At 66.6% G+C, this 112,349-nt stretch carries 108 protein-coding genes, 1 tRNA gene and 1 other RNA gene (2 of these 110 running past the window's edge); 63 read left to right on the forward strand and 47 right to left on the reverse strand.

Translation table 11 applies throughout. From position 1 onward, the window contains the following. The 10 genes in view from H1343_RS06180 to murB are tightly spaced (at most 35 nt apart) and all read left to right on the forward strand, a layout consistent with a single transcriptional unit that may run on beyond the window. Window positions 1–973, forward strand: partial view of a UDP-N-acetylmuramoyl-L-alanyl-D-glutamate--2,6-diaminopimelate ligase gene (locus H1343_RS06180; RefSeq protein WP_185985035.1) — the 3' portion only. 476 nt of this gene lie to the left of the window's left edge; the window shows 973 of its 1,449 coding nt (coding positions 477–1,449); the start codon falls outside the window, past its left edge; the stop codon is at window positions 971–973. Continuing rightward, on the forward strand, window positions 970–2,433 hold the full coding sequence (locus H1343_RS06185) for a UDP-N-acetylmuramoylalanyl-D-glutamyl-2,6-diaminopimelate--D-alanyl-D-alanine ligase (protein WP_185985036.1): 1,464 nt from the start codon (window positions 970–972) through the stop codon (window positions 2,431–2,433). Before H1343_RS06180 ends, H1343_RS06185 begins: the two co-directional genes overlap by 4 nt. Continuing rightward, window positions 2,427–3,509 (forward strand): phospho-N-acetylmuramoyl-pentapeptide-transferase, encoded by a 1,083-nt coding sequence (gene mraY, locus H1343_RS06190; RefSeq protein ID WP_185985037.1) that lies wholly within the window; start codon window positions 2,427–2,429, stop codon window positions 3,507–3,509. Before H1343_RS06185 ends, mraY begins: the two co-directional genes overlap by 7 nt. Next, window positions 3,506–4,897 carry a UDP-N-acetylmuramoyl-L-alanine--D-glutamate ligase gene (murD, locus tag H1343_RS06195; protein WP_185985038.1) on the forward strand — a complete coding sequence of 464 codons (1,392 nt, stop codon included), beginning with the start codon at window positions 3,506–3,508 and terminating at the stop codon, window positions 4,895–4,897. The genes mraY and murD overlap by 4 nt, the downstream gene beginning before the upstream one ends. A 5-nt stretch (window positions 4,898–4,902) precedes the next feature. Beyond that, window positions 4,903–6,072: a putative lipid II flippase FtsW gene (gene ftsW, locus H1343_RS06200; RefSeq protein WP_185985039.1), complete on the forward strand. Its 1,170-nt coding sequence runs from the start codon at window positions 4,903–4,905 to the stop codon at window positions 6,070–6,072. Window positions 6,073–6,075: 3 nt separating this feature from the next. Next, on the forward strand, window positions 6,076–6,330 hold the full coding sequence (locus H1343_RS06205; RefSeq protein WP_185985040.1) for an amino acid transporter: 255 nt from the start codon (window positions 6,076–6,078) through the stop codon (window positions 6,328–6,330). After that, window positions 6,327–6,473, forward strand: a complete 147-nt coding sequence (locus H1343_RS06210) for a hypothetical protein (protein ID WP_185985041.1) — start codon at window positions 6,327–6,329, stop codon at window positions 6,471–6,473. Before H1343_RS06205 ends, H1343_RS06210 begins: the two co-directional genes overlap by 4 nt. A gap of 35 nt (window positions 6,474–6,508) precedes the next feature. After that, window positions 6,509–7,627: an undecaprenyldiphospho-muramoylpentapeptide beta-N-acetylglucosaminyltransferase gene (gene murG / locus H1343_RS06215; protein WP_185985042.1), complete on the forward strand. Its 1,119-nt coding sequence runs from the start codon at window positions 6,509–6,511 to the stop codon at window positions 7,625–7,627. Then, complete coding sequence (murC, locus tag H1343_RS06220) at window positions 7,624–9,036, forward strand: UDP-N-acetylmuramate--L-alanine ligase (RefSeq protein ID WP_185985043.1); 1,413 nt, start codon at window positions 7,624–7,626, stop codon at window positions 9,034–9,036. The genes murG and murC overlap by 4 nt, the downstream gene beginning before the upstream one ends. Beyond that, a complete protein-coding gene (gene murB / locus H1343_RS06225) occupies window positions 9,036–9,989 on the forward strand; it encodes a UDP-N-acetylmuramate dehydrogenase (RefSeq protein ID WP_185985044.1) in 954 nt (317 codons plus the stop codon). The genes murC and murB overlap by 1 nt, the downstream gene beginning before the upstream one ends. Here the strand turns inward: murB and H1343_RS06230 are convergent. From H1343_RS06230 to ssrA, 4 genes are all read right to left on the reverse strand, one after another. Continuing rightward, entirely contained in the window at window positions 9,979–10,200 is a 222-nt protein-coding gene (locus H1343_RS06230; protein ID WP_185985045.1) for a ribbon-helix-helix domain-containing protein, read from the reverse strand. The two genes, murB and H1343_RS06230, sit on opposite strands and share 11 nt — an antisense overlap. After that, window positions 10,197–10,406, reverse strand: coding sequence for a DUF4169 family protein (locus tag H1343_RS06235; protein ID WP_185985046.1), 210 nt, complete (start codon window positions 10,404–10,406; stop codon window positions 10,197–10,199). Before H1343_RS06235 ends, H1343_RS06230 begins: the two co-directional genes overlap by 4 nt. A gap of 7 nt (window positions 10,407–10,413) precedes the next feature. Then, window positions 10,414–10,983, reverse strand: a complete 570-nt coding sequence (locus tag H1343_RS06240; protein WP_185985047.1) for an SspB family protein — start codon at window positions 10,981–10,983, stop codon at window positions 10,414–10,416. A gap of 148 nt (window positions 10,984–11,131) precedes the next feature. Next, window positions 11,132–11,489, reverse strand: a transfer-messenger RNA (tmRNA) gene (ssrA, locus tag H1343_RS06245). A gap of 166 nt (window positions 11,490–11,655) precedes the next feature. Between ssrA and H1343_RS06250 the strand changes: the two genes are divergently transcribed. From H1343_RS06250 to H1343_RS06270, 5 genes are all read left to right on the forward strand, one after another. After that, window positions 11,656–12,465, forward strand: coding sequence for a thymidylate synthase (locus H1343_RS06250; RefSeq protein ID WP_185985048.1), 810 nt, complete (start codon window positions 11,656–11,658; stop codon window positions 12,463–12,465). After that, the gene (locus tag H1343_RS06255; protein ID WP_185985049.1) at window positions 12,465–13,010 is read left to right on the forward strand and encodes a dihydrofolate reductase; all 546 of its coding nucleotides are present in this window, start codon (window positions 12,465–12,467) and stop codon (window positions 13,008–13,010) included. Before H1343_RS06250 ends, H1343_RS06255 begins: the two co-directional genes overlap by 1 nt. A gap of 203 nt (window positions 13,011–13,213) precedes the next feature. Further along, complete coding sequence (gene hflK / locus H1343_RS06260; RefSeq protein WP_185985050.1) at window positions 13,214–14,485, forward strand: FtsH protease activity modulator HflK; 1,272 nt, start codon at window positions 13,214–13,216, stop codon at window positions 14,483–14,485. After that, window positions 14,485–15,654, forward strand: a complete 1,170-nt coding sequence (gene hflC, locus H1343_RS06265) for an SPFH domain-containing protein (RefSeq protein ID WP_185985051.1) — start codon at window positions 14,485–14,487, stop codon at window positions 15,652–15,654. The genes hflK and hflC overlap by 1 nt, the downstream gene beginning before the upstream one ends. Window positions 15,655–15,790: 136 nt before the next feature. Further along, complete coding sequence (locus tag H1343_RS06270; protein ID WP_425484633.1) at window positions 15,791–17,368, forward strand: Do family serine endopeptidase; 1,578 nt, start codon at window positions 15,791–15,793, stop codon at window positions 17,366–17,368. A 15-nt stretch (window positions 17,369–17,383) separates the two neighbouring features. On the opposite strand, the gene serB is transcribed toward H1343_RS06270, so the two are convergent. After that, window positions 17,384–18,268, reverse strand: a complete 885-nt coding sequence (serB, locus tag H1343_RS06275; RefSeq protein WP_185985052.1) for a phosphoserine phosphatase SerB — start codon at window positions 18,266–18,268, stop codon at window positions 17,384–17,386. A 12-nt stretch (window positions 18,269–18,280) separates the two neighbouring features. On the opposite strand from serB, the gene miaA reads away from it, so the two are divergent. The 6 genes from miaA to H1343_RS06305 all read left to right on the forward strand — a co-directional run bounded on the left by miaA (window position 18,281) and on the right by H1343_RS06305 (window position 24,533). After that, window positions 18,281–19,183: a tRNA (adenosine(37)-N6)-dimethylallyltransferase MiaA gene (gene miaA / locus H1343_RS06280; protein ID WP_185985053.1), complete on the forward strand. Its 903-nt coding sequence runs from the start codon at window positions 18,281–18,283 to the stop codon at window positions 19,181–19,183. A gap of 53 nt (window positions 19,184–19,236) precedes the next feature. Further along, complete coding sequence (locus tag H1343_RS06285; protein WP_185985054.1) at window positions 19,237–20,076, forward strand: DUF1206 domain-containing protein; 840 nt, start codon at window positions 19,237–19,239, stop codon at window positions 20,074–20,076. Between the two features lie 228 nt (window positions 20,077–20,304). Next, complete coding sequence (locus tag H1343_RS06290) at window positions 20,305–22,098, forward strand: acetolactate synthase 3 large subunit (protein WP_246333373.1); 1,794 nt, start codon at window positions 20,305–20,307, stop codon at window positions 22,096–22,098. A 45-nt stretch (window positions 22,099–22,143) separates the two neighbouring features. Next, window positions 22,144–22,725 carry an acetolactate synthase small subunit gene (ilvN, locus tag H1343_RS06295; RefSeq protein ID WP_185985055.1) on the forward strand — a complete coding sequence of 194 codons (582 nt, stop codon included), beginning with the start codon at window positions 22,144–22,146 and terminating at the stop codon, window positions 22,723–22,725. Between the two features lie 46 nt (window positions 22,726–22,771). Then, window positions 22,772–23,371, forward strand: a complete 600-nt coding sequence (locus H1343_RS06300; RefSeq protein ID WP_185985056.1) for a LysE family translocator — start codon at window positions 22,772–22,774, stop codon at window positions 23,369–23,371. A gap of 37 nt (window positions 23,372–23,408) precedes the next feature. Further along, entirely contained in the window at window positions 23,409–24,533 is a 1,125-nt protein-coding gene (locus tag H1343_RS06305; RefSeq protein WP_185985057.1) for an ATP-dependent DNA helicase, read from the forward strand. Between the two features lie 69 nt (window positions 24,534–24,602). Here H1343_RS06305 and H1343_RS06310 read toward each other — a convergent pair whose 3' ends face one another. Further along, window positions 24,603–25,517: a hypothetical protein gene (locus H1343_RS06310; protein WP_185985058.1), complete on the reverse strand. Its 915-nt coding sequence runs from the start codon at window positions 25,515–25,517 to the stop codon at window positions 24,603–24,605. Window positions 25,518–25,675: 158 nt separating this feature from the next. On the opposite strand from H1343_RS06310, the gene H1343_RS06315 reads away from it, so the two are divergent. From H1343_RS06315 to H1343_RS06360, 10 genes are all read left to right on the forward strand, one after another. Further along, window positions 25,676–26,419 (forward strand): pyridoxine 5'-phosphate synthase, encoded by a 744-nt coding sequence (locus tag H1343_RS06315; RefSeq protein WP_185985059.1) that lies wholly within the window; start codon window positions 25,676–25,678, stop codon window positions 26,417–26,419. Between the two features lie 94 nt (window positions 26,420–26,513). After that, window positions 26,514–27,176 carry a TetR/AcrR family transcriptional regulator gene (locus H1343_RS06320; protein WP_246333375.1) on the forward strand — a complete coding sequence of 221 codons (663 nt, stop codon included), beginning with the start codon at window positions 26,514–26,516 and terminating at the stop codon, window positions 27,174–27,176. 2 nt (window positions 27,177–27,178) lie between these two features. Next, the gene (ilvC, locus tag H1343_RS06325; protein ID WP_185985517.1) at window positions 27,179–28,198 is read left to right on the forward strand and encodes a ketol-acid reductoisomerase; all 1,020 of its coding nucleotides are present in this window, start codon (window positions 27,179–27,181) and stop codon (window positions 28,196–28,198) included. Between the two features lie 123 nt (window positions 28,199–28,321). Then, window positions 28,322–28,741: a PilZ domain-containing protein gene (locus tag H1343_RS06330; protein ID WP_185985060.1), complete on the forward strand. Its 420-nt coding sequence runs from the start codon at window positions 28,322–28,324 to the stop codon at window positions 28,739–28,741. Between the two features lie 119 nt (window positions 28,742–28,860). Beyond that, window positions 28,861–29,643, forward strand: a complete 783-nt coding sequence (locus tag H1343_RS06335; RefSeq protein WP_185985061.1) for a polysaccharide deacetylase family protein — start codon at window positions 28,861–28,863, stop codon at window positions 29,641–29,643. After that, the gene (locus H1343_RS06340; RefSeq protein WP_185985062.1) at window positions 29,636–30,487 is read left to right on the forward strand and encodes a GNAT family N-acetyltransferase; all 852 of its coding nucleotides are present in this window, start codon (window positions 29,636–29,638) and stop codon (window positions 30,485–30,487) included. Before H1343_RS06335 ends, H1343_RS06340 begins: the two co-directional genes overlap by 8 nt. Window positions 30,488–30,556: 69 nt before the next feature. After that, window positions 30,557–32,455 carry a dipeptide ABC transporter ATP-binding protein gene (locus tag H1343_RS06345; protein WP_185985063.1) on the forward strand — a complete coding sequence of 633 codons (1,899 nt, stop codon included), beginning with the start codon at window positions 30,557–30,559 and terminating at the stop codon, window positions 32,453–32,455. 104 nt (window positions 32,456–32,559) lie between these two features. Further along, on the forward strand, window positions 32,560–34,443 hold the full coding sequence (locus H1343_RS06350; RefSeq protein ID WP_185985064.1) for an ABC transporter substrate-binding protein: 1,884 nt from the start codon (window positions 32,560–32,562) through the stop codon (window positions 34,441–34,443). 3 nt (window positions 34,444–34,446) lie between these two features. Continuing rightward, window positions 34,447–35,445 carry an ABC transporter permease gene (locus tag H1343_RS06355; RefSeq protein ID WP_185985065.1) on the forward strand — a complete coding sequence of 333 codons (999 nt, stop codon included), beginning with the start codon at window positions 34,447–34,449 and terminating at the stop codon, window positions 35,443–35,445. Further along, a complete protein-coding gene (locus H1343_RS06360; protein ID WP_185985066.1) occupies window positions 35,442–36,602 on the forward strand; it encodes an ABC transporter permease in 1,161 nt (386 codons plus the stop codon). The genes H1343_RS06355 and H1343_RS06360 overlap by 4 nt, the downstream gene beginning before the upstream one ends. Here H1343_RS06360 and H1343_RS06365 read toward each other — a convergent pair. Genes H1343_RS06365 through H1343_RS06380 form a run of 4 tightly spaced genes read right to left on the reverse strand, consistent with a single transcriptional unit; the run spans window position 36,599 to window position 41,925 of the window. After that, window positions 36,599–37,828: an adenylate/guanylate cyclase domain-containing protein gene (locus H1343_RS06365; protein WP_185985067.1), complete on the reverse strand. Its 1,230-nt coding sequence runs from the start codon at window positions 37,826–37,828 to the stop codon at window positions 36,599–36,601. The two genes, H1343_RS06360 and H1343_RS06365, sit on opposite strands and share 4 nt — an antisense overlap. Window positions 37,829–37,844: 16 nt before the next feature. Continuing rightward, window positions 37,845–38,702 (reverse strand): MBL fold metallo-hydrolase, encoded by an 858-nt coding sequence (locus tag H1343_RS06370; protein ID WP_185985068.1) that lies wholly within the window; start codon window positions 38,700–38,702, stop codon window positions 37,845–37,847. A 4-nt stretch (window positions 38,703–38,706) separates the two neighbouring features. After that, entirely contained in the window at window positions 38,707–39,174 is a 468-nt protein-coding gene (locus tag H1343_RS06375) for a cyclic nucleotide-binding domain-containing protein (RefSeq protein ID WP_185985069.1), read from the reverse strand. A gap of 3 nt (window positions 39,175–39,177) precedes the next feature. Next, complete coding sequence (locus H1343_RS06380) at window positions 39,178–41,925, reverse strand: ABC transporter ATP-binding protein (protein ID WP_185985070.1); 2,748 nt, start codon at window positions 41,923–41,925, stop codon at window positions 39,178–39,180. Between the two features lie 138 nt (window positions 41,926–42,063). Between H1343_RS06380 and H1343_RS06385 the strand changes: the two genes are divergently transcribed. From H1343_RS06385 to H1343_RS06395, 3 genes are read left to right on the forward strand one after another with little or no spacing between them, the layout of a single operon-like run. Further along, a complete protein-coding gene (locus tag H1343_RS06385) occupies window positions 42,064–43,209 on the forward strand; it encodes a glycosyltransferase family 4 protein (protein ID WP_185985071.1) in 1,146 nt (381 codons plus the stop codon). After that, window positions 43,197–45,101, forward strand: a complete 1,905-nt coding sequence (locus H1343_RS06390; RefSeq protein ID WP_185985072.1) for a glycosyltransferase — start codon at window positions 43,197–43,199, stop codon at window positions 45,099–45,101. Before H1343_RS06385 ends, H1343_RS06390 begins: the two co-directional genes overlap by 13 nt. Further along, the gene (locus H1343_RS06395) at window positions 45,098–46,456 is read left to right on the forward strand and encodes a nucleotide sugar dehydrogenase (RefSeq protein ID WP_185985073.1); all 1,359 of its coding nucleotides are present in this window, start codon (window positions 45,098–45,100) and stop codon (window positions 46,454–46,456) included. The genes H1343_RS06390 and H1343_RS06395 overlap by 4 nt, the downstream gene beginning before the upstream one ends. Here the strand turns inward: H1343_RS06395 and H1343_RS06400 are convergent. Then, window positions 46,446–47,747: a glycosyltransferase gene (locus tag H1343_RS06400; RefSeq protein WP_185985074.1), complete on the reverse strand. Its 1,302-nt coding sequence runs from the start codon at window positions 47,745–47,747 to the stop codon at window positions 46,446–46,448. The genes H1343_RS06395 and H1343_RS06400 overlap by 11 nt on opposite strands. Next, window positions 47,744–49,006, reverse strand: a complete 1,263-nt coding sequence (locus H1343_RS06405) for a glycosyltransferase family protein (RefSeq protein ID WP_185985075.1) — start codon at window positions 49,004–49,006, stop codon at window positions 47,744–47,746. Before H1343_RS06405 ends, H1343_RS06400 begins: the two co-directional genes overlap by 4 nt. A gap of 479 nt (window positions 49,007–49,485) precedes the next feature. Here H1343_RS06405 and H1343_RS06410 point away from each other — a divergent pair, with 479 nt between their 5' ends. Continuing rightward, the gene (locus H1343_RS06410) at window positions 49,486–50,334 is read left to right on the forward strand and encodes a fumarylacetoacetate hydrolase family protein (protein ID WP_185985076.1); all 849 of its coding nucleotides are present in this window, start codon (window positions 49,486–49,488) and stop codon (window positions 50,332–50,334) included. Window positions 50,335–50,610: 276 nt separating this feature from the next. Further along, window positions 50,611–50,895 (forward strand): hypothetical protein, encoded by a 285-nt coding sequence (locus tag H1343_RS06415; RefSeq protein ID WP_185985077.1) that lies wholly within the window; start codon window positions 50,611–50,613, stop codon window positions 50,893–50,895. A gap of 544 nt (window positions 50,896–51,439) precedes the next feature. Here H1343_RS06415 and H1343_RS06420 read toward each other — a convergent pair. After that, window positions 51,440–51,515, reverse strand: a tRNA-Lys gene (locus H1343_RS06420). A gap of 323 nt (window positions 51,516–51,838) precedes the next feature. Between H1343_RS06420 and H1343_RS06425 the strand changes: the two genes are divergently transcribed. The 5 genes from H1343_RS06425 to H1343_RS06445 all read left to right on the forward strand — a co-directional run bounded on the left by H1343_RS06425 (window position 51,839) and on the right by H1343_RS06445 (window position 57,650). After that, on the forward strand, window positions 51,839–53,269 hold the full coding sequence (locus tag H1343_RS06425) for a UbiA family prenyltransferase (RefSeq protein ID WP_185985078.1): 1,431 nt from the start codon (window positions 51,839–51,841) through the stop codon (window positions 53,267–53,269). Next, window positions 53,259–54,608 (forward strand): FAD-binding oxidoreductase, encoded by a 1,350-nt coding sequence (locus H1343_RS06430; RefSeq protein ID WP_185985079.1) that lies wholly within the window; start codon window positions 53,259–53,261, stop codon window positions 54,606–54,608. The genes H1343_RS06425 and H1343_RS06430 overlap by 11 nt, the downstream gene beginning before the upstream one ends. Before the next feature lie 131 nt (window positions 54,609–54,739). After that, complete coding sequence (locus H1343_RS06435; protein ID WP_185985080.1) at window positions 54,740–55,174, forward strand: EamA family transporter; 435 nt, start codon at window positions 54,740–54,742, stop codon at window positions 55,172–55,174. Further along, window positions 55,171–56,184 carry an NAD-dependent epimerase/dehydratase family protein gene (locus tag H1343_RS06440; protein WP_185985081.1) on the forward strand — a complete coding sequence of 338 codons (1,014 nt, stop codon included), beginning with the start codon at window positions 55,171–55,173 and terminating at the stop codon, window positions 56,182–56,184. Before H1343_RS06435 ends, H1343_RS06440 begins: the two co-directional genes overlap by 4 nt. A gap of 11 nt (window positions 56,185–56,195) precedes the next feature. Further along, window positions 56,196–57,650, forward strand: a complete 1,455-nt coding sequence (locus H1343_RS06445; protein WP_185985082.1) for an aspartate aminotransferase family protein — start codon at window positions 56,196–56,198, stop codon at window positions 57,648–57,650. A 62-nt stretch (window positions 57,651–57,712) separates the two neighbouring features. On the opposite strand, the gene H1343_RS06450 is transcribed toward H1343_RS06445, so the two are convergent. The 12 genes from H1343_RS06450 to H1343_RS06505 form a co-directional block, all read right to left on the reverse strand. Further along, on the reverse strand, window positions 57,713–59,437 hold the full coding sequence (locus H1343_RS06450; protein ID WP_185985083.1) for a hypothetical protein: 1,725 nt from the start codon (window positions 59,435–59,437) through the stop codon (window positions 57,713–57,715). Window positions 59,438–59,755: 318 nt separating this feature from the next. After that, entirely contained in the window at window positions 59,756–60,706 is a 951-nt protein-coding gene (locus H1343_RS06455) for a lysylphosphatidylglycerol synthase transmembrane domain-containing protein (RefSeq protein WP_185985084.1), read from the reverse strand. A gap of 133 nt (window positions 60,707–60,839) precedes the next feature. Beyond that, window positions 60,840–61,562: a hypothetical protein gene (locus H1343_RS06460; RefSeq protein ID WP_185985085.1), complete on the reverse strand. Its 723-nt coding sequence runs from the start codon at window positions 61,560–61,562 to the stop codon at window positions 60,840–60,842. A gap of 84 nt (window positions 61,563–61,646) precedes the next feature. Then, window positions 61,647–62,729 (reverse strand): betaine/proline/choline family ABC transporter ATP-binding protein, encoded by a 1,083-nt coding sequence (locus H1343_RS06465; protein ID WP_185985086.1) that lies wholly within the window; start codon window positions 62,727–62,729, stop codon window positions 61,647–61,649. Next, the gene (locus H1343_RS06470) at window positions 62,722–63,609 is read right to left on the reverse strand and encodes an ABC transporter permease (protein ID WP_210270104.1); all 888 of its coding nucleotides are present in this window, start codon (window positions 63,607–63,609) and stop codon (window positions 62,722–62,724) included. The genes H1343_RS06465 and H1343_RS06470 overlap by 8 nt, the downstream gene beginning before the upstream one ends. Window positions 63,610–63,721: 112 nt before the next feature. After that, window positions 63,722–64,180 carry a response regulator gene (locus H1343_RS06475; RefSeq protein WP_210270087.1) on the reverse strand — a complete coding sequence of 153 codons (459 nt, stop codon included), beginning with the start codon at window positions 64,178–64,180 and terminating at the stop codon, window positions 63,722–63,724. Next, complete coding sequence (locus tag H1343_RS06480) at window positions 64,177–66,162, reverse strand: putative bifunctional diguanylate cyclase/phosphodiesterase (RefSeq protein WP_210270088.1); 1,986 nt, start codon at window positions 66,160–66,162, stop codon at window positions 64,177–64,179. Before H1343_RS06480 ends, H1343_RS06475 begins: the two co-directional genes overlap by 4 nt. 81 nt (window positions 66,163–66,243) lie before the next feature. Beyond that, on the reverse strand, window positions 66,244–67,164 hold the full coding sequence (locus tag H1343_RS06485; RefSeq protein WP_185985089.1) for a lipid A biosynthesis lauroyl acyltransferase: 921 nt from the start codon (window positions 67,162–67,164) through the stop codon (window positions 66,244–66,246). Next, window positions 67,161–68,213, reverse strand: coding sequence for a zinc-binding dehydrogenase (locus tag H1343_RS06490; protein ID WP_185985090.1), 1,053 nt, complete (start codon window positions 68,211–68,213; stop codon window positions 67,161–67,163). Before H1343_RS06490 ends, H1343_RS06485 begins: the two co-directional genes overlap by 4 nt. Before the next feature lie 31 nt (window positions 68,214–68,244). Next, window positions 68,245–69,528: a beta-ketoacyl-ACP synthase gene (locus H1343_RS06495; RefSeq protein ID WP_185985091.1), complete on the reverse strand. Its 1,284-nt coding sequence runs from the start codon at window positions 69,526–69,528 to the stop codon at window positions 68,245–68,247. Next, a complete protein-coding gene (locus tag H1343_RS06500; protein WP_425484634.1) occupies window positions 69,525–70,745 on the reverse strand; it encodes a beta-ketoacyl-ACP synthase in 1,221 nt (406 codons plus the stop codon). The genes H1343_RS06495 and H1343_RS06500 overlap by 4 nt, the downstream gene beginning before the upstream one ends. 33 nt (window positions 70,746–70,778) lie before the next feature. Beyond that, window positions 70,779–71,060 carry an acyl carrier protein gene (locus H1343_RS06505; protein WP_185985093.1) on the reverse strand — a complete coding sequence of 94 codons (282 nt, stop codon included), beginning with the start codon at window positions 71,058–71,060 and terminating at the stop codon, window positions 70,779–70,781. A 160-nt stretch (window positions 71,061–71,220) separates the two neighbouring features. On the opposite strand from H1343_RS06505, the gene dusA reads away from it, so the two are divergent. Then, window positions 71,221–72,216, forward strand: a complete 996-nt coding sequence (gene dusA / locus H1343_RS06510) for a tRNA dihydrouridine(20/20a) synthase DusA (RefSeq protein WP_185985094.1) — start codon at window positions 71,221–71,223, stop codon at window positions 72,214–72,216. A 25-nt stretch (window positions 72,217–72,241) separates the two neighbouring features. Next, entirely contained in the window at window positions 72,242–73,063 is an 822-nt protein-coding gene (locus H1343_RS06515; RefSeq protein ID WP_185985095.1) for a sulfite exporter TauE/SafE family protein, read from the forward strand. Window positions 73,064–73,066: 3 nt separating this feature from the next. On the opposite strand, the gene H1343_RS06520 is transcribed toward H1343_RS06515, so the two are convergent. From H1343_RS06520 to H1343_RS17085, 3 genes are read right to left on the reverse strand one after another with little or no spacing between them, the layout of a single operon-like run. Continuing rightward, complete coding sequence (locus H1343_RS06520; RefSeq protein WP_185985096.1) at window positions 73,067–73,765, reverse strand: retropepsin-like aspartic protease family protein; 699 nt, start codon at window positions 73,763–73,765, stop codon at window positions 73,067–73,069. After that, window positions 73,762–74,022, reverse strand: a complete 261-nt coding sequence (locus H1343_RS06525) for a DUF1289 domain-containing protein (RefSeq protein WP_343048901.1) — start codon at window positions 74,020–74,022, stop codon at window positions 73,762–73,764. Before H1343_RS06525 ends, H1343_RS06520 begins: the two co-directional genes overlap by 4 nt. A 7-nt stretch (window positions 74,023–74,029) precedes the next feature. Beyond that, complete coding sequence (locus H1343_RS17085) at window positions 74,030–75,532, reverse strand: sensor histidine kinase (protein WP_185985097.1); 1,503 nt, start codon at window positions 75,530–75,532, stop codon at window positions 74,030–74,032. A gap of 156 nt (window positions 75,533–75,688) precedes the next feature. Between H1343_RS17085 and H1343_RS06535 the strand changes: the two genes are divergently transcribed. From H1343_RS06535 to H1343_RS06545, 3 genes are read left to right on the forward strand one after another with little or no spacing between them, the layout of a single operon-like run. Next, window positions 75,689–76,303: a glutathione S-transferase family protein gene (locus H1343_RS06535; protein WP_185985098.1), complete on the forward strand. Its 615-nt coding sequence runs from the start codon at window positions 75,689–75,691 to the stop codon at window positions 76,301–76,303. Next, complete coding sequence (locus H1343_RS06540) at window positions 76,300–76,932, forward strand: uracil-DNA glycosylase family protein (RefSeq protein WP_185985099.1); 633 nt, start codon at window positions 76,300–76,302, stop codon at window positions 76,930–76,932. Before H1343_RS06535 ends, H1343_RS06540 begins: the two co-directional genes overlap by 4 nt. 50 nt (window positions 76,933–76,982) lie before the next feature. After that, the gene (locus tag H1343_RS06545; RefSeq protein WP_185985100.1) at window positions 76,983–77,468 is read left to right on the forward strand and encodes an Lrp/AsnC family transcriptional regulator; all 486 of its coding nucleotides are present in this window, start codon (window positions 76,983–76,985) and stop codon (window positions 77,466–77,468) included. 69 nt (window positions 77,469–77,537) lie between these two features. Here H1343_RS06545 and H1343_RS06550 read toward each other — a convergent pair whose 3' ends face one another. The 8 genes from H1343_RS06550 to moaA all read right to left on the reverse strand — a co-directional run bounded on the left by H1343_RS06550 (window position 77,538) and on the right by moaA (window position 84,241). Beyond that, window positions 77,538–78,338, reverse strand: coding sequence for an ABC transporter permease (locus tag H1343_RS06550; RefSeq protein WP_185985101.1), 801 nt, complete (start codon window positions 78,336–78,338; stop codon window positions 77,538–77,540). Then, window positions 78,335–79,045 (reverse strand): ABC transporter permease, encoded by a 711-nt coding sequence (locus tag H1343_RS06555; protein ID WP_185985102.1) that lies wholly within the window; start codon window positions 79,043–79,045, stop codon window positions 78,335–78,337. Before H1343_RS06555 ends, H1343_RS06550 begins: the two co-directional genes overlap by 4 nt. A 74-nt stretch (window positions 79,046–79,119) precedes the next feature. Then, on the reverse strand, window positions 79,120–79,893 hold the full coding sequence (locus H1343_RS06560; protein ID WP_185985103.1) for an ABC transporter substrate-binding protein: 774 nt from the start codon (window positions 79,891–79,893) through the stop codon (window positions 79,120–79,122). A gap of 90 nt (window positions 79,894–79,983) precedes the next feature. Further along, entirely contained in the window at window positions 79,984–80,622 is a 639-nt protein-coding gene (mobA, locus tag H1343_RS06565; protein WP_185985104.1) for a molybdenum cofactor guanylyltransferase, read from the reverse strand. Next, on the reverse strand, window positions 80,619–81,836 hold the full coding sequence (locus H1343_RS06570; RefSeq protein WP_246333377.1) for a multidrug effflux MFS transporter: 1,218 nt from the start codon (window positions 81,834–81,836) through the stop codon (window positions 80,619–80,621). The genes mobA and H1343_RS06570 overlap by 4 nt, the downstream gene beginning before the upstream one ends. Next, window positions 81,836–82,753 carry a DMT family transporter gene (locus H1343_RS06575; protein ID WP_246333384.1) on the reverse strand — a complete coding sequence of 306 codons (918 nt, stop codon included), beginning with the start codon at window positions 82,751–82,753 and terminating at the stop codon, window positions 81,836–81,838. Before H1343_RS06575 ends, H1343_RS06570 begins: the two co-directional genes overlap by 1 nt. Window positions 82,754–82,876: 123 nt before the next feature. Beyond that, window positions 82,877–83,086 carry a YMGG-like glycine zipper-containing protein gene (locus H1343_RS06580; protein ID WP_185985105.1) on the reverse strand — a complete coding sequence of 70 codons (210 nt, stop codon included), beginning with the start codon at window positions 83,084–83,086 and terminating at the stop codon, window positions 82,877–82,879. Window positions 83,087–83,194: 108 nt separating this feature from the next. Then, a complete protein-coding gene (moaA, locus tag H1343_RS06585; RefSeq protein WP_246333386.1) occupies window positions 83,195–84,241 on the reverse strand; it encodes a GTP 3',8-cyclase MoaA in 1,047 nt (348 codons plus the stop codon). 104 nt (window positions 84,242–84,345) lie between these two features. On the opposite strand from moaA, the gene H1343_RS06590 reads away from it, so the two are divergent. Then, on the forward strand, window positions 84,346–84,705 hold the full coding sequence (locus tag H1343_RS06590; RefSeq protein ID WP_185985106.1) for a gamma-butyrobetaine hydroxylase family protein: 360 nt from the start codon (window positions 84,346–84,348) through the stop codon (window positions 84,703–84,705). Between the two features lie 9 nt (window positions 84,706–84,714). On the opposite strand, the gene H1343_RS06595 is transcribed toward H1343_RS06590, so the two are convergent. The 4 genes from H1343_RS06595 to H1343_RS06610 form a co-directional block, all read right to left on the reverse strand. Beyond that, window positions 84,715–85,473, reverse strand: a complete 759-nt coding sequence (locus tag H1343_RS06595) for a proteasome-type protease (protein WP_185985107.1) — start codon at window positions 85,471–85,473, stop codon at window positions 84,715–84,717. Between the two features lie 134 nt (window positions 85,474–85,607). Continuing rightward, window positions 85,608–86,549 carry an alpha-E domain-containing protein gene (locus H1343_RS06600; protein WP_185985108.1) on the reverse strand — a complete coding sequence of 314 codons (942 nt, stop codon included), beginning with the start codon at window positions 86,547–86,549 and terminating at the stop codon, window positions 85,608–85,610. A gap of 56 nt (window positions 86,550–86,605) precedes the next feature. Next, window positions 86,606–88,015, reverse strand: a complete 1,410-nt coding sequence (locus H1343_RS06605; protein WP_185985109.1) for a circularly permuted type 2 ATP-grasp protein — start codon at window positions 88,013–88,015, stop codon at window positions 86,606–86,608. Window positions 88,016–88,136: 121 nt separating this feature from the next. Further along, window positions 88,137–89,459, reverse strand: a complete 1,323-nt coding sequence (locus H1343_RS06610; protein ID WP_246333388.1) for a D-alanyl-D-alanine carboxypeptidase family protein — start codon at window positions 89,457–89,459, stop codon at window positions 88,137–88,139. 163 nt (window positions 89,460–89,622) lie between these two features. Here H1343_RS06610 and H1343_RS06615 point away from each other — a divergent pair, with 163 nt between their 5' ends. The 8 genes from H1343_RS06615 to H1343_RS06650 all read left to right on the forward strand — a co-directional run bounded on the left by H1343_RS06615 (window position 89,623) and on the right by H1343_RS06650 (window position 96,305). Next, window positions 89,623–90,150: an NUDIX hydrolase gene (locus H1343_RS06615; protein ID WP_185985110.1), complete on the forward strand. Its 528-nt coding sequence runs from the start codon at window positions 89,623–89,625 to the stop codon at window positions 90,148–90,150. A gap of 68 nt (window positions 90,151–90,218) precedes the next feature. Further along, complete coding sequence (locus tag H1343_RS06620) at window positions 90,219–91,235, forward strand: zinc-dependent alcohol dehydrogenase (RefSeq protein WP_185985111.1); 1,017 nt, start codon at window positions 90,219–90,221, stop codon at window positions 91,233–91,235. 16 nt (window positions 91,236–91,251) lie between these two features. Further along, window positions 91,252–91,650 (forward strand): 6-pyruvoyl trahydropterin synthase family protein, encoded by a 399-nt coding sequence (locus tag H1343_RS06625; protein WP_185985112.1) that lies wholly within the window; start codon window positions 91,252–91,254, stop codon window positions 91,648–91,650. Then, window positions 91,650–92,693 (forward strand): glycosyltransferase family 4 protein, encoded by a 1,044-nt coding sequence (locus H1343_RS06630; RefSeq protein WP_246333390.1) that lies wholly within the window; start codon window positions 91,650–91,652, stop codon window positions 92,691–92,693. Before H1343_RS06625 ends, H1343_RS06630 begins: the two co-directional genes overlap by 1 nt. Continuing rightward, window positions 92,690–93,508, forward strand: coding sequence for a class I SAM-dependent methyltransferase (locus H1343_RS06635; RefSeq protein WP_185985114.1), 819 nt, complete (start codon window positions 92,690–92,692; stop codon window positions 93,506–93,508). The genes H1343_RS06630 and H1343_RS06635 overlap by 4 nt, the downstream gene beginning before the upstream one ends. An 82-nt stretch (window positions 93,509–93,590) precedes the next feature. Further along, window positions 93,591–94,724, forward strand: coding sequence for a GTP cyclohydrolase II RibA (gene ribA, locus H1343_RS06640; RefSeq protein ID WP_246333398.1), 1,134 nt, complete (start codon window positions 93,591–93,593; stop codon window positions 94,722–94,724). 7 nt (window positions 94,725–94,731) lie between these two features. Next, entirely contained in the window at window positions 94,732–95,523 is a 792-nt protein-coding gene (locus tag H1343_RS06645; protein WP_185985116.1) for a CDP-alcohol phosphatidyltransferase family protein, read from the forward strand. Beyond that, a complete protein-coding gene (locus tag H1343_RS06650; RefSeq protein WP_246333400.1) occupies window positions 95,520–96,305 on the forward strand; it encodes an FkbM family methyltransferase in 786 nt (261 codons plus the stop codon). The genes H1343_RS06645 and H1343_RS06650 overlap by 4 nt, the downstream gene beginning before the upstream one ends. Here the strand turns inward: H1343_RS06650 and H1343_RS06655 are convergent. After that, on the reverse strand, window positions 96,239–97,240 hold the full coding sequence (locus H1343_RS06655; protein WP_185985117.1) for a lysylphosphatidylglycerol synthase transmembrane domain-containing protein: 1,002 nt from the start codon (window positions 97,238–97,240) through the stop codon (window positions 96,239–96,241). The genes H1343_RS06650 and H1343_RS06655 overlap by 67 nt on opposite strands. Window positions 97,241–97,254: 14 nt before the next feature. Between H1343_RS06655 and H1343_RS06660 the strand changes: the two genes are divergently transcribed. The 4 genes from H1343_RS06660 to H1343_RS06675 all read left to right on the forward strand — a co-directional run bounded on the left by H1343_RS06660 (window position 97,255) and on the right by H1343_RS06675 (window position 102,497). After that, window positions 97,255–98,871, forward strand: coding sequence for an alkaline phosphatase family protein (locus tag H1343_RS06660; protein ID WP_185985118.1), 1,617 nt, complete (start codon window positions 97,255–97,257; stop codon window positions 98,869–98,871). Between the two features lie 44 nt (window positions 98,872–98,915). Next, window positions 98,916–99,809 (forward strand): D-alanyl-D-alanine carboxypeptidase family protein, encoded by an 894-nt coding sequence (locus tag H1343_RS06665; protein WP_185985119.1) that lies wholly within the window; start codon window positions 98,916–98,918, stop codon window positions 99,807–99,809. 24 nt (window positions 99,810–99,833) lie between these two features. Continuing rightward, window positions 99,834–100,757 (forward strand): sugar kinase, encoded by a 924-nt coding sequence (locus tag H1343_RS06670; protein WP_185985120.1) that lies wholly within the window; start codon window positions 99,834–99,836, stop codon window positions 100,755–100,757. A 78-nt stretch (window positions 100,758–100,835) separates the two neighbouring features. Further along, window positions 100,836–102,497: a thiamine pyrophosphate-binding protein gene (locus H1343_RS06675; RefSeq protein ID WP_246333401.1), complete on the forward strand. Its 1,662-nt coding sequence runs from the start codon at window positions 100,836–100,838 to the stop codon at window positions 102,495–102,497. A gap of 6 nt (window positions 102,498–102,503) precedes the next feature. On the opposite strand, the gene H1343_RS06680 is transcribed toward H1343_RS06675, so the two are convergent. Further along, the gene (locus H1343_RS06680) at window positions 102,504–103,616 is read right to left on the reverse strand and encodes a hypothetical protein (protein ID WP_246333402.1); all 1,113 of its coding nucleotides are present in this window, start codon (window positions 103,614–103,616) and stop codon (window positions 102,504–102,506) included. 165 nt (window positions 103,617–103,781) lie between these two features. On the opposite strand from H1343_RS06680, the gene H1343_RS06685 reads away from it, so the two are divergent. From H1343_RS06685 to H1343_RS06695, 3 genes are read left to right on the forward strand one after another with little or no spacing between them, the layout of a single operon-like run. Beyond that, window positions 103,782–104,354, forward strand: a complete 573-nt coding sequence (locus H1343_RS06685) for a nitroreductase family protein (protein WP_185985121.1) — start codon at window positions 103,782–103,784, stop codon at window positions 104,352–104,354. A 3-nt stretch (window positions 104,355–104,357) separates the two neighbouring features. After that, complete coding sequence (locus H1343_RS06690; protein ID WP_185985122.1) at window positions 104,358–104,981, forward strand: flavin reductase family protein; 624 nt, start codon at window positions 104,358–104,360, stop codon at window positions 104,979–104,981. Between the two features lie 27 nt (window positions 104,982–105,008). Next, window positions 105,009–106,181 (forward strand): DUF2336 domain-containing protein, encoded by a 1,173-nt coding sequence (locus H1343_RS06695; protein WP_185985123.1) that lies wholly within the window; start codon window positions 105,009–105,011, stop codon window positions 106,179–106,181. A gap of 260 nt (window positions 106,182–106,441) precedes the next feature. On the opposite strand, the gene aat is transcribed toward H1343_RS06695, so the two are convergent. From aat to H1343_RS06720, 5 genes are all read right to left on the reverse strand, one after another. Continuing rightward, a complete protein-coding gene (gene aat, locus H1343_RS06700; RefSeq protein WP_185985124.1) occupies window positions 106,442–107,029 on the reverse strand; it encodes a leucyl/phenylalanyl-tRNA--protein transferase in 588 nt (195 codons plus the stop codon). Between the two features lie 35 nt (window positions 107,030–107,064). After that, on the reverse strand, window positions 107,065–108,414 hold the full coding sequence (gene accC, locus H1343_RS06705) for an acetyl-CoA carboxylase biotin carboxylase subunit (RefSeq protein ID WP_185985125.1): 1,350 nt from the start codon (window positions 108,412–108,414) through the stop codon (window positions 107,065–107,067). A 59-nt stretch (window positions 108,415–108,473) separates the two neighbouring features. Continuing rightward, the gene (gene accB / locus H1343_RS06710; protein WP_185985126.1) at window positions 108,474–108,962 is read right to left on the reverse strand and encodes an acetyl-CoA carboxylase biotin carboxyl carrier protein; all 489 of its coding nucleotides are present in this window, start codon (window positions 108,960–108,962) and stop codon (window positions 108,474–108,476) included. A 109-nt stretch (window positions 108,963–109,071) separates the two neighbouring features. After that, window positions 109,072–109,839 carry a DsbA family protein gene (locus H1343_RS06715; protein ID WP_246333403.1) on the reverse strand — a complete coding sequence of 256 codons (768 nt, stop codon included), beginning with the start codon at window positions 109,837–109,839 and terminating at the stop codon, window positions 109,072–109,074. 74 nt (window positions 109,840–109,913) lie between these two features. After that, window positions 109,914–111,284 carry a M48 family metalloprotease gene (locus H1343_RS06720; protein ID WP_185985127.1) on the reverse strand — a complete coding sequence of 457 codons (1,371 nt, stop codon included), beginning with the start codon at window positions 111,282–111,284 and terminating at the stop codon, window positions 109,914–109,916. A gap of 101 nt (window positions 111,285–111,385) precedes the next feature. Here H1343_RS06720 and H1343_RS06725 point away from each other — a divergent pair, with 101 nt between their 5' ends. Further along, window positions 111,386–112,349 carry the 5' portion of a pyridoxal phosphate-dependent aminotransferase gene (locus tag H1343_RS06725; protein WP_185985128.1) on the forward strand. The gene runs 203 nt beyond the window's last position, so only the first 964 of its 1,167 coding nucleotides appear in the window; its start codon is at window positions 111,386–111,388; the stop codon falls past the right edge of the window.

The following is a 112,349-nucleotide window of genomic DNA, read 5'->3' on the forward strand; positions in this document are numbered from 1 at the left end:
GGCCGAACTCGCCCGCGAGGGCGTGACGCACGTTTCGATGGAAGCGTCGAGCCACGGGATCGAGCAGCGCCGCCTCGACGGCGTGGACTTGAAGGCGGCCGCCTTCAGCAATCTCGGCCGCGACCATCTCGACTACCATCCCGACATGGAAGATTATTTCGCGGCAAAGATGCGCCTGTTGGACACGCTGCTCCCGAAGGGACGACCGGCGGTGATCTTCGCCGACGACCGCTGGTCGGAGCGGGCGATCGCGGCGGCCGGCGCGGCGGGCGCGAAAGTGATGACGGTCGGGCGCGCCGGCGCCGACCTCAGGCTCATGCGCCTCGAGCACGAGCGCCGCCGGCAGATCGCCGAGATCGAGGCGGAGGGGCGCATCCACCGCATCGTCCTGCCGCTCGCCGGCGAGTTCCAGATGTCGAACGCGATGGTGGCGGCGGGCCTCGCGATCGCGACGGGTGTCGCTGTCGACGACGCGCTGGCGGCGCTGGAGCATCTGGAAGGTGCGCCCGGACGCCTCGACCTCGCCGCGACCACCGCCGAAGGCGCGCCGATCTTCGTGGACTACGCCCACAAGCCGGAGGCTCTGGAGAACGTGCTCGCCTCCGTACGTCCCTTTACGACGGGCCGCGTCATCGTCGTCTTCGGCTGCGGCGGCGATCGTGATCGCGGCAAGCGGCCGATCATGGGCGAGATCGCCTCGCGGCTCGCCGACATGGTGATCGTGACCGACGACAACCCGCGTTCCGAGGTTCCCGCCGAGATTCGCGCCGAGATCATGGCGGCCGCGAGCGGCGCCGAGGAGATCGCGAACCGGCGCGAAGCCATCCGTCTGGCCGTCATGCGCGCGCAGGCCGGCGACACGGTCGTGGTGGCGGGCAAGGGGCACGAGAACGGCCAGACGGTCGGCACTCAGACACTGCCGTTCAGCGATCACGAAGTCGTTCGCAGCGCTGTTCTGGAGGCTGCGCGATGAGCAATGTGCTCTGGACCGGCGCCGATTTCGCAGGCGCCACGCGCGGCCGGCCGATCGGCGAGTTGCCGGCGACCGTCACCGGTCTTTCGATCGATACGCGCACTCTGCAGCCGGGCGAGGCCTTCTTCGCCATCAAGGGCGATGCGCTGGATGGGCACGACTATCTGACCGCTGCGGTCGCCGCCGGGGCCGGGCTCCTCGTCGTCAGCGAGCACAAGCTCGCCGCGCTCGGCAAACTTGCGGCGCCGCTGCTCGTCGTCGATGACGTGCTGAAGAGCATGGAGCGCCTCGCGGTTGCCGCGCGCGCGCGCACGAAGGCGCGCATCGTCGCCGTGACGGGCTCCGTCGGCAAGACGACGACCAAGGACGCGCTGCGCGAGGCGTTGGGCGCCTGCGGCAGCGTCCATGCTTCGGCTGCCTCCTTCAACAATCACTGGGGCGTGCCGCTGTCGCTCGCGCGCCTTCCCGCCGATGCCGACTATGCCGTGTTCGAGATCGGCATGAACCATCCCGGCGAGATCCGTCCGCTCGTGAAGATGGTGCGGCCGCATGCGGCGATCGTGACGCTGATCGCGCCCGCCCATCTCGGCTTCTTCTCCGGCCTCGACGAGATCGCGAAGGCGAAGGGCGAGATTTTCGAAGGCGTCGAGCCCGGCGGCGCGGCCATCCTCAACGCGGATGACCCCTTTGGCACGGTGCTCGGGACGATCGCACGTTCTGGCGGCATCTCGGACGTGCGCACCTTCGGCGAGGTCGCGGGCGCCGACTACCGGCTGATGGCATTCGAGCCTCTGGACGACGGTTCGAAGCTTTCGGCGCGCATCGGCGAGGTGGATGTCGACGTGCGGCTTGCCGCGAGCGGCAGGCACGTCGCGCAGAATGTCCTCGCGGTTCTGGGCGCGGCGGACATCCTCGGCGCGGACGTGCCGCATGCCGCCGAGGCGCTGTCGCACTGGACGGCGGTGAAGGGGCGCGGCGCACGCCATGCGATCGACCTCGGTGATGGCGCCCCGGTCACGCTGATCGACGAGAGCTACAACGCCAATCCGGCGTCAATGGGCGCCGCCCTCGCGGTTCTGGCTGCCGCGCAGCCCGCCGAGGACGGACGACGCATCGCGGTTCTCGGCGATATGCTGGAACTCGGCGGCCATTCGCGCCGCCTTCATGCGGAGCTTGCCGGCCCGATCGCCGAGGCCGGCGTCGACGCCGTTTTCCTGGCCGGCGACGAAATCCGAACTCTCACCGGCGCGCTGCCGCCTGCGATCCACTGCGAGTGGCATCGCGGCGTCGGGGAGCTTGAAGCAAGCCTTGTCCCGTACCTGCGGGCAGGGGATGTCGTCATGGTGAAGGCATCCAAGGGCATCGGCTTTGCCGGACTGGTCGACAAGCTGGTCGCCCGCTCCGCGAAGAGCCCGGACGAAACCGCGCCAACGGGCGGCGGGAAGGGCATCTCATGCTGAGCTATCTCGCGGCCTTCGCGGCCGAAGCGCAGGTCTTCAACGTTTTCCGCTACATCACCTTCCGCACCGGCGCGGCGATGATCACCTCCTTCATCGTCGTCTTCCTGTTCGGCCCGGCCGTGATCGCCAATCTGCGGCTGCGCCAGGGACGCGGCCAGCCGATCCGCGCGGACGGGCCGCAGACCCATTTCAAGAAAGCCGGCACGCCGACGATGGGCGGGCTGATGATCCTGTGCGGCTTCCTCGTCGCCACGCTCCTGTGGGCCGATATCCTGAACGTCTATGTCTGGGCGGTGCTGCTCGTGGCGCTCGGCTTCGGCGCTATCGGCTTCTATGACGACTATCTCAAGGTCACGAAGCAGAGCCACAAGGGCTTTTCCGGCAAGGCGCGCTTGGCGATCGAGTTCGCCATTGCCGGCGTCGCCGCCTTCCTGATCGCCTATGCGGGCGGGGGAGACCTCGCCACCACGCTGACGTTCCCCTTCTTCAAGCAGATCGTCATCGACATGGGTCTGTTCTACGTCGTCTTCGCCGCCTTCGTGATGGTCGGCTCGGCGAACGCCGTCAACCTGACCGACGGCCTCGACGGCCTCGCCATCGTGCCGATCATGATCGCGGCCGCGGCCTTCGGCCTCATCGCCTATCTCGCTGGCAACGTGAACTTTGCGAACTACCTGCAGATCCACTATGTCGAGGGCACCGGAGAGTTGTCCGTCCTGTGCGGCGCGGTGATCGGGGCGGGCCTCGGCTTCCTCTGGTTCAACGCGCCGCCGGCGGCGATCTTCATGGGCGACACGGGATCGCTCGCGCTCGGCGGCCTGACGGGCGCCGTCGCCGTGGCCACCAAGCACGAGCTTGTGCTCGCAGTGATCGGCGGCCTCTTCGTGATCGAGGCGCTGTCGGTCATCATCCAGGTGGCGAGCTTCAAGCTCACGGGCAAGCGTGTCTTCCTGATGGCGCCGATCCACCACCATTTCGAAAAGCTCGGCTGGACGGAGAGCCAGGTCGTGATACGCTTCTGGATCATCGCCCTGATGCTGGCTTTCGTCGGCCTGTCCACGCTGAAGCTGAGATGATCCCAGCGCGCACCTTCGCGGGCGCCTCCGTCGCGCTCTTCGGCCTCGGCGGCTCCGGCCGAGCAACCGCCCTGTCGCTGGCCGAGGGCGGCGCTCTTCTGACAGCCTTCGACGACAATCCGCGCTCGGTCGAGGCAGCCGCAACCGAAGGCATCGCGACCGGCGACCTCCACGACCTCGACTGGAGCGCCCTCTCGGTGCTCGTGCTGTCGCCGGGGGTGCCGCTGACGCATCCCAAGCCGCATTGGGCGGCCGAACTCGCCAACGCGAACGGCGTCCCCATCATCGGCGATGTCGAGATATTCTCGCGCGAGCGAGCGGCGAGCGCGCCCGATGCACCCTTCATCGCCATCACGGGCACGAACGGCAAATCGACGACGACGGCGCTGATCGCCCACTGCCTGCGCGCCAACGGCCGCGATACGCAGCTCGGCGGCAATATCGGCGTTCCCGTGCTCACGCTCGATCCGCCGGCCGCCGATCGCTTCCACGTCGTCGAGTGCTCGTCCTACCAGATCGACCTCGCACCCTCGATCGCGCCGAGCGTCGGCATCCTGCTCAATCTTTCGCCTGATCACCTCGACCGGCACGGGACGATGGAGAACTACGCCGCCATCAAGGCGCGACTTCTGGAAAAGGCCGAGCTCGCGGTGATCGGCGTCGACGACGAATATTGCGAGGGTATCGCCGCCTGGCACGAGAGCGAAGGCAAACGCGTTGTGCGGATCTCGCGCGAGAAGACGCTGGTTTCCGGCGTCTTCTTCGACGGCGCCAGCGTGATTCGGCGCGACGAGAACGGGGAAGCGGCCTTTCCGCTTACCGGTATCGGTTCGCTGCGCGGGCGCCACAACGGACAGAACGCGGCTGCGGCCGTCGCCGCGCTGACGGCAAGCGGCTTGTCCGACGACGAGATCGCCGCTGGCCTGAAGAGCTTCCCGGGCCTCGTCCATCGCATGGAGGAGGTGGGACGGCGCGGGCGCGTTCTCTTCGTCAACGATTCCAAGGCGACGAACGCGGATGCTGCGGCGCCGGCTCTGGCGAGCTTCCCGCGCATTCACTGGATCGCCGGCGGACTTGCCAAGGAAGGCGGCATCGCGCCGCTCGCACCGCTCTTCGACAGGATCGCCAAGGCCTATCTCATCGGCGAGGCGGCTCCGTCCTTCGCGGCCACTCTTGGTGAACAGATTCCTTACGAAATCTCCGGTAGTCTCGACGTCGCGGTGGAGAACGCCGCGCGCGAAGCGGGCGAGGGCGGTGGCGAAGAGGTGGTGCTCCTCTCCCCAGCCTGCGCCAGCTTCGATCAGTTCCGCAACTTCGAGGTGCGGGGCGAGGCATTCCGCAAGGCGGTGGCCGCGCTTCCCGGCATCGAGATCTTCGCCAAGGGGTGACGCGAATGGCCAGCCGCGCCAAGAAGGGTTTGATCGCCGAGTGGTGGTGGAGCGTCGATCGCTGGTTTCTCGCCGCGTTCCTGATCCTCATGGTCGGCGGCATGGTGCTCTCCTTCGCGGCAAGTCCGCCGGTGGCCGAAAGGCTCGGCATCGACGCGTTCCACTTCGTCAAGCGCCACGCGGTCTTCCTCGTCCCGTCGATCGCGGTGATGCTGGCCGTTTCGCTGCTTTCGCCGCACGGCATCCGCCGTCTCGCCATCTTCATGCTCGGCGGTTCGCTCGTCGTCATGGTGCTGGCCCTCTTCTTCGGAATGGAGGTGAAGGGCGCGCGGCGGTGGATGGAGTTCGGCCCGATCACCGTCCAGCCGTCGGAGTTCATGAAGCCTGCCTTCGTGATCGTCTGCGCCTGGCTCTTCGCCGAGCGTGCGCGCCGGCCGGAGATTCCGGGTAATCTTCTCTCCCTCATCCTTCTTTTCACTGTCGCGGCGCTCCTCGTCGCCCAGCCCGATTTCGGGCAGACGGTGCTGACCGCAGGCGTATGGGGCGGCCTCTTCTTCATGGCGGGCATGCCGTGGCTGTGGATCATGGTGCTCGGCGCGCTCGGCGTCTTCGGCATCGGCGGCGCCTACGTGGCACTGCCGCACGTCGCCTCGCGCATCGACCGCTTCGTTACCGGCGAGGGGGATACCTTCCAGACCGACACGGCGCGCGAGGCCATCATGAGCGGCGGGTGGTTCGGCCAGGGCGCGGGCGAGGGTACCGTCAAGCGCCTCCTGCCTGACAGCCACACTGACTTCGCCTATGCCGTCATCGCCGAGGAGTTCGGCATCATCTCCTGCATGGCGCTCACGGCGATCTTCTGCTTCATCGTCATCCGCGGCCTCTCGGTCGCCTTCGAGCAGCGTGATGTCTTCGCGCGCCTTGCGATCTCCGGCCTCGTGATGCTGTTCGGCATGCAGTCGATCATCAACATGGCGGTGAATCTGCAACTCATGCCTGCCAAGGGCATGACGCTGCCCTTCATCTCCTATGGCGGCTCGTCGATGATGGCGGTGGCGATTTCCGCCGGCTGCGTCCTGGCGCTGACGCGCAAGCGCGCCGACAACTCGTCCCAGACCGACAGGCTGATGGAGCGGGGCGTGGCGTTCGGGGGCACGGCCTACGGTGTTCGTTGAGGAATGGACGAGATCGAAGAGCGCTCGCCCAAGACGGAGGCCGAGCGTGAACAGACAAAGCTTCGTGCCACGTATCTGAATGGAATCGCCATCGGCATCTTCCTCGTCGGTGGACTTTCCGTTCCCTCGTCGATCCTTCTCAGTCCCGCTGCGGGCGGGTCGATCGCGATCCCTTTAGCCATTGCGCTGTTTTGCTTTATCGTCAGTCCGGCCCTACATTGGACAGCGAGAATATCGCTCAAGGAACTCGACCGATGAACGCTCTGGAAATCGTGATCGCCGTTCTGATAACCCCCGTCAGCGCCCTCACCATCGCTTGGTGGGTGCTGCGCGACAACCGGATCAGCGGTGAGCGCGCCCGCGCTCGCGCACGCGCCCATCAGGCGCGCAGCGGCAACTGACCCACGACCCAATTCCGCAGGCTTTCCCGGACTGAATGACCCTCTTCCTTCTTTGCGCCGGCGGCACCGGCGGGCACCTCTTTCCCGCCGAAGCGCTTGCGCATGAACTCGGTGCGCGCGGCCATACGGTCCACCTCGTCACCGATGAGCGCGCAGCGCGATATGCGGGCGAGTTCCCGGCTGAAGAGACGCATGTCGTTCCCTCCGCGACCTTCGGGTCCAAGCATCCGCTCAAGCTCATGCGATCGGGCCTGACGCTCTTCTCCGGCTACCGCAAGGCGATGGGGCTGATGCGCTCCCTGCGCCCCGGTGCGGTCATCGGCTTCGGCGGCTACCCGACGTTGCCGCCGATGGTGGCGGCCGTGCGCAGCGGTTTGCCGTGCATCGTGCACGAGCAGAACGCGGTGATGGGGCGCGCCAACAAGGCGGTCGCCGGCCGCGTCACGGCCATCGCCGGCGGTTTTCTGCGGCGTTCCGGCCCTTTCGCTTCCAAGATCGTCGAGGTCGGCAACCCGTTGCGCCCGGCCGTTCAGGCGCTGGCCGCCGCGCCTTACGAAGCACCGGCGGATGATGGCTCGATCCGGCTTCTCGTCTTCGGCGGAAGCCAGGGCGCGCGCTTCTTCTCGGACATGATGCCGGAGGCTGTCGCCGCGCTTCCGGCAAACCTGCGCGCGCGGCTTCTCGTCACCCAGCAGGTGCGCGCGGAAGATCAGGCCCGCGTCGAGGAGCGCTATCGCGAGATGGGGGTGACCGCGAATGTTGCACCGTTCTTCTCCGATCTTCCCGCGCGCATGGCCGGGGCGCATCTTGTCGTATCGCGCTCGGGCGCATCGACCGTGCTCGAGCTTTCCGTCATCGGGCGCCCGGCGATTCTCGTGCCGCTGCCGCATGCGCTCGACGACGATCAGGGGCACAACGCCCAGCTTCTCGTCGATGCGCGGGCTGCGCTCATGCGGCGTCAGCCCGGCATCACGCCCGAAAGCCTCGCCGCCGACATTGCCTCCCTCTTCGAGGACCGCGAGACCCTGCCGGCAATGGCGGCCGGTGCGATCGGCGTCGCGCGGCTGAACGCCACCACAGCTCTCGCCGACCTCGCGGAAGCCGTCGCGGCAGGGCGTGCAGCCGAAATCATCAACGAAGGAACTCATTCATGAAGATGCCGCCCAATATCGGACCGGTCCATTTCATCGGGATCGGCGGCATCGGCATGAGCGGTATCGCCGAAGTGCTCGTCAATCTGGGCTACACTGTCCAGGGCTCGGACGCGGCCGAGAACGCCAATGTCCTGCGCCTGCGCGAAAAAGGCGTGAGCGTGCACATCGGGCATGCGGCCGAGAATCTCGGGCAGGCCGAAGTGGTCGTCGTCTCCACGGCGATCAAGCGCGCCAACCCGGAGCTTGCCGCCGCGCGCGAGCGGCTCCTGCCCATCGTGCGCCGCGCCGAAATGCTGGCTGAACTGATGCGCTTTCGTCAGGCCATCGCCATCGGCGGCACGCACGGCAAGACGACCACGACCTCCATGGTCGCGACGCTTCTGGACGCCGGCGGAATGGACCCGACCGTCGTCAACGGCGGCATCATCAACGCCTATGGCACCAACGCACGCATGGGCGAGGGCAACTGGATGGTGGTGGAGGCCGACGAGAGCGACGGCACCTTCCTGAAGCTGCCGGCCGACGTCGCGGTCGTCACCAATATCGATCCGGAACATCTCGATCACTACGGCTCGTTCGACAAGGTGCGCGCCGCCTTCCGCAGCTTCGTGGAGAACGTACCCTTCTACGGCTTCGCGGTGATGTGCCTCGATCATCCCGAAGTGCAGGCCCTGGTTTCCGAGATCGAAGACCGGCGCATCATCACCTATGGCGAGAACCTGCAGGCCGACATGCGCTTCTCGAACGTGCGCATCGATGGAGCGCGCTCGCGCTTCGACGTCAGCTACCGCGACCGCGTGAGCGGCGAGACGCTGCACCTCACCGATCTTGTGCTGCCGATGCCGGGACGCCACAACGTCTCCAACGCGACCGCCGCGATCGCAGTCGCTCACCGCATCGGCATTTCGGGAGAGGCAATCCGGTCCGGCCTCGATTCCTTCGGTGGCGTGAAGCGGCGTTTCACGCACACCGGCAATTCGGGCGGCATCGACGTCTACGACGATTACGGCCATCATCCGGTCGAGATACGCGCCGTCCTGTCGGCAGCGCGCTCGGCGGCCAAGGGACGTGTTATCGCCGTCGTGCAGCCGCACCGCTACACACGCCTCCAGAGCCTGTTCGCTGAATTCGCGGCCTGCTTCAACGACGCAGACACCGTGATCCTCGCGCCGGTCTATGCGGCGGGCGAGGAGCCGATCGAGTTCGTCAATTCCGAGATGCTGGTCGAGCGCCTGAAGCTCGGCGGTCATCGCGACGCGCGGCTGATCGAGGGGCAGGAGGAACTTGCCCCGCTCGTCCATCGCATCGCCGAGGCGGACGATATGGTCGTGTGCCTCGGGGCGGGTTCGATCACGCAATGGGCCTACGCCCTGCCGAAGGAACTGGACGCGCTGGCGTCCCGCACCTGATGGACAAGCGCTTCGCACAGGATTTCGCGGGGGAGCATGGCGTTGCGCTTCGCGGCAAGCTGACGCCCAACGCGGACATGGCGAAGGTGACCTGGTTTCGCACCGGTGGGCCCGCCGACCTGATGTTCCAGCCGGCCGACGAGGACGATCTCGCCGCCTTCCTGCGCATCCTGCCCGCCGAGATACCGCTGACGGTCGTCGGCATCGGTTCCAATCTCCTCGTCCGCGATGGCGGCATTGAAGGCGTCGTGGTGCGTCTGCCGCCGAAGGGCTTCGGCCGTGTCGAGCCCGACGGCGAGGGGCGTCTGCGCATCGGCGCGGCCGCCTCGGACAAGCGCGTGGCGGCCGTGGCCCTGGAGGAGGGCCTTGGCGGCTTTCACTTCCTGCACGGCATTCCGGGCTCGATCGGCGGCGCGCTGCGCATGAATGCCGGCGCCAACGGTGTCGAGACGGTCGAGCGTTTCGTCGAAGCGGTCGGGCTCGACCGCGCCGGCAACCGCCACGTGCTTTCGTCGGGCGACATGGGGTTCTCCTACCGACATACAGCGCTGCCGGACGACTTCATCCTCGTTTCCTGTGTCCTCCAAGGGTCGCCTGCCGAGCAGGCCGCGATCCGTACAGCCATGGACGACGTGCAGCATCATCGCGAGACGGCCCAGCCTGTGCGCGAAAAGACCGGCGGCTCGACCTTCCGCAACCCGCCGGGCACGTCCGCCTGGAAGGAGGTCGATCGCGCCGGCTGCCGGGGCTTTCGTATCGGCGATGCGCAGATGAGTGAGATGCACTGCAACTTCATGATCAATGCCGGCGCTGCGAGCGGGCACGATCTGGAGCTTCTCGGCGAGACGGTGCGCGAGCGCGTTTACGCGGCCTCCGGCATTCTCCTCGAATGGGAAATAGCCCGTATCGGCCGCTTCGAGGCCGGCCGCGAGGTCGTGCCGTTCAAGCTGTAGGCTTGCGCGCGAGCGCGACGTTCAGCACGAAGACGCGGATGGCGGAGGAAAGGTTCTGCCCCGGCACGCGCGCCGCATCGATCTGTGCCACGAGCGCGGCGAGCGGCACGTCGCGCTGCTCGGCTTCGCGTTTGAGTTCGGCCCAGAACTCATCCTCGACGCTGATCGAGGTCTGATGTCCGCGGATAGACAGCGAGCGCTTGACGCTCACCGTTCCGGCTCGTCCTTCGCGGCTGTGGCCGCGCGATCGAGCTTCGCGCCGTCGAGCGCCGCGAGCAGCTTTTCTCGCTCGCTGCCGGCCTTTGCCTTCTGCGGTTTGGTCAGCCCGTAGCGCTGGCGGTTCTCGGCGGCCTGCGCCTCCCGCGCGGCACGCTCGCGCGTCTTGCGGGCCTGGCGCAGGTTGACGATTTCGGCCATCGTCGTCTCAGGGCTTCTTGCGGAAAGCGTCGAGCGAGACGACCTCGGCGGACTTTTCGGCCGCGGGTTCCTCGGTGGTCTCGCCGCTCTCATCCTTGGCCTTCTCGGCGGCGGGCGCGGCCTTCGGCCCCTTCGCCGGCGCCGGGCGCGTGCTCGGCACGGCGGCGATGGGCGTCGGCGCGGGCGCCGGCTCCTCGGTGCCTTCGTTCGCCGCCTCGACATCGCGCACGTCGAACTCCAGTTCGAAGTTTACGGCCGGATCGTAGAAACCACGGATTGCCGCGAACGGGATCAGCAGGCGCTCCGGGATGTCGGAGAAGGAGAGACCGATCTCGAACGAGGTGTCGTTGACGGAAAGGTCCCAGTACTGATGCTGGACGACGATCGTCATCAGCTCGGGATATTTTTCGCGCAGGCGCGAGGAGAGGCGCACACCCGGCGCTGAGGTCAGGAAGGTGATGAAGAAGTGGTGCTCGCCCGGAAGGCCGGTCTTCACCACCTCCGTCAGCACCTTGCGGATTACGCCGCGTAGCGCGTCCTGCGCCAGAATATCGTAACGGATGAGATCCTGACCCATGATCAACCTGCGCTCTTCCGGGGGGCGGTGGGCTGAGCCCTGGCGCTCCGGAACATCCTCGTATGCGCCCTGCGGATCGCGACGAGCGAAACAGGACGCATCGTCATAACCGCACGATGGCCCGCGGGGGAAGAGCGGGCCGGGAAAAGGTGGAGGCTTCTGTTGCCAGGCGCCTCCGGGCCCCGCCTAGAAGTGCGAACCACTAGGGCTTGAATTGAAGCTATCGCACCGCATTAAGCGGCGAGACGTGCTTCCGCATAGTTGTCGTTGGCAACTATTTTTACAGCCCGATAACGGTGGTACCATGCCGAGCGAAAGAACGATCTTTACACCCTCGTCGATCCTATTTCGCCCCCGCCTCAATCCACCGCGCGGTGAACTCAGGTGGAGGCGCCGGGTACCGCCCCCGGGTCCGAAAGGCTTATTACATCGGCCGTTTATCGCCATAGCCGGGCGGGTGCCCGGCAAGAGCGAATATAGCGAGGGTGAAGCGGTTCGGAAAGGGTTACATTCTTTCACGGCATTCCCCAGTTTATCCACAGCCCCGTCACAGGCGACCGCGCGCTTATCCACCGAAGAGTGGCTCGCGCCTCTATTCAACGGCGCGCGCTCAGGCGACACGAGCAGTCCGGCGTCCGTTCGGAGAATGCCATGCTTGATCGACCGCAGAATATGAGCAACCGCACGGACGAGCAGTATCTTGCGCTCCTTCGCCTTGCGATGGACGAAGGCGTGGATCGTGGCGACCGTACGGGAACTGGTACGCGCTCGATCTTCGGGCACCAGATGCGATTCGACCTTTCCTCCGGCTTCCCGCTTCTGACGACGAAGAAGCTGCACATCCGCTCCATCGTCCACGAACTCCTGTGGTTCCTGAAGGGCGACACCAATATCGCCTACCTCAAGGCCAACGGCGTGCGGATCTGGGACGAGTGGGCCGACGAGAACGGCGATCTCGGCCCGGTCTACGGCTCGCAATGGCGCTCCTGGCCCGACTATGACGGCGGCCATGTCGACCAGATCTCGGACGTCGTCGAGGCGATCCGCAAGAACCCGAACTCGCGGCGGCTGATCGTCTCGGCCTGGAACCCGGCGCTGGTGGACGAAATGGCGCTGCCGCCGTGCCACTGCCTGTTCCAGTTCTACGTGGCGGACGGCAAGCTGTCCTGCCAGCTCTACCAGCGCTCGGCCGACATCTTCCTCGGCGTGCCGTTCAACATCGCATCCTACGCTTTGCTCACGCATATGGTGGCGCAGGCCTGCGGGCTGAAGGCCGGCGACTTCGTGCACACGCTGGGCGACGCCCATCTCTACCATAACCATTTCGACCAGGCCCGGCTGCAGCTCTCGCGCACGCCCGGTCCGCTGCCGCACCTCGCGCTGAACCCGGAAATCCGCGACCTCTTCGCCTTCCGCTACGAGGACATTGCCGTCGAAGGCTACGAGGCGCAGGAGTCGATCCGCGCACCGATCGCCGTCTGATGTACGTCTTGAATGAAGAGACATTCACCGTCGTCGCGGTGGTGGCGGCGGCGCGAAACGGGGTGATCGGGCGCGAGGGCGAGATGCCGTGGAAGCTTCCGAGCGACCTCAAGCGCTATCGCGCGCTCACGATGGGCCGCCCGATGATCATGGGCCGCAAGACCCTCGAATCGATCGGGCGCGTGCTCGATGGGCGTGACACGATCGTCGTCACGCGCAGCGGTACCCCGCCGATCGACGGCGCGCTGGCCGCCGGGAGCATGGACGAGGCTATGAGCATCGCAGCTTCCTGTGCGCGCGCACGCGGGACGAACGAAATCGTGATCGCGGGCGGAGGCGAGATCTATCGGGCCTTCATGGCCTTCATCGATCGCGTCGAGATGACCCGAGTCGAGATCGATCCGCAGGGCGACACGAGCTTTCCCGAGCTCGACTCGAACCAGTGGAAAACGACGTCGGACGTAGCCATGAGCCGAGGCGACAAGGACAGCGCGGACGCCCGCTTCCTGTCCTTCGTTCGAACGGCAACGGAAAAAGCACCGTAAAAAGCGGGGCAGATCCAGAAGAGCGGGCCTGTGTCGGAAGCGGCAACGCCAAGCCGCAAACATCGCTAACCATCGCCGATCGCGCGGCTTCGAAAAGCCGTGATTTCGTTGAAAGAATTGCGTCCTGTTCCTATAAGTGCCGGACAGCTTGGAACGAGGCCGCGCGCGAGACGTTCGCGCGACCTTTGGATGGAAGGACGTACATGCCCTGGAGCAATCAGACGGGGAACGGCGGCTGGAAGGGTAGCGGCGGCGGCAATGGTGGCGGCCCTTGGGGGCAGGGGCCGCAGGCGCCGCGCCCGGGCGGCGGCGGTAACTCGCCCGATCTCGAAGACATCCTGCGCCGCGGACAGGATCGGCTGCGCCGGGCCATGCCCGGGGGCGGCGGTGGTGGCGGCGCGCCCGGCGCCGGCGGCATCGCGGCCTTCGGCGGCCTGATCGTCGTCGGCCTCGCGGTCGTCTGGCTGTTCAACGCCGTGCGCTTCATCGAGCCCGACCAGCTCGGTGTGAAGCTGACCTTCGGCCAGCCGAGCGAAGTGACGCTCACCGAGGGCCTTCATCTGATCTACTGGCCGTTCCAGACGCTCGAGACGGTGCCGGCCTTCGAGAACCAGATCTCGATCGGCGCCAACGCCAATTCCAGCCAGCAGCAGAGCGGCAACGTCTCCGGCGGCACGCAGATGCTTTCCGGCGACCAGAACCTCGTCGACGTCCAGTTTTCCGTCCTCTACCAGGTGACCGACCCGCAGGCCTTCCTGTTCAACGTCGACGATCCGCAGGGTATGCTGCGGCAGGTCGCCGAAAGCGCCATGCGCGAGGTCGTCGGGCGCTCGCGCGTCGAAGCGCTGTTCCGCGCCGACCGTGTCGGCATCGCCCAGGAGGTCGAGGCGATCACGCAGAACACGATCGACAGCTACGGCCTCGGCATCAACGTCAACGCCATCACCATCGAGGACACCGCTCCGCCGGCCGAAGTCGCCGGCGCGTTCGAGGAGGTGCAGCGCGCGCGTCAGGACCAGACGCGTTTCGTTTCCGAAGCCCAGCAGTACCAGAACCAGCGGCTCGGCGAGGCACGCTCCGAAGCGGTCCAGATCCGCGAGGAAGCCGCGGCCTACAAGAACCGCGTCGTGCAGGAGGCCGAGGGTGAATCGCAGCGCTTCACCTCGATCCTGACCGAGTACGAGCAGGCCCCCGCCGTCACGCGTCGTCGTCTCTATCTCGAGACCATGCAGGCGGTTCTCGGGGATTCCAACATGGTTCTCGTTGATGAGCGCGCCGCCGGCGGCCAGGGCGTCGTGCCCTATCTGCCGCTGACGGAAGTCGAGCGGCAGGGCCAGACCCGCCGTCAGAACCAGGACCAGAACCAGCCGGGCGGCGGCCTTGGCGGTGCCGGTGCTGCGCCCAGCAGTGGCACGACCTCTTCGATCTCGCCCGGGTCGGTTACCCGTCAGTCGCTCGCGCAGGGAGGCAACTGATGAGCAACCGCGCCTACGCATTCCTCGCCATCGTGGCGGCGGGGCTTTTCGTCCTCTACAACTCGATGTTCATCGTGAACGAGCGGGAGAAGGCGATCGTCCTGCGCTTCAGTGAAATCCAGCGCGTCATCGACGAGCCGGGTCTCTACTTCAAGCTGCCCTTCTCCTTCGCGCGCGCCGATAACGTGCAGAAGCTGTCGGACATGCGCCAGCGGCTCGATCTTGGCCCGCTGCGCGTGCAGACGGCCGAAGGCCTCTTCTACGACGTGGACGCCTTCCTCGTTTACCGCATCCAGAACGCCGGCCAGTTCCGTCAGAACGTCGATGGCGGCCGTCTCGAGGTGGCCGAGCAGCGCCTGCGCAGCCGCTTCGATTCGGCCATCCGCGCCGTCTACGGCCGTCGTTCCTTCGAATCGGCCCTGTCCGACGAGCGCGTTGCGATGATGGTCGAGGTGCGGGACCAGGTTCGGCCCGAAGCCGAGAATCTTGGCCTCTCGCTGGATGATGTGCGCATCCGCCGGACCGATCTGGGCGGCGATGTCGCGGGCCAGACGTTCGAGCGCATGCGCACCGAGCGTACCGCCGAGGCCGAAGGCCTTCGCGCCAACGGGCGCGTGGCGGCCGCCGAGATCCGCGCTGCCGCCGACCGTGAGGTCGTCGAGACGATCGCCGGTGCGCGGCGCGATGCCGAGATCCTCCAGGGTGAGGGCGAGGCCGAGCGCAATTCGATCTTCGCCGGTGCCTTCGGCGCCAACCCGGAGTTCTTCGAATTCTACCGCTCAATGCAGGCCTACCGCGGCGCGATGGAGAACGCGGGCACCACGATGGTGCTGTCGCCTGACAGCGACTTCTTCCGCTACTTCAACGCCAATGTGGATCTGCCGGAGGGCACGACCTTCGGCGGTGGCGCCGCTGCGCCGACCACGCCGCCGGCTGCCGGAGCGGGAGAGGACGAAGAGATCGAAGGCGATCAGGGGGCGGCCAACGAGGCCTCACCGGCCGAGTTGACCCCCGGCGCGCAGGCCGCACGCGAGGCGGCGGAGGCAGCAGCGCGGGCCATCGCCGCCGGCGAGGAGCCGCCGAGCGTTCTCGGTTCGGACGCACCGGAGGGTGAGGCAGAAGAGGTCCCCGCGGACACAGCACCTGCTCAGCCAGCTCCGGCCAACTGACCGCCGGCATGAGACGAGACGCCCGCCCCACCGGCGGGCGTTTCCATGTCCGGCCCTTGATTCCACCGCTTTTGTCCGCTTGCCTCCAAGGCGAGGCCACGCCGAGATATGGCACGGGCGGAGATATGGACCCGCGATGACGACCCTGCGCACGCTTCTCGCCGCCTGCCTCGCCGGAGGTGTCCTCGCCTCGCCGGTCCTTGCTCAAGGCGTCATCGAGCCGCCGGCCGAAGGCGAGGCGATCGCTCCGCAGCCGCCGACCGCGACCACGATGGAGCCCGAGGCGCAGGGCGTGCCGGCCGCATCGGCGCAGCCGCGCATGCAGGGGCCGGCCTCGGTCGCCGATCTCGCCGAAGGCCTGCTCGACGCTGTGGTCAACATCTCGACATCGCAGAACGTGCCCGCCGCCGGGCGCGGGCTGCCGCCGCTCGACGCGCCGGACGGCTCGCCGCTGCAGGACTTCTTCGACGAGCTTCTGCGCGAAGACGGAAATGCCTCACGCAGCGTCCAGTCGCTCGGCTCGGGCTTCGTTATCGACGAGAGCGGCATCGTCGTCACCAACAATCACGTCATCGCCGATGCGGACGAAATCACCATCAATTTCGCCGATGGGCGAAGCCTGGAAGCGAGCATCGTCGGCGTCGATCCGGCGACCGATATCGCGGTCCTGCGGGTCGAGCCCGACCGTCCGCTCACGGCCGTTTCCTTCGGGCGCTCGGACGAGGTGCGCATCGGCGACTGGGTGATGGCGATCGGCAACCCGTTCGGCCTCGGCGGATCGGTGACGGTCGGCATCGTCTCGGCACGCGGCCGGCGCATCACCGACGGGCCCTACGACGATTTCATCCAGACGGACGCGGCCATCAATCGCGGCAATTCCGGCGGCCCGCTCTTCGACATGTACGGGCGTGTCGTCGGCATCAACACCGCGATCATCTCGCCGACGGGCGGCTCAATCGGCATCGGCTTCTCGATCCCGGCCCAACTCGCCGAAAACGTCATCGGCCAGCTTCGTGAATTCGGCGAGACGCGCCGCGGCTGGCTCGGCATCCGCCTGCAGGCGGTGACGGAGGAGATCGCGGAAGGCCTGGGCCTGCCGGAGGCACGGGGCGCGCTCGTCATGGGCGTGGTGCCGAACGGCCCTTCGGACGGCGGCTCGATCGAGGTCGGCGACGTCATCGTCGGCTTCGACGGGCGGGAGGTCGAGACTTCGCGCGATCTGCCACGCATCGTCGCGGAAACGCCGGTCGGCAGCACGGTGACGATCGATCTCCTGCGCAAGGAGAATGCGGATGCGCCGGTCGAGCAACTCTCGGCCGAGATCACGCTCGGGCGATTGGAAGGCAACGAGGAGGCGTCCGCGAACGAGGTGGAAGGCGGCGAGCCCGCGGAGGACGCCGAGCAGGCGCCCGCGCGCTCGCCCACGCTCGGCATGCGGCTGACCGATCTGACCGCCGAACTGCGCGAGCGCTTCTCCATCGCGGAAGCCGTGAACGGGGTCGTGGTCGAGGAGGTCGATCCGGACTCGAGCGCGGCCGAAGAAGGCATCGAGGCTGGCTTGGTCATCGTCGAGATCGCACAGGAAAGCGTCGGCAGTGCCGATGCCGTTCGCACACGGCTGGGCGAACTGCGCGAGAGCGGCCAGCGCAACGCGCTGATCCTGATCTCCGAGGGCAACGGCGACCTGCGCTTCGTCGTCGTTCCGCTGGACTGATCAGGCTATTTCGCTTCAGCGCGTGTGGAAGTCCCGTGCGCGGTAGCCCTGCATGAACAGGAGGGCGGTCAGGTCGCCGTGATCAATGCGAAACGGCGCCTTGGCCGCGACGGTCGGCTTGGCGTGGATCGCGACGCCCGAGCCGGCGGCAAGGATCATCGGCAGATCGTTCGCGCCGTCGCCCACAGCCATCGTGTCCGCGAGCCGCAGCCCATGCTCCTCCGCGATGGCATTGAGGGCGTCCAGCTTGGCCTGTGCACCGAGGATCGGCTCGCCGACCGTTCCGTCGAGCTTGCCGTCCGTGGCGTTCAGCGTGTTGGCGCGGTTTTCGTCGAAGCCGAGCCGCTCCGCGATCACCGAGGTGAAGGCGGTGAAGCCACCGGAGACGAGCGCGGTGCGCGCGCCGTTCAAGCGCATCGTGGCCACGAGTTCGCGCCCGCCCTCGGCCAGCGTGATGCGCTTTTCGATCACCTCGTCGATGACGGAGACGGGCAGGTCGCGCAGGAGCGCCACGCGCTCGCGAAGGGCCGGCTCGAAGGCGATCTCGCCGTTCATGGCGCGCGCAGTGATTCCGGCGACCTTGTCCTTGATGCCCAGCGCGTCCGCCAGTTCGTCGATGCACTCCTGCTCGATCATCGTGGAATCCATGTCGGCGAGGAGAAGGCGCTTGCGCCGGCCGGCCAGCTGCTGCACCACGCAGTCGACCGCCTCCTCGCGCGCGAGCCGGTGCAGGCTGTCGACGATGTCGGACGTCATCGGCTGCTCGATGACGATGTCGCATGCGACGCCGTCTTCCAGCCAGTGGACGTCGCCGACGCCGGCGCGATCAACGGCTTCGGATGCGAGCGTGCGGTTCACGCGCGGATCGTTTCGGGCGGAGATCAGCGTGGCGACGAACATTTGCGGGGTGCCTTGAAGAACGCGGTAGGGCCGAGCGCCATCCTGATAGCCGGGCCGACAGCCAGCGGCAAATCCGCACTCGCCGTCGAACTCGCGCGCGCGTTCGGAGGAGAGGTCGTCAACGCAGATTCCATGCAGGTCTATGACGGTCTGCGCATTCTCTCCGCGCGGCCCGAGCCGTCCGACATGGGCGGCGTGCTCCATCATCTCTACGGGCACCGCGATCCGGCGGCGCCCTACTCGGCGGGCGACTGGTCTCGCGAGGTGGCCGCGCTCCTGCCCGAAATCACTTCGAGGGGAGCAATCCCCGTCTTCTGCGGCGGCACGGGGCTTTACTTCACGGCGCTCGAGGGTGGTCTCGGCGACAAGCCTGTCGTCCCCGAGGCGGCTCGCACGTTCTGGCGGGCCCGGATGGCGCAGGAGGGGCCGGCCAGGCTCCACGCCGTTCTCGCCGAGCGCGATCCGGAAGCGGCATCCAGAATTCGCGCGAGCGACCCTCAACGGATCACACGCGCTCTCGAACTGAGCGAGGCCGTCACGCCGCCGGGCAGTTTGACAACCAAAGCGCTGATCCCGGCCGGTCGCGTGCGCCGGATCGTTATCGCACCGCCACGCGATCTTCTGCGCGAGCGCATCGCGGCGAGGTTCGACGCGATGCTGGCGGCGGGCGCGATGGAGGAGGCGCTCGCCTTCGCCGCACGTCCCGGCGCAATGGACGGGCTCGCCGCCAAGGCCATCGGGCTGACCGAACTCGTGGCGGCGCAGGCGGGTAAAGTGACGCCGGAGGCGGCACGCGCGGCTGCGATCACCCGAACGCGGCAATACGCCAAGCGTCAGGAAACGTGGTTTCGCAACCAGTTTGGCCCCGAATGGCAGCGGATCGAAAGCGCCGAGGCGGCTCTTCTGGAACTCTGATGGCCGCGCCCTGTTTCTGTGTCGACGAAGCGACAGAGAACGGACTGAGCAACATGATCGACGCCGTTCCGAACGACCATCGCGAGGCGTTAGAGAAGGCGGCGCGCCTCGGCTATCTGGCTCGCGCGCTCGTCTTCTTTACCATCGGCTACTTCGCTTTCCGTTCGGCCTTCGCCGCCGGTGAGATCATGAACGAGCGCGAGGCGATCCGAGAGATCGTGAGCACCCCGGTCGGCGGTGTCATGCTGGTGCTTCTGGTCCTCGCGCTGCCGTCCTTTGCGATCTGGCGTTTCCTCCAGGCCTTCCTCGATGCCGACGGATACGGGACGGACGCCAGGGGGCTCGCGACGCGCGCCGGCCGTTTCCTTTCCGGCTGCATCTATCTCTTTCTCACCATCTATGCCGGTTCGTTGCTCTTCGGCCTGTCGTCGGCCAGCGGGGAGGGCGGCTCCGCCGGCGTCGTCGAGGCCTGGGCGCCGGTCTTCGGCCCATGGTTCACGATCCCGATCGGCATCGTTCTTCTCGGCGTTGCCGCTGCGCATCTCAAGAAGGCTTGGAGCGGGGATTTCCTGCGCTTCCTGTCGCTGCCGCCGAAGCATGCCGGGTGGATGATCCGTGTCTGTCAGGCCGGACTCTCCGCTCGCGCGATCGTCTTCGCGGCGCTGGCGATCCTGTTCTTCACCAGCGTCGCCCGTTGGTCGCCGGAGGACACACCGGGCATCCAGGATGCGCTTTACCAGATTTCGACATGGCCGTTCGGTGGTCCGCTGCTGGCTGCCACCGGCGTAGGTCTGATCGCCTTCGCTGCCTACTGCCTGCTCCTCGCGCGCTTCGGGCACATTCGCGTGCCGGACCTCGATCCGGGGCAGGCGATGGCGAAACTGCGTGCCTGATCTTTTTCGTTTGACGCATTGGTGAAGCATCGCTAGCATCCGGCTTCATGAAAAAGATGCTCATTCTCGTAAGCTGGCGCACACGCGAGGCGGTCTGACGGACCGCCCGGCTGATGCCACGTGTGCGCTGACCAAGGCCCCCTAGAGGGCCTTTTTTGTTGCCCGGATTTCAGAAGATCACCGCTGCCGGAACGGCGCGGAAAAGACCACAGGGACGGAACAGCGGTCATGGACGACAGGACGATCGATACCGGCATTCGCCAGATGACGGGCGCACAGATGGTGGTCCAGGCGATGAAGGACCACGGCGTCGCGCATCTCTTCGGCTATCCCGGCGGGGCCGTCCTGCCGATCTACGACGCGATCTTCCAGCAGAGTGACGTCGAGCACATCCTCGTGCGCCACGAGCAAGGCGCGGGCCACGCTGCCGAGGGTTATGCGCGCTCCACCGGCAAGCCGGGCGTCGTTCTCGTCACGTCCGGGCCGGGTGCGACGAACATGGTCACGCCGCTGCAGGATGCGCTGATGGATTCCATTCCGCTCGTGTGCATCACCGGGCAGGTGCCGACGCCGCTGATCGGCTCGGATGCCTTTCAGGAATGCGACACGGTCGGCATCACGCGACCCTGCACCAAGCACAACTGGCTGGTGAAGGACGTCGAGGATCTCGCCGAGATCCTGCACGAGGCATTCCATGTCGCCACTACGGGACGGCCTGGGCCGGTCGTCGTCGACATCCCGAAGAACGTCCAGTTCGCGACGGGCACCTACACGCCGCCGCCGTCCGCGACAGCGCGCCAGCGCTACCAGCCGAAGCTCGACGCCGACGCGGGCCGGATCCGTGCCGCCGTCGAACTGATGGCCTCGGCGAGGAAGCCGATCTTTTATACGGGCGGCGGCGTCATCAATGCCGGGCCAGAGGCCTCGCGCCTCCTGAGGGAACTGGTGGCGGCGACGGGCTTCCCGATCACCTCGACCCTGATGGGGCTCGGCGCCTATCCGGCGAGCGGCGACAAATGGCTCGGCATGCTCGGCATGCACGGCACCTACGAGGCCAACCTCGCCATGCACGATTGCGACGTGATGGTCTGCATCGGCGCGCGTTTCGACGACCGCATCACCGGCCGGCTCGATGCCTTCTCGCCGAACTCGAAGAAGATCCATATCGACATCGATCCCTCGCAGATCAACAAGACGGTGCGCGTGGACCTGCCGATCATCGGCGATGTCGCGCATGTCCTGAGGGATCTCCTCGCGGCCTGGACGGAAACCGGCGCGAAAGCGGATGCGCAGGCGCTGGCCGCGTGGCACGGTCGCATCGACGACTGGCGCGCGCGCAACTGCCTCGCCTTCCATCAGGAGGGCGATGTGATCATGCCGCAGCAGGCGATCAAGCGGCTGTACGAGCTGACGAAGGACCGCGACACCTACATCACCACGGAAGTCGGCCAGCATCAGATGTGGGCCGCACAGTTCTACGGCTTCGAGGAACCCAACCGCTGGATGACCTCGGGCGGGCTCGGCACCATGGGCTACGGGCTGCCCGCCGCGCTCGGCGTGCAGATCGCTCACCCGGACGCACTGGTGATCGACATCGCGGGCGATGCCTCGGTGCAGATGACGATGCAGGAGATGTCGACGGCCGTGCAGTTCGGCGCACCGATCAAGATTTTCATCCTTAACAACCAGTACATGGGCATGGTGCGGCAGTGGCAGCAGCTCCTGCACGGCAATCGCCTTTCGCACTCCTATTCCGAGGCGCTGCCGGACTTCGTGAAGCTCGCCGAAGCCTATGGCGGCGTCGGGCTGCGCGTGGAGAAGGCCGGCGATCTTGACGGCGCGATCCAGGAAATGATCGACGTGAAGCGGCCGGTGATCTTCGACTGCTGCGTGCAGAACCTCACCAATTGCTTCCCGATGATTCCGAGCGGCAAGGCGCACAACGAAATCCTTCTGCCCGACGAGGCGAGTGACGAGCGCGTCGCCAACGCCATCGACGCCAAGGGCAAGGCGCTGGTCTGAACGATCGCTCCGAGACCACTCCTCATTCCCGCTATTGGACATTCGATGAGCAACGCCCTGCAGCCGCCTGCCTCCGCCTATTTCATCACCGACGAGAAGCCGGCCGACGAGGCGCGCACGCTCGCGATCATCGTCGACAACGAACCGGGCGTGCTGGCCCGCGTCATCGGCCTCTTCTCGGGGCGCGGCTACAATATCGAGAGCCTGACGGTCTCCGAGACCGAGCACGCCAAGCATCTGTCTCGCATCACCATCGTCACGCGCGGCGCGCCGCCAGTGATCGAGCAGCTGAAAAGCCAGCTCGACCGGATCGTGCCCGTCCACCGCGTCGTCGACCTGACGCTCGATGCGCGCCGTTCCGCCGAAGATGGGCCGATCGAGCGCGAACTCGCCCTCGTCAAGGTGGCGGGCACCGGCGACAATCGCGTCGAGGCGCTGCGTCTCGCCGACGCCTTCCGAGCCAAGGTCATCGATTCGACGATCGAGCATTTCGTCTTCGAGATCACCGGCAAGTCCTCGAAGATCGAGAAGTTCATCGCGATCATGTCGCCGATCGGTCTCATCGAGGTATGTCGCACTGGGGTCGCCGCGATGAGCCGCGGCAAGGATGGCATGCTCGACGCCTGACGCCGAGCTATCGCGGCAGCGCCGCAATCCGATCCGGAAATCTTCGATGGCTTACGAGCTCTTTCTCGCGCTAGCGACCTTCGCCTTCGTCGGTTCGGTCACGCCGGGGCCGAACAACTTCATGCTGATGACGTCGGGCGTGAACTTCGGATTCCGCCGGACGGTGCCGCACATGTTCGGTATCGCCTTCGGCTTTTGCGTGCTCCTGCTTGCCGTCGGCTTCGGCCTCGGCGCGCTTCTCCATGCGTACCCGGCGCTGGAGATGGCGATGAAGATCGCGAGCGCGGCCTATCTCGCCTGGCTGGCCTGGAAGATCGCGTTCTCCAGCGCGCTCGGGAAGGTGGAGAAGGCCCAGGCTCGGCCCATGACCTTCATGGAAGCCGCCGTCTTCCAGTGGATCAACCCGAAGGCCTGGGCGATGGCGCTCGTCGCGATGGGCGCCTATGCCAGTGCCGAATCGCCCATCGTTTCCGTGCTGCTGGTCGCGGCGACGGTGACGATCGTCGGCTTCCCCAGCGTGTCGATCTGGACCGGCTTCGGCATGGCGCTACGGCGCTTTCTGGAGGATCAGCGGCGGCTGCGGATCTTCAACATCGTCATGGGCGTGCTGCTGCTTCTGACCATCTGGCCACTCGTCGCCAACTGACGCTTGCCCGGCGCCGCCAATTCTGCGACGCGGGTGCATGATATTCTCCCCGCAGCAGGACGAGGCGCTGACGCGCGTCGCCGAATGGCTCAAGCATCCCGATCAGCCGGTCTTTCGCCTGTTTGGCTATGCCGGCACGGGCAAGACGACGCTTGCCCGCCATTTCGCCGAAGGGCTGGATGGGCAGGTGCAGTTCGCCGCCTTCACCGGCAAGGCGGCACAGGTCCTTCGTTCGAAGGGTGCCAAGAGCGCCAAGACGATCCACTCGCTGATCTATCGTCCGCGAGGCGAGGAGACGGTGTCCGACGAGACGACGGGCACGGCACGTGTCTCCCCAGCCTTCTCGCTCAACCGGCAGAGCCCTGCCGCCAAGGCCAAGCTGATCGTCGTCGACGAATGCTCGATGGTCGACGAGGCGCTGGGCCGCGACCTGATGAGCTTCGGGACGCCGATCCTCGTCCTGGGCGACCCCGCTCAGCTTCCGCCCGTATCGGGCGGAGGCTTTTTCACGGAGGCCGAGCCCGATTTCCTCCTCACAGAAATCCACCGGCAGGCGCGCGACAACCCGATCCTCGAGATGGCGTCGGCCGTGCGCGAGGGACGCGACATCGACTTCGGCGACTACGGGACGGCGCGGGTCATCACGAAGCGGCAGGTCGAGCGTGACGCGGTTCTCGCGGCCGATCAGGTGCTCGTCGGGACCAATCGCACGCGGCGGCTCTACAACGGCCGGCTGCGCGAACTGAAAGGGTTTCAGGGCGCTCTGCCGCAGGCTGGCGACAAGCTCGTCTGCCTGCGCAACGATCCCGCCAAGGGCCTGCTGAACGGCTCTCTGTGGCAGGTGCTGACGGCCTCGCCCGAGAAGGTGAAGCCCGGCACGAACCTCATCGTGAAGCCGGACGACGACATCGATCGGGGCGCGGCCAAGATCAAGCTCCTGAAAGCGGCTTTCGAGGACCCCACGGCCGAGGTTCCCTGGGCGACGAAGAAGCGCTTCGACGATTTCGACTATGGCTATGCCCTGACGGTCCACAAGGCGCAGGGCTCGCAGTGGAACGACGTCATGCTGTTCGACGAGAGCTGGGCGTTCCGTGATACGCGCGAACGCTGGCTCTACACGGCGATCACGCGCGCGGCGGAGAAGCTGACGATCGTGCGCTAGCCGCCGACGTTCAATAGGCTTGCGAGCAGATGACGGGGCCGGCTCTCGGAGCCGGCCCCGTCATCTCGACTACTGCGCTGGCTGGCCTCCACCCTGGGGCTGGCCGGCGTTCGGCGCGTTCTCCTGCGCTTGTCCGGGCTGCTGGTCCGGCACAGCCTGCGCGCCCTCGGCGGGCGTCTGAGTACCGGACTGCTGATCCTGCGCCGCGCCGGCCGCGGGAGCTTGATTGTCCTGCGTCGGCGATGCCGGTGCGCCAGAGCCCGGCTGCTGCGCCTGACCTTCCGGTGCGGCCTCCTGAGTTGCGGCCGTTTCCGTGCACTCCTCCGGTGCCAGATAGGCCGCACCTGATGCGATGCCGGCGAGACGGACGGTGCAGGTCTCGGAAAGCTGCACCGTGTCACCCTCGGCGACGTTCGTGGCCTCGCCGCCCTCCGGCGTCATCGTCGCGGTACCGCCTTCGGCGTCGAGTTCGGTCAGGTCGATGCGGTTGCCGCCGAAGATCGCGCCCTGACCGGGCAGGAGAACGGCGCCGGTCGCGCCGATCTCACTGGCCAGCCTGCCGGCCTCGTCCTCGGCGGGCTGGGCTGCGGCCTCACTCTGCGCCTGCGCGCTGGCGGCCATGTCCTCACGGAGCCCCGTCACCTCCTGCGAAATCGCGTCGAGGCGGCCTCGAACGTCCTCGAGCCCATCCGTAATCGGCTGCGAGCGACCCTCGTCGTTGACAAGGGTCGTTATCCGCTCCTCGGACGCGGCGAGCTGTGCCTGGATCGCGGCTTCGATGGCCTGCGCGTCCGGCATTGCGCCCATGCGCGCCTGAATGTCTGCAACGCTCGTCTGGAGCCCTTGAATCAGTGGCGTCTGCTCGTTGAAGCGTGCGGCGAAATCGTCACGCACGGCAGAGATGTCGGGGGCGAGAAGCCAGCCTATGCCGATGCCCACGACGCCGGCGACCACCACCGGAACGATCCTGCTTCTCACGCTCATGCTGCTCTCCCGCCCTTTCTGCGCCAAGTCTGGAAATCGTCTGCCCGCTGGGAGAGAGGGGAGGGGTGGGAAGAGTCAACCTTTGGCGCTTCCGCGTGATGGAAACAGGCGAGGTGCTGGGGTATGCCTCGCCGTCACCCCAGCGGAGCCGAGCGCGCATGTCCACCGTCCTGTCCGTGAACCTCAACGCCGTCGCCATGCTGCGCAACCGCCGCGATCTGCCCTGGCCGAGCGTGACCGGCATGGGGCGGATCGCGCTGGCGGCCGGCGCTGCCGGGCTCACGGTGCATCCGCGACCGGACGAGCGTCATATCCGCTTCAGCGATCTTCCTGACCTTCGCGCGCTGATCGATGCCGAGTTCCCGAAAGCCGAGTTCAATATCGAGGGCTATCCGACGCCCGAGTTTCTGGACCTCGCCCTTTCGGTGAGGCCCGAACAGGTGACATTGGTGCCCGACCATCCATCCCAGCCGACATCGGATCACGGCTGGAACTTCGCCGAACACGAGGCGATGCTGGCACCGGTCGTCGAACGCTTGAAGAAGGCAGGCGCCCGCGTCGTGCTCTTCGCGGACCCCGACCCGAAGGGGTTCGGGATCGCGGCCGCGATGGGCGTCGACCGGCTGGAGCTCTACACCGGCCCTTATGGCGGCACCTTCGCCGATCCGACCGTCGCCGCGCGGGAGCTGGAACGCCTGGGCAGAGCGGGTGATGAGGCTCGCGCCCTCGGCCTCGGCCTGAACGCCGGCCACGATCTGACTGTCGCCAATCTGCCGGCGCTGATCGAGCGGCTGCCCTTCATCGAGGAAGTCTCGATCGGGCACGGACTGACGGCAGACGCGCTGGAATACGGCATGCACGCAACGGTCGGCCGGTTCATCGTGGCGCTGTCGCCGCGTTAAGGCTCCCATCGGAGCTGTAGCTTGCCTGCCTCAAGAACCTCTGCTATCTCGGCCGTACCGTAACGTACGGTACTTCAATTCGAGAGGTGGCGCGTTGAGCGAGGCAGGCGGTGAAGGCTGGAGCGAGCGGCAGGGCGAAGTGCTCGACGCGGCGCTGTCGCTGCTCGTCTCTTCGGGCAGCGGGCTGACGATGGCCGCCGTCGCGCGCCGCGCGAACTGTTCCAAGGAAACGCTCTACAAGTGGTTCGGCGGACGCGACGGGCTTCTGACCGCCACCGTCCAGCGACAGGCCTCCAAGGTGCGGGCCGTGCCGGCCGGCCCGGAGGAGCTGGACGCCGCGCTTCTGGCCGAGCGTCTGCGCCTCTTCGCGACAGACTGGCTGACCGTTATCGCAGGCTCCACCTCGATCGCGCTGAACCGTCTGGCGGTCGGCCATGCTGGCACGGACAAGCGCGATCTCGGCGCCGTCGTTCTGGAGAACGGCCCCGTCGCGATGGGGCGCAGGCTGGCGCCGCTCCTCGACGAGGGAAAGCGGCGAGGGCTCCTTTCGTTCGAGGATCGGGACACGGCCTTCCACACCTTCTTCGGCCTCGTCGTGCGTGATCTGCAGATCCGGCTTCTTCTCGGCGAGCGGCCCGTGCCCTCGCACGAGGAGCTGGCAGGCCAAGCGCGGCGGGCGAGCGAGCAGTTCATGGCTCTCTACGGAGCCCATGGGAAAGACGGGCGAGCGCCCGAACAGAACCAAGAGAGGAAATGACGATGCGGGTCTATTACGATCGCGATGCCGACCTGAACCTGATCAAGAGCCGCAAGGTGGCGATCGTTGGCTATGGCAGCCAGGGGCGCGCCCATGCGCTGAACCTTAAGGATTCCGGCGCGACGGACGTCGCCGTCGCGCTGCGCGCCGGTTCGGCCACCGCCCAGAAGGCAGAGGCCGACGGCTTCAAGGTCATGACCGTCGCCGAGGCGGCGAAGTGGGCCGACCTTATGATGATGGCGACGCCCGACGAACTGCAGGCCGACATCTATCGGGACGAGATCGCCCCGAACATCCGCGATGGCGCGGCGATCGCCTTCGCGCACGGCCTCAACGTGCATTTCGGCCTGATCGAGCCGAAGAAGACGCTCGACGTGGTCATGATCGCGCCCAAGGGCCCGGGCCACACCGTGCGCGGCGAATACCAGAAGGGCGGTGGCGTTCCGTGCCTCGTCGCCGTCGACCAGAATCCTTCGGGCAACGCGCTGGAACTCGCTCTCTCCTACGCCTGCGGCGTCGGCGGCGGGCGTTCGGGCATTATCGAGACCAACTTCAAGGAAGAGTGCGAGACCGATCTCTTCGGCGAGCAGGTCGTCCTGTGCGGCGGCCTCGTCGAGCTCATCCGCGCTGGCTTCGAGACGCTGGTGGAAGCCGGTTATGCCCCGGAGATGGCGTATTTCGAATGTCTGCACGAGGTGAAGCTAATCGTCGACCTCATCTATGAGGGCGGCATCGCCAACATGAACTACTCGATCTCCAACACCGCGGAGTGGGGCGAGTACGTTTCCGGCCCGCGCATCATCACCGCTGAGACGAAGGCGGAGATGAAGCGTGTGCTCACCGACATCCAGACCGGCAAGTTCACCTCTGAGTGGATGCAGGAGTACCGTTCGGGCGGCGCGCGCTTCAAGGGCATCCGCCGCAACAACGACGCGCATCAGATCGAGGAAGTGGGCGAGAAGCTGCGTGGCATGATGCCGTGGATCAAGTCCAACGCGCTCGTCGACAAGGCTCGCAACTAACAGCAGGAAGAGGCCGGCGGCACGAGGCGCCGGCCTCTCGTTCCCTTGTGTCGTGTTGAGGAAATCGAAACCGTCTGCGCCGATAGTGCGCCCGTCGAGCATCGACTTTGGACGAGGGCGCCTATGGAAGGCACGATCGCAGCCGAGGAGCATGACGAGCGCCGCGTATCGCCGCGCCTGCGCACGCTGAAGCGCGCGCGCGTTCTGTTCAACAACCGCTTCTCCACGATCGATTGCGTCGTGCGCAACGTCTCCAAGACCGGTGCGCTCCTGACGGTGGACACCGCTGTCCATCTGCCGAAGACCTTCGAGGTGATGATCACGGGCGACAACAATCTTCGCCCGGCCAAGCTCGTCTACCGTCGCGAGACGTTCGCCGGCATCCATTTTCTCGACGCCGCCCCCGAAGAGGACATGGAAGCGCTGCCCGCCGCCCCAGCCGCCGCGGTCGGGGACGGCTCCGAGGGCGAGGTCGTGCGGATCGTCCCTCAGCTTCTTCCTTCTGCACTCGCCGCCGTGCTCCCTTGGCGCTATCTCGGCTGAGCGGAAGAAGCGGCGCGACGCGCCCTCTGGCGTCGCCAGACAAACCAGGTTCGCTCTTCGGAGCGATGGGTTAGGACGAGCGCGTATAAATACGCATACACATTGCTGGGGACAGGCGGGTGACGGCTATCGAAGATCCGCGCGATGAGTGGGCCGCGCTGACCTTTGCGCTTCGCCAGCGAAGCGAAGCGGGGCACCCCTTGAGGGTCTGGTGGCGCGACGACGACGCGGTGCGTCCGACACCGGCGCTGGCAAAGCTCCTCGACCTGTCTCGCCGCCACGAGCTGCCGATTGTCCTGGCCGTCGTGCCGGCTCATCTCGACCCAGACTTGCCATCGGCCCTTTCAGCGGCAAGCGCCGACGTCACGGTCGCGCAGCACGGCTTCGCGCATCGCAACGAGGCCGTACCCCCGGGGCGCGCCGTGGAATGTGGCGGCCGGCGCGAGACGTCGGCGATCCTCAACGATCTGGACGACGGTCGGCAACGCCTCGCCAAAGCCTTCGGCGAGCGCTTCCGGCCGATCATGGTTCCGCCGTGGAACCGCATCGAAGAGAGGATCACGGAGCGCCTTCCCTCGCTCGGCTATGTCGGCCTCAGCGTGTTTGGCGAGGAGGGCGAGCGACGGGAACGTGGCTTCACGGTGGCGAACGCCCATCTCGATGTCCTGCGTTGGAAGGGCGGGGCACGTTTTGCGGGCGAGGCGAAGCTCCTGCGCGAAACCCTCGGCTGGCTGGAGCGAAACCCCGCCGATACGGCAGCGGTCTTCGGCCTCCTCACCCATCACCTCGACCACGACGAGGCGACGTGGGGCTTTCTCGAGAGCTTTCTGCCGCTCTTGCGGCATTTCGCCCGGCCGGTTCCCGCCTTTTCCGCGCCGGCCGGCGAGGCGCCCTATGTCTGAGCCCTTCGTCCGGCCGGCCGGACGGCGGGACATCGAGCCGGTCGCCGAGCTTCTGCATCGGCTGATGAACACGAAGATCCCGGTCGAGCGCTGGCGCCGCGTCCTCGACGACCCTTGGCGCCCAGCCGGCCTGGAGCATGGCTGGCTGGTGGAGGATCGAGACAGGCCGGTCGGCTTCATGGCGACCATCTACAGCGACCGGCCGACGCGCCTCGGGCCGCGGCGCTTCTGCGACCTCGGCGCTTGGTATCTGGAGCGAGCCTACCGGGGAACGGGAATCGGCGACGAACTGCTGCGCGCGGGAATGGAACGGCCCGACACGACCTACGTCACGCTGACGGCGCGCCGTGCCACCGGGCGACGCATCCGCGCGCTGGGTTTTCATGTGCTGGACGAACGGCGCGAGGTCTTCGTCCCGCGCGCGGCGCGTTCGACCGGCCCGCTCCGGCTGTCGACGGAAAAGGGCCTTCTCGATGCCGATGCGCGCAGGATTGCCGGCGATCACGAGGGGTTGGGGGTTCGCTCGGTCATCGTCACAGGCGCCGGACGCCCGGCGCTCGTCCTCATCCACCTGGTACGCAAGGGCGATGATGTCCTGCACCACGACCTTCTCCACTGCGGCGATCCGCAACTCCTCCTAGACCACGCGCAGGACCTTGCCGACCTTCTCGTCGACGAGGGAGTGCTCGCCATCGACAGCCGCTTCCTGCCGCCGGCCGGCGGTGGGGGACGGCAGGAGGCGATCCCTCTACCTCGCTGGTTTCGGCCGGCGGACGGCATTGAGGCACGCGATGTCGACCTCCTGTATCACGAAGCTCTGCTCCTCGGCCTGAAGCTTCCCTGACGTCTGTCGATCTGCCATGCTGTTTCGACGAGCCCGAGGGTGCCGGGCGCGCCGCTTCGCGAAGGTCGCATGTCCCCGCTTCTTTCCGTTGAGAACCTGTCGATCGAGTTCCGCACGCTGGAGGGGCGCGTGCGGGCCGTGGACGACCTGTCCTTCGCGGTGCAGCCCGGGCGCACGCTCGCGCTGATCGGGGAGTCGGGATCGGGCAAGTCCGTCACGGCGCACTCGATCCTCGGTCTGCTGCCGGCCGCCGCTCACCGCATCGGCGGGCGCATCCTGTTCCGCGACCCACGCAAGGCCGAGACTCTCGATCTGACGGCCCTGCCGCTCGAGAGCGCCGCGTTTCAGGCCGTTCGCGGCGACCGGATCTCGATGGTGTTCCAGGAGCCGACGGCCGCCCTCTCGCCCATGCACACGATCGGGGAGCAGATCGGCGACGTCCTGCGCCGCCATCGCAAACTCGGCCGACGCGAGATCCGCGCGGCCACCCTCGACGTTCTACGCGAAGTCGGCTTCCCCGATGCCGAGCGCGCCGCCGATGCCTACAGCTTCCAACTTTCCGGCGGTCTGTGCCAGCGCGCGATGATCGCGATCGCGACGGTCTGCCGGCCGGCGCTCATCATCGCCGACGAGCCGACCACCGCGCTCGACGTCACCGTGCAGGCCGAAATCCTGCGTCTCCTGCGCTCGCTGCAGGCCGAGCACGGCACCGCGCTTCTCCTGATCTCGCACGATCTCGGCGTCGTCGCCTCGATGGCCGACGAGATGGTGGTCATGCATCACGGTGCGGCGATGGAGAGCGGTTCGGTCCATGACCTCTTCGCGCAGCCGCGCCATCCGTATCTGCGCGCCCTGATGCGCTCGGTCCCGCGGCTCGGCCAGCCGTCCGGAGAACGCCTGCGCCCTCTGCGAGAGATCAGGATCGACGACGCGCTGGCGAGCTTCCGGCGCCGCGCCGGCGCCAGCGACGGCTCGGTCCTTCTCGAAGCGCGGGGGCTGCAACGGACCTTCCCGGCGCGCGCGCTCAGCGGCGGCGAGCCGCACCACGTTCTGCGGGGTATAGACCTCGTCATCCGGCGCCATGAATGCCTTGGCCTCGTTGGTGAGAGCGGCTCGGGCAAGACCACGCTTTCGCGCATTCTGGCGCGCGACCAGAAACCGGATGCCGGCACGGTCTCGATGGCCGGCACGAACGGGATGGAGGACGTCCTGTCCCTGCGCGGCCCCGCGCTGAAGAACTGGCGGCGGCGCGTCCAGTACGTCTTCCAGAATCCCTATCTCGCCCTCGATCCGCGCATGAGCGTCGAGGGCTCGCTGGTGGAGCCGCTGGAGATCCACGGCATCGGCACAGCGCGGTCACGACGCGAGCGTGCCCGTGAGCTTCTGGCTCTGGTGGGGCTGCCGCAGACGCATCTCTCGCGTTTCCCCCACGGCTTTTCCGGCGGCCAGCGCCAGCGCATCGGCATCGCACGCGCGCTTGCGCTGGAACCGGAGCTGATCCTCTTCGACGAGCCGGTCTCCGCGCTCGACGTCTCCGTGCAGGCGCAGGTCCTGAACCTCCTGCGGGATCTGAAGCGCGAACTCGGCCTCACCTATCTCTTCGTCTCCCACAATCTCGCGGTGGTCGACTATCTGTCGGATCGGATCGCCGTCATGTGCGAGGGGCGGCTCGTCGAGATCGCGCCGCGCGAGACGCTGTTCCGCGGCGCGGTGCATCCCTATACGCGCCGGCTGATCGCCGCCGTCCCCGAGCCCGATCCGGCCCGCCCGATCGACTTCGAGGCGATCGGCGTTGGGCAGGAGCGTGGGCGCTCGGAATGGGGCTGGCCTTTCGTCGGCCGCGACGGGCGCGCCGAGCCCGACCTTGTTTCGCTCGGCGGCGGTCACTGGGTCCAGGCGTTCGAGGAAGGCTTGCACACCGTGCGGACGCCGACGCTTGCGACCGCCATCGGGGCGTGCGAACCTTGAGTTGCGCGCGGGTCCCGCCGCGCTCCATCGGTTGCAGGATCGCCGTGCGGACAATCCTCGCTTCAACGTCGCGCCTTCTTTCGGCGCTAATTGTTTTCGGGGCCATGCTCGCCCCGGCCACATTGCGTGCCGAACTCGTCGAGCCGCCGCTTCTCGCCGGAGCGGTGGAGCGCGGCGAACTTCCGCCGATGCGCGAGCGCCTGCCGGACGATCCCTACCGCACCGATTTCGAGGCGATGGGCCGCGAGGTTGGGCGTTACGGCGGTACGCTGCGCACGCTCGAGACGCAGGCCCGCGACACGCGACGCATGGTCGTCTTCGGCTATGCGCGCCTCGTCGGCTACGATCCGGACGGCGTCATCCTGCCGGATATCGCTTCGAACGTCGACGTGGAGGAGGGGCGGTCCTTCACCTTCCACCTGCGGCGCGGGCATCGCTGGTCCGACGGCGAACCCTTCACCGCCGAGGACTTCCGCTATTATTGGGAGGACGTCGTCAACGACCCAAACCTCGGCCGGAACGGCTTGCCGCGCCAGCTTATGGTGGACGGGAAGGGGCCAGTGGTGACGTTCGTTGACGATTGGACCGTCCGCTACGAATGGGACGCGCCCAACCCGGCGTTCCTGCCGGCGCTCGCCGCTTCGCTGCCGCTCGAGATCTTCCGGCCCGCCCATTATCTGCGAAACTTCCACGCCCGCTATGCCGAGCCGGAGGAACTGGCGCAGCGCGTCGCTGCAGAGGGGCAGCGCAACTGGGAAGCGCTCCATTTCAAGCACGACCAGTCTTACAAGAACACCGAGCCGGACCTGCCCTCGCTCCAGCCCTGGGTGCTGGCGACGCGCCCGCCCGCGGACCGCTTCCTGTTCCGCCGCAATCCCTTCTTCCACCGGGTGGACAGCGACGGTCAGCAGCTTCCCTACATCGACACGGTTTCAATGAGCATCGCCAGCGCGGGGCTGATCCCGGCCATGATCTCCTCGGGGCAGAGCGACCTTCAGACGACGGCGTTGACGCTCGGCAACTACGCGTTCGTGAAGCAGGGCGAGGATCGCCAGGACTACGACGTCCTGCGCTGGCCGAGTGGCAAAGGCTCGAGGATGGTCCTGTTCCCCGATCTCAACGCGAGCGACCCGGACTGGAGCGAGCTCCTGCGCCAAAGCGATTTCCGCCGCGCCCTGTCGCTCGGCATCAACCGCGAGGACATTGCGCAGGCGATCTACTACGGTCTTGCGCGGCCCGCGGGCGATACGGTGCTGCCGGGCTCGTCGCTCTTCTCGCCCGATCTCGCGACGCGCTGGACCCGCTTCGACCCAGACGAGGCGAACCGGCTCCTCGACAGCCTCGGGTTGACCGGGCGGGACGTCTCGGGAACGCGCCTCATGGCGAACGGGCGGCCGCTCGATCTCGTGGTCGAGTTCGCCGGCGAGGACGGAGAACAGACCGACGTCCTCCAGCTCGTCGCCGAGGACTGGCGGCGCATCGGCGTGCGGATGCTCTTCAAGGCCGTCGAGCGCGATACGCTGGCCGCGCGCCTCGCCGCAGGCTCACCGATCGTGTCGGTCGGCACTGGCCTCGAGAACGGGACGCCGCGCCCCGAAGACAGCCCCGCCGCGCTCGCCCCGACGGACTCTTCGCAGGCCTCCTGGCCCGCGTGGGGGCTGCATTTCGAGAGCGCCGGAAGGCTTGGTGCCGAACCGGACCTGCCTTTTGCGCAGGAGCAGTTGCGCCTGAACGAAGCCTGGCGCCGCACGCTCGACATGGGGGAGAAGGAACGCCTCTGGCGCCGTATGCTGGAGATCGACGCCGACGAACTGCCCCGCATCGGCCTCGTGGCGGATGTCGACCAGATCGTCGTCGCGTCGCGCCGTCTGCGCAACATCCCCCGCACCGGCCGTTGGAACTTCGAGCCGGGTGCCTTTTTTGGCTCCCACCACCCGGACACCTTCTTCTTCGCCCCTCCGACGGCGACGGCTCAGGCGCAGCCCTAACGCATGCTGCGCTATCTCGCCTTCCGCGTCGGCACGATGATCTCGACGCTGCTCGTCACCAGCGTCCTCATCTTCACGATCATCCAGCTTCCGCCGGGCGATTATCTGACAAACTATATCGGCGAGCTGCGGGCCGAGGGCGATTCGCAGGCCGAAGAGAAGGTCGCTTTCCTGCGCGAGCAGTACGGCCTCGACCAACCGCTTCCCATCCAGTACCTGCGGTGGATTTCGGGCTTCGTGCGCGGCGATTTCGGCTACTCCTTCGAATATGCCGCGCCGGTCTCGGAAGTGATGGGGGACCGTGTCTTCCTCACCCTCGTCCTGAATTTCGCGACGGTGCTTTTCGTCTATCTGGTCTCGTTTCCCCTTGGGCTTTACGTCGCGCGGCGAAAGGGCAGCCTGGCCGACCGATCCCTGACTCTGACCGGCTATCTCGGTCTTGCAACGCCCAATTTTCTTCTCGCGCTGATCCTTCTGTATCTGGCGAACGCCTTGTTCGGCATCTCGATCGGCGGCCTGATGGACCCTGCCTACGCCGACGAGGGCTGGTCGGCCGCAAAGATCGGCTCGATGCTCGCCCATCTCGTCGTGCCCGTCGTCGTGATCGGCACGTCGGGCACCGCCGCCATGATCCAGCGCCTGCGCGCCAACCTTCTGGACGAGTTGCGGCGCCCCTATGTCGTCGCCGCGACGGCGCGCGGCCTGCCCGGCGGCTTCGTCCTGCGAAAGTACGCGCTGCGCTCGGCGCTCAACCCGTTCGTCTCCGATATCGGAGACATCCTGCCCCAGATCGTTTCGGGCTCGGTCATCATCTCCGTCATCATGTCGCTGCCCACGACCGGGCCGATGCTCCTGTCCTCGCTGCGCAGCCAGGACATGTATCTCGCCGGCTCCTTCCTCATGTTCCTCGCGATACTGACGGTCGCGGGCATGCTGGTGTCTGACATCATCCTGGCGCTGGTGGACCCGCGCGTGCGCCTGAGCGCGCGGCGCGGCGCATGAGCGAAAGCGTGCCCCACTGGGTCAGCGAGAAGCCGTTCGACCCAGAGCGGGAAGCGGGCGAACACACACAGATTTCGGCGGCCTACGCCAAGGCGTCGCAGCGACGGCTGTTCTGGTGGCGGCTTCGCCGCCATCGGCTCGCGGTCATCTCGCTCGTCTTCCTCGTCCTCGCGTATCTCGTCGCCGCCTTTGCCGAGTTCGTGGCGCCCGCCGGCGTCGCCACGCGCGACACGCAGAACATCTTCATGCCGCCGCAACTCGTCCGCGTCATGCACGAGGGCCGCCTCGTCGCGCCGTTCGTCTACGCAATGGACGGTGCGCTCGACATGGAGACGTTGCAGCGGCGTTACGCGGAGGACCGCTCGCGGCCGATGCCGCTGCGCTTCTTCTGCCGCGGCGAGCCTTACCGCTTCTGGGGCCTGTGGGAGGCCGACCGCCATCTCTTCTGCGCGCCGGAAGGCGGCACGGCCTTCCTCCTTGGCACCGATCGTCTCGGCCGAGACATGCTCTCCCGCCTCGTCCACGGTGCGCGGATTTCGCTGACGATCGGCCTTGTCGGTGTCACGCTCACGATGGCGCTCGGCCTTCTGTTCGGCGGCATTGCCGGCTATCGCGACGGCGCTGCCGATTTCTGGCTCGGCCGCGCCACCGAGATCCTGCGATCGCTGCCGCATCTGCCGATCTGGATGGCGCTCTCGGCTGCCCTGCCGGTCACCATGAGCCCGCTTCTGGTCTACTTCTTCATCACAGGCATCCTGGCGTTCCTCGAATGGCCCGGCCTTGCGCGCGCGGTGCGATCCAAGCTCCTGTCGCTGCGCGAGGAGGATTTCGTCGCCGCCGCCGAGATGATGGGGGCGGGAAGCGCGCGCGTCATCGCGCGTCATCTCCTGCCGAACTTCATCAGCCACATCGTCGTCTCGGCGGCGCTCGCCATTCCGACGATGATCTTGGCCGAAACGGCTCTCAGCTTCCTCGGTCTCGGCCTGCGTGCGCCCATCACGAGCTGGGGCGTTCTCCTAACGGAGGCGCAGAACATTGAGGCCGTCGTGCTCTATCCCTGGCTCTTGCTGCCGATGGCGCCGGTCATGGCGACGGTCCTCGCCTTCTCGTTTCTCGGCGACGGGCTGCGCGACGCGCTGGACCCCCTGTCTGACTAAACCGACACGAGGGCTTCGTCACGCAAGGCGAAAAGGCTCGTCTCATGGTGCGTGCCGGGCAGTCGGAAGTTTCCGATAGGCTCCCACTGATCTGGATCGCAGGCCGCGACCTCGTCTTCGGCCAAGACCGGTATGCCGAGGCGCTTCGTTTCCTTCTCGATGCGCTCCGCCTCATTGACGGATGGGCCGATCACCGAGAAGGAGAGCCGCTGGTGGATCCCAATATTCCCGAAGCGCACGTCTCCGATGCACAGCGCGATACCGAAGTCGAAAGCCTGCTCGCCGCTGGCCTGGCGGCGCACATTGACGGTCTCGCGAACCGCCCGCGCGGCGCGTGCTGCCTTCACGGCGGCAGCGCTCGCCTCCCGCTCCGTGGTCTCTCCCTCGCGGATCGGGAAGATCGCCAGAACCGCATCGCCGATGAAGGCCAGGATCTCCCCTCCAGCTTCCACCGCCGCACGGCCGGCGCAATCGAAATAGTCGTTGAGGAGTTCCAGATACCGCTCTTCCCGGAGATCCTCCGCGAGACCGGTCGAGTTGCGCAGGTCCGAGTACCAGATCAGCGCGCGCACCTGGCTGCCGCTGCCGAGCCGGATTCGCCCGCCCAGCACCTCGCGGGCGATCGTCGGGCCGAGATAGGTGTCGGTCACGTTGGAGATGAGACGCGGGTAGATGTTGAGCTTGCAGACCAGCGCCATGTATCGCTGCAACTGCTGAAGGGCCTCGATGACCTTGTCCTCGAAGCCGCCCGGCAGACGGGTCGCCCAGGTCATGTAAAGCCCGATGTCGTCCATGCGCGGCGGAAGCAGGGAGCGCGAGGTGAACATCTCGGTGCGAAAGCCGACCAGATCGGTATAGCCCTGATCCCGCAGCTCGACATAGAGGTCGAAGGGCAACGGCCCCGAACCGTCGAGCCGGCTGCGCAGGGATGTCTCCCCGTGATCCAGCATCCATTTGATGGGGCTTCGGAGCCACTCCTCCGAATCCTCGTCCTGATGCGGGAAGCGGCTCGTCGACACGCCCCCATCAGCGCGCCACAGCACCGTCTCTGCCTCGAAGAGCGGATGGAGCGTCGACCAGGACATGCGGCATCGATCGATGGGGATGCCGAGATGAACGAGCTTGCCGGCAAGCGCCTCAAGTACGGTTTCGTTCGACTTTTCCGCCAGAGCCTGACGCAGCAGCCAGTCGCCGATCTTCATGATGTCGGACGTATCGAGCGTCATCCGGTCCTCCCCGATCTCAGTCCCGATCGGCCTTCATGCCCAGATCGATCCTCAGGCCCGGCCGCGCGGAGATCGCGCCAGGGAAGATCGACTGGGTGTCGGCCTCGATTCGCGCAAGCTCGGCATCCGCGTGCTTGTGGGAATGGTGAAACAGCACGAGCCTTTCGACTCCCGCCCGCCTGCACAGGCGGACGCCTTCCTCGTTCGACGAATGACCGTAGCCCTCGTAACGAGGCATTTCGGCATCGGTGAAGGTCGTGTCGAAAACGAGGACGTCCGCGCCCCGAACGAAATCCTCGAGCGCCGCGTCGCGTCGCCCCGGCACATGCTCGTGGTCCGTCGCATAGACGATCGTGCGCCCGCCCGCCTCCACCCGGTAGCCGACGGCACCGTTCGGGTGGCACAGCTCGTGTGTTCGCATGCGGATGCCCGGTGCCGGAACGAGCTCGTCCCCCGGCCGGAACGTCACATAGTCGATCCGCGCCTTGAATTTCTCCAGTCCGACCGGATGAAAGGGCGGCCGCAAAAGGTCCGCCAGGAGTTCCCGGCAGTCCTTACCGTCCTGCATGTGCCCGGCATGGATGCGGATGGAACAGGCGGGGTCGTAGAGCGGTGCGAAATAGGCAAGACCCATGACGTGGTCGTAGTGGGCGTGGCTGAGGAAGAGGTCAAACTCGCGGCGCCCCTCGGCCATCAGCCGGTTGCCGAGCGCGATGGCTCCGGTGCCGGCATCGAAGACGAGCATCCGGTCCAGCGCTTCGATGGAAACGCAGGCGGTTCTCGCCCCGAAGGCGGAAGGGTCGTCCGGCGCGGCCGGAATAGATCCCCGCGCTCCCCAGACCTCCAGGCGCATCGCCGCTGGTGAAATTGTCATCGGGTCACGCGGGAGGCTCGGCCGCCTCCGCGCGTGCCGCCACCAGTTCCGCCGAGGTCCGGTTCAGCCGCAGCGCCATCTCACGCAGCATCGCGCGCGCCATCGACGGGAAGGCATCGAGCATGTCGGAGAGGCAATCCTTGCCGATCTGGAGCGTTGCGAGGTCGCTCTCCGCCCTGACGGTCGCCGTCCTTGGAATATCGCACAGGATTCCGATCTCGCCGACGATGTCGTTCCTCCCGAACCGGGCGAGCTCGATCTCGCCGATGGGCGAGCTGGCCAGCACCACGGCCTCACCGGACATGATCAGATAGGCGCTGTCACCCACCTCGCCCTGATGGAAGAGCACGTCGCCCGCCGCGAAACACATCACCCGCGAGGTGTAGGCGACCAGCTTCAGCCGGCTCGGCTCGATGCCCTGGAAGAGGGGCGCGCGCCGGAGGATTTCGACCTCGTTCGAAAGAAGGCTCATGGCTCAAGCTCTCCGCTGCGATCCGCCAGCCTCGAAATTATCGCCGCCCTGCGACGACGATAGGACGAGGTCGGCGGGCTGTGCAAGCTCGTCCTCCACGACCTGCCCGCGTTCGAAACGCAGGGTCCGGTCGAAACGTTCGGCCGCCATGGCGGCCGAGCTCACCCAGAACAGGCCGAAGGGGCGTTCAGGATCGCGCGCTCGCTTAAGGACGGCCTCGACGATGCGCAACTGCGTATCGGTGTCGAGCGCCGAGAGGCAGCGGTTCGCGACGAGATAATCCGGCGCCTTCAGAAGTGCGCGGGCCAGTGTCAGCTTCTGCTGCTGCCCCAGACTGAGGCGCTTGGCGCCGGAGCCGAGGTCGAATTCGAGCGCGGTGCGCAGGACGAAGGCGCGAAGGCCGGCGAAGTCGATCGTCTTCTCCAGGATCGCGCCGATCTTTGCGGCAACGCGCGGCGTGGTGTCGGCAAGGCGCCCGAAGACGATGTTGTCCTGCAAGGTGGCGGCAGGATTGAAGGCGCCCGGATCGTTGAAGACGATGCTGTCGCGCACGAGCGGAGAGGCGGTCTCCTGGAAGAGATGCCGCGCCTCGATGATCCGGGCGCGCAACGCGTCGTCGATGAGGCCGAGGCGATAGCGCGGCTCGACATAGGTCAAGGCCAGCCTGATCAGCGAGCTTTGGTCCTCCGTCGTCAGCGAGTTGGCCTCATCCGGGTCGACGCGCATCAGGAGCTGGCGGTAGAAATCGATTTCGTCGGGGCTGATGATGTCGATGCGCCGCAGGATCGGATTGTCCGTGCCGACCTCGCCGAAGAGCTCGACCAGGGTCGTGGCGATGGTGAGGCCCATCCTGGCGAGCGTATCGTCGAGCCCGGTCTCCTGCAGGACGCGACGCGCGTCCGAGCGCACGAGAAGGCGCGTGGCGGCCAGATCGCTTTCGCCCGATGCGCCGAAGACGATGTTCTCGAAAATCGTCGCATTGTGGAGGAACCGGTCGAGTTCGAACCGCTCCACCACCTCGCCGAGGCCGGCTTCTCTCATCGCCGCGTCGAAACGGGCGCGGGCGACGAGCACCCGGGGGGCGGCAGCTTCGGCCCGCGAGAGAGGGATGCGGCGCGAAAGCCCGAGCCGCATGATGTCGCCCGTCAGTTCCACGATCGAAATCGCCTCTTCGATCAATGCGCCTTCGCGGTCGGGGTCGAGCGGCAGCACCGAATGATCGATCCAGTCATCCCGCGCATCCAGAACCGTGTTGCCGGAGGCCTTCGCCTCGTTGCGCATCTGGATCTCGGCCCGGCTGGCGGAGTCGGCGACCGCAGGGGAGGGGTGATGCATCAACGGGTAGAGGAGGGCCTCACGCAACGTGGACTGGGAATAGTAGGGTGCGGCCTCCGCATAGGCGAGGCGCCGGCCGGTGACGGATTCCGGCCAGGACGCGAAGGGCCGGCCGGCAAGTTCGAGCCGCCCCGCCGCGACCGGCGCGAGCCCCACGAGCGCCTCCGCGACGCTCTCGGCCCCCTCGCCGAGCGGCGCGAGCACGAGGACGCTCTCGTGCAGCGGAAGGTCGAGCGTCACCGAGGTCGCGAGCGGCGAGCCGGTCTCGTCGCGGATCGTCACGTCCAGGAGGCGGAAACCACCGGAAAGCGCCGCCACGGTTTCGCCGACCGGGGCCTGCGTCTTCGCATCGAGAAGATTGTCGATCTCGAACTGCTGAGCGACCTGCTCGTACTTCACGTTGACGTCGAGCCGCATCAGGTCCCAGTCAATCAGATCCTTCAGCGGCGAGGGAAGCTCGCGATAAGCCGCGATCACCGCGACGAGCTCGCCGATGTCGATTTCGCCGCGGATCGCGAAATAGCCGCCGAACAGGTAGAAGATGAAGGGCGTGGCCTGCGACAGGAAGTTGTTGAGGAATTTGACGAAGAACTTCCACTGGTAGATGTCGAAGCGGATCAGGAAGATCCGGCCGAGCTGCTGAGCCGTTCGCGCCCGTACGATGTTCGAGGTGTCGTTGGTGCGGATCGTCGGCATGCTTTCGATGATCTCGCCGATGCTGCCGGCGAGCCTGCGCGCCGTTAGCTGTCTCTCGCGGCCCAGAACCAGCAGCCTTCGGCGCATGCGCGGGATCACCGCCGCCTGAAGCAGCGTCACGCCGAGAGCGATGGCGCCGAGCGTCGGGCTTTGCAGGAAGATGAATACCATCGCCGTCAGGATCTGGCTGGCGAGGTACAGCGGCTGGACGAAGGCGTCGCCGATGAAGCCGCCGATCGGCTCGAGCTCGTCCTTGATCATGGAGGCGACTTCGGCCGGCCGCACGCGCCGGAACTGGCGGATCGGAAAGCGCAGCACCCGGTCGACCATCTCGTAGCGCATGCGACGCAGCATCCGCTCGCCGAGCCGGCCCTTGTAGGTGTTCAGATAGAACTTGAACGCTCCGTTCACGATCACGAAGAACAGGAACAGCATCGAGAGGGCGACGAGGGCCTCGATCCGCTCCAGCGGGATCGCGTCGAAGAGGACGAGTTCTTCGGGTCCGCCGATGAAGCCCGGCAGCGGCACGGCGAGGCGGAAATAGTCGACCGTGGCCCCGGCGGCCTCGAAGCCCTGACCCTGGATCGGGCCGTTGATGATGAGCTTCGGCAGGTTCAGCGACAGGAACAGGGGGATGATGGATACGAGAACCACCACCAACATCCAGATCTGCTGGGGGCGCGTGTGGTTCCACACATAGCGATAGAGAGAGGTAGCCATCTGCGTTCGGCTCCACTCCAGACACGCATCATCACCAAAGTGGGAGAAGGGCAGGTCGGGCGCAGCGCGTCAAGCTGGACGGCTTGCGAGCGTGCGAGCGCCGGGATACGGCTGCGCTGAACGGGGAACCTGAAAGCAGTGCCAACCCGACCGCCGGCCGCAAGCCTGCCGATCGCGTTCTACGCTCCCTTGAAGTCGCCGGATGATCCGGTGCCTTCCGGAGACAGGACCCTTGCGCGTCTTCTCCTGGCCGCGCTGACGACCGCCGGCTTCGAGCCGGCGCTGGCGAGCACGCTGCGAAGCTTCTCGGTGGATGGGGCCAGGCAGAACGCGCTTCTGGAAGCCGGCGAGACGCAAGCCAACGAAGTTGCCGCACGGCTCATGCAGCTTGCATCGCAACGACGTCCGCGCCTGTGGTTCACATATCACAACCACTACAAGGCCCCTGACCTTCTGGGGCCTGCGGTCTCTCGTGCGCTCGCCATCCCCTACGTGATCGCCGAGGCCTCGCACGCGCCCAAACGAGCCGGAGGGCCGTTCGACCGGTTCCACCACATGGCGGCGCAGGCATCGCTCGCAGCCGATCTCCACCTCGTCCTGAACCCACGCGACGGCGCCGGTCTTGCCGCGCTCCGCGCCGGCACCGAAGGTCTCGTACCTTTCGCCCCATTCACGGCTGCGGCCATGGGGCCGGCACCCTTGCCCATCCCGGAAGACGGGCCGCTGCGCCTGATGACCGCCGCGATGATGCGGCCGGGTGACAAGTTCCAGTCCTATCGGGTGCTGGCCGATGCGCTCGGCCGCCTCGATTGCGACTGGACGCTGGATGTCGCCGGGGACGGCACGGCGCGCGCCGAAGTCGAGGCGCTTTTCGAAGGGCTTGGCGCACGGGTGCGCTTCCACGGCCTCATCGATGGTCCCGCCGAACTCGCCGCCTTCTATCGCGCGGGCGACCTTCTCGCCTGGCCGGGCGTGAACGAGGCCTTCGGAATGACCTATCTGGAAGCGGCCCGCGAGGGCCGTGCCGCAGTCGCTATGCGCTATGGCGGCGTCGCGACGGTCGTTGCGGACGGGGCTTCCGGCATCCTGACTGAAGCGGGCGACGTCGCGGCCTTCTCGGCGACGCTGGACCGGCTCGCGCGCAACCGCGCTCTTCTGCGGCGGCTCGGCGCGCAGGCGCGAAACCACACGATGGAGCATCATGGACCGGAGGCCGCGGCGCGCCGCCTCAGGGAAACGCTGTGCCCGCTTCTCAAAGTGGGGGATGCGCGATGCGCGTCCTGATCGCGGTCACGCATCTTCTCGGCAGCGGTCATCTGGCGCGCGCTGCGCTCCTAGGCCGCGGTCTGGCGGCCGCGGGTCACGAGGTCTGTCTGGCGAGTGGCGGCAGGCCGGTCCCCAACATCGACACGAGCGGCGTCGAATTCGTTCAGCTTCCGCCGGTTCATTGCCGTGGCGCCGATTTCCGCACGTTGTGGGGCGAGGGCGATCTGCTTCTTGACGACGTCTTGCGAGGAAAACGGCGCGACGCGCTTCTCGCGGCCTTCCGGCGTCTGCGGCCCGACGTGGTGGTGACGGAGACCTATCCCTTCGGCCGCCGCACCCTCGCGCTCGAGTTCGATGCGCTTGTGGAGGCGGTCTGGAAGCGTGCCGATCGGCCTGCGCTGCTCGCCTCGGTTCGCGACATCCTCGCTCCGCCGTCCTCGCCGCAGAAGGGCGCGCGCACCGAGGCGATGATCGTGGAGCGATATGACGGCGTTCTCGTCCACGGGGATCGCGACACCATTGCTCTCGAAGCCTCATGGCCGGCCAGCGGCCGGCTGCTGTCGCACCTCCATTACACAGGCTACGTTACGGATGCCGCTTTGCCGGATGAAGTCGAGCGCGGCGACGAGATCATCGTGTCGGGCGGCGGCGGCATCGCCGGCCTCCCGCTCTTCGCAGCCGCCTTGGAAGCGTCGGAAAGGAGGGAGAACAGCGCGACCTGGCGCGTTCTCGTCGGCCACGGGGTGCCGGAGCCCGAGTTCGAGCGGCTTGCGGCCCGCGCACATCCGAGGTTGATCGTGGAGCGCGCCCGGCGTGACTTCCGCCGCCTTCTTGCCGGCGCGGCCGTCTCCGTCAGCCAGAGCGGCTACAACACCGTTCTGGACCTCGCCGCCACCCACACCCCGGCGGTTCTAGTGCCTTTCGAGGAAGGGGGAGAGACCGAGCAGCGCACCCGCGCGCAGGCCTTGGCGGCGGGCGGGCACGCGGTGCTCCTGCCGGCGCAGGACCTGTCGGCCGAACAGCTCCTCCTTGCCGTAGATCGCGCGCGTCACGAGCTTCGGCCGCTCGATCAGAGCACCGCGACGGACGGCGTCACGCGCAGTGTCGCTCTGATCGAGGCGGCTGGGGAGAAGGCGCGTCGGGTCGCATCGGCGTGGCGCGCGCTGGAGGCGCGGCTCGACGCGCTGCACGATGCCGGCCGACCGGCTCGCATCTGGTGGCGCGATGACGACGCGGCCGAGCCGACGCCGGCTCTGGAACGCCTTCTCGACCTGCGCGCGGAGCTCGATGTGCCGATCGCGCTCGCCGTCAGCCCGCGCCTCGCCACGGACACTCTGGCGCAGAGGCTGGCCGGGGAGGGCGCATCGGTCTGTGTCCTCGTCCACGGCGTCGCGCATGAGAACCACGCTCCGCTGGGAGAGAAGTCGCGCGAACTCGGCTTTCGCCCTGCCACCGAGACCCTCTCGGCGCTCGGCGATGGTCTGGCGGATCTGCGGGAGAGCCTGGGCGAACGGGTGCTGCCGGTGCTTGTGCCGCCCTGGAACCGGATCGACGAGGAACTGGTGCCTCGGCTATCCGCGCTCGGCTATCGCGGCCTGTCCACCTTCGGCGCACGAGCTTCTCGGTGCCGCGATGGCCTGGCGATCTGCAACACGCATTGCGATCCGATCGACTGGCGCAGGGGCGGGGGCCTTGTCGACGAAGAGACCCTCCTGCTTCGGCTCGTGCGGGACATCGAACGCGAGGAGGAGATCGGCATCCTGACGCACCATCGCGTCCATGACGAACGGATCTGGCACGTCACGAAGCGCCTCCTCCGTCTCTTCGCGAACCATGCTGGCGCACGGATCGTGGACGCGGCCGCGATCTTCCCCGACCCTTCACCCGAACAGCCAAGGATGGCGCGATGAGCGAGCCTCGAGCCGAACCCGACAACGCGCTGGCCCGCGAACTTCTTTCGCGCATCGAGGCGCGTTCGGCGCGCATCGGCGTCATCGGGCTCGGCTATGTCGGCCTTCCGCTCGCCCTCGCGCTGTGCCGCGCGGGCTTCCCGGTGATCGGCTTCGACATCGACGAGCGGCGCGTCGCCCTCCTCAATGGCGGCGAAAGCGGCATCCGGCACATCGAATCGGACGCGATCCGCATTGCGCTCGCTGAGAATCGTTTTGAAGCCACGGCCGACTTCACGCGTCTTGGAGAGGCGGACGCCGTTCTCATCTGCGTGCCGACGCCGCTGACGCGCCAGCGCGAGCCAGACCTGACCTTCGTGGAGCGCGCCAGCCGCCAGATCGCGCAGACCTTGAGACCGGGCCAGCTCGTGGTGCTGGAATCGACGACATGGCCGGGCACGACGCTCGAAATCGTCAAGCCGATCCTTCAGGCGGGCGGCGAGCGCTCCGGCGAAAGCTTCTTTCTCGCCTTCTCGCCGGAGCGCGAAGACCCCGGAAACCCGCACTTTGCCACCGGCAACATCCCGAAGATCGTCGGCGGCGACGGCGAGGCGGCCTTGCGGCTGGCCGACGCCCTTTACGGCGCGACGGTCACGGCGACAGTGCCCGTCTCGAGCCCTTCAGTCGCCGAGGCCGTGAAGCTCACCGAGAACATCTTCCGCTCGGTCAACATCGCGCTCGTGAACGAGTTGAAGATGGTCTACGGCGCGATGGGCATCGACGTCTGGGACGTCATCGCAGCCGCCGCCACCAAGCCCTTCGGCTTCATGCCCTTCCAGCCGGGCCCGGGGCTCGGCGGCCACTGCATCCCGATCGACCCGTTCTATCTCGCCTGGAAGGCGCGCGAGTTCGATGCGCCGACGCGCTTCATCGAGCTGGCCGGCGAGATCAACACGGCGATGCCGCGCCATGTGGTGGATCGTCTGGCCGAAGCGCTCGACCGACGCTTCCAGCGAGGGCTGAACGGCGCGCGAATTCTTGTTCTCGGCGTCGCCTACAAGCCCAATGTCGAGGACACGCGCGAGAGCGCCTCGTTCCGCCTGATCGAGCTTCTGCAGGATCGCGGCGCCGTTACCGAGTATCACGACCCGCATGTGCCGGAGATTCCACGCACGCGCGAGCATGCGCAGCTGGCTGGTTCACGTTCGGTGGCGTTGACGCCCGATACCATCGCCGGCTTCGACGCGGTTCTGGTGGCGACCGACCACGACGATGTGGACTACGGGCTGATCGCCCGGCACATGCGGCTCGGCGTCGACACGCGCAATGTCTTCGCGCGCACGGGGGCGGATCAGTCGCGCGTCGTCAAGGCGTGAGGGTGGGGCGCCGCGCTAGGCTGGCATCGAGGAGGCCGACGAGCGTCGCGATGCCGCCATCGAGGGAGAATTCGTCGCGAAGGCGCCGGAAGGCCGCTTCGCCCAGCCGTTCGCGCGCTGCGGGGTCGGCGATCAGCGCCTCCAGAGCCTGCGCGAGAGCGGACGCATCGGCGGGCGGCACAAGGCGGCCGTTCTGTCCGTCCCGTATGAATTCGGGCACACCCGCGTAATTCGTGGAGACGAGGGCGAGTTCCTGCGACGCCGCTTCCATCAGGACGTTCGGAAGCCCGTCGCGATCGCCCTTGTCGCCCTCGCGGCAGGCGAGCACGAAGAGGTCCGCTTCGCTCAAGGCCGCGACCACCTCGTCCTGAGGCTGCGAGCCGCGCCATTCGATCCGATCCGCGAGCCCGAGCCGTTCGGCCTGTGCCTTCAGTTCGTCCTTCAGTTCTCCCGATCCCACATGGACGAAGCGCCAGTGCTGGTCGGCCGGCAGGCGCGAGAGCGCTTCCAAAATGTCGGCGAAGCCCTTCTTGGCCACCATTCTGCCGACCGAGACGATGCGCACCGGATCGAGCGGATCGGTGCCGTCGCGCCGGGCGCTCCGCAAGGGAGGCGCGGGAAAGCGGCGAAGGTCGAGGCCGTGATAGGCGAGCTGTACGCGCGCCGGCTCGCCGGACGGTGAAAGTCGTCGCAGCTCCTCGTAGCCCTGCTTCGTGCAGGTCACGCCCCAGCCGCTGTCGGCGATCTTCTCGCGCCGTTCCCATTCGGGCGTTGTCCAGATGTCCTTGGCGTGGGCCGAGAAGCTGAACGTCCCCTGCCGCAGAAGCGCCGCGTAGCGGGCGACGGAGCCGGGCGTGTGCAGGAAGTGGACGTGAATGTGGGCGAGTTCGGGATCGAGTTCGCGCGCCAAGACCGCGGCCTGTCCGATCCGTCGCAGGCGATTGGGTGATGGGTCGCGCCGAAGGTCGCGCAGCGCTGTGTGCAGGAATGCGCCGAATCCTGGTAAACGCCGGGCTTGAAGAAGGCCGGCGAGAACGCGGCGCGGTGCCCTGTAGAGATACTCCGGCAGATAGCGCACACTCGCGCGGATGCGTCGATGCAGCTCGTGGCGGTCCGTGTCGGTAGGCTCGCGCAGCGACCAGATATCGATCTCGAAGCCGGCTTGCTCCAAAGCCAGGATTTCCTGCGCGATGAAGGTTTCCGACAGGCGCGGATAGCCCTTCACCACAACGGGAAGCCGCCGGGCCGGCCTTGCGCCGCCGCCCGGATCTGTTTCTGTCTCCCGCCTCATGCCCGAGCGGCCCCCGAGTCTGTCCTTGTCGAGCCGTCCTTCAAAAGGTCGCGCGTCGCCGCTTCGATCCGTTCGAGACCACTCAGGAGACCGGGTGGGAAGCCGTTCGACGGAAGCGGCTGATGAGCCAGTGAACGGATCGCCTGCGCCATGACGCCGGGGTCACGCCGAACGTTCGGCTCCAGCAGCGCCCCGTCCAGCGTGGTGACGAGGCCGAGCCTGGCGGCTCGCTCGGCGCGGATCGCCTGTTCGAGCCGGGGCGTGCGCCGTGGCACGATCAGGGCGCGCTTGTCGAAAGACAGGATTTCGCAGAAGGTGTTGTATCCGCCCATGGCGATCACGCCCTCGGAGCGATGCATCAGATGCTCGATCTTGGTGTCGAAGGTGATCGCTTCCACCTTCGGCAGCCGCGCGATTCGCTCCATCAGCGCCATGCGGCGCTCGCGCGGGACGAAGGGGCCGAAGACGAGAAGGGCGCCCAGCACGAGCGTCTCGTCCGCCTCGTAGGCCGAGACCACCCAGTCGAACAACTCGTCTCCGTCGCCGCCACCGCCGGTCGTCACCAGAGCGAAGGGCTCTCGCGTGAGCCTTGGATAGCGCGTCGTCTGCGTGCGCGGCGGCAGGTCGCGGCGGATATAGCCCGTGTAGATGATCCTTTCGGACGCCGACGGGCTTAGCTCGAAGGCCGAAAGCGGCTCGTAGATTTCTGCGAGGCCGTAGACCCAAACTTCGTCGTAGAAGCGCTCCAGAGCCTCCAAGGCACCTTTACGCTGCCATTCTGGAACGATGACGGAGGGCTCATCGAGGACATCGCGCAAGCCGAGGACGATGCGCGTGCCGGCCTTCTTCAGATGGTCGAGCGTCCTCACGAGCTCGTCGCGAAAGCCGGTGGGCTCCTTGTCGACGATCAGAATGTCCGGCCGCAACTCGCGCGCGGTCGCCATGATGATCGCCTCGCGCATGCGGACCGCTTCGTCGAGATCGAGCGACAGGCTGGAGGTGGAGTAGCTGCCGTCGGGGAGCTTCACGACCCCTGGAACGCGGACATAGTCGACGCCATCGGCGAACTCGAAGTTTCCGATCACGGGAGAGCCGGAGATGATCACGATGGATGCATGGGCAAAGCCCGTCGCCAACTGGTTGGCGATCGCCCGGCATCGACGGATGTGACCCAGCCCGAACGTGTCGTGGCTGTAGATGAGGATACGCGGACCGCTGGACCTGCCTCGACGGGCTGCTTCGAGCGATGTGACGGACATCTTGGATTCCTGGGTCTCGGGAAACGAGGCCGGTGCCGAAGGGACGCACTATAGGCTACGGACGCGCAGTGCGGGATTCCTGTCGCGCTGCTGTCGAGGATTTTTTACAGGGCGCCGCGAAGACGCCTGACCCGCTGCCCGACTTCCGTTGGGGACCCGCGTAAAGCCAGCCTCGCCGTCGGTGATGAAGGCGCTGGCGATCATGAAGCGTCCGGCGGTTGCGTCGGCCGCAGCCATTGCGACGGTTCGGTCACGTCGGCGGGCAACCGCGATGATCTCAACGCGGCTTTAGGCGGCCGGACCCGCTATCGACGAGGCGAATCGACCCCCTGCCGAAGTCGCGGGTATCACAGGTGCGAGAAGCGTCGTCGGTGTTGCGGCCGGTTGATTTTCGGGCCGCACCGCGTCCATCACTTCACAACCCAGCTCGTGAGGCGCGTCGTGCCTCCTCGGCGATCCGCGTTCGGAAGGAAGACAACATGAAACTTCTTCGCCACGGTCCGGCCGGATCCGAGAAGCCCGGCGCGCTGGACGTCGCCGGCGACATCCGAGACCTGAGCTCGATCATCGTCGACATCGATGCAGCCGCGATCTCGCCCGACGGGCTTGCGCGGCTGCGAGAGGTCGATCTTTCGGCGCTGCCGCGCGTCGAGCGTGGCGTGCGGCTTGGCGTGCCTGTTCGCGGCGTGGGCAATATCGTGTGTATCGGCCTCAACTATTCCGACCATGCGGACGAATCGAACGCGCCGATCCCTAAGGAGCCGATCATCTTCACCAAGCACACCGGCGCGCTTTGTGGTGCCGATGACGACGTGATCCTGCCGCCCGGTTCGAAGAAGCTCGACTGGGAGGTCGAACTCGCCCTCGTCATCGGACAGCCCTGCTGGCATGTCGCGGAAGAGGACGCCCTGTCGCATGTCGCAGGCTACACGATCCTCAACGACATCTCGGAGCGCGAATACCAGATGGAGCGCGAGGGGCAGTGGTCTAAGGGCAAGAGCTACCCGACCTTTGCACCCTGCGGGCCGTGGCTCGTGACGGCCGACGAAGTCGGCGATCCGCAGGCTCTCGATCTGTGGCTGGACCTCAATACTAGCCGTGCCCAGACCGGAACGACCTCGCGCATGATCTTCGGCTGCGCCCATCTCGTCTCCTATGCGAGCCGCTTCATGGCGCTGCAGCCAGGCGACATCATCACCACCGGCACGCCGCCCGGCGTCGGCCTCGGCCGCAGGCCGCCTGAGTATCTGAAAGCGGGCGACGAAATGCGTCTTGGCATTACCGGATTGGGCGAGCAGAGGCAGACCGTGCGCATGCGGGCGGGGTAGTCTTGTGCGGGACCTTCGGTTCAGAAGATGCGAAGTGAAGCCTGCAGCAGGGCACGGCCGCGCCTCCACGTGCCGCTTCCCCCGTGGATCCGGAACTCGGGGCGTTCGGCGGTTCGGCAAGCTGCAGGCGCGCGATGCGTGCGCCCCCACACAGAGCGTGCATCTTCCATTCGAGATATAGAGATGTGCCACTCGCCGGTGAGGCGAGGGTGTTGACTGTTCTGCTACCGTAGGGCGAATTACCTTTGGGAATGCGCCTTTGGGGAGCGGACCGCCATGCAGGCCAAACTTGATCCGCAAATGCTGCGCGCCCTTCGCAAAGTAGCCGATAACGCTGGCGTCGTGCGCGTAGCCGATGATCTCGACCCCGAGACCGTGCTCCCTGGCGTTGATCGGTTGATAGAGGGCGGACTGATTGTATGCCGCCCGGCCGACGAGTTCAGCGACTGGGACAGCTACGTCCTGACGCATTCCGGAAAAGAGGCGATCGCCCTGACAGCCCGCCTTTCGCTTTTGAACTATCTGCGTTCATGGCTTCAGCCGTTTACGCGTGCGAACTAGGGTCAGGGGGCAGCACAGGTGGGACGCGACGACAGACCGGCGCCGCCCATCGAGGCTAGGCAGTAACGCGCCTGAACTACAGGCAACTTAAGCGTTAAACCACCTTCAGACCGCCACGTCGCCAGCCGTCTGGCTGCGCGGGTGGAAGACATCGTGAAAAACAATCCGGAGATCGCCGAGGGTCGATATCGACCGTCTCGAAGCGCCCTGGCGCGAAGCGAGCTTCGATCAAAAGCGCAGCAAAGAGGTTGCGCTATTCCAAGTCGCGCTTGTGGGGTACTTCTGCCAGCGCGGCGCGGACAGTGCGGCCGTGCCAGAGTTCCGCCTCGGAGTGCAGGACGACGAGATCGACCGCCTTGGCAACGCAGCGCCTTCTCTTCGAATCGCTGCCCACCTGCTTCGAGGCCGTGACCGGCCTCGATCGGCACCGGACTGTGTGCGGTGCTATCTCGGCGACGGCGGCGACAGGGCGGCCACAAACTGTGAAAGCGCTTCGAGCCCGGGGGGAAGCGCTATCGCAAGTCGTCTTGATCGTTAAAGATTTTGGTGGGTGATGTAGGGATCGAACCTACGACCCGCTGATTAAGAGTCAGCTGCTCTACCAACTGAGCTAATCACCCAAACGCCGAAGCGTGTCGACGCCGGGTCGCGACGTCGTGCGGCTTCATAGGAGCTTCCGAAGACGCTGTCTATACATCATCGGAAAAAACCGTCGCTTCGCCCTGCGATCACGCTACAATCGCGAAGGGATCATGTGCCCAAACAGCCTCCCGGCTCTCGTCTCGGTCGCAAGGTGCTCCAGGCCGTGAGAAGCTCGGTTAACCGTGAGTGCAGGTATCTCTTGCGCAAGATCGACGATTTACCACCCCGCAATCTTGAGGTGCCAACGTCTCGCTCGAGACGAGAGTCGGCGGACAATCCGGGGGCCGGTGTGGATGCTTGCATGACAGACATCGAGCGGCCGATCTATGTCGACCTCGACGGGACGCTGATCCGCGGCGATCTCTTGTGGGAAACCCTGTTCCAGTATGCGCGCCAGCATCCTGCAGCGCTGTGGCGGATCGTGCCTTGGCTCGGCCGCGGCAAGGCCGGCCTCAAGGCCGCGCTCGCCTCCGCGATCCGCTTCGACGCCTCGCTGCTGCCGTATCGCGAAGAGGTGGTCGAGGCTCTGCGCCGCGAGCGCGCGCGGGGCCGGCGCATCGTGCTGGCGACCGCTGCCAACGAGAGGCTGGCACACGCCGTCGCCGAGCATCTCGGCCTGTTCGACGCCGTGATGGCGAGCGACGCGACCACCAACCTGTCCGCACGGCGCAAGCTCGACCGCATCCTCCGCGACTGCGGGGAAGGCGGCTACGATTACTACGGCAACTCGGCCGACGACGTCTGCCTTCTGGACGCGGCGGGGGAGGCGACCGTCGTGCAGCCCGACAGTGCCGCAAAGCGCTGGCAGTCCGCGCGCAACGCCCGGCTGCTGGAGGACGAGGGTTCCTCTCTCCTGCGCGGCTGCGTGCGCGCCATGCGGCCACATCAGTGGACGAAGAACGCGCTGATCTTCGTGCCGCTGGTACTCGGGCTCGAGTTCTTCCAGTTCTCGCTGTTCGTCGCCGCCGCGTTCGCCTTCGTGTCCTTCTCGGCGATGGCCTCCGCCATCTACATCATCAACGACCTTCTCGATCTCGATTCCGACCGGCGCCACAAGAACAAGCGCCGCAGGCCCTTTGCGAGCGGCACGGTGCCGATCCCGACGGGACTTGCCCTTTCGGGTGGCCTATTCCTCTTCTCCTGCGCGGTGGCGTTGTTCCTGCCGCCCGCCTTCTGGCTGGTGCTCGCCAGCTATCTCCTCATCACCACCGCCTATTCGGTGGCGCTCAAGCGGATGCTTCTGATCGACGTCCTGACGCTTGCGGCCCTCTACACCACGCGCATCATGGCGGGCGCGGCGGCTGTGTCGGCTGACGACAGCTTCTGGCTCCTCGCCTTCTCGATCTTCTTCTTCCTCTCGCTCGCTCTCGTGAAGCGATACACCGAGCTGGTGGAATTCGGCGTGGGTGCCGAGCGCTCCAAGACGGGGCGCGGCTATGTGGACGCCGATCTGGAGACGCTTGCGCAAGCCGGCATGTCTTCTGGCTTCGCCTCGGTGCTGGTGCTGGCGCTTTATGTCGACAGCGCCGACGTGCGTCAGCTCTACGACCACCCCTATCTCCTGTGGCCGCTGTGCCCCCTGGTCCTCTACATCATCGTGCGGATCTGGATCCTGGCGCGCCGCAACCAGATGCACGAGGACCCCGTCGTCTTCATTCTGCGTGACTGGCGCTCGCAAATCATGGTCGCGGCCGGCGCACTGATGTTCGTGGCCGCGGCTTATGTCGGCTGAGACATTTCAGAGCTGGGGGCGCGTCCAACGCAACGAACGTCGCGCCGTCAGCGAATTCGAATGCGGCGATGCTTTCGCCATCTCGGAGGGTAGCGTGCTTCCGGTCGGCTGCGGTCGCTCCTACGGCGACAGCTGCCTGAACGACGCCGGCACGCTGATCGACATGCGCCGGCATACCGGTATCTTGTCGTTCGACGAGGAAACGGGTCTTCTCGAGGCGAAGGCGGGAACGCTCCTGCGTGACATCACGCAGCGAGCGGCCCCGGCCGGCTGGTTCCTTCCGGTGACGCCGGGTACGCAATTCGTTACCCTCGGCGGCGCCATCGCCAACGACGTCCACGGAAAGAACCACCACCTGCGCGGTACCTTCGGCCGCTGGGTGCGCGCCTTTCCCCTTCTGCGCTCGGACGCGCCCGTCCGGGATCTCGAGCCGGGCGACGAACTCTTCGCGGCGACGATCGGAGGCATGGGGCTGACCGGGATCGTCGAGCGCGCGACGATCCAGCTCATGCGCGTCGGCTCGACAGCGATCCGACAGACGACGAAGCGCTTCGATCATCTCGGCGATTTCTTCCCGCTTTGCGAGGAGGCGGAAGAGCGGCACGAATATGTCGTCGCCTGGATCGACAGCCTCGCCGGCGGTGACCGGCTCGGCCGGGGCCATCTCATCTGCGGCGACCACGAGACGCGGGGCGATCGGAGCGGCGTTGCCCGCAGCCCCATCGCCACGGTGCCATTCACGCCGCCGCTCAGCCCCCTCGCGGGACCGACACTGCGGGCCTTCAACGAAATCTATTATCGCCGGATGGGCGCGAAGCCGCAGATCGCGAACGTGCCGTTCGACGCCTTCTTCTATCCTCTCGACCGCGTGCGCTGCTGGAACCGGCTGTACGGCCCGCGTGGCCTGCACCAGCACCAAAGTGTCGTGCCGCTCGGCGATGCGCCGCGGGTGGTGCGCGCGCTGATCGAGGCGGCGCGGGCGCGCGGGCAGGGCTCGTTCCTGACCGTTCTCAAGCGCTTTGCCGCGTTGCCGAGCCCCGGCCTTCTCAGCTTTCCGCGCGAAGGCTACACATTGACGCTCGATTTCGCCCATAAGGGTGGGGCGACGCTCGCCCTTCTCGACGAGCTGGACATGATCGCCATCTCGGCGGGCGGAGCGGTGAACCCTTACAAGGACGGCCGTATGTCGCGCGAGGTTTTCGCTCGCTCCTTCCCGCAGTGGCGCAAGCTGGAAGGCCTGCGCGATCCTCGGATCGCTTCCGATTTCTGGCGAAGGGTGACGCAGGAAGCCGTAACGGCAGGCCGAGATGACGAAGAATCGCTTCGACAGACGGCGTAAAACATCCTTTCACCTTCCAAGCACTTCATGCGCAATTCATCCTGAGTCATGCAGGTGTGTGCTTCTGCAGTGCGGCATGACATGATATTACAACCATGCGGCGAGAAGCCCGCGGTGAGGCATCCTTCGCAATGTCTAGATACATCCCGTTCATCCTGTTCACCGTGTTGACGAACGCGCTGGCGCAGCTTCTGTTGAAGTACGGCATGACCCATCTCGGCAGCCTCGGATTTGCCGGCGTGAACCCAATCCTGCGTGTTCTCCAGATCGTCTTCAGCCCTTTCGTCTTCCTGGGGCTCCTGACCTTCGTCATCTCGATGGCATCGCATCTTTACGTTTTGTCGAAGGTGGAGCTGTCCTACGCCTATCCGTTCCTCTCGCTTGCCTATGTCGTCGTCGCCGTCGCCGCCTGGCTCCTCTTCTCGGAGAACCTGAACGGCTGGCGCATCGGCGGCATCGCGCTCATCTGCGTGGGAACGGTCCTCATCGCTCAGGGCGGCAGCCGCGTCGATGGCGAGACGCCAACCCGTGAAACGCATTCATCCCGGAACGAGGGCGTCCGATGAAGCACGTCATTTTCGGAGGCGACGGTTTCGTCGGCCGCCATCTCGCAGCACAACTCGTCAAGGATGGCGAGGAGGTGATCGTCGCCGACATCGCCCGCAGCGATCTGCCTCACTACCAGCACTCGACCCATCTGACGACGGATGTCACCGATGCGGCCGCCGTGCGAGCGGTGCCGATCACGGCCGACGACATGGTCTACAACCTGTCGGCCAAGATGCTTTCGCCGATCGTCACGCGCGCCGAGCGCCATGCTTTCTTCTGGCCGGTGAACTACGACGGCACGAAGAACATCATGGAGGCGATGGACGAGGTGGGGGCCTCCAAGCTGGTCCATTACACGACCGACATGATCTACGGGCACACCTACACCTACCCGCAGAAGGAGGACCATCCGGCCAACCCCCTCGGCGAGTACGGTCTGTCGAAGCTGAAAACGGAGGAACTGGCCGCCCAGTGGCGCACGCGCGGCATGCGCGTCTCCCTGTTCCGGCCGCGTCTCATCATCGGTCCGGGCCGGCTCGGCATTCTCGAGAAGCTGTTCAAGCTCGTCGACATGAACCTGCCGGTGCCGATGATCGGCTCCGGCGCGAACCCCTATCAGTTCATCTCAGTCTTCGACTGCGCGCAGGCTGCGCGCCTCGCCTGGAAAGCGGGTGTGCCGAACGAAGCGTACAATCTCGGCTCCGACAACCCGCCGCCGGTGCGCAAGCTCCTCGGCGATCTCGTCAAGCATGCGGGCTCGAAGTCGATGCTTCTGCCGACGCCAGCCTTTGCGGTCAAGCGCACGCTCGACTTCCTCGACTGGCTGAACATGCCGATCATGGACCCCGAGCAGTATCTGATCGCCGACGAGATGTGCATTCTCGACTGCTCGAAGGCCAAGCGCGATCTCGGCTGGGAAGCGCGTTTCCGTGACGAGGACATGCTGATCGCGGCCTATTCTGAGTATCGGGCCAAGAAGGAAGGCCGGCCTGTGAAGCCGAGCCTCTTCCCGCAAGCAGCCGAGTGAGGAGCAAGGAGATGCTGGAACGCGTCGAAACCATCGCGCCGAAAGACGAGCCCGCCTTCCGCCGCGGTCCTGCCAAGCCTTCGCTCCTCAGCGTCGAGGACGCCAAGGCGATGGATGTCGGCGAGATGGCGAGCCTGTTCAAGGCCCACATCAACCCCGGCCAGTTCCATTTCATGAAGCTGCTCGGCTTCCACAAGGTGAAGGTCGAACGTGCCGAGGGCATGTACTACATCGACCAGAACGGCCGCAGGATTCTCGATTTCTTCGGCGGGTTCGGCTCGCTCGCCTTCGGCCACAACCACCCGCGCATCCTCGCCGCGCGTCAGCGCTTCCAGGACGAGAAGCGCCACGAGATCGCGATCGCCTTCCTGTCGCAGTACGCAGCCGCGCTCGCCAAGAACCTCGCCGCGATCTCCCCCGGCGACCTAGACATGGTCTTCCTTGGCTCCTCCGGATCGGAGGCAATGGAGGCGGCGGTGAAGGTTGCCGAGCGTGCGAGCGGGCGGAAGAACTGCAAGATCGTCCATGCCGAGAACTCGTTCCACGGCAAGACGAAGGGCGTCCTGTCGCTGACGGATTCGCCACTCTATCAAGGCGAGTTCAAGCTGACGGGCAACACCTACAAGGTGCCCTTCGGCGATCTGGCCGCCCTCGAACGGCTTCTGCGCTCCGATCCGGATATCGGCGTCGTGGTGCTGGAGACGATCCAGGGCGGGGCGGGTATCGTGACCGCGCCGACTGCCTATTGGCAGGGGGTGCGGCGCCTGTGCGACGAGATGAACGTCCTGTGGGTGGCCGACGAGGTTCAGTGCGGTTTCGGCCGTTCGGGCCGGTTCTATGCCTTCGAGCATCACGGCGTGGTGCCGGACGTGACCGCGCTCGCCAAGAGCTTCGGCGGCGGCAAGGCCGCGATGGCGGCCATGATCGCGCGGCGTGAGGTCTACATGAAGGCCTATGGGACGCCAAAGACCGCTATGATCCATGCGCACGCGACCTTCGGCGGCATAGGCGAGGGATGCATCACTTCGATCGAGGCGCTGAACACGCTCTACGACGAGGACCTGATCGGCAATTCTGCGGAGGTCGGCGCCTATCTCCTGGAACGGCTGCGGGCGATCGCCGCGAAATACCCGACCATCATCAAGGAAGTGCGCGGTCAGGGCCTGATGGTGGGGCTCGAGTTCCACGACTTCTCGCGCACGCTGCCGCTGGCGCTGCGGCCCATGGTGGCGATCCTCGACGACAAGCTGAAGGGTTCGCTGTCAGGCTTCGTCGGTGCACTGCTCCTGCGCGACCACGACGTCCTCGTCGCCTTCACCGAATACAATCGCAACGTCATTCGTCTCGAGCCGCCGCTGATCTGCACGCGCGAGAACGTCGACCAGTTCTGCGATGCGCTCGACGCGCTTCTTTCGCGCGGGATCGTGGCGATCGTGAAGGACTTCGTCAAAAGCCAGATCGGCTGAGCGACGGCGACGCGAAGTGAAGCTTCGAAGGGCCGGGCGGCGACGCCCGGCCCTTTCAGCATTCAGCCTCGCGGGTAGGCGAGCCAGCATGCCGAGAGACGGATCTCCCGCCGTCCCTCCAGCGCGGGCGCGTAAATGTCGCGCAAGGCCTCGTTCGCCGAGGTGATAGGGCAGGCCGGGTACAGGATGAGGTCGCTCGCCGAGACCTCGGCCATGGTCCGCTCGTCCGGCGGCTGCGGCACGGTCCGATACGGATCGGCGCCGATCGCGACGTATCGCGGCCCTTGCCGATCCAGAATGTAGGGGAACGGATTGACGAAGTTCAGCGACAGGATCGTCTCGAAGCGGACGCCGTTCTCGCGCTCATAGGCGAGGATCGCATCGGCGGCCTCGTCGGCCGCCATCAGCCAGCCGAGCTGGAAGTCGAGGTCGGAGTAGAGCGAAAGGCCTGGCAGGATGTTCCTGTCCGCAAAGGCCTGGAACGCGTCCGCGTGCTCGATGTAGACCTCTCGCGACAGCCGGGCGCGCTCCATCGCCTCCGGGCGCTGGCTGACCTGCCCGAGCGCCTTCAGATGCGTATGGTCCAGCGCGACGTACCCGTAGGCTTGCCCGATCATCGCGCGCGAAAAGCGATGGAGGGTATCGACCAGAGGCGGCAGCGCCGTTGCGGCGACGAGGATCAGAATGACGGCGCGCAGGCGCGGCGCAGGGCGGCGGCTCACCTGCAGGATCGCGAGAAGCACGGGCCAGAGCAGGATGAAGGCCTGTCCGCCGGTGTTCTGGGTTTCGTAGAAGAGGCCGGCGAAGAGAGTCACGCCGAGCCACAGGGATGGCCTGTCGAGAAGCCTCGTTATCACCTTCACCAGCGGGGCCCGACGTTTGGCGCCGAGGATCAGGCCGATCTCCCGGCGCTCCGCGAAGAGCAGCGCCAGCAAAAGAAGTGATGCCGAGCCGAAGACGCCGAAATGCAGCGAGGCCGCCTGGAGGAAACGGGAGAGGAGGCCGCCTTCATTCATCGTGATGAGCGTCGCGATGTCCTGCAGATAGGCCGAAGGCGTGCCGGTCAGCAGTTGCAGCACTGCGAGCGCGGCCAGAAAGCCGAGGGCCGCGCCGATCGCGGCCTTCCAGCCGACGCGACCGGCCGCGAAGGCGAAGGCGCAGACGAGACCACCGGCCAGAAAGCCCGTGATCTTGACGAGGAAGAGTGCGAGGCACAGCCAGGCGATCAGGACCGCCAGGATGACGCGGCTGCGCGTGAAGAGAAGAGAGGCGACGAGCAGGTAGAGAAGCTCGGCGCCGTGGCGGTTGTAGATGCCGTAGCCGTCCACGCTCGGGAAGGTCGAATACTGCTCGACATTCATCGGCATGAGCTGGAAGGCGAGGAAGGGCAGGAGCAGCGCGAAAGCGATCGAGCGCGAGCGGCGGCCGATATCGAACACCAGAAGCGCGAGCGCGGGCGCGGACACGGCCAAAAGCGACCACTGAACGAGAAGCAGCGGCTGGGCTCGCTCGAAAAGCGCCATCCCGGCAGCAAAGAGCCAGTAGGCGAGAGGGCCGACGGGCGCGAAGAAGTCCACGGAGGGTTGCTGGCCCGTCAGGACCCGTTGTCCGCCATCAAGGTAGACAACGAGGTCCCAGTACATCGCTCCGACAGGAAGCTTCAGTGGAATTGACAGGAGGAGGACGCACAGGATCAGGACCAGCGCGAGAATCAGAAGCGGCCAGAGCACCCGCTTGCGATCACGCGCATGCCCGGCCTCGTCGCGTATGCCGGCCGCCTGTGCCATCACCCCTGCCTCTGCCGACCCCGTTGAGATGCGCAGCACTCTCGCGCGCCAGTTGTTAAGGCCGCGTTCCCGATTCGAGATGCGCGAACGCTATGCGCGTCCGGAACTCGGCATCACCTATGAACGGCCGCCTCCATGATCCGGCGCGACGACTGGCTGCAGTTCGGAGCCGCCGCGTGCCGCAAGCTGGGTCTGGAACTGGCCGGGAGGCCCGTCGGCATTCGCCCCCGCCGCATGAAGACAGCGCGCATGGCGAAACCGGACGACCGTTCGGCAGAAGCCAGCGGCAGGAGGTTCCGCCGTGAGCGGCCTCGGGTGCTATTCGGGGAGCTTGGCCTTCGGCGTCGGCTGCTTCCACATCGCGCTCTGCTCGAAGACGAGCACGATGACGATCGCAACTGCGAACGGTACCAGGAGATAGAGGATACGGAAGACGAGGAGCGCGGCGAGAACGTCGGTGTCCGGCACGTCGCTGAGCCCAGTCAGGAATGCGACCTCGAGGACGCCGAGCCCGCCCGGCGCGTGGCTGACGAGCGCGAGCGAGAAGGAGATGACGAAGATCGCCATCACCACGACGAAGCCGGGATTGCTCTCGGGCGGCAGCGCGAAATAGATGATCGCCGCCGCAAAGATGATTTCGGCTGGTGCCACGAGCAACTGGCGCCACACCACCGTTCGCCGCGGATACTCCAGATGGAAGCGCCCGATCGACAGCGGTTTGAAGCCGAGGAGGCTGCCGGTCACGTAGAGGCCGACGATCAGCGCGATGCCCGCGACGACGAGGTAGGAGATGCTCGGCGCCACGTCGAAATAGCGCGTCAGGATTTCCGGCTGGATGGCGAGCGCGACGCCCGCGACGAGTATGACCCCGAGACCGAAGGTGAAGGAACAGAAGGCGATCAGGAGAGCGACCTCGCCGACCGACAGACCCTTCGACTTGTAGGCGCGATAGCGCACCACGGCGCCCGAGAAGACCGATGCGCCGATATTGTGCGACAGTGCGTAGGTGGTGAAGGACGTGGCCGCGACAAAGGGAAAGGGGACGTCGCGACGCAGATGCTTCAGCGCGAGCCGATCGTAGAGACCGAGCATGGCGTAAGCCGCCAGGGCCGCTGCTATCGAGCCCATCCACTGCCAGCGATCGATCGCCTTGAAGCTGCCGAGGATCTCGTCGAGCGAAAGCTCGCGCACTTCGTGGTAGAGGATCCAGCAGGAGAAAACGACGGCCGCCAGGCCGATGACGGGCCAGACGTAATCCTTCAGTTTCATCGCGGATCCTTCACTTGCCTGCAGGCTGGCTGCGCAGACGCTTTCGCGCCTGCGACATGCCCCGCTCATAGAGCATCACGGAGCGATCCGAAACCGCGCGAGGGCGAGTTGTCGGCGATCTTGCCGGCCTGTCTCAACCGCCGCGGGCAAGCCGGCGCCGATTTGCCCGCACGCGATCCGAATAAGGTTTAAGGCCCGCTGACAGGATGCCGTCCGCATCGAAGAGCTTCCCCGGCGCGCCCGCCATCGCCGCGGCGGTGGCACCGACGAAGGCGCTACCCACTGCTAGGTTCATGGCGAGGACGCTTTCATATCCGGCCTGCACCTTCTCCCAAACCATGCGCTCGGCCTCGTCTGAGTCGAGCTTTCCGAGCCCGAAGCCGGAAAGCCACAGGCCGCCGACACGAGATCCGACCACGAGCGGGGCGAGCGTGGAAAGCGCAAGCATTTCTGCGGCGACCTTGGGGAACGGGTTCTTGCCGGACGTCATCGTACATTCCTCGACGGGCGCGTCGATGGATGGCGCGCGAACGGTTCGACATGTGGGAGCGCGTACTGCTGATTCAAAGTGCGACGGTTGCTCGCACAGGCGCGCGGCGACGCATGAAGAAAAATGCTTGACGCCGTTCCGGGACCGGAACCTTTTCGTGATGATGCGGTTATCGCGGAATACCGCCTTGTTCCACAGGAGTATCCAATGTCGCAGCGCCGCATCGCCATTATTGCCGCCTCTCTCGCCGCCGCTATGGCCCTTTCGGCCTGCGCCAACACCGTGCGCGGTGTCGGGCGCGATCTCGGCAACACTGTCGACGCGACCGAAGGTGCCGTGAACGACGTCGCTCGCTGAGCGAAGCAAGCGCGGCGCCTGAGCCGCAGATTTCCTGAGAGGGCTCCGCCGTTCACTGGCGGAGCCCTTTCGTTATCGGCAGGACGCTGGCGTTCAGGTGCGCGTCTGCCCCAGCCTTCGAAGCGTGTCCCTTTCCAGACGGCTTGGCCTCGTCAGCGCCGTGACGACGGCATCCAGGCTGACGATGCCGATCGCTCTCCCGGCGCCGTCGACAACGGCCGCGCTGTCGGCGGGGCCGTCCGAAAGCCGCCTTGCAGCCTCCCGCAAGCGTGTCGTCGCCGGCAGCGTGAAGCCCGGGGGGGCTATCGTGCCTTCGGCTGGAACCACGAGGCCGGGCAGGGCGCCGATCTCCACAATACGTCCCTGATCCACATCACCCACGAAGGCGGCGACATAGTCGCTCTGCGGATCCAGCACGATCTCCTGTCCGGTCCCCTCGCGGACGAGCTCACCGTCCTTGAGGATCGCGATGCGATCGCCAAGACGCAGGGCCTCATCGAGATCATGCGTGATGAATACGATGGTGCGGCCGAGTTCGCCCTGCAAATCGAGGAGAAGGCTCTGCATATCCGTGCGGATGAGCGGGTCCAGCGCCGAAAAAGCCTCGTCCATCAGCATGATGTCGGCATCCGTGGCGAGTGCACGGGCAAGGCCCACGCGCTGCTGCATTCCGCCGGAAAGCTGAGCGGGATAGCGAGTTTCCTGACCTGCGAGCCCGACGCGCTCGATCCATCGACGGGCCCGCTCCACGCGTTCGGCCCGGCCGACGCCCGCCGCTTTCAGCCCATACGCGACGTTCTCCTCGACCGTTCGATGCGGCAGGAGCGCGAAGCGCTGGAACACCATGGAAATCTTGCGCCGGCGCACCTCGCGCAGCTCGCGTTCGGGCAGCCCCAGCATGTCGACGCCGTCGACCTCCACGCTGCCGCTCGTGGGCTCGATGAGGCGGTTGATGTGGCGCACGAGCGTGGACTTGCCCGAGCCCGACAGGCCCATGATGACCTGGATGTGGCCCTTGGCGACATCCAGATCCACATCCCGCAGCGCCAGCCGCGTGCGATAGCGCTCGATGAGCGCGGGGCGCTCCTCGGGGTCGCGCATGCGCTCGGCCACTACGCCGGCGTCCGAGCCGAACAGCTTGGTCAGCCCCCTCAGGCGGATGGCCGCATCACTCATCGGAGCCGCCCTCCCGGCGCTGCAACCGCCGCCCCAGAGCCTGACTCGTACGATCGAAGACGATTGCGATCGCCACGATAGCGAGGCCATTGAGGAGACCTTGCGTGAAATACTGGTTGGTGATCGCCTGCAGGACCGGTTGGCCGAGGCCGCGAACGCCGATAAGCGACGCGACGACCACCATCGCCAGTGCCATCATGATCGTCTGATTGATGCCGGCCATGATGGTGGGAAGCGCCAGCGGAAGCTGGACCTCGGTCAGCTTCGCCCACGGGCTTGAGCCGAAGGCGTCTGCTGCCTCCAGTGTCTCCTTGTCGACGAGGCGGATACCGAGATTGGTCAGCCGGATCACCGGCGGCATGGCGTAGACCACCACCACGATGACGCCGGGAATAAGCCCGATGCCGAGAAGCATGACGATCGGGATGAGATAGACGAAGGACGGCATGGTCTGCATCACGTCCAGCACCGGGTTCAGCGTAGCCTGAAGCCTGTCGGAGCGCGACATCGCGATGCCGACGGGAACGCCGATCGCCACCGCGAGGAGGGTGCAGACAAGGATGACGGCGAGCGTGCGCATCGCGTCGTCCCACATGCCGAGGAGCCCGATCAGGACGAATGCGACAAGCGCACCGAGCGTGATGGCGCGCGAGCGCGAGGAAAACCAGATGATCGTGCCGAAGACGGCGAGCACCAGCCACCAGGGGGCGCCGAGTAGAAGCTGTTCGAACCACAGCAGAAAGTCGAGGAGCGGCCGAAAGATCGCTTCGATTGTCGTCCCGTAGCTTCTCGAGAACGCACGATACTGCCCGTCGATCGCCCTCGCGATCTCACGCAGCACGCGCGGCTCGATCTGCGGGAAGGCCCAGAGCCAGTCCATCATCCGCCTTCTCGTTCATGGCGGCAGGCCCTGCCCGCCGGATGGCGCCCGGAAAGCCGGACAAGTGGTGGCAGATGTGCGCCGGTGGGGCGATGTCAAACGCCTGCGACGATCAGGCCGGCAGCATCCGCCGGATCTCGGACGGGCGGAACGGCTTGGCGATCCGCGGGACGTCGCGGAAGGCCTCGGGCAACGACGGAAGGCTGCCGGAGACGAAGCAGAACGGAACGTGCCGCTTGAGAAGATCGTGGGCAACCGCCAGCGAATTGCGCGAACGGCTGCCGAGATCAAAATCGAGGAACGCGAAATCCACGCCCTCGGCCACACGGTCGAGACCGCTTTCCACGTTGCCAGCCAGAACGCACTCCGCGCCGCAACCGTCGAAAACGATATCTTCGAGGTCCATCGCGATCAGCGGCTCGTCTTCAAGGATCAGGATACGCATGACTTCGCCCTTTGCCTTCTGTTTCAAAGCAACGATATGGCCAAGGCGTGGTTTCGTGTCCGATCGATCTTTACGAAAATTCGCAGAGAATTCGACAATTCTTGGTAAATGCATCGTTAAATTCACTGCACGCTGAGCGAGGCCGGCTGCAGGACGGTAATGGGTTGGGACCGTCTTGTGCTCATCGACTGGAGAAGTTCGCCTGCCACATGGGTCGCCGAGACAGGGCGACCGAAAAAGAAACCCTGCAACTGGTCGCAACCGAAGGCACGCAGAAGATCGGCCTGCTCTTGCGTCTCGATGCCTTCGGCCGTGACCTTCAGGCCGAGATTGTGCGCGAGCGCAATAATGGTTTCGAGGATCTGGGGAATGCTCGTTTTGCCCTCATCGAAGGCCGCCATGAAAGACTGGTCGATCTTCAGCTTGTCGAACGGGAAGCGCCAGAGGTAGCCGAGCGAGGAGTATCCGGTGCCGAAGTCGTCCATGTCTACGGAAACGCCGAGCGTCTTGAGCGCGCGCAACTGTTCGAGGATGGCGTCGGACTGCTCCAGCAACAGTGACTCGACGACTTCGATGCCGAGCCGGTGGCCGGGTATGCCAGCTTCGGCCAGTGCTCGACGCACGATCTCGACGAGGTCGCCGTCATGGAACTGCACGGCTGACAGGTTGACGGAGACGAACAGATGTTCGGGCCAAAGGGCTGCCTGGCGCGCGGCCTCGCCGATGACCCACGAGCCGATGTCCTTGATGTAGCCGCGCGCTTCCGCGATCGGAATGAACACTGATGGTGGTACGAACCCGCCTTCACCGTCGGGCATTCGGATCAATGCCTCAAATCCTATCAACTCCTGAGACTGACCGGAGACGATGGGCTGGTAGAAGAGCTCGAAGCCGTTGCCGGAGAGCGCCTCGCGAAGAAGCTGCTCCATCTGGCGTCGACGATGAGAATCGGTATCCATCGATGGGCGGAAAAGCGTGAATTCTTCCCGCCGCACGGCCTTCTGATGAAGGAATGCAAGTTCAGCGTGTTTAATGAGGTCGGTGTAGCTGCGCCCGTGCTCGGGCGTCATCGCCGCACCGATCGAGAGACCAGGAACGACACGCCCTCCGTCCAGTTCGATCGGGTCGCTCATCGCGGCAGTGATCCGGTGCGCGAACGCGTGAAGGTTCTCCTCGGCTCGCACCCCGCGCTGAAGAATGGCGAATTCGTCCGGGCCGATGCGGGCCACGAGGTCGCCCCGCTCTGCGATTTCGCCGAGCCGCGCTGCGATCGCTCGCAGGAGTTCGTCGCCGCAGGCCTGGCCCATGCTGTCGTTGATGTCGCCGAGGCCGTCCACGTCGATGAACCAGAGCGCCATGCGCTCGCGGGTGGCGCGGGATGTGGAGAGGATGCGGTCCGTCTCCTCGTGCATGCGCCTGCGGTTGAGGAGAGTCGTCAGAGAATCGTGGTTGTGAAGGAAGACGATACGCTCGTCCGCCTCGTCCATGCGTCGCTTTCGGCGCATGTAAAGGAGCGCGGGCAGTCCTGCGGCCACGAAGAGAATGGCGAGAAGCTGCAGGGAGGCCAAGCTGAGCGTCCTCGCGAACGCGATGTTCTCTGCGGTGGTGTCGATCTGGGCCGAGAGATAGGCGACTGGCCTCCCGTCCTCGATCAGCGGCATGACGATGGAGGGAATGTCTCCGGCCCCACTCGCCATCTGCCAATAGCCCTCGCGCGCCAGCGTCTCGTGCGAGAGGCGCCGGCCTTGCGAAACGCCGCCGGGCCGGTCCCGCAGCATCCAGGCCTCGCCCTTAGCCCCGGTGCTGAACACCTCGGCGCCCGTCTGGTCGAAGATGCTGAAGCCGGTGATCTGCGCGAGGGCAGCCGCATTCCTGATCCGCGTCTCGATGTCGGGCACGCGCGCGACGCCGGTCACGAGCGCGTCCAGCCGTTCGCGATTGGCGAGCAGATAGTCTGCGAAGGTTGCCGCGCGATGATTGGCGTTTTCCTGCACGAGCCGTTCGATCGTCGACTGGCCAAGCCAGGTCGTGCCGAGTGCAATGAACGCCGCGATGGCCAATCCGCCGCCGAACGTCGCCAGGTATCTTTTCGCGATCGTCAGAAGCATCACGCCGTCCAGCTCTTGCCGAGCCAACCTACACGCGCTTCCTTAAAAAATCGGTGAGACAAAGTCGAAAGGGCGGTCGCTTCAGACTTTCCAGCGACGGTGGAACCACATCCACTGTTCGGGTGCTTCGCGCACCCAGCCTTCCACCACGTCATTGAGAAGCTGGCAGCTTGCGTCGACGTCGATCGCTCCGCCTTCATCGCGTGGAAGGTCCAGCCTCGGGCTCAAAACAAGACGATAGCGCCCGTCGGCAAGACGAAGCGAGCGCACGGGGTAGACTTCTGCGTCGAACTGACGCGCAAGTTTCGGCAAAAGCGGGTTGGTGCGAACGGGCCGTCCGAAGAAAGTTCCCGGCCGGCCGCGCGCGAACTTCTGGTCGACGAGCATTCCGACGGATTTTCCGTCCTGCAGTGCGGCGGCAAGCGGCCACACCGCGCCCGCCTTCGAGGGAACGAGATGGCCGCCGCGCGTGCGCCGCGCGCCGAGCACCTTGCGCCCGATGAAGCGGTTGTTGGGCGGCCGGAACAGCACTGTGACCTCCAGGTCGAAGGTCGCCGCGCAGATTGGCAGGAGCTCGAAACAGCCCAGATGCCCCGTGAAGAAGAGGAACGGACCCTTTCGCTCGCGAAGCTCGATGAAGGTCTCGATGCCTTCCACCTCTACGATGCCGGAGCCGTCCGGGCGTTCGGGATCGTAGTCGAAGATCTCATCGAGATAGACGTACTCGGCCGCCAGGCGCCCCATATGGCCCCAATTCTCGCGCGCGGTGGCGCGCACCCACGCCTCTTCCCTTTCGGGGAACGCCTTGCGCAAGTTGTCGAGCGCGAGGCGGTGGCGCGGTGTCAGCGGGCCAACCGCTCGGGCGATCGCGGCAGCGGCATCGATGCCGGCCCGCGCAGGGAACCGGCGCAGCACGGCGAGAATTGCGAAGACGAGCTGCGCGAACAGCCAGTCCCCGACGAGATCCAGCTTCTTCTTGAGCCGGAAGAGCGTGGTCTTCATGCCGCGTTCTGGGCCACGTCTTGCCGCATGTCGAGAACGATCTTGCCGAAGACCTCGCGGCCTTCCATGCGCTTCAGTGCCACCTCGATCCCGTCCATGTCGACGCGCGTATCGATCACGGGCGCAACCATGCCCTCCGCCATCTTGGTCATGGCGTTCGCCATGTTCTCCATCCGGCAGCCGAAGGAGCCGAGGAGCTTGAGCTGCTGCTGGAACAGCATCATCAGATTCACTTCGGTCGAGACGCCGGATGTGGAGCCGCAGGTCACGAGCCGCCCGCCGCGCTTCAGGCACAGCATGGAACCGGCGAACGTGTCCTTGCCGACATGCTCGAAGACGACGTCGACGCCCTTCTTCTTCGTCAGCTTGCGCACCACGCCCTCGAAGCGATCGGAGCGGTAATTGATCACGTGATCGGCGCCGAGCGCCCTGGCAGGCTCGATCTTCGCGTCCGATCCCACCGTGGTGATCACCGTCGCACCGTGACGCTTGGCGAGCTGGATCGCGGCCGTGCCGATGCCCGAGCCGCCGGCATGGACGAGGATCGTTTCGCCCGGCCGCAGCCTGGCATTGTCGAACAGCATATGCTCGACCGTGCCGAATGTGACGGGCGCGAGCGCCGCGCCGACCGCGTCGCAGCCGTTCGGGGCTGGCACGAGAAGGCGGGCCGGCAGGTTCACCCGCTCGCAGGCGAAACCGTCGAGATGGAAACCGTGGACGCCCGAGACGTGCTCGCACAGATTGTCACGACCCTCGCGGCAAGGCCGGCAGAGGCCGCAGGTGCGTGCGCCGTAGATCGAGACGCGCTGTCCGGGAACGAGGCCGGAAGCTCCGGGGCCCAGCGCCTCCACGATGCCGGCCGCCTCGGCTCCGATCGTCAGCGGCATCTTGCGCTTGGCGAAGGCCATGCCGCGCCAGCCCCAGACGTCGATGTGGTTGAGCGCCACGACCTCGATGCGCACAGTGACCTCGCCGGCGCCGGGCGCGCCGGGCTCCTCGATCTCGACCTGCCTCAGATCGCGGTCGCCGACGAGTTGAAGTGCACGCATGGAAAAGCTCGTTCTCTGATGGGAGGCGGCGTCAGGAGCGCGGTTCGCGCCCGAGCACCAGCGACACGTTCTGGCCGCCGAAGCCGAATGAGTTCGACAAGGTCGCCGAGACGTCAGCGTTCCGCGCCTTGTTCGGCACCGTGTCGAGCGCGATCGCCGGGTCCGCCTGCTCGTAGTTGATGGTCGGCGGGAGGCTCCCGTCGCGCATGGCCAGAAGCGAGATCACCGCCTCGATCGCCCCCGCGGCCGTCAGCGTGTGTCCGATCATCGACTTGGACGAGGAGACGGGGGTGCCGGCCAGCGCCTCGCCGAACACGGCGGACAGGCCAAGATGCTCCATCCGGTCGTTCTCGGGCGTCGAGGTGCCGTGGGCGTTCACGTAACCGATGTCTGAGGGCGACAGCCCCGCATCGTCGAGCCCGGCCTTGATCGTAGCGATGATCGGCGAGCCGTCCGGCTTGGAGCGGGTGCGGTGGAAATCGTCGGCCTTCTCGCCGCAACCCAGCAGCACACCGTAGACCGTCGCGCCGCGCGCGCGCGCCGATGCCAGCGATTCCAGAACGACCGCGCCGGCGCCCTCGGCCATGACGAAGCCGTCGCGATCCTTCGAAAAGGGCTTGGACGCCTTTTCCGGCACGTCGTTCTGCGTGGAGAGCGCAGAGAGCAGGGAAAAGCGGATCAGCGCTTCGGCCCCGACTGAGCCGTCGGTGCCGATGGCGATGCAGCGGCTCGTCTCGCCGCGCCGGATGGCTTCCACGCCGAGCTGGATGGCGCTCGCCCCCGAGGCGCATGCGGTGGACAGGGTCACGGGCAGGCCGCGCGTGCCGAGAATATCGGCGAGGCGCTCCGAGATGCCGCCGAACAGCGTCAGATCGTAGGTCGCGCTGGAGCGGTGAGAGCGCGCGATCTCCATCAGGCGTTCGTAGCCGGCCTCTTCACGTGCCGAGCCGTCCATCGCGTCGAGGGCGAAGCGGGCGGGCCATTCGAGCTCGATGGGCGGAGCGGCGAGGAAGAGCGGGCCGCCGATCTCGCCTGCCGAAAGGCCGGCCATGGCCAGCGCTTCGCGCCCGGCGCTTTCGGCCAGCGCATAGGAGAGATCGATGCCCGTCCATGGCTCGACCTTCATGAAGTCGACGGTGCCGGCGATCGTTGTGCGCAGGTTCTGCGTGGAGAAGCGCGTGATCGAGTGGATCCCGGAGCGCCCTTCGCGCAAGGCCGCCCAATTGTCCTCCACGCCCTGCCCGAGCGAGGTGACGAGGCCGAGCCCGGTGACGGCGACGACGGGACGTCCGAGATGATCGAAGTCGGCGCTCATGCTGATCGCTCCTGCGCTCCCGGGCCGATGGCGGAGAGGAGGGCGACGCCCTCGCTGCGGGCGTGGCCGACGCCGGTGACGAGTGCCGCGCGCGGCGCGAAGTCCGCCGCCGCTTCCTCGCCGCCGCCTCCGAACGGAGCGGGCATGATGCCCTTGGAAAGCAGGCCCGCGCCGAGCGCGAGGCCGGCCAGGAAATGTGCCTCGAAGGCGTGGCCGAGAAGGCTGCCATAGGCGCGCAACGGCGCGCCCGGCACAGCGGAAGCCAACGCGGCGCGCTCGGCCGCGACTAGGGCGCCAAGGCCCGTGGCGCCTGAGAGAACCAGAAGATCGGCCTGTGCTGCCTCGCTCGCTTCGATCAGACCGGCAATCCGCTTTTCAAGCGCATCGGCGTCGCGCGGCCCGCGATCGCCGGCGACGTGATCGAGCCTGGCATAACCGGGGGCGGAGCGCGCTGCGGCGTGTTCGGCCGATTCGAGGACGAGGAAGGCGCCGACGCTGCCCGGTACCAGCGCGCCTGGCTCGCCGCGCGAGAAGACCGGGCGCCAGTCGCCAGGCGAGAGGAAACCGCCGAGCTCGTAGTTGACGAGAAGGTCCAGCCGCTCGGCCGAGAAGGCGCCGCCGACGAGGCAGACGTCGCTCTGGCCGGCCGCAATCCGTGCGGCCGCCGTCTCGACCGCCGAGATGCCCGCGCCTTCCTCACCCATGAAGGTGCGCGAGGAGCCCGTCACCTTGTGGACGATGGAGATGTTGCCGGCCATCAGGTTGGAGAGCTGGGCCAGGAACAGTGTCGGCCGCAGTTCGCTCGACAGGACCTCGTTCAACAGCGGTCCGCGATCGTCGACGCCGCGCAGACGCTGCATGACGAGAGCATCGACGGCCGGATCGCGTTCGCCGCCGCCGGCGGCCACGATCATGTCGACGCCGGAGCGCGTCTGCTCGTCGGGCGAAATGCCCGCATCCGCGAGCGCGAGCCCGGCCGCGTAGACGCCGAGCCGCTGCCAGGTCTCCATCTGGCGCTGATCGCCCTTCTTGGGGATCTGCGCGGACCAGTCGAGCGCGGGCAGGGGATGGACGACGTTGGGCGTGAAACGTTCGGTCTCGAGCACCGGCTGGATGGCGCGGCCACCCTCCATGAGCGACAGATGCGCCCCGATCCCTTCGCCGAGCGAGCTGACGAGCCCGATCCCGCTGACGAGCACGTCCCGCGTCATTGGCAATGTTCCCGTCCCGTCACGCGAAAGCCTTCGGCCTCAGGCCGACTTGGCTGCGCGCAGTTCGTCGATCTTGGCGACGAGGTTCTTCATCACGAAGTATTCCTCGGTGTCGGCCTCGCCGTCATTGACGCGCTGCGTCCACTTCTCGAGCGGGATCTTGATCCCGAATTCCTTGTCGATCGCGAAGACGATGTCGAGGAAGTCGAGCGAGTCGATCCCCAGATCGTCGATCGTGTGGCTCTCGGGCGTGATCTGGGCGCGGTCGATCTCGCTCGTTTCGGCAATGATGTCGGCGACCCGGTCGAACGTGGAAGACAAGGCGGTCCCTCGAATGCAAGGTTTGTACGATTTGGCGGGGAGCTATAAGGGCTCGTGCCGACTTTGGAAAGCTTTGCAAGAGTGACGAAACGGAGGCGCCACCGCTCGCCTCGTGTCGAATGATTGGCGAAGCGCCTGCTTTCCGCGCTATAGGGCGGCCATGATGCAAAAACGCCAGCCTGCGCGCGCTCCGGTCTTCGCCGTAGCGCCGATGATCGATTGGACGGATCGTCACTGCCGCTACCTGCACCGGCAGCTCAGCGCGCGTGCCCGGCTGTTTACGGAAATGGTGGTCGATCAGGCGATTCTCCACGGCGAACGCGACCGCCTTCTCGGCTTCGCCTCGCAGGAGCATCCGGTCGTTCTCCAGATCGGCGGATCGGACCCGCAGCGCCTCGCGGAAGCGGCGGCGATCGGCGAGGCCTTCGGCTACGACGAAATCAACCTCAATGTCGGCTGCCCGTCCGACCGCGTCCAGTCCGGAGCTTTCGGCGCCTGCCTGATGCTGACGCCCGATCTTGTCGGGCGGTGCGTGGCGGCCATGCGCGCCGCGGTCTCCATCCCCGTCACGGTCAAGTGCCGGATCGGCGTCGACGACCAGGATCCGGGCCCTGCGCTCGACATGCTGGCCGACCATGTGGTGGAAGCGGGGGCCGACGGCATCTGGGTTCATGCGCGCAAGGCGTGGCTGAAGGGGCTCTCGCCGAAGGAAAATCGGGAGATCCCGCCGCTCGACTACGGCCGCGTTCTCGCGCTGAAGGCTCGGATGCCGGAGGTCTTCATCGGACTCAATGGCGGGTTGGGGAGCGTGGAGGCTGCACGGCCCTTCCTCGAACATCTTGACGGGGTGATGCTCGGGCGCGCCGCCTACGGCCAGCCGGGCGATCTCCTGAATGTCGATCCGCTCTATCGCGAAGCGCCGCGCCACGATCTTCACGGCGTCGTCGCGGCGATGGCCGACTATGCGCGAGATCATATCGAGGCGGGAGGGCGCCTCATCCATGTCACGCGGCATATGACGGGGCTCTTCACAGGGCGCCCCGGTGCGCGGCGGTGGCGCCAGATGCTCTCGGAGGGGGCGACGCGTCCCGGCGCCACGGCCGATCTGATCCTCGAAGCCTATGCCTGCGTGGAGCCAACGGCCGACGCCGCATGATCCGTACCCCGAAAGCCTCTCCCTCATGACGCTCGACGCATCGTCCATCCTGTGGCTCGCCGCGATCCTGATCGTGGCCAGCCTCGTCGCCGGCTTCCTCGCCGGCCTCTTCGGCATCGGAGGCGGGGCCGTCACCGTGCCCGTCCTGTTCTCGGCCTTTAACGCCTTCGGCGTCGACCAGAGCCTGACGATGCACATGGCCGTCGGTACGTCGCTAGCGCTCATCATTCCCACCTCCATCCGCTCGCTGTTCGCGCATATGAGGAAGGGAGCGGTGGACAGGACCCTGCTGCGGCAATGGTTGATCGCGGTGCCGCTTGGCGCCGTCGCCGGCGGGTTCCTCGCTGCGATCCTTTCCTCCGAGGGGCTGCGCGGTGTCTTCGCGGTGATCGCTTTCGTCCTTGGCATCCGCATGGCGATCGGCAGGTTGCCGTTCAAGCTGGGGGACGACCTGCCGGGCCGCCTCGGGCGCAGCATCGCCGGCTTCATCATCGGCGCGATCTCGGCCATAATGGGGATCGGCGGCGGCGTTCTCAACAACACCTTCATGACGCTCTACGGCCGCCCGATCCATCAGGCGGTCGCGACATCGGCGGGGGTCGGCCTGTTGATCGCGCTGCCGGGCGTGATCCCCTATGTCGGTTCCGGCTGGGGCGAGGCGGGGCTGCCACCCTTCAGCCTCGGTTATGTCAATCTCGTCGCGCTCGCCGTCCTCATCCCGTTGTCGATGCTGGCGGTCCCGTGGGGCACGACGCTCGCGCATAGGCTGACGCAGCGCCAATTGCAGATCGGCTTTGCGATCTTCCTGTTCTCGGTCTCGGCGCGTTTTGCCTGGAGCCTGCTGTAGCGCTCAGTCGCGCAGGACGAGCCGGTCGCCGCGAAAGTCGACCGAGGAGAGCGTTCCGAGGAAACTCATGCCGAGCAGCGCGAAGCCCGGGCCGCCGCCCTGTGTAACGACAGCCTCGACATTGCGGCGCTCGATGTCTCCGACGCGAAGCGTGTCGATTCGCACCGATGCGGCATCCGCCACGCCGTTGGCGGTCATGATGCGGGTCCCATAGCGCAGCGTGCTGGTGTCGATGCCGATGGCCGCGGCCGTCTCTGGATCGATCGCGACGATGCTCGCGCCGGTGTCGACCAGCATCGGCCCCCGCTCGCCGTTCAACTCGGCATCGAGGTTGAAGTGATTGTCGCGACCGCGCATCACCATGACCTCGCCTGCGTCGGTGACGATGGCGCTGCCGGGTAGAAGCACGGCCCGGATGCGCTGGCCGGCGATGCGAAAATCGTCTGCGAAGGCGTAGGCCGCGATCAGCGCCAGGAAGACGAGACCCCAGATGCCGGCCTGTACCAGAGCGCGACCCGGCCTCGCACGCGCCGCGAAGAGCGTCGTCGTGCCGATGACGAGCCCGAGCGTTCCAAGGAAGACGAGGCGGACGAAATCGTCGTCGTCCATGCCTCCCACGCTGCCGCCGGCCAGACTGACAAGCAGGACGAAGCCGCCGATGATGGCGGCGAGGACGAGGAGGATGAGGAGGTTCGTGTTCATCGGGCGCCCACAGGCTTCTTCGCGAAAGCGTCCGCCATCCGCGCGGGGAGGGCGGCCATTACCGCGCGCCGCCCCTTTTCGCCCATCGCCACCCAATTCGCGATTTCCTCGCCGCTGCGCCCGCAGCCGATGCAAATGCCGGACGCGGGATCGAGATGGCAGACGAGGATGCAGGGGCTTTCGATGGGGCACCTTCGCGTTCGTCGTGTCCGGCGTGTTGGCGCGAGATAGGTGCGGCGCCGTTGGCCGGCAAGCACGCAGGGCTCAGAGATAGTCCGTCATCGCCGGCATGACCTCGAGCACCCGCGAATGCGGGAAGATCGCCAGCGCCTCGGTGCCTCTGCCGGCCTCCGAATCGAGCCGCAGTTCGCCGCCGTGCAGATGGACGAGCGCCTGGACGATCGGCAGGCCGAGGCCGCTGCCCTGCTCGGCGCTCTTGATGGCGGTGGAGCCCTGTCCGAAGGAGGAGAGCACGAGCGGGATCTCGTCGGCGGGAATGCCCGGTCCCTGGTCGGCGACGGAAACGTACTGTCCGCCGCCCGCGGTCCAGCCGACGCGCACGACGATCTCGCTGCCGGCTGGCGCGAATTTCACGGCGTTGGACAGGAGGTTCAGGACCACCTGCCGCAGCGCGCGCGGATCGCCCCACAGGAGCGGCAGGCCCCTCTCCAGCTTCGTGACGATGGTGATGCTCTTCGCCTGCGCCTTCAGGCCGAGATAGGAGCGGCAGTCGGCGGCGATGGCGACGAGGTTCACCGCCTCCTCGTTCAGGACGTAGCGGCCGGCCTCCACGCGTGAGAGGTCGAGGATTTCGTTGATGAGATCGAGGAGATGGCGGCCCGAGGCGTGGATGTCGCCGACATATTCGCGGTAGGTCGGATTGCCGACGGGGCCGAGGATTTCCTTGGTGATGACCTCCGAGAAGCCGAGGATGGCGTTGAGCGGGGTGCGCAGCTCGTGGCTCATCGTCGCGAGGAAGCGGGACTTGGCGTGGTTGGCGTCCTCGGCGCGCCGCCGCGCCTCGTCTGAGGCGATGCGTGCCTCTTCGAGTTCGGCGACCAGCGCATCCTTCTCGACGCGATGGTTGAAGCGCTCGCGCGCGCCGGCCCTCAGGCGATCGGCGACGATGGCAAAGAGCGGCACCGCGCCGGCCGGGATGAGAAGCGCCGAGGCTAATGCGGCATCAGGGGCCTGCGTCGCCCGCAATGCGAGGATCAGGGCGGCGGGCAGGAAGGTGAGAAGCACCGTATGGCGCAGCGAAGAGCCGAGTGTCGCCACGATCGCCAGACCGACGAGAAGGACCGCGACCTGCAGCATGTCGAAGGCGGCCGGGTCGCATGAAGTACACCCGAGCGCGGCGAAGCCCGCCCATGACAGGCCGGCCAGCGCGTGGGCGCAGCAGAAGAGGCGCGTCCACCGCTCGGCGCGTAAGCCGTTGCGATCCTCGACGCGCAGGCGCGCAGCGAGATAGGCAAGGGCGGCGAGCGAGACGGCGCCGCTGAGCGACCAGAGGGCCGCCGTCGTCCAGTCGAGGAAGGCGGCGAGCCCGCTCGCGGCAAGAAGGAGATGAAGCGCCATCACCCCGACACCCGAGCGGATCGCGATCGCGTGCCGCAGGAGCAGCGAGCGCTCGACCTGCGAGGCGAGCGGGTGCCCCCAGACCAGCCGCTCGCGCACACGCTTCAGGACGCCGGCCACCTCGCTGCCCTCGTCGTGGCCAACGGTGCTGTCATATCGCCGGGTCTGGGATGGGGCGAGCGCGGACATGGCGAAAGGCTGGAACTCCGAACAAGCCAGACAAGCGGATGGCCTGCCGATCATCTTGCCGAAAGTTTAAGAATTTGCCTTAAGAAAAGGCGAAACAGGTGAGGCGCGACGACTTCATCCAAAATCTCTGCTCAGCAGCGGGAGGGCGTTGATACGATGAAGCTTTTCGATGGAGGGCGCGCTCCCAATCCGCGCCGCGTCCGCATCTTCATGGCCGAGAAGGGTATCACGCTGGACATAGTGCCGGTGGATATGGGAGCGCTCGGCCACCGCCAGCCGGAGATCGCCGATCGCAATCCCCTGAGACGCCTTCCCGTGCTCGAGCTCGACGACGGGCGCGTCATCACAGAGAGCGTCGCGATCTGCCGCTATCTGGAGGAGACGCTCGCCCCCGAACCATCGCTCTTCGGCAACGATGCCTTCGCCCGCGCGAGGGTGGAGGAGTGGAACCGGCGTCTGGAACTCAATTTCTATGCCGCCGTCGCCGCCGCCTTCCGCCATATCCATCCGGCGATGGCCGAGTGGGAGGTGCCGCAGCTGCCCGAATGGGGCGAGGCGAACAAGCCGAAGGCGCTCGACTTCCTGCGCATGCTCGACGCGCATCTTGTGGACAAGCCCTTCGTTGCGGGAGAGGCGTTCTCGATCGCCGACATCACCGGTCTTGTCGCGCTCGACTTCACGAAGCTCGCGAAAATCGCAGTGCCCGAAGAACTGACCAACGTCCGGCGCTGGCACGCGGATCTTGCCGCCCGAGAGAGCGCGAAGGCTTGAGCGAGGCCCCCGATCCCGCGGCGTTGGGGAAGACGATCCGCGCCTGCCGCATTTGCCGGGACGATCCACTGGGCGCGCCGCTGCCGGTGCCACCCAATCCGATCCTGACCCTATCCTCCACCGCGCGCCTCTGCATCGCGGGGCAGGCGCCCGGCAATCTCGCCGACAAGGCCGGGCGGCCTTTCAGCGACCCGTCCGGCGTGCGGTTGCGGGACTGGATGGGGGTCGGGCCGGAAACCTTCTACGACGCATCGCGCGTGTGCGTCGTGCCGATGGGGTTCTGCTTTCCGGGCTACGACAAGGCTGGCTACGACCTGCCGCCGCGCCGCGAATGCCGGGCCCGCTGGCATGACGAGGTCTTTGCGGCGATGCCGCAGGTCGAGTTGGTTCTGGCCATCGGCCTCTATGCGCAGGACTGGCATATCCCGCGTGTCGCGGGCCAGCGGCGATCGGTGACGGGGACCGTCGCGGACTGGCGGGCGATCCTGGAGGGCCGGGGGCGGCACGCGCCTGTCCTGCCGTTGCCGCACCCCTCCTGGCGCAACAACGCCTGGATCAAGCGCAATCCTTGGTTCTCCGAGGAACTCCTGCCGGAACTCAAGAAACGGGTCGCGACACTGGTTCGGTAAGCACGCGCATCCGTGCTATGGCATTGCCGGGCAACAACCGGAGGATATGGGTGGACAGGCTCGACAAGAAGATCCTGAGGCTTCTTCAGGAGGACGCGACGCTCGCCGTCGCGGACATCGCCAAGCGCGTCGGTCTTTCCACGACGCCGTGCTGGCGCCGCATCCAGAAGCTCGAGGAGGAGGGCGTCATCAAGCGGCGTGTCGCCATCCTCGACCCGGTGAAGGTCAATGCCCGCGTCACGGTCTTCGTGTCGATCCGGGTCGCCGCTCACTCGGCCGAGTGGCTGCGCCGCTTCTCGGAGGTGGTCGGAGACTTCCCGGAGGTGGTCGAGTTCTACCGGATGAGCGGCGATGTCGACTACCTCCTGCGGGTCGTCGTGCCGGACATCGCAGCCTACGACGCCTTCTACCAGCGGCTGATCGCCAAGATCGAAATCCGCGACGTCTCCTCCTCCTTCGCGATGGAGCAGATCAAGTACACGACGCAGATGCCGCTCGACTATCTCGTGCTCGACAAGGACGGCCGCGAAAGTTGAATTGACGTTGCGGAAGAATCGGTTGCGGCCTGCGGCTCGCGAACCGATTCCGCCGCTTCATGCGATGATTCAGCGCTGGGTATGGCGGGTTATGCGGCGCTCGACGAAGTTCGTCGCGTGGCGCAGCGTCTCGACGAGCGCCAGGTACAGGATCGCCGCCCAGAGATAGGTCTGGAAGTCGAAGGTCCGACCGAAGGCGCGGCGCGTCTCTCCCATGAGGTCGAAGACGGTGATGATCGCGACGATTGCCGACGCCTTCACCAGGAGGATGATCTCGTTGGCGTAGGGGCGCAGCGCCACGATCATCGCCTGCGGGAAGACGATGCGCGCCAGGATCACGGGCGTCGGGAGCCCGAGCGAGCGCCCGCCCTCCCACTGGCCGCGCGGAACGCTTTCGACCGCGCCGCGCAGGATCTCGGCCTGGTAGGCCGCGGTGTTGAGCGAAATGGCGAAGATCGCGCAGTACCAGGCTTCGCGGAAGAACCACCACAAATTCACCGCCTCGAACGCGGCGCGGAACGAACCGAAGCCGTAATAGACGAGGAAGATCTGCGCGATCAGCGGGGTGCCGCGAAAGAAGCTCACATAGGCGAAGCTCGTGCCGCGCGCGATCGGGTTGGATGATCTGCGGCCGATGGCGATCGGCACCGACAGGAGCGCCCCCAGCGCGAAGGAGATGGCGACCAGCGACACGGTCGTCCACAGGCCGGAGAGGTAGACGGGCGTATAGCGCGCCATCAACGCCGCATCCCAGCGCGAAAGGAGATAGGCGGCGAGCGCGACGGCGCAGAGCGCCCAGAAGCCAAGAAAGATCAGGCCGGCAGGGCCCGGGCGCGCCTGTGCCGTGGCGGGCGGGGGGAGGGTGCTCATCGCGAGACCTCGCCGCGCTTCGACCAGCGCTCGACCCGCGAGATGACCGCCACCGAAGCGAAGGTCATGACGAGGAACAGCGCGCAGGCGACTGTGTAGAACAGGAAGGGCTCACGCGTGACGCGCGCGGCGACGCCCGCCTGACGCATGATGTCGGCGAGGCCGATGACGGACACCAGCGCCGTGTCCTTCAAGAGGTTCAGCCAAACATTCGTCAGCCCCGGCAGCGCGATGCGGATGAGCTGCGGGAAGGTGATGAGCCACAGGATGCGGGAGCGCGAAAGGCCGAGCGCCCTGCCGGCCTCCTCCTGCCCCTCCGGGATCGCGCGGAAGGCCGACAGGAAGACTTCCGAGGAGAATGCCGAGAAGACGAAGCCGAGGGCGAGCATACCGGCGACGAAGGCCGAGAGCGACAGATCCGGCAGGCCGGCCGCACCGGTCATCGCGTTGATGAGTGCCTGCCCGCCGTAGAAGACGAGGAACAGGGTCAGAAGCTCGGGCAGGCCGCGAAAGATCGTGGTGTAGATGTTGGCCGAAAGGTTCAGCGCCCAGTCATTCGAACGCTTGGCGAGCGCGAGCAGGAGCCCTGCTGTCAGGCCGAAGGGGAGCGTTGCGAGAGCGAGCGAAGCCGTGACGAGGACGCCGCGCGCGATCTCGTCGCCCCAGCCCGTGTCGCCGAACGCCAAGAGGGATAGAAGGTCGTCCATTCAGGTCGCGCCGCAGTGCGGCCGCTCAGGCCTTGCCGTGCGGGCAGGCTCGAGCGGGCCGCTGCCGGGTGTCGTCAGTCGCCGTAGACGTCGAAGTCGAAATACTTGTCCTGGATCTCGGCATAGGTGCCGTTCTCGCGGATGGCGTCGATCGCAGCGTTGAAGCGCTCCGCCAGTTCGTCCTCGCCGAGGCGCAGCGCAATGCCGATGCCTTCGCCGTAGATCGCAGGATCGGCAGGCAGCGTATCAACGAGGCGGCAGCACGCGCCGGCATCCGTGTCGAGGAATTCAGATAGAACGACGACATCATCGACCGCGCCATCGAGGCGGCCGTTCTCAAGGTCGAGCTGGTATTCCTCAGCCGTTGGGTAGATCCGCACATCGGAGTCGGCAAAAAGGGCCTCCGCTGCCTGCGAATGGGTAGTCGAGCCTTGCGCGCCGACCGAAAGCCCCGACATGGCCTCCGCGCTCGCTTCGGTAATCTCGCTGTCCCGCGGCACGATCAACGCGGGCGGGGTCTGATAATACTTGTTGGTGAAGAGCACCTGCTGCTGACGCTCGGGCGTGATCGACATGGAGGCGATGATCGCGTCGAAGCGGTTGTTCTGGAGGGCCGGAATGATGCCGTCCCAGTCCGAGGTGACGAACTCGCAGGTCACTTCCATCTGGTCGCAGAGCGCACGGGCGATGTCGATGTCGAAGCCTTCCAGCTCGCCCGCCGCGTTCGTAAAGTTGAACGGCGCGTAGGCCCCCTCCGTGCCGATGCGCAGCGTTTCCTGCGCCTGTGCAGCGCTGGCGGTCAGCGCCAGCGCGGCGGTGAGCATGGTGAGGGTGCGGGACAGATGCATGGGCGAGGAGCCTTTCGGGGTTCGGCGGCCGGGCAAGAACGAAAGGGCGATGTTGCGCGATTCCCAGCGAATGGCAACCGCGCGGCGCGCTTAAAGTGCCCGATTAACAAGCATGCTTCGAGCTGCCGCAAGATCGCCTGGCGTATTGACGTTGAAGAACGGATCCCCGCCCGGCGCCCTCGGATCAGGTTCGAAGGAGATGGCTTCCCAGCCGCAGTCTTCGAGAAAGGCGCGCACGGAAAGGCTCACGCCCGGTCGGTCGAGATAAGGGCCGAGGCGGCCGAGCTGGCACACGGGCCAGAGCGCGACGGTCGGATGCGTGCCGGTGGCGCTCCTTGCGACGCGGACGGTCTCTCCTGCGTCTGCTGCAAGGCGCGGCACGAGGTCGGCGGGCAGGAAGGGCGTGTCGCCGGGAATGCTGACGAGATAGGCGGTGTCCGGAGCGTTCACCGCCAGCCAGCGCGCTGCGGCCTCCAGCCCTGCCAGGGGGCCGAGCCTGCCTTCGCGCAAATCGTCGACGAGCGGCAGGGAGAGGCTGGCGAATGCCACGGTGTCGGCGGCGCTCACAAGGATCGGGGCACAGTGAGCGCGCACTGCGTCCAGCGTGCGCTCGGCGAGCGTGCGCCCTGCAAGGTCGATCAAGGGCTTCGGGATCGCACCGCCCATGCGCGAGCCGCGTCCGCCGGCGAGGAGCACGGCGGCCGGAAGCGCGACGGCGGGACCGATCACGATATCTCGACGCGGCCGGCGCGCAGGGCACACGCGACCGCGATCGCGCCGCCGACAACCATCAGGAGAGCGGTGATAGCTGGCGTGTAGGCGAAGGCCGCGGCCGTGACCGAGAAGACCGCGCCGGTGCCGATCTGAAAAGCGCCGAGGAGACCGGCCGCCGCGCCCGCCGCCTCAGGGCGGACACTGACGCTCGACGCCGTTGCGGTGGGAACCGAAAGGCCGTTTCCGAAGCCGACGAGCATCATTGGACCGAACAGTGTCAAAGGGGAAATCCAGCCCCCTAGAAAGAGGATCAGCATCAAGGCGGAGGCGCTTCCAGTGATCGCGGATCCGACGATCATCATGCGCTTCAAACCGAGGCGCTGCGAGAAGCGGCCCGTGATGAAGTTGCCGGCGATGTAGCCCAGCGCACACAGCATGAACCAGAGGCCGTACTCGGCCGGCGTCATTCCGAGGGCCTGCGCCGCGATGAAGGGCGCGCCGCCGAGAAAGGCGAAGAAGGCCGCCGAGACGAAGGCCGCGACGCCGGTGAACTTCCAGAAGGCCGGCGTGCGAAGAAGCAGCCCGTAGGAGCGGAACTGCGCGCCCATCGGCGCCCCGCGCGCCTTGTTCGTCTCCGACAGGTCGAAAGCGAGAAGGCCGAGCGTCAAGACGCCGATCCCGCCCAGCATCCAGAAGACGGCACGCCAGCCGAAGGCATCGTCGAGAAGTCCGCCGATGGCGGGGCCGAACATCGGCGCGACGGCAAAGCCCATCGTGACGTAGCCGAGCATGCTGGCGGCCTGGTCTCGGGCGTAGAGATCGCGCACGATGGCGCGCGAGAGCACGATGCCGGTGGCGCTCGCCGCCTGCACCACCCGGCCGGCGAGGAACATGGCGGCATCGCCGGCGAAGATGCACATCAAGGTGCCGACGAGGAACAGCGCCATGCCGGCGAGGATGATCGGCCGGCGGCCGTAGCGGTCCGACAGCGGGCCCGCGACGAGCTGGATGATCGCTGTCGCGGCAAGGAACAGCGACAGGCCGAGCCCGATCTGGCCGGAACTGGCCTGAAGGTCCTGCGCAATCGAGGCCATCGAAGGCAGGAAGATGTTGATGGCGAGCGGCGACAGCGCCGAAGCGACGATCAGCGTCAGCAGCATCGGGCGACGCGCGGGCGGGGTCGGCGCAACACGCAGTTCGGCCGCGTGGGCGGGACAGTCGTCTCTCATCAATGCACCTGGTTGCGCAAGGGTGCGAGCCGTCCGAGCCTGCGCTCGCGGGCGAATACGAACACGCCGCTGGCGACAACGATCGCCGCCCCCACCACGTCGAGAAGGGCTGGCGCGTCGCCGAAGAACACGAAGCCGAGGATCGTGGCAAAGACGAGGATCGTGTAGCGGAAGGGCGTGACGAAACCCACTTCGCCAAGCCGCATGGCCGCGACGATGGCGATGTAGCCGAGCGATATGGCGCAGGCCGCCGCGACGATGGACAGCGTCAAGGTCGGCGTCATCGGCTGCCAGCCCTGGAAAGGCAGGAGGATGAAGCCGACAAGGCCGACCGAGATGGCCGTCACGGTCGAGACGAACACCGAGGGAACGTTTGCCGGCAGCCGCCGCGTGACCAGATCGCGCAGCGCCGAGAAGGCGACGGAGAGGAGGACGCTGATCGAGTGGACGGTGAAACCGTCCGTTCCCGGCCGGATGATGATCATCACCCCGACGAAGCCGAGTGCGATCGAGGACCAACGGCGCCAGCCCGGCCGCTCGCCGAGAAAGATGACGGCGCCGAGCGTCACGACGAGCGGCAGCGCCTGATAGATCGCCGAGGCGTTGGCCAGCGGCAGATGGATGAGAGCGTTGATGTAGGCGAGCGTCGCGCCGATGTCGGCCAGCGAACGCACGATGACCGGCAGTCGCAGTGCCGCCCGCGCCCCGCGAAGCTCGCCGCGGAAGGCAGCCAGGGCCAGGAGCAGCATCGAAGCAAGGGTGCTTCTCACCGTCAGGAGCTGCGCCGTCGAAATCTCGGTCATCGCCTGCTTGACGATAGCGTCGTTGAAGGCGAAGGCGCCCATCGCGCCCACCATCAGGAGGGCGGCCTTGCCGTTGTCGCTGATTGACGACGCTTGCGGAAATGCGAGGGACACGGACGACCGATCGAGGCGGGAATGATCAGCCTTCCTTACGCCAACAGGTGCCGCTTGGCGAGGCAGCGTGCATAAAAACAGGCCGCCGCCCGAGGCGAGCGGCGGCCTCCGACTTTCGTGCGATCAGCGCGTATTGCGGCCGACAACCGCGCCCGCCGTGCCCCCGGCCAGCGCGCCGACGACGGCACCGCCCGATCCGCCCACCGCATCGCCGATGACGGCACCGCCCGCGCCGCCGATGCCGGCGCCGGCCAGCGTGCGTTCCGTGCGCGTGCAGCCAGTCGCGATGAGAAGGGCAGCCGTCACGGCCAGGATGGGCTTGAGCGTCTTCATGGTCGTCTCCTCGAAGGATTGGTCTTGTCGAAGAGCGAACTAGCGCCGGTCCCGCGCCTTTCCAGAGAGAATCAGACCTGCGGGCAAGCCGCAGCCAGGCCGGCCGGCTCAGCCGCCCGTCATGCTCATGTGTCGCGAGACGGCCGGCGCTCGGGTCGTGCGGTCAATGACGAAATCGTGTCCCTTCGGCTTGCGCGAGATGGCTTCTTCGATAGCCGTGTGGAGGAGGTCGTTGCCTTCGGAGGCGCGCAGCGCGCCGCGCAGGTCGGCGGCATCCTCCTGGCCGAGACACATGAAGAGCGTGCCGGTGCAGGTGACGCGGACCCGGTTGCAGCTTTCGCAGAAATTGTGGGTTAGCGGCGTGATGAAACCGAGGCGCCCGCCGGTTTCCTCCACGCGAACGTAACGCGCCGGACCGCCTGTCTGATACGAAATGTCCGTCAGCGTGAATCGCGCGGCGAGGTCGCGCCGCACTTTCGAAAGTGGAAGGTAGCGATCCGTGCGATCCTCGCCGATCTCGCCGAGCGGCATCGTCTCGATCAAGGTGAGGTCCATGCCTTCACCGTGTGCCCATTCGATCATGAACGGGATTTCGCCCTCGTTGAAATTGCGCAGGGCAACGGCGTTGAGCTTGATCGCGATGCCGGCCTTCTGCGCCGCACGGATGCCGTCCATCACCTTGCCGAGATCGCCCCAGCGCGTGATGGCACGGAACTTGTCCGGGTCGAGCGTATCGATCGAGACGTTGAGGCGGCGCACACCGCATTCGGCGAGTTCGTCCGCAAAGCGGGCGAGCTGCGAGCCGTTCGTCGTCAGGGTCAGTTCGTCGAGGGCGCCGTTGTCGATATGGCGCGAGAGCGAGCGGATGAGCGACATGACGTTTTTGCGCACCAGCGGCTCGCCGCCCGTCAGCCGCAGGCGCCGCACGCCGCGCTCGACGAAGGCGCTGGCCAGCCGGTCGATCTCCTCCAGCGTCAGGAGATCGCGCTTGGGCAGGAACTCCATGTCCTCCGCCATGCAGTAGACGCAGCGAAAGTCGCAGCGATCCGTGACCGAGACACGCAGGTAGGTGATCGGGCGCGCGAACGGATCGATCAGCGGCGCCGCCGGCCGCTTCGCTTCGAGCGGCATCTTGATGTGGGCGGCGGAACTCATCAGAAGGAAGGCCTTGTCACAAATCGCATGGATGCCTGCCGAATGTGGAAGGCGACCCTGCAGGGGTCAAGATGGCGCCGCGTGACGGAAAGGTGAAGGCTGGAATGTCAAAAAACGCCACGCCGAAGGAATTGCGCGTCTCGCGCGACAGGCAGACCCTGACACTCGTCTACGATGACGAGGCGAGCGAGGCCTTCAGTGCAGAGATGCTGCGCGTGCTCTCTCCTTCGGCAGAGGTGCAAGGCCATTCGCCAGAGCAACGCGTCACCGTTGGGAGCAAGCGCGCTGTCGCCATCCGCGACCTCGTGCCGGTCGGTCACTACGCCGTACGCATCGTCTTCGACGACGGCCACGACACGGGACTCTTCACCTGGAGCTATCTCGCCGAACTCGCCGCTCATCGCGAGGAGCGCTGGCAGAATTATCTCGATGAACTCGCCGCCAAAGGCCTTACCCGCGACTGAGAAGGCCGGTCAGGAGGCGATCGCCTTCGGATGGCCCTTCGGTACGAAGGGCGGCAGGCTGTCGAAGGCGGATCGAAGGGCGTTGGACCAGCCGCCGGATATCTCGCGATAGTAGGGATCGCTGTCCTCGATGCGCTGGTGATAGCCGCGCACGAGACTGTCGGTGCGGTACATCTGAAGGTCGATCGGAAGGCCGACCGAAAGGTTCGACTTCACGGTGGAATCGAAGGAGACGAGGAGAAGCTTGGCCGCTTCGTTCATCGACATCGCGGGATCGTAGGTGCGCACGATGATCGGGCGGCCATACTTGTGCTCGCCGATCTGGAAGAACGGGTTGTCGGCGCCGGCTTCGATGAAGTTGCCTTCCGGGTAAATCAGGAAGAGGCGGGGGCGCCCGCCCTTGATCTGGCCGCCGAGGATGAAGGAGCCGGAGAATACGCCATCGGCACGCTGCCCGCTTTCGGCGGTGAAGGAGATCGCTTCCTTCAGCGTCTCTCCGACGAGCTTGGCGGTCTGGAACATCGAGGGTTGGCCGAGAAGCGTCGGCTTGCGCTCCGCGGGTGCGGCGAACCGCTCCTCGAGCAGCGAGATCGCCGACTGGGTCGTCGCCAGATTACCCGCCGACAGGAGGCAGAGGAAGCGCTCGCCGGGCACCTCCCACGTCTTCATCTTCGTTACCGTGGAGACGTTGTCGACCCCCGCGTTGGTGCGGGTGTCCGACATGAAGACGATGCCTTCCTCCACCAGAAGGCCGACGCAATAGGTCATCGTTGGGCATGTTCCTGCTGCGCGCCCTTCGACGCACGAAAATCGACACGATTAATCTTTGCTCCGCCACGTGCCGCAGCGCAAGCGCGCGCAGGCGCCATCCCCCGATTGTGCCTCAGGAACGCTTCAGTCCGTCAGGAATGGAACCGGTAGCTCTGCGCGATCTCGTTCGACAGGCGGTTGTTGTCGAGGATCAGTCGCTCGATGAACTCGTGCAGCCCGAAATCGATGATTTCGTTGACGTCCGTCTCCTCCAGCCGCGCGGCGATTTCGCGCGCGGTTTCGTGGCAGGCGTGCGTCTCGCCATAGGTGCGCGCGATGAAGCTCAGGCTCTCCTCGATGCAGCGGTACGAGTAAGCGAGCGAGCGCGGCATGCGGCGGTTGAGAATTAGGAAGTCGATGATGTCGTTGGCGCGGAACTCGGCGTCGTACTCCCAGGCGTAGGCCCGCAGGGCCGAGACCGAGCGCAGGATCGACCCCCATTGAAAATTGTCGAGCGGCGAGCCGACGGAGGAGTGCTGCGGCAGGAGCACCCAGTACTTCACGTCGAGGATGCGGGCGGTGGAATCGGCGCGTTCCAGGAACGTGCCAAGATTGCAAAAGTCGAAGATCTCGTTGCGCAGCATGGTGCCGTAGAAGGAACCGCGGATGAGCGCCGTGCGCTGCTTGACGAGGTTCAGGACGGCAGGAAGGTCGTCGGCCGGCCGCGAAAGGCGGTTCTTCAGCACCATCCAGCCTTCGTTCAGCGCTTCCCATGTCTCACGCGTCAGGGCCGTCCGCACCATGCGCCCGTTGGTGCGCGCGACGTCGAAGGAGGAGAGGACGCTCGACGGATTGTCGAGGTCGCGGAGCAGGAAGTCGACGATCGTGTCGGGATCGAAGTCCGCGTGCTTCGCCTTATAGGCGTTCTCGACGCCGGCCGAAACGAGCACCGAATTCCACTCGTCCGGCTCCGCCGAGAGATTGGTGAGTGAGAGGCGCAAGCCCGCATCAAGAAGGCGCGCCATATTCTCGGCCCGCTCGATATAGCGGTGCATCCAGAACAGGCCGTTGGCAGTGCGTCCGAGAAGGGGCATTCAGAACTCTTTCGGCAAAGCGATGCAGGCAGGGCGGCAGGGTCAGGTGGCGAGCGCTATTCTTCGAGCACCCAGGTGTCCTTCGTGCCGCCGCCCTGGCTCGAATTGACGACGAGTGAGCCTTCCTTCAGCGCCACGCGGGTGAGCCCGCCGGGTATGATCTTCACCGTGTCCGAGACGAGAACGAACGGTCGCAGATCGACATGGCGGGGCGCAAGGCCCTTGTCGACGAGGATCGGCACGGTGGAGAGCGCCAGCGTCGGCTGGGCGATGTAGTTGCCCGGGCGCTCCCTCAGCTTCGCGGCGAAGGCTTCACGCTCGGCCTTGGAGGCGGCCGGGCCGACAAGCATGCCGTAGCCGCCGGAGCCGTGGACTTCCTTGACGACCAGCTCTTCCAGATGCTCGAGGACGTAGGCGAGGCTGTCCGCCTCCGTGCAGCGCCATGTCGGCACGTTCTGAAGGATCGCCGGCTTGCCCGAATAGAACTCCACGATCTCCGGCATGTAGGAGTAGATCGCCTTGTCGTCGGCAATGCCGGTGCCTGGTGCGTTGGCGATGGTGATGCCGCCGTTGCGGTAGACCTCCATGATGCCGGGAACGCCCAGCACCGAATCCGGCCGGAAGGCCTTGGGGTCGAGATAGGCGTCGTCGACGCGGCGGTAGAGGACGTCGATCGGCAGGTAGCCCTGCGTCGTGCGCATCGCGATGCGCCCGTCCACCATGTCGAGATCGGTGCCTTCGACGAGCTCGACGCCCATCTGGTCGGCCAGGAAGGCGTGTTCGTAATAGGCCGAGTTGTGGATGCCCGGCGTCAGGATGGCGATGCGAGGCGTGCCCTTGCAGGCTGAAGGGGCGACCGCCGCGAGGGAGCGGCGCAGATGGTGCGGATAGGTCTCGACAGGGCGCACGCGGTTCTGCGCGAACAGCTCCGGGAACATCTGCATCATCGTCTCGCGGTTCTCGATCATGTACGAGACGCCGGAGGGCGTGCGGGCGTTGTCTTCCAGGACGTAGAACTGATCCTCGGCGGTGCGCACGATATCGACGCCGATGATATGGGTGAAGACGCCGCCGGGCGGCGTGAAGCCGACCATCTGTGGCAGGAAGGCCTCGTTACCCTTGATGAGACGTTCCGGGACGATGCCCGCCTTCACGATCTCCTGGTCCTGGTAAATGTCTGCGAGGAAGGCGTTGAGCGCGGTCACGCGCTGCTCGATTCCCTCGGCGAGGGCCGACCATTCGCGCCCCGAGATGATGCGCGGCACGAGATCGAAGGGGATCAGCCGCTCGGCTGCCTCCTGTTGCCCGTAGACGTTGAAGGTGATTCCCGTTCGGCGGAAGACGCTCTCGGCCTCGCCGGCCTTCTCCATCAGGATATGCGGGTCCTGCTTCCGGAACCAGGCGTCGAAGCGTCCGTAGGGCGCACGCACGCCCGATCCCGAATCGAGCATCTCGTCAAATGGCATCGGCACGGCATCCCTTCACGCTTGTTCCCCAACGATACAATGCGGCAGCACGCAGACTTGCCAAGGGCTCTGCTGCCCATGACACGTGCAAAGATGCGATTTGTGTGAATTCAGGTCAGTCTCAGCCGGCAAAGCCGGCGACATAGGCGTAGGCGGTACGGCCCGCCTCGCGCGACCAGCCGCGCAGATACAGCCCGGCCTGCGCCGAATAGGCGAGGAGCCCATCCCACGCGCGGCGGAAGAATGGCGCGCGGTCGACGGCGTCCACCGCGTGCAGCGTCGCCTCCTGCAGCGTCTCGCCGCCCCGCTCGATGCGCACCCGACCGATCTCCTGGCCCGCCGCAACGGGCGCGGAGACCGGATCGATGCCGTAGAGCACGACGTTGAAATCCGCCTCCTGACCGCGCGCCGCGAGGATCGAAAGATCTACATCGGTGGCGAGGCGGACCGTCGGCGCGATACCGCCCAGGACGTCCACCTGACCTGCAGGGGTGCCGGCCGCCAGCACCACGACGTCCTGGAAGGAGCGCAGCCCCCACGTCATCATCTTGCGCGCCTCCTCGGCGCGCTCGCCGGCCGTGCGCATCCCGCTCATAGCGAGAATGATGCGGCGGTTGCCGTCGGGCGCGGAAGCGACGAGACCGTATCCCGCCTCCTGCGTATGGCCCGTCTTGAGGCCGTCGGCGCCGAGCGCGAGCAGCGGATTGCGACTGCGCTGCGTGATGTTGTTGAAGGTGAATTCAGTTTCGCTGAACCACGGATAATATTGCGGATACTCGCGGATCAGGTGCTCGGCGAGGATCGAAAGGTCGCGCATGGTGACGTGCTGCTCAGGGTCCGGCAGGCCGTGCGGGTTGGTGAAATGCGAACCGGTCAGCCCGATCTCGGCGGCGCGCTCGTTCATCATCGTCGCAAAGCCCGGAACCGAGCCCGCGATGCCTTCCGCCGCGACGATGGTCGCGTCGTTGCCGGACTGGATCACGATCCCCTTGATCAGGTCTTCCAGATCAACCTGCGAGTTCAGCGGCAGGAACATGGTCGAGCCGCCGGAGGACGCGCCGCCCGTGCGCCAGGCGTTCTCCGAAACGGTGAAGGTATCGGTCAGCGCCAGGCGGCCCTTTTCGATCTCGTGAAAGATGACCGCGACAGTCATCAGCTTGACCAGGCTGGCGGGGGGCGTCGCCTGATCCGAGTTCTTCTCGAAGAGGACGGTGCCTGTCGCGAAATCGCGCAGGATCGCGGTGGGGGCGCTGGTGTCGAAGTCCTGCGCCGTGGCAGGTGCGGCCAGGCCGACGGCCAGAAGGGCGAACGCCGCGGCGGTTCTGCGCAAGCTCGCACTACCCATCCCGTTCCCCTCTTTCGATCGTATGTCTTGGTATCGCGCGGCGGATCGCCATCTTACACGCAGAACGCTGGCGAGTTTCGATTCGGCGGTCAATTCCATAGCTCCGCCTTCTGACGAAGACGTGAAGGCCCCCGCGCGGAATGGCTCCGGCGTTCCCGTTTGGGGCAAGCTTGGTGCTTGTCATCGCGCCCGGCCATGTCATTGTCGGTGCAGAGAATCTCCGGTTTTCCAGCCGAATCGAAGAGGCCACCAGCGCAAGATCATGTCCCGATCCGATCCGATCCCTTCCAAGGTCAGCGAGCGCCAGGTCGCGGCTCTGCCGCTGCGCCTCGGGCTGGACGGTTCGCTCGACGTTCTCCTCGTCACCTCGCGCGAGACGCGCCGTTGGGTGCTGCCCAAGGGCAACCTGATGAAGGGGCTTTCGCTCGCCGATGCCGCGGCAACGGAGGCCGAGGAGGAGGCGGGCGTGAGGGGACGTGTCGTCGCCGAACCCTATCGCCGCTTCGACTACTGGAAGCGACGTCCGGACGCTTTCCATTTGTGCCATGTCGACGTGTTCCTTCTGGTCGTGACAGAGGAACTGGACGACTGGAAGGAGCGAGCCGAGCGTCAGCGTGAATGGGTCTCGCCCGCTCGCGCCTTCGAGATGGTGCTCGAGCCGGGTTTGCAGTCGATCTTCCGCGAACTCGAGAAAGACGAGGCCGTGCGGGATCTTGCACGCCCCAAGCGTGAGCGCGCCGGCCAGCGCCGCTGGCGTGCCGTGGCGCGCGCCGTCTGCGCGCCGGCCTGATCCGCGACAGTCCGCCCCGGCTTTCCGCCGAGCGCCGGCGCACCATCTGTCCACCGTGAGGTGAGGGTGTGAACGAATTTCAGCGGGAACAGGCGCGCAGCGACGCTAGGGCGAGGCAGGCGACAGCCCTGTGGGTCGTGGGCGAGCGCGAGGTCGAACTCCGCCGCGAGGCACTGCGGGCGCCGGGCGAGGATGAGCTCCTCATCGAGAGCCGGTTCGGTGCGATCAGCCGCGGCACCGAGGCGATCGTCCACGAAGGCCGCGTGCCCACCGGCGAGACCGAGCGCATGCGCGGGCCGTGTCAGGCCGGCGATTTTCCGTTTCCCGTCAAATACGGCTATGCCGTCGTCGGGCGAGTCACGGAAGGACCGTCCGAGCTCTGCGGTCGCTACGTCTTCTGCCTCCACCCCCATCAGGACCGTTTCGTGGTTCCGCTGAGCGACGTCGTGCCCCTTCCGGACGATGTGCCACCGGAGCGCGCCGTGCTGGCCGCCAACATGGAGACGGCGCTGAACATCGTCTGGGACGGCGAGGCCGCTCCCTGCGAGCGCATCTGCGTCGTCGGCGGCGGGCTCGTCGGGCTTCTCGTCGCCACTCTCGCGGCGAAGCTGCCGGGTGCGGACGTCACGCTCGTCGATATCGATCCTGCCCGCTGCGAGACGGCTGCGGCCCTCGGCCTTCGCTGCGCCTTGCCACAGGATGCTCCGAAAGATTGCGACCTCGTGGTCCACACCTCGGCCAGCGAGGCGGGCCTTGCCACAGCGCTCGGCGCCGCCGGCTTCGAGGCGCGCGTTGTGGAGGCGAGCTGGTACGCGGACCGCGCGGTGCAGCTATGGCTCGGCGAAGCATTCCACAGCCGTCGGCTGCGACTGATCTCCTCGCAGGTCGGTGCCGTGCCGCCCGGTCGTCGTGCCCGCTGGTCACGCAGACGCAGGCTAGAAGCGGCGCTCGCGCTGCTGACGGAGCAACGTCTCGATGTCCTCTTTTCGGGTGAGACACCGTTCAGCGAGCTCGTCGGGGCCTATGGCGGGATTCTCGCGGCGCCGGGCACGCTCTGCCACCGCATTCGCTACGAAACGCTTTGAAGGAGCACGCCGACAGATGTTTGCCGTCGAGGTCCGCGACCACATTATGATTGCTCATTCGCTGCCCGGAGAGGTCTTCGGGCCGGCACAGGGCCTGCACGGCGCGACCTTCGTGGTCGACGCTGCCTTCTTCGCCGAAGAATTGGATGCGGACGGCCTCGTGGTCGATATCGGGCTCGCGACGCAGGCGCTGGCTGCGATCCTCCAGCCGCTCAACTACAAGAACTTGGACGATCTGCCCGAGTTCGCCGGCAAGACCACAACGACCGAGTTCCTCTGCCGCCACGTCTTCGACGGCCTCGCAAAGGCGGCGCGCGGTGGCGCGCTGGGGCAAGGCGGGATGCGGCTGGCGAAGCTGCGCGTCCAGCTCCATGAATCGCACACCGCCCGCGCCTGGTACGAGGCGCCTCTTTGATGCGGCAGGTCGCCTTCGCGATCCCCGGAGATCTTCAGACGATCAGCGGCGGCTACGCCTATGACCGCCGGATCATGGCGGAGCTTGAGGCGCTCGGCTGGGAGGTCAACCATGTCCGCCTTCCGGATGCCTTCCCGCGTGCCGGCGAGACCGACCTCGTCGCGACCCTCGATGCCCTGAACGCGCTGGACGCCGGAGCCCTTGTGGTGGTCGACGGGCTGGCCTTCGGCGCGATGGCCCCGATCGCCGGCACGCTCGGGGCGCGGCTGCGCCTTGTTGCGCTTGTCCATCACCCGCTGGCGCAGGAGACCGGCCTTACAGAGGCTGTTCGCGCGGAACTCGCGGACGGCGAGCGGCGCGCCCTGCGCCACACCGCGACCGTGATCGCGACGAGCTCGTCAACGGCAAAGGCTCTGGAGGCGGACTACGAGGTGCCAGCGAACCGGCTGCATGTCGTCCGGCCCGGTACGGACAAGGGGCCTGCGGCACACGGCGGCAACGAGCCAGCCGTCCTTCTCTCGGTCGGTTCGGTGATCCCGCGAAAGGGCCATGATACGATGGTCGCCGCGCTCGCAAAACTGTCGGACCTGCCGTGGCGCTGCCGGATCGTCGGAGGGCTCGATCGCGACGCCGCGTTCTCGGCTTCGATCCGGGCACAGATCGATCGTGCCGGTCTGGCGGACCGCATCGAGCTCGTGGGCGAGGCGCCCGATTCACGCGCCGAGATGGCAGCGGCGGATCTCTTCGTCCTGCCGACGCGTCACGAGGGCTACGGCATGGTCTTCGCCGAGGCACTTTCGCAGGGGCTGCCCGTGGTGGCCTGCTCGGTCGGGGCTGTCCCGGATGTAGTGCCCGCTGAGGCGGGTGTTCTCTTGCCGGCGGACGACCCCGAAGCCTTGGCCGATGCCCTGCGCGGCCTTCTGGCGGATCGCCGCGAAGTGGCGCGGCTTGCGCGGGGCGCGAAGGCAGCCGGCGAGGTTCTGCCGAACTGGCAGGAGGCCGCGCTCGACTTCGAGCGCGCGCTCAGGGACGCAGCACGATGACGGGTTTTGCTCTCGATTGGCTGGCTCTGCGCGAGCCTGCCGATGCAGCCGCCCGTGCTCCTCAGCTTCTTGCAATGGCCAGGCACTATCTGGAGGGGGTGCCGGAGGGCAGCGTCGTGGATCTCGGCTCCGGCACCGGCTCGACCATGCGGGCCTTCGGCGAGACGAGCGCGGGCTGGACGCTGGTCGATCATGATCCCGCGCTCCTGGCCGCTGCGCGATCAATGCTTGGGGCGCGAGACGACGCGACTTTTCTCGAGGCGGACCTGCGCGACCTGGACGCCCTCCCTCTGGAGGGTGCGAGCCTGGTGACGGCATCGGCGTTGTTCGATCTCGTCTCGGCCGATTGGCTCGCCGAGTTCGCAGGCCGGCTCGTGCGGGAGCGGACCGCCCTTTATGCCGCTCTCAGCTACGACGGCACGATGGTCTGGGAGGAGCAACACGAACTCGATGCCGTGGTTGTCGAGGCCTTCAATGCTCATCAGGCCGGAGACAAGGGTTTCGGCGCGGCGCTCGGCCCGAAGGCGGGCGAGCAGCTGGTGTCGCATTTCGTCGCAGGCGGCTTCGCGGTCGGCGTCGATGACAGCACGTGGCGGCTGGAGCCGGGCGATCTCTATACTGCCTTCGTGGAAGGTGTCGTCGACGCTGTCTCGCAAACCGGCCGCTGCGACTTAGACGTTCTGGCGCAATGGCGCGCGTTCCGCCTCGACCGAGCCCGAAGCGGATTGTGCACCGTCGGCCATGTCGATGTCCTCGCGGTGCCTAAGGATGACGAGGGCCGGGGCGCTCTGCGCGCGAGTGAACTCACGCGGTAGGCAGAGCACGCGCGAACACCATATAGAGTCAGCCCCGCGACGCCTAGAATCGCGGGTGTCATGGACCTTCGGGAGCCAAGTATTGAACCGGATCGACAGGATAGGGGCTCTGCCCGACCAGCCCCAGCGCGCGGCGTTCGGCGTCGATACGGCGGTGCGTTGCGAGCGCGCGGCGGCCGAACTGCGGTCGGGCCGCCCTGTTCTGATCGAGGGCGATGGCGAGGCGGTCGCGGTTCTGTCGCTCGACACTGCAACGCCCGACTCCTATCGCGCCTTCGCGCACGCTGCCCGTGATCGCCACCAGCTCTTCCTGACGGCGCCGCGTGCCGGCGTCCTCGGGCTCGACGTCGAATATGGCGCGCTCGTGCCTCTCGCCGGAAAGAGCTTCGAGGCGGCGTCGAGCATCGGCTATCTGAAGGATGCGCCGGCGCCCGGCAACTGGGCGGCTGCAGACGAGGCGGATGGGGAGGCGGCGGCGCTCGCGCGCCTTTCGCTGCTCCTGCCAGCGGTCGTCATCCTTCGCGACCCTGACATGCGCGCCTTCGGCGATTGCCTGCGTCTGCGGCGTGGCGATCTGCGTGCCGCCAACGAGCAGGTCTCGCAGAGCTTCGAGATCGTCGCGCGCACGCCTGTGCCGCTGCGCGGGATCGAACAGGCGGAGTTCGTGGTTTTCCGCGGAGGCCTCGCCCAGCGCGACCAGATCGCCATCGTCGTCGGCGATCCGGATCCCTCGAGGCCGGTTCCCGTGCGCGTGCATTCCTCCTGCCTGACGGGCGATCTCTTCGGCTCTCTGAAATGCGACTGCGGCGACCAGTTGCGCGGTGGCCTCGCTAAACTGCAGGAGCGCGGCGGCGGTGTCCTCGTTTATCTCGATCAGGAAGGGCGCGGGACCGGGATCGGCTCGAAGATGCGCGCCTACGGCCTTCAGTGCGAGGGGCTCGACACGGTGGATGCGGACGCCGTGCTCGGCTTCGGAACCGACGAGCGGCGCTACGAGGCGGCCGTCGCGATCCTGCTGGCGCTCGGCTATACACGCGTCGATCTTTTAACCAACAACCCTGCCAAGATCGCGCATCTGCGGGCCGGGGGTATCGAGGTGGTGGGACGCACGCCTTCGGTCGGCGAGGTCACGGACCAGAACCGCGACTATCTACGCACCAAGGCGCGACGTGCGGGCCACATGATCGATGTCGACGGGCCCGACTGGGCCCGCTGAACCCGCCATGCTGGACACTGCCGCTCCCAAGGTCCTTCCGTCCACGGCCCTCGTCGCACCCGGCCCGGCATTACCCCTCGGCGCGCAGGCGTTTTCGTGGGTCGTGCTGGGCGGCGGTGTTCTGGCGGTCGCGCAATGGTGGCTCGGCAGTCGTCTCGAGCTCGATTTCTGGTTCTTCACCGGAGCGACGCTGATCTACGGCGCCATCTCCTGCATCGTGCTGCTCGGCCTGCGCCACCACGAGCACGCCCGTTTCGGGATGGCGAACGGCATCACTGTCGTGCGGGCTGCGATCACCTCTATCATTGGTGGTCTGATGGCCGAGTTCATCGTCCTCGGCGTGCCGGCCGCGCCGGGGTGGCCGTGGTGGTTCGGGGGCCTTGCCTTCGTTGCCGTCACGCTGGATGGCGTGGACGGTCGTATCGCGCGTCGACAGGGGCTCTCCTCGCCCTTCGGAGCGCGCTTCGACATGGAGGTGGACGCACTCCTCATTCTCTTTCTGTCGGCGCTCGCCTTCCTCGCAGACAAGGCCGGGCCGCTGATCCTCGCTGCCGGGCTGATGCGCTATGGTTTCCTTGCCGCAGCGTGGTGCGCGCCGTTCCTGAACCGGGAACTGCCCGAATCCTTCCGTCGGAAAGCCGTCTGCGTGGTGCAGGGTGTCGTTCTCGGCCTCATGCTCCTGCCCTTTGTGCAGCCGCCCCTGTCCGAGACGCTCGCCGCCTTTGCCTTCGCCACGTTGGCAGGCTCCTTCCTCGTGGATGTCGTCTGGCTCTGCCGGCATCGGCACGCGGCGCGGTGACCGCGCTTTCCGCCCGCCTCGGGCTCCTTCGGTCCATCGCGATGTATCATGGCCAGCCCTGGCGAAAGCGTGGGCTGAAAAAGCTCTACGCCTCGTTCCTGTGCCCCGGCGACCTCATCTTCGACGTAGGCGCGCATGTCGGCAACCGCGCGCGCATCGCACAGAAGCTCGGCGCGCGCGTCGTGGCGCTGGAGCCGCAGCCCCTCTTTGCCGCTTTCCTGCGTCGGGGGGCGCGGAACGGATTGGAGGTCGTCGAGAAGGCTGTCGGCGCGGCTGCGGGCCATGCAACCTTGCGGATTTCACGGCTGCATCCGACGGTCTCGACGCTTTCGGCGGGATGGATCGGGACGGTCGGGGGAACGAAAGGCTTCTCGGCCGTAATCTGGGACGCCGAAGCCGAGGTCGAGGTGACCACGCTCGACGCGCTGATCGTCGAATATGGCATGCCGGCCTTCTGCAAGATCGACGTGGAGGGCCTGGAGGCCGAGATTCTCGATGGGCTCTCGCAGCCTGTCGAATTGGTCGCCTTCGAGTATCTGCCGGCCGCGCTCGATGTGGCGCAAGCGTGCCTCGATCGCCTGGCCGCGCTCGGCGACTACGAGTTCAACCGCGTGGAAGGCGAGGGCTGGCGGTTCCGGTCCGAGGAATGGCTCTCCCGCGAAGCGATGGCCCTCGAACTTTCCCTGCTGGACGAAACCGATCGCTCCGGCGACATCTACGCCCGCTTACGGCGCAGCGCCAGAAGACCAGGCAGCGCGCCGGCGAGGCTGATCAGTCCGTAGAGAACGGCCGAGGCGACGCCGGCAGAGGACGGAAGAAGGATAAGCGGCCAGAGCGCGGCGGCAACCGCCTCGCGCAGGCCCCAGCCCGAGATCGAGACCGGCACGAGCATCGTCAGGAGGGCGAGCGGGATGACGGTGATCCATGCAACGGCTGGCACGGGCCGCCCGATGGCGAGCGCGGCCAGCGCGAAGATCCCGACATAGGTGAAGACGAGCGCGACGCTGAGCAGGCCCTGGATCAGCCATGCTCCGTCCTGCCAGTAGGCGCGTTTCAGGTCTGGGCCGAAGCTCTTGATGAAGGCGCGCACGCGGCCCGGCCCGAAGAACGCGGCGAGCGCGGCGCTCAGCGCGAGGACGCCCACGAGGACGAGGCCGGATATCAGCACCTGCGTCGATTCGTCCGGTGCCCGGCGACCCACCACGAAGGGCCACGCGATGAGGCCTACCGCCGTGACGGCGAAGAATGCGATCTGGCCGGCGGCGCGCTCGAGTACGATCGCGCGAACCGTCAGTCCCCAGCGCGCCTTGCCCTTCTCGTCCCGCGTACGGTTGCGCGCGGCCCGCAGCGCATCGCCTCCCATGCCGCCAGGCACCACCTGGTTGACCAGCGTCGTCAGGTAGTATTCCCGATAGGCGATCTTGCGCGGAATGCGCTGGCCGAGCCGTGCTGCGGTGAAGCGCCAACGCTCAGCCGAGAGGAGGATCTGCACTTGCATCACCAGCAATCCGCCGAGCACCGGCAGGATGTCGGCGCGCCGCAGAGCGGAAAGGGCGGCGTCGGCGTCGATCGCGATGAAGGTCAGCGACAGGATCAGGATCGGCGCGACGATCCGCAGCACCGGCAGCCACGCGCGTGGACTGCGCGCGGCGCGCAGCAGCGAGCGCTTTCGGCGCGGCGCCGTCACGGTCGTCGTTTCCAGGGCGCGATCACTCATGCGGCGGGGCGTCCTTGAACGTTGAGGCGGCGCGGAGCGGTCGTGTCGCGCCGATCGCGATGGGGGTGCGGATCGCCATCGGCATCCTCGTCCTCTTCTCCATCCTCGCCATGCCTGTGGATCTCGCGTCGATCCGGCAGCTGCCTTTCGCTCTGACGCCGGCCGAAGCCTTCTGCATCGTCGCGTTCATTGCCATACTTCCACGATCTGCCGGTCGGTGGATGCTGCGCGTCGTCATGCTCCTCGCTGGCCTGATGCTTTTCGTCAAGCTTGCCGACCTCGGAACGCGCGCGGCCTTTGCGCGCGACTTCAACCCCGTGCTCGACCTCCATCTCCTCCGCTCCGGTTGGCATCTCCTCTCGGGGTCGGTCGGCCGGGTCGGCGCCATCGGTGCGATCGCCATCACGTCTGCCGCCTTCGCCGGCGTGCTCTGCCTGCTTGGCTGGGGGCTTGGCGGTATCGTGCATCTGCGGCGGAATGGGCGGATCGCGCTCGGGGCTCCAGCGCTCGCCGCCGCCATCCTGGTCGCGGTTTTCGCGGCCGATCCCGCGCCCGCCGCACGGCTCGTCGCCGAGCGAACGCAGTCAACCGCGCAGTCGCTGCGCGAGTTCGCCGCGTTCGACGCGCTGATCGGAGAGGATCCTCTGCGTAACATTGAGGCGGGTTCGCTCCTGTCCGGGCTGGCTGGCCGGGACGTCGTCCTCGCCTTCGTGGAATCCTACGGGCGAAGTGCCGTCGAGGATGCACCCTATGCGGAGGAAGTGCGCGCAAGGCTCGCCGCCGTCGAGGATGGTATCGGGCGAGCGGGCTTTTCGGCGCGCAGCGGCTGGCTTACCGCGCCCACCGTCGGCGGGCAGAGCTGGCTTTCGCACGCGACGCTGCTTTCCGGACTCTGGGTGGATGGCCAGCGGCGCTATGAGCGTCTTGTCGCAAGCCGGCGCGCCAGCCTCAACGCGCTGTTTCGGCAGGCTGGCTGGCGAAGTGCCGCGCTGATGCCGGCGATCACAATGGCGTGGCCTGAGGGCGACTGGTACGGCTACGACGCGATCCACGCGCGCGACGATCTCGGCTATCGCGGCGAGCCCTTCAACTGGGTGACGATGCCCGACCAGTACACGCTGGCCGCGCTGCAACGGCTCGAACTCGGCACTGTCCGATCCCGCCCCTTGATGGCCGAACTGGCGCTGATTTCCAGCCACGCGCCCTGGACGCCGATCCCGCCACTCCTGCCGTGGGGCGACGTCGGAAACGGAACGATTTTCACGCCCTATGCCTCGGCCGGCGACCCCCCGGAAGTCGTCTGGCGCGACCCCGAGCGGGTGCGCCAGCAATACGCGTTGTCGATCGATTACGCCTTGGAGACGCTCGGCTCCTTCGTCGAGACCTATGGCGGCGATGATCAACTGTTCATCATTCTCGGGGATCATCAGCCCGCCCCGATCATCACGGGCGAGAGCGCGAGCCGCGACGTGCCGATCCACATACTTTCGCGCGACCGGGAACTGCTGGAGCGGCTGGACGAATGGGGCTGGACGCGCGGAATGGTGCCGTCCCGTGGCGCGCCGGTCTGGAGGATGGACGCGTTCCGCGAACGCTTCGTGCGCGCTTTCAGCGACGGAGCAGGGTCGTGAGCGCCCGCAAGGCTCGCGACGGGCGAGGGGGATAGAGGCAAGACATGACGATCCAGCGCCTTTCTTCCGCCCGCTCGCGCTCCACGGTCCTGCTCGCGCTCGCCGCTACCTTGCTTCTGGCCGCCTGCCGCACCAGTGACGTCTATGCGCCCCCGGGCGGGGTGTCGGCCGCGATGCCGACGATGGCCTCCGTTTCGCCCATCGTCGGTGAGGCGGAATTCCGCGCGCCCGCCACCTACGTCGTCGATGCCACCAACGGCCACGTTCTTTATCAGGAGAACCCGGACGCGCTGCGCTTCCCGGCTTCGCTGACGAAGCTGATGACGCTCTATCTCGTATTCGAGGCCATCGACACCGGGCGGCTCTCGATCAGCGGCAGCTTCGCCGTTTCAGCCGAGGCCGCCTCGCGCCCGCCGGCCAAGATCGGCCTCGAGGCGGGCTCCACCATCCCCGTCCGCTCCGCGATCCAGGCCATCGCGATCCGCTCGGCCAACGATGTCGCCGCCGTGATCGCCGAGAACCTCGCCGGCTCGGAGGAGAACTTCGCCCGCGTCATGACGGCTCGCGCACGCTCCCTCGGCATGCGCAACACGCAGTTCGTCAACGCATCCGGCCTGCCGGACGTGCGCCAGGTCAGCACGGCGCGCGACACGGCCGTCCTGGCACAGGCGATCCGCACGCGCTTTCCGAACTATCTGGCGGTCTTCCGCGCCAAGGAGTTCGACTATGACGGGCGCACTTTCCTTGCCACCAACAAGCTCATCGGCAAAGTTCCGGGCGTCGACGGCATGAAGACCGGCTATATCCGCGATGCCGGCTTTCACCTCGTCGCCACCGCCCAGCGCGGAAACCGCTCGATCATCGTCGTCGTGATGGGCGGAAAGACGGGAGCCGAGCGCGACGCGCGCGTGACGGCGCTCATCGAAGAGTATCTTTGAGGCCGAAGACCTGCCGGAGTTCGTATGCTGCAAGACACGCCCATCGCCTGCATCGGAGAGTGCATGGTGGAGTTCCGCCAGGTCGAGGGCGGGCTTTTTGCGCCCGGCTTCGGCGGCGACACGCTGAACACCGCCGCCTACCTCGCGCGCCTCGGGGCGAAGGTCGACTATATCACCGCGCTCGGCGACGACGTCTGGAGCGATGAGATGCTCGCTGCCTGGCAGGCGGAAGGCGTCGGAACGTGCGAGGTCCTGCGTGTCGAGGGCGCAAGCCCCGGCCTCTACGTCATTCAGGTGGATGCGCGGGGCGAGCGCCGCTTCTCCTACTGGCGCGACAGCGCGCCGGCGAGACGCCTCTTCGACCTGCCGCAGAGCGCACAACTGGCGAAGCGCCTCTCCGGCTACGGTTTGCTCTACTTCTCCGGTATCTCGCTCTCGCTCTATGGCAAGGGTGGGCGGATGCGGCTTTTCGAGACGCTTGCCGCAGCGCGCGAAGCCGGAGCCCGGATCGCGTTCGACACCAATTTTCGTCCGCGCGGCTGGCCGGATCGAGGTGAAGCCGTCAGGGCCTTCCGCGAAGCGCTCTCGCTCTCCGACATCGTCTTCGCCTCGGTGGAGGATCTGGTCCTCCTGTTCGGGGAGGATCATGCAGCCGTTCTCTTGGAGGCGGCTCCGCAGGCCGAGCGTGTCGTCAAGCATGACGACCTCGCGGTCGAGGTGAGTGCTGCCGGTGTGACGGAAACCGTTCGAGGCGCGCCGGCGGAGCGCGTCGTCGACACGACGGCTGCTGGCGACAGCTTCGCGGCCGCCTATCTGGCCGCGCGTCTTTCCGGCTCCGCTGCGGCCGAGGCCGCCGCGGCTGGGCATCGCCTGGCCGGCCGCGTCGTGGGATTTCCCGGCGCCCTGATGCCGAAAACGCCTCTGGACGACATTCTCGGGCACCCATAGACCGATCCTTCACGGCGCCAGCCTTGCGTTGCCCGATGGGTTCGGCAAGGTAATCGGCGTCTGAAGAGGAGGACGGGAATGACCGGCATGACGACGGGCGCAAGACTTCTGACCGAGTGCCTGAGCGCCAATGGCGTCGATACGATCTTCGGCGTTCCCGGCGAAAGCTTCCTTGCGGTCCTCGATGCGTTGGTCGACCATCCCGAGATGCGCTTCATCACGACGCGCCACGAGGGCGGCGCCTCCTTCGCGGCAGAGGCGCATGGAAAACTGACCGGCCGGCCGGGCATCTGCTTCGTGACGCGCGGGCCCGGCGCCACCAACGCCTCCATCGGCCTGCACACCGCCCAGCAGGATTCGACGCCGATGATCGTCTTCATCGGGCAGGTCGGCCGCTCGATGATGGAGCGCGAGGCGTTCCAGGAAGTCGACTATAAGGCTTACTTCGGCTCCATCGCCAAATGGGTCGCCCAGATCGACGATGCGCGGCGCATTCCAGAATTCGTCAGCCGCGCCTTCCACACCGCAATGAGCGGCCGGCCCGGTCCCGTGGTGCTGGCGCTGCCCGAGGACATGCTGTCCGGCGAGGCGCCGCAGCTGCCCGCTGCCCCCGCCGCCCATCCCGGCCAGCCCGCCCCGCGCCCCGCCGATATCGAGGACCTGCGAGAACGCCTCGGCAAGGCCGAGCGGCCGCTGGTCATCGCCGGCGGCGGCGGCTGGAGCGCGCGCTGCGCCGCGCTTCTCGCCGAATGGGCCAAGCGCGACGGTCTTCCCGTGGGCACCGAGCTTCGTTGCCAGGATTATCTCGACAACGAGCATCCGTCTTATGTCGGCGACGTCGGCATCGGCATCGCACCGGACCTTGCCGCGCGCATCCGCGAAAGCGACTGTATCGTACTCCTCGGCGGGCGCATGGGCGAGATGCCGAGTTCGGGCTACACGCTCCTCGACATCCCGCGGCCGAAACAGCCGCTCGTCCACATCCACCCGGGCGCGGAGGAGCTGGGCCGCGTCTACGCCCCGACGCTCGCGATCCACTCGGCCTCTGAAGCGTTCCTCGAGGCGGTGCTGGCTGCATCCCCACTCGACGGCGGGCGCTGGGCCGAATGGACGAAGAGCGCGCGTGCGGAGTACGAGCGCGCCGCCGAGGGCCTGCCGCGGGCGCCGGGGGCCGTGGATCCCGGCGACATCGTGCGCACCGTGCGCCGTCTCGTTCCGGACGCGATCGTGACCAACGGTGCAGGCAACTACGCGACTTGGGTCCACAAGCTCTGGCGTCACCGCGCGTATCGCACGCAGCTTGCACCCACCAACGGTGCGATGGGCTACGGCGTGCCGGCCTCGCTCGCGGCGGCGCTTGCCCATCCCGAGAAGCAGGTCGTGTGCTTTGCCGGCGACGGCTGCTTCATGATGACGGGGCAGGAGCTGGCCACCGCCGTGCGCCACCGCCTGAAGATCCTGTTCCTCGTGATGAACAACAACATGCTCGGCACGATCCGCATGCATCAGGAGCGGCACTATCCCGCGCGCGTCAGCGCGACTGAGCTCACCAACCCGGACTTCGCGGCCTATGCGCGCGCCTTCGGCGCTTTCGGCGGCACGATCGAGGACGGCAAGGAGGCCGAGACGGTCCTGCGCGAGGCGCTGGCGGCCGATGGTCCGGCGCTGGTGGAGGTGAAGGTCGATCCGGAAGCGCTCAGCATCCGCAAGACGCTCAGCGAAATCCGCGCCGGGGCCTGATCGGCCCTAGTCGCCCGAGCCGAAGAAGTCTTCCGGCGAGGGCGGTGTGGCGTTGACGATCAGTTCCACCTCGGCATTGTGGCCGGCTTCGACGATTAGTTCGCGCTGGTAGACGCGCTCCCGGTTCTTGGCGACCACGATGTACTCCCCCTCCGCCAGAACGACCGAGGAGAATGCACCGACGCTCTCGCGGATAATGTCGCCCTGCGAGGAGGAGATCGACCAGGCGGTGTCGGCGATGGCCTCGCCGCCCTCGTCACGCACGAGCTTCATCGTGAGCTCAGCCGCGCGATGCTGGAGGCGGGCATTGGTAATGCGTCCCTTCTCGACGCGAACATCCGCGCGGGCGACAGCATTGACGCCGCCATAGTTGGAAACGACGTGATAGGATCCGGCGTTGAGCCGCACCACAGCGTCGGCCGGCACGCCGGAAGCGATCAACTGGCGCTCGCGCTCCGGTGCTTCCTGTCGGAAGATATCGAAGGTCAGCTTGTCGGAGCGTATGGGATCGCTCGAGGATGGCGTCGAGGAAGCGGTCAGGCGCAGGCCGCCCGCGTCGAGCGTCACAACCTCGCTGGTACGCTCTCCCGAGAACTCGACACGCTTCGTGACCCCCGCGCGACCATAGCCGACGTGCAGGAGATAGCCGCCAGGCGGCACGTCGAACTCGGCCTGACCGCCCTTGGCGACGCCGACGAGTTGCAGCTGGCCGTCGCGGTTGAGTGTCTCGGAGAACAAGCGCCAAACGAGCCCTTCGGGGATGAACTCGCCCTCGTCCTCCAGCCGCGCGTTGAGAACGAGCGCACGTTCGGAGCGAACGATCGTGGGGGAGGGCAGCATCTGCGGCACGAAGGCGGGAATGGTGGGAAGGTTCAGGTCAAGGGCCGCGTCCGGTCGCTCCGGCAGGGCGATCGGGTCCAGCCGTCGGTTCTCGATGCGCGGCAGGCCGAAGCGCTCGTCGATCGTGCCCTCGGGGATCGCGGACGGGGAGGCATAAGCGCCGGGCTGGTCATCCTCACCCCCTCCGGAGCGAGCGGTGGCGGCGGGCTGCGCGGCGGCCTGAAGCGCTCCCGCAGCGAGGACGAGAACGGACATGGTGATCAGGATTGCTCCCCGCACTTTCGAATCCGTCCCCCTGTCACTCGCGCTGCGGCAGACTTGAAGCGAATTTGCTGGACCATTTCAAGGCAGGCTCGGTGCCGGTTGCGTGGCCGGCGGCGCAAAATCGGTTGGGATTCCGGCAGCGATGCTGTAGCCCGGGCCACGGATTTGCAGGAGCTTTCGATGACGAACGTCAAGGACCATCTCGCCCAGCGCAGATCGATCGCGATCCCATCCCTGAAGGCGCCCGCGCCGACCGGCGACGAGTTGGACGCCATCCTGACGCTCGCGGTGCGGGTGCCCGATCACGGCAAGCTCGCCCCCTGGCGCTTCATCCTCATTCGAGACAAGGCGGCCGAAAGGCTCGGCGCGACGATGGCCGAGATCGCCGCGAGGAAGGACGGGGAACTCAGCGAGGGCCGCCGCAACTTCGAGCTCGATCGCTTCACCCGCGCGCCTCTCGTCGTCGCGGTGGTGTCGAGCGCACGGGAGCATTTCAAGATCCCGCAATGGGAGCAGGTGCTTTCGGCTGGAGCCGTGACAATGAACCTGATCCATGCCGTTCATGCGCACGGCTATGCCGCCAACTGGATCACGGAATGGCCTGCCTACGATGAGGAGGCCAAGGCCGCGCTCGGCATTCAGCCGGACGAGAAGGTGGCGGGGTTCGTCTATATCGGCACACCCGAGGTCGGGCCGACGGAGCGTCCGCGCCCGGCGCTCGCCGACATCGTCTCCGAAGCGAACGGCGCCTGAGCCATGTTCTACGAGACCGCCGGCAACGCCCACGGCCTGCCGCACGACCCTTTCAAGGCGCTCGTCTCGCCACGTCCGATCGGCTGGATCTCGACGCGCTCGGTCTCGGGTGCGGTAAACCTTGCGCCCTATTCCTTCTTCAACGCGATCTCCGACGACCCCAAGCTCGTCATGTTCTCGTCGTCCGACGGGCACAAGGATTCCAGCACCTTTGCGACCGAGAGCGGGGAGTTCGCCGTCAACCTCGTGACTGAGGATCTGGTCGCCGCGATGAACCGCAGTTCGGCCTCCGCGCCGCGCGGAACGAGCGAGTTCGCGCTCGCCGGGCTGACCGAGGCGCCCTCGCGCCTCATCGCGGCGCCGCATGTCGGCGAGGCGCTGGCCGTCCTCGAGTGCCGGGTGACCGAAAGCTTCTCGCCGAAGCGCCTTGACGGCTCGCTCTCCTCTTCGGTCATCGTGATCGGGCAAGTGGTCGGCATCCACATCGACGAGAGCGTGCTGCGTAAGGGGCGCGTTGCGATGGATCTTTATCGTCCGGTCTCCCGTCTCGGCTACCGCGACTATGCGACGATCATCGAGACCTTCGAGCTCAACCGCCCGCGAAAGCCGGACGGCTCCGACGTCTGACGCTTATGGTGAATGCTTCCTTAACGATTGGCCGCGATAGTCGTCGCGGTCCATTTCGAGGAGGTGCGTTCGGTGCCGGTTTCCTTTGCAGCCTGGTGCGAGACGGTGAGCGTGGCCGAGCGCTGCAAGGTGCTCGAACTCTTCGCTCACACACTCTTCGATGCGCGCTCCGGCCGCGCGGAAATCGAGAATTGCGAGGCGGCTCTCCTGATGCTCGCGCGTGACCCGTCGCCGCGCGTGCGCGCCACGCTTTCGGAGCGCATTGCCGGCGAGCCCACCGCGCCGCGCGCTGTCGTACAGATTCTGGCCGGCGACGTGGATTCGGTCGCGTTGCCTTTGGTCTGCCAGTCACGCGTCCTTTGCGAAGACGACCTCGCCGACCTCGCCGTGACGGGCAGCCTCGCGATCCGCAACGCGCTTGCCGGCCGGCGTCGGATCGGCGCACGGATCACCGCCATCCTTGCCCGAGACGAGGAGACTGTGGTCGTCTTCCGCCTTCTTGCGAACCCATCGGCCTTGATCGCGCCGGCGACGCTCGCGCGTATCGCGGGAAATCGCGGCGGCGACCCCGAAGTCCGCGAGCTTCTGTTGCAGCGCGAGGATCTGCCCGCGCCGCTGCGCCACACGCTGATGCTGCGGGCGGGCGAGGCGCTCGCCTCGATGGACCTCGTGCGTGGCCTTCTCGGCGGGGCCGCGTCGATGCGTATCTGCGCGGAGGCCTGCGAGGCCGCGACCGGTACGCTCGCGGCCGATCTCGCTCCGGAGGCGCTGGCGGATTTCGTCACGCATCTACGTGCGAGCGGACAAGTGACGACGGCCTTTCTCTTGCGCGCGGCCTGCACTGGCAATGTCGATGTCTTCGCCGCATGTGTCGCACATTTGTGCGACCGCCCCTACCGGCGCGTTCGCGCGGTCCTCGTCGAGGCAAGCGAACCGGCCTTCGGCGCGCTCTGCGCTTCGGCCGGCATCCCCGCTGCGGCCCGGCCGCTGCTGCTGGATGCCGTGCGAGCCTGGAAGGACGTCGCCCGGCGTGGCGAGGAGCGCGGTACGCGCACGACGCTCGACGTGCTCGACCGCCTGACGGGAAGCATCGGAACGGGCGTGCTCGCCGAAGAACTCCGGACCCTCGTCGTGCGACTCGGTGCGCAGGCACGCCGGCAATATGCCGGCGAGAGTGCGCCGCTGCGCCTGGTAGCCTAGGGTCAGGGCCTGTTAATGCGATCGAAATGGCACCTGAAACGGCAAGGAGATGCGAGAAGAAGCGCGAAGGGCGGGGTGGCTCCCCGGTCGAGCGATTCGACGTGGCAGCTCGAAGCCGTTTCGGTGTCCTTCGGATGTGGTCCATCCACCCGCCTGCTTCGTCGCGAGGGCTTGAAAGCCGAAAGGCTTCCCGCGCCCTCGCTCCTCGCATCCGAACGGATGGCCTCACACCATTTCGACCGGATTAATAGGTCCTGACCCTAGAACCGCGCCTCGCGCTCCAACGCGGCCGCCAGGAGCGAGCGATAGAGGTCGCGATCGATCTCCACCGCGCCGAAGGTCGCCAGATGCTCGGTCAGGAACTGCGTGTCGAGAAGGGTGAATCCGCCAGCCATCAGGCGTTGCCACAGATGGACGAGCGCGACCTTCGAGGCATCCGTCTCGCGCGAGAACATCGATTCGCCGAAGAAGGCCGCGCCGAGCTTCACCCCGTAGAGCCCACCGACCAGTTTGCCTTCGCGCCACGTCTCGACGCTGTGCGCGTGGCCCATGCGATGCAGATCGATATAGAGCTCCCGGATCGGCTCGTTGATCCAGGTTTGTTGCCGTCCGGGGGCGGGCGCCGCGCACTCGTCGAGGACTTGCGCAAAGGCGGTGTCGAAGCGCGCTTCGAAACGGTTCTGCCGCACGGTGCGCGCGAGGCGCCGCGGCACATGGAAGCCGCCGGGCAGGAGAACGCCCCGTCGCATAGGATCCACCCAGTGGATCTCGTCGTCGCCGGCGCTCTCGGCCATCGGAAAGACGCCGCAGGCGTAGGCGCGCAGGAGGATGTCCGGCGTGATCTTCATGCCGCCCGCCTCCTGCCTCGCTGGAACCTAGCGCCTCAAAGCGAGGCGCGCTCCTTCAAATAGTGCTCCAGCCAGTGGATGTCGTAATTGCCGGCCTGGATGTCAGGGTTCTCGATGAGGTCCTGGAAGAGGGGAAGGGTCGTCTTCACGCCGTCGACGATGATCTCGTCGAGCGCGCGACGCAGGCGCATCATGCACTCCTGCCGCGTGCGGCCGTGGACGATCAGCTTGCCGATGAGCGAATCGTAGAAGGGCGGAATCGCATAGCCTTGATAGACGCCCGAATCGACGCGCACGCCGAGACCGCCCGGCGCGTGGTAGTAGCTGATCGTGCCCGGCGAGGGCACGAAGGTGCGCGGGTCCTCGGCGTTGATGCGGCACTCGATCGCGTGACCCGAGAAGGTGATCTCGGACTGGGTGCGTGACAGGCCCTGGCCGGACGCGACGCGGATCTGCTCGTGGACGAGGTCGAGGCCGGTGATGGCCTCCGTCACCGGATGCTCCACCTGCAGGCGGGTGTTCATCTCGATGAAATAGAACTCGCCGTTCTCGTACAGGAACTCGATCGTGCCTGCGCCTCGATACTTCATCTGTGCCATCGCATTGGCGCAGATCTCGCCGATACGTTGGCGCTGGGCGTCGTCGAGAGCAGGCGAGCGGGCCTCTTCCCAGACCTTCTGGTGGCGGCGCTGGAGCGAGCAGTCGCGCTCGCCGAGATGGATGGCGTTGCCTGCGCCGTCGCCGAAGACCTGAATTTCGATGTGGCGGGGGGTGGCGAGATACTTCTCGATATAGACCGAATCGTCACCGAAGGCAGCGCCGGCCTCGGCGCGCGCCGTGGCGAGTGCCATCGACAGGTCCCTCTCGGTCTCCGCCACCTTCATGCCGCGCCCGCCGCCACCCGAAGCCGCCTTGATCAGGACCGGGAAGCCGATGTCGCGCGCAATGCGCAGCGCCTCACTGTCGTCGGTCACGGCGCCCGGCGAGCCCGGCACGACGGGGATCCCGAGGCGCTCTGCCGTGCGCTTGGCCTCGATCTTGTCGCCCATCTGGCGGATGTGCTCGGCCGTCGGTCCGATGAAGGTGACGTTGTGCGCCTCGCAGATTTCCGCGAAGCGCGCGTTCTCGGACAGGAAACCGTAGCCGGGATGCACCGCATCGGCGCCCGAGATTTCGCATGCGGCGAGGATCTGCGGGATGTTGAGATAGCTGTCACGCGCCGGCGGCGGGCCGATGCACACGCTCTCGTCGGCCAGGCGCACATGCATGGCCGCGTTGTCGGCCGTGGAGTGGACGGCGACAGTAGAGATGCCGAGCTCCTTGCAGGCGCGCAGCACGCGAAGCGCGATCTCGCCGCGATTGGCGATCAAAACCTTGTTCAACATCGAAAACCTTCCCGCCGGATCGCAAAGGGGCCGGCTGCAAATCCCGTGACGGCGGCGCGTCAGCCGATGACGACGAGCGCTTCGCCGTATTCGACGGGCTGGGCGTTGTCGACGCAGATGCGCTTGACCGTGCCCGAGCGCGGTGCCGGGATCTGGTTCATCGTCTTCATCGCCTCGATGATGAGGAGCGTATCACCCTCGTTTACCTGCTGGCCGACTTCCACGAAGTTGCGCGCGCCCGGCGCCGACGCGAGATAGACCGTGCCGACCATCGGGGAGGGGACGGAGCCGACCTCGGGGCCGCTGGCTGCGGCGGGCGCGGCCGCCGGTGCCTGCGCGGCTGGTGCGGGAAGGGACGGCGCCGGCTGCGGAGCGTAAGCACCCATCGGCATTGCCGCGCCGTATCCGACGATCTGGTCACGCTGGCGCGAAACGCGGATGCGCAGTTCGCCCTGCTCCAGTTCGATCTCGGTCAGGTCGGTGTCGTTCAGGATGTTCGCCAGTTCGCGAATGAGGGTCCCGTCGACCGGCTTGTCTTCTTTCGACATCGTTCTTCCTTGAGGGGCGCCGCAAGACCCCGGCTGGGCGGCCGGCGATCCTGCGCGAGTTCATGCGATCAGGCCGCCCTATAACGCGCACGCCTGCGTGAGCAAAGGGTCAGCAGCTCGCGCTGCCGCATTCGCGCACGTTCGAGATATATTCGGAAAGCGTTTCGGCCCCGACGGCACCCGGCACCAGAAGGTCGCCAACGACATAGCTCGGTGTGCCGTTGATCTGGAGGAGCGAGGCGAGCCGGGCGCTTTCCTGGAGCGCGCCGGTCACGGCCGGACCCGCAAGAGCCTCACGGACGGCGGCCTCGTCGAGGCCCATGCCGGTGGCGATCCTGAGCGCCTCTGCCTCGTCGGCGGTGCTTTCGCTCGACAGGAGCGCGGACTGGAACTCTCCATAGCGCTGCGGCGCGATCTCGCGAACGGCGAGGCTGACGCGCGACGCCTCCTCGGACTGCGGCCCGAGAACCGGGATTTCCTTCAGGACGACGCGCAACTGCGGATCGCCCTCGATGAGCGCGTTCATGTCGGCGTGGGCGCGTTTGCAGAAGCCGCAATTGTAGTCGAAGAACTCGACGAGCGTGACGTCACCGTCCGGATTGCCGAGCGCGGTACCGTCCGGCGTTGAGACGAGTTCGGCCTCGGCGCTCTCGATCGCCTCGCTCTGCGCGCTCTGCGTCTCGGCCGCGCGCTTGGCTTCCAGCGCGTCGAGCGCCTCCAGAAGCACCTCCGGCTCGCGGATCAGATAATCGCGGACGATGGCCTCGATCGCCTCGCGGTCCTGGGCGGCCCCTTCCTGAGCGCTGGCGGGCGCTGCCGCGCCGAGCCCGAGGACGAGCGCGCTCATCGATCCGAGGAGAAGGGCCCTGAGTGTCACGTGATCCACCTTTGTCGATTCGTTCGGCGCGAGGGTAGGCCCTCGCGTGCTTCGTTGGAACGGGCGCTTCCGCGTCAGTTCGTGGTGATGATGTCGTTGGCTTGCTGCCATTGCGGGGTGCCCGGCCGGAATTTCTGCTGCGCCCGCGCCGCGAAGACCTTGGCGTCGCGGAAGGCGCCGGCCTGCCAGTAGCCCTCGGCGGTGGCGAGTTCGGCCGAGCCGACCTCGCCGATCTGCCCGTAGGCCATGGCGAGGAAGCGGTAGGCGATGGAGTTGTTGGGATCGATCTCAAGGCCCCGCCGGATCTGGCGGATGGCATCCTGCATGCGCGCAGGGTTGCCACCGGTGACGATTGCCTGGCCGATGGCCGCACGAAGAATGCCGGAATTGCCGCCATCGAGATCGGCCGCGCGCGTGAAGGCGGCGGCGGCCTCCTCGGCCCTGCCGCCTTCCATCAACACCTCGCCGCGCACCTCATGGAAATAGGGGTTGCGCGGATTGGTGGCGATCAACGAGTCGATCTTCTGGAGAGCCTGTGCGGGCGAGCCGGACAGATGCGTCGCGATCGCATCCCCGTACTGCGCGGGCAGGGAATGGAGATCGCGTCCGAAGGTCTGGCGCACCAGCCCGGCACCGCCGTTGTAGGCGGCGATCTTCGCTCGCGCCAGGTCGTGGCGCTGCTGGAGCGCCGGCGGATCGGTGCGGTCGAAATAGGGGCTCTCGCGTGCCGCCGTCTGCAGGAAGCCGATACGGTCCTGCGGGGCGGGGTGCGAACTGACGTAACGGTCCGTGCGCCCGCCGGAGAGGAGGTTGTTGCGCATCAGGCCCTCGAAACTGTCGAGGAGCCCGCGAGGCGACTGGCCAGTCTGGCGCAGATAGGTGAGCGCCGAGCGATCGGCGGTGATCTCCTCCGTGCGCTGGTAGGCGAAGAGGCCGCGCTGGGCGATGCCGCCGCCGCTGGTCATGACGCCCGCTCCGGCCGAGGCGAGTCCGCCCTGGCCCGAGGCAGCGCCCGCGGCCGCAACGCCGGCGCCGAGAAGCCCGGCGACGACGGCGATGGTCTGCGCACGGGCGACCTGGTCGCGCAGGCGCTCCTGATGACCTCCGGCCAGATGGCCGATCTCGTGGGCGATGACGCCGATCGTCTCGTTCGGCGTCTCCGACTGGAGGATCGTGCCGGTGTTGATGAAGATGCGCCGACCCGCCACGAAGGCGTTGAAGTTCAGGTCGTTGACGAGGATGATCTCGACGCGGCTCGCGGAAAGGCCCGCCGCCTGAAGCAACGGCCCGGAATACTCCTTCACGAGCTGCTCGATCTCGGCATCGCGCACGATCGGCAGGCGCTCGCGGCTCTGCGCGGCGGCTGGCTGGCTGGCGAGCGCCGTCGCCATCACGGTCAGGCCTGCGATGAGGCTGCGGACGATGCCGCGATTGCCAGCTTTCATGTTATCCCCTCCGTGTTGCGCTCGCGCGCATGTCCGCGCGCAGGTTGCACGACCGTCCGGTGTTCGGACACCCCAATCCGGCGATTATGAGGCTCCACCGCATGCTCTCCCGTCACGTTCCCGCGCCTTCCGCGCGCTCGCAGGTCGATCCGTTCCGCGCGATGGATGTTCTCTCGCAGGCCAACCGGATGATCGCGAGCGGACAGGACGTGATCTCGCTGGCCGTCGGCCAGCCCTCGGCCCCCGCGCCGACCAGGGCGCTGGACGCCGCGCGCAGAATGCTGGATGCGGGGCGGGTCTCCTACACTGACGCGCTCGGCCGGGGCGACCTGCGCCGACGCATCGCGCGTCATTACGAGGAGACCTACGGCGTCACGCCTGGCCACGATCGTGTGATGGTGACGACGGGCTCTTCGGCGGGGTTCAACCTCGCCTTCCTCGCTGCTTTCGATCCGGGGGATCGTGTGGCCATCGCATCGCCGGGGTACCCGGCCTATCGCAACATACTGAGAGCGCTCGGGCTCGTTCCCGTCGAGATCGAGGTCGGCGTCGAGGACGGCTATCTCCTGATGGCAGATCATCTGGCCGCGGCGCACGAGAAATCACCGCTGAAAGGGGCGCTTGTCGCGAGCCCGGCCAACCCGACGGGCACGGTGACGCCGCGCGAGACGCTGCGCGACCTCGTCGAGTTCTGCGATGCGGCGGGCATCTGGTTCATCTCCGACGAGATCTACCACGGCCTTGCTTACGGTGAGGCACCGGCTTCGGCGCTCGAGTTCTCCGACCAGCCGATCGTCGTCAACTCTTTCTCCAAGTACTACCTGATGACGGGCTGGCGCTGCGGGTGGATGGTGCTGCCCGAGAGCCTCACGCGCGTCGCCGAGCGCATCGGGCAGAGCCTCTACATCTCCGCGCCCGAGCTCAGCCAGGTGGCCGCGGCCGCCGCCTTCGACTGCCGGGACGAGCTGGAAGCGGTGAAGCGGGGCTACGAGGTCAATCGCGATCTTCTGATGCGCGCGCTTCCGGTGCTCGGCTTCTCTGAGATCGCGCCGATCGACGGCGCCT

Source organism: Aureimonas mangrovi, assembly GCF_014058705.1.
Taxonomy (GTDB): Bacteria; Pseudomonadota; Alphaproteobacteria; order Rhizobiales; family Rhizobiaceae; genus Aureimonas; species Aureimonas mangrovi.

What these genes read in the sequence shown, in the direction of transcription:
- H1343_RS06185 (WP_185985036.1), top strand. Translation starts at nt 970, where the DNA reads ATGAGCAATGTGCTCTGGACCGGCGCCGATTTCGCAGGCGCCACGCGC.
- mraY (WP_185985037.1), top strand. Translation starts at nt 2,427, where the DNA reads ATGCTGAGCTATCTCGCGGCCTTCGCGGCCGAAGCGCAGGTCTTCAAC.
- murD (WP_185985038.1), top strand. Translation starts at nt 3,506, where the DNA reads ATGATCCCAGCGCGCACCTTCGCGGGCGCCTCCGTCGCGCTCTTCGGC.
- ftsW (WP_185985039.1), top strand. Translation starts at nt 4,903, where the DNA reads ATGGCCAGCCGCGCCAAGAAGGGTTTGATCGCCGAGTGGTGGTGGAGC.
- H1343_RS06205 (WP_185985040.1), top strand. Translation starts at nt 6,076, where the DNA reads ATGGACGAGATCGAAGAGCGCTCGCCCAAGACGGAGGCCGAGCGTGAA.
- H1343_RS06210 (WP_185985041.1), top strand. Translation starts at nt 6,327, where the DNA reads ATGAACGCTCTGGAAATCGTGATCGCCGTTCTGATAACCCCCGTCAGC.
- murG (WP_185985042.1), top strand. Translation starts at nt 6,509, where the DNA reads ATGACCCTCTTCCTTCTTTGCGCCGGCGGCACCGGCGGGCACCTCTTT.
- murC (WP_185985043.1), top strand. Translation starts at nt 7,624, where the DNA reads ATGAAGATGCCGCCCAATATCGGACCGGTCCATTTCATCGGGATCGGC.
- murB (WP_185985044.1), top strand. Translation starts at nt 9,036, where the DNA reads ATGGACAAGCGCTTCGCACAGGATTTCGCGGGGGAGCATGGCGTTGCG.
- H1343_RS06235 (WP_185985046.1), bottom strand. Translation starts at nt 10,406, where the DNA reads ATGGCCGAAATCGTCAACCTGCGCCAGGCCCGCAAGACGCGCGAGCGT.
- H1343_RS06240 (WP_185985047.1), bottom strand. Translation starts at nt 10,983, where the DNA reads ATGGGTCAGGATCTCATCCGTTACGATATTCTGGCGCAGGACGCGCTA.
- H1343_RS06250 (WP_185985048.1), top strand. Translation starts at nt 11,656, where the DNA reads ATGAGCAACCGCACGGACGAGCAGTATCTTGCGCTCCTTCGCCTTGCG.
- H1343_RS06255 (WP_185985049.1), top strand. Translation starts at nt 12,465, where the DNA reads ATGTACGTCTTGAATGAAGAGACATTCACCGTCGTCGCGGTGGTGGCG.
- hflK (WP_185985050.1), top strand. Translation starts at nt 13,214, where the DNA reads ATGCCCTGGAGCAATCAGACGGGGAACGGCGGCTGGAAGGGTAGCGGC.
- hflC (WP_185985051.1), top strand. Translation starts at nt 14,485, where the DNA reads ATGAGCAACCGCGCCTACGCATTCCTCGCCATCGTGGCGGCGGGGCTT.
- H1343_RS06270 (WP_425484633.1), top strand. Translation starts at nt 15,791, where the DNA reads ATGACGACCCTGCGCACGCTTCTCGCCGCCTGCCTCGCCGGAGGTGTC.
- serB (WP_185985052.1), bottom strand. Translation starts at nt 18,268, where the DNA reads ATGTTCGTCGCCACGCTGATCTCCGCCCGAAACGATCCGCGCGTGAAC.
- H1343_RS06285 (WP_185985054.1), top strand. Translation starts at nt 19,237, where the DNA reads ATGATCGACGCCGTTCCGAACGACCATCGCGAGGCGTTAGAGAAGGCG.
- H1343_RS06290 (WP_246333373.1), top strand. Translation starts at nt 20,305, where the DNA reads ATGGACGACAGGACGATCGATACCGGCATTCGCCAGATGACGGGCGCA.
- ilvN (WP_185985055.1), top strand. Translation starts at nt 22,144, where the DNA reads ATGAGCAACGCCCTGCAGCCGCCTGCCTCCGCCTATTTCATCACCGAC.
- H1343_RS06300 (WP_185985056.1), top strand. Translation starts at nt 22,772, where the DNA reads ATGGCTTACGAGCTCTTTCTCGCGCTAGCGACCTTCGCCTTCGTCGGT.
- H1343_RS06305 (WP_185985057.1), top strand. Translation starts at nt 23,409, where the DNA reads ATGATATTCTCCCCGCAGCAGGACGAGGCGCTGACGCGCGTCGCCGAA.
- H1343_RS06310 (WP_185985058.1), bottom strand. Translation starts at nt 25,517, where the DNA reads ATGAGCGTGAGAAGCAGGATCGTTCCGGTGGTGGTCGCCGGCGTCGTG.
- H1343_RS06315 (WP_185985059.1), top strand. Translation starts at nt 25,676, where the DNA reads ATGTCCACCGTCCTGTCCGTGAACCTCAACGCCGTCGCCATGCTGCGC.
- ilvC (WP_185985517.1), top strand. Translation starts at nt 27,179, where the DNA reads ATGCGGGTCTATTACGATCGCGATGCCGACCTGAACCTGATCAAGAGC.
- H1343_RS06330 (WP_185985060.1), top strand. Translation starts at nt 28,322, where the DNA reads ATGGAAGGCACGATCGCAGCCGAGGAGCATGACGAGCGCCGCGTATCG.
- H1343_RS06340 (WP_185985062.1), top strand. Translation starts at nt 29,636, where the DNA reads ATGTCTGAGCCCTTCGTCCGGCCGGCCGGACGGCGGGACATCGAGCCG.
- H1343_RS06345 (WP_185985063.1), top strand. Translation starts at nt 30,557, where the DNA reads ATGTCCCCGCTTCTTTCCGTTGAGAACCTGTCGATCGAGTTCCGCACG.
- H1343_RS06350 (WP_185985064.1), top strand. Translation starts at nt 32,560, where the DNA reads ATGCTCGCCCCGGCCACATTGCGTGCCGAACTCGTCGAGCCGCCGCTT.
- H1343_RS06355 (WP_185985065.1), top strand. Translation starts at nt 34,447, where the DNA reads ATGCTGCGCTATCTCGCCTTCCGCGTCGGCACGATGATCTCGACGCTG.
- H1343_RS06360 (WP_185985066.1), top strand. Translation starts at nt 35,442, where the DNA reads ATGAGCGAAAGCGTGCCCCACTGGGTCAGCGAGAAGCCGTTCGACCCA.
- H1343_RS06365 (WP_185985067.1), bottom strand. Translation starts at nt 37,828, where the DNA reads ATGACGCTCGATACGTCCGACATCATGAAGATCGGCGACTGGCTGCTG.
- H1343_RS06370 (WP_185985068.1), bottom strand. Translation starts at nt 38,702, where the DNA reads ATGACAATTTCACCAGCGGCGATGCGCCTGGAGGTCTGGGGAGCGCGG.
- H1343_RS06375 (WP_185985069.1), bottom strand. Translation starts at nt 39,174, where the DNA reads ATGAGCCTTCTTTCGAACGAGGTCGAAATCCTCCGGCGCGCGCCCCTC.
- H1343_RS06380 (WP_185985070.1), bottom strand. Translation starts at nt 41,925, where the DNA reads ATGGCTACCTCTCTCTATCGCTATGTGTGGAACCACACGCGCCCCCAG.
- H1343_RS06390 (WP_185985072.1), top strand. Translation starts at nt 43,197, where the DNA reads ATGCGCGTCCTGATCGCGGTCACGCATCTTCTCGGCAGCGGTCATCTG.
- H1343_RS06395 (WP_185985073.1), top strand. Translation starts at nt 45,098, where the DNA reads ATGAGCGAGCCTCGAGCCGAACCCGACAACGCGCTGGCCCGCGAACTT.
- H1343_RS06400 (WP_185985074.1), bottom strand. Translation starts at nt 47,747, where the DNA reads ATGAGGCGGGAGACAGAAACAGATCCGGGCGGCGGCGCAAGGCCGGCC.
- H1343_RS06405 (WP_185985075.1), bottom strand. Translation starts at nt 49,006, where the DNA reads ATGTCCGTCACATCGCTCGAAGCAGCCCGTCGAGGCAGGTCCAGCGGT.
- H1343_RS06410 (WP_185985076.1), top strand. Translation starts at nt 49,486, where the DNA reads ATGAAACTTCTTCGCCACGGTCCGGCCGGATCCGAGAAGCCCGGCGCG.
- H1343_RS06415 (WP_185985077.1), top strand. Translation starts at nt 50,611, where the DNA reads ATGCAGGCCAAACTTGATCCGCAAATGCTGCGCGCCCTTCGCAAAGTA.
- H1343_RS06425 (WP_185985078.1), top strand. Translation starts at nt 51,839, where the DNA reads ATGACAGACATCGAGCGGCCGATCTATGTCGACCTCGACGGGACGCTG.
- H1343_RS06430 (WP_185985079.1), top strand. Translation starts at nt 53,259, where the DNA reads ATGTCGGCTGAGACATTTCAGAGCTGGGGGCGCGTCCAACGCAACGAA.
- H1343_RS06435 (WP_185985080.1), top strand. Translation starts at nt 54,740, where the DNA reads ATGTCTAGATACATCCCGTTCATCCTGTTCACCGTGTTGACGAACGCG.
- H1343_RS06440 (WP_185985081.1), top strand. Translation starts at nt 55,171, where the DNA reads ATGAAGCACGTCATTTTCGGAGGCGACGGTTTCGTCGGCCGCCATCTC.
- H1343_RS06445 (WP_185985082.1), top strand. Translation starts at nt 56,196, where the DNA reads ATGCTGGAACGCGTCGAAACCATCGCGCCGAAAGACGAGCCCGCCTTC.
- H1343_RS06450 (WP_185985083.1), bottom strand. Translation starts at nt 59,437, where the DNA reads ATGGCACAGGCGGCCGGCATACGCGACGAGGCCGGGCATGCGCGTGAT.
- H1343_RS06455 (WP_185985084.1), bottom strand. Translation starts at nt 60,706, where the DNA reads ATGAAACTGAAGGATTACGTCTGGCCCGTCATCGGCCTGGCGGCCGTC.
- H1343_RS06465 (WP_185985086.1), bottom strand. Translation starts at nt 62,729, where the DNA reads ATGAGTGATGCGGCCATCCGCCTGAGGGGGCTGACCAAGCTGTTCGGC.
- H1343_RS06470 (WP_210270104.1), bottom strand. Translation starts at nt 63,609, where the DNA reads ATGGACTGGCTCTGGGCCTTCCCGCAGATCGAGCCGCGCGTGCTGCGT.
- H1343_RS06480 (WP_210270088.1), bottom strand. Translation starts at nt 66,162, where the DNA reads ATGCTTCTGACGATCGCGAAAAGATACCTGGCGACGTTCGGCGGCGGA.
- H1343_RS06485 (WP_185985089.1), bottom strand. Translation starts at nt 67,164, where the DNA reads ATGAAGACCACGCTCTTCCGGCTCAAGAAGAAGCTGGATCTCGTCGGG.
- H1343_RS06490 (WP_185985090.1), bottom strand. Translation starts at nt 68,213, where the DNA reads ATGCGTGCACTTCAACTCGTCGGCGACCGCGATCTGAGGCAGGTCGAG.
- H1343_RS06495 (WP_185985091.1), bottom strand. Translation starts at nt 69,528, where the DNA reads ATGAGCGCCGACTTCGATCATCTCGGACGTCCCGTCGTCGCCGTCACC.
- dusA (WP_185985094.1), top strand. Translation starts at nt 71,221, where the DNA reads ATGATGCAAAAACGCCAGCCTGCGCGCGCTCCGGTCTTCGCCGTAGCG.
- H1343_RS06515 (WP_185985095.1), top strand. Translation starts at nt 72,242, where the DNA reads ATGACGCTCGACGCATCGTCCATCCTGTGGCTCGCCGCGATCCTGATC.
- H1343_RS06520 (WP_185985096.1), bottom strand. Translation starts at nt 73,765, where the DNA reads ATGAACACGAACCTCCTCATCCTCCTCGTCCTCGCCGCCATCATCGGC.
- H1343_RS17085 (WP_185985097.1), bottom strand. Translation starts at nt 75,532, where the DNA reads ATGTCCGCGCTCGCCCCATCCCAGACCCGGCGATATGACAGCACCGTT.
- H1343_RS06535 (WP_185985098.1), top strand. Translation starts at nt 75,689, where the DNA reads ATGAAGCTTTTCGATGGAGGGCGCGCTCCCAATCCGCGCCGCGTCCGC.
- H1343_RS06550 (WP_185985101.1), bottom strand. Translation starts at nt 78,338, where the DNA reads ATGAGCACCCTCCCCCCGCCCGCCACGGCACAGGCGCGCCCGGGCCCT.
- H1343_RS06555 (WP_185985102.1), bottom strand. Translation starts at nt 79,045, where the DNA reads ATGGACGACCTTCTATCCCTCTTGGCGTTCGGCGACACGGGCTGGGGC.
- H1343_RS06560 (WP_185985103.1), bottom strand. Translation starts at nt 79,893, where the DNA reads ATGCATCTGTCCCGCACCCTCACCATGCTCACCGCCGCGCTGGCGCTG.
- H1343_RS06570 (WP_246333377.1), bottom strand. Translation starts at nt 81,836, where the DNA reads ATGAGAGACGACTGTCCCGCCCACGCGGCCGAACTGCGTGTTGCGCCG.
- H1343_RS06580 (WP_185985105.1), bottom strand. Translation starts at nt 83,086, where the DNA reads ATGAAGACGCTCAAGCCCATCCTGGCCGTGACGGCTGCCCTTCTCATC.
- moaA (WP_246333386.1), bottom strand. Translation starts at nt 84,241, where the DNA reads ATGAGTTCCGCCGCCCACATCAAGATGCCGCTCGAAGCGAAGCGGCCG.
- H1343_RS06590 (WP_185985106.1), top strand. Translation starts at nt 84,346, where the DNA reads ATGTCAAAAAACGCCACGCCGAAGGAATTGCGCGTCTCGCGCGACAGG.
- H1343_RS06595 (WP_185985107.1), bottom strand. Translation starts at nt 85,473, where the DNA reads ATGACCTATTGCGTCGGCCTTCTGGTGGAGGAAGGCATCGTCTTCATG.
- H1343_RS06600 (WP_185985108.1), bottom strand. Translation starts at nt 86,549, where the DNA reads ATGCCCCTTCTCGGACGCACTGCCAACGGCCTGTTCTGGATGCACCGC.
- H1343_RS06605 (WP_185985109.1), bottom strand. Translation starts at nt 88,015, where the DNA reads ATGCCATTTGACGAGATGCTCGATTCGGGATCGGGCGTGCGTGCGCCC.
- H1343_RS06610 (WP_246333388.1), bottom strand. Translation starts at nt 89,459, where the DNA reads ATGGAATTGACCGCCGAATCGAAACTCGCCAGCGTTCTGCGTGTAAGA.
- H1343_RS06615 (WP_185985110.1), top strand. Translation starts at nt 89,623, where the DNA reads ATGTCCCGATCCGATCCGATCCCTTCCAAGGTCAGCGAGCGCCAGGTC.
- H1343_RS06625 (WP_185985112.1), top strand. Translation starts at nt 91,252, where the DNA reads ATGTTTGCCGTCGAGGTCCGCGACCACATTATGATTGCTCATTCGCTG.
- H1343_RS06630 (WP_246333390.1), top strand. Translation starts at nt 91,650, where the DNA reads ATGCGGCAGGTCGCCTTCGCGATCCCCGGAGATCTTCAGACGATCAGC.
- H1343_RS06635 (WP_185985114.1), top strand. Translation starts at nt 92,690, where the DNA reads ATGACGGGTTTTGCTCTCGATTGGCTGGCTCTGCGCGAGCCTGCCGAT.
- H1343_RS06645 (WP_185985116.1), top strand. Translation starts at nt 94,732, where the DNA reads ATGCTGGACACTGCCGCTCCCAAGGTCCTTCCGTCCACGGCCCTCGTC.
- H1343_RS06655 (WP_185985117.1), bottom strand. Translation starts at nt 97,240, where the DNA reads ATGAGTGATCGCGCCCTGGAAACGACGACCGTGACGGCGCCGCGCCGA.
- H1343_RS06665 (WP_185985119.1), top strand. Translation starts at nt 98,916, where the DNA reads ATGACGATCCAGCGCCTTTCTTCCGCCCGCTCGCGCTCCACGGTCCTG.
- H1343_RS06670 (WP_185985120.1), top strand. Translation starts at nt 99,834, where the DNA reads ATGCTGCAAGACACGCCCATCGCCTGCATCGGAGAGTGCATGGTGGAG.
- H1343_RS06675 (WP_246333401.1), top strand. Translation starts at nt 100,836, where the DNA reads ATGACCGGCATGACGACGGGCGCAAGACTTCTGACCGAGTGCCTGAGC.
- H1343_RS06685 (WP_185985121.1), top strand. Translation starts at nt 103,782, where the DNA reads ATGACGAACGTCAAGGACCATCTCGCCCAGCGCAGATCGATCGCGATC.
- H1343_RS06690 (WP_185985122.1), top strand. Translation starts at nt 104,358, where the DNA reads ATGTTCTACGAGACCGCCGGCAACGCCCACGGCCTGCCGCACGACCCT.
- aat (WP_185985124.1), bottom strand. Translation starts at nt 107,029, where the DNA reads ATGAAGATCACGCCGGACATCCTCCTGCGCGCCTACGCCTGCGGCGTC.
- accC (WP_185985125.1), bottom strand. Translation starts at nt 108,414, where the DNA reads ATGTTGAACAAGGTTTTGATCGCCAATCGCGGCGAGATCGCGCTTCGC.
- accB (WP_185985126.1), bottom strand. Translation starts at nt 108,962, where the DNA reads ATGTCGAAAGAAGACAAGCCGGTCGACGGGACCCTCATTCGCGAACTG.
- H1343_RS06720 (WP_185985127.1), bottom strand. Translation starts at nt 111,284, where the DNA reads ATGAAAGCTGGCAATCGCGGCATCGTCCGCAGCCTCATCGCAGGCCTG.